Here is a 90958-nt window from a genome sequence, read left to right on the forward strand (position 1 = left end):
CAAAGCACACACCAACTACCAAACCCGCGCCCGGCAACCCCTGGCCGCCTAACCAAAACAAACAACGAACCTGTCTCAGAAACTTGACGACCGCACCCACCAACCCTCTCTCACCGAATCGCCCCTTCCCGCCAACCCTCTCTCACCCGGGTGCGTGGGCCTTTCTCCCCATGGCGACGCGTACGGCGGGTATGAAAGCATGCGGTGATGGCCGCCGTCGTGCCTTAATCCGAACTGGGGAAACCATGCGCCGCACTTCACCGGGAGCGTTGTTCCTGACCGTCGTCCTGACTAGCGTCACGTTGGCCGGGTGCACGGCGGCCACGGACGGACCCACCCGCACACCGAGCAGCGCCCCGCCCATCACGGCGGGCCCCGAGCCGGTTGACCAGAGCCTGGCAAAGTATGATTCCCTGCGAGCTGACCTGATTGCGGCATTTGAGGAGAAACTGCCCGGCATCACCTGGAGCGTGGACAAAGGGGCCAGCTTGGCGAAGTCCACGGATGGTCGCTGCATCCTCCAAACTGCCAGCATGAAGAGCAGCGCGGACATCGTCGAAGCGTCCAACAACTTCGAGGCTGTTTTCGCCGCAGGCGACCCCGTCCTGGCCCAGCACGGCTTCCCGGCTTTCGGTGGAACGGACGATGTACCGGGTGGCTGGGTGGTCGCCCGTAGTACAAACGGATCGGGGTCCACGGTGACCATCGAGTCGAAGAGCCCAGCCTACCTGCGCGTGTCAGTGCCTGTTGCCTCAACCAGCTGCGATCCGAAGGAACTTCCCACCGGCTGACCGGGCAGATGTACCCATCGTCTCCGCCGTCAGGGCGGGATACGTTGCCCGTGGCTTCGAGCCACAATCTTTGAGCACAAGACGAGGGGGACGCGATGCCGGGATTCTACGGTGCCGATTTTGAGCAACTGCGGGCGCTGGCCAAGACCATGTCCAAGCATTCCGACACAATGAATTCGCTTTCCTCGGAGTTGGGGCAGCTGATCGCACACTCCCGGTGGGACGGCCGGGATGCCGCACAATTTCGCCAGGCATGGGAGTCAGAACACCGCCCCCTACTCCGGCGCACGGCAGCAACCCTGGAGACTCAGGCCAAAGAACTGGAACAGAACGCTGATGAGCAGGACACGGCGAGTTCGCGCTCAACCGGATCCGGCGATTCGGGCAAGGGCGACTCAAATCCTCCCGGCGATCCCGGCCCGCTCGACCCTGACAAGCCCGACGTCGATGTTCCCGGCGATGTCCGCAAAGACCCGGACGCGGGCAACCCCCGCGACATCAACCAGGGGCACATCGGCGACTGCTGGTTGCTGGCAGGTATCGGATCCGTGGCTCAGATCCTGGAACGGCAGGGCAAGCTCGACGAATTCCTTCAATCCCACATGCGCCCCGTTGGGGACCCGCCAACCCAGTGGGTAGTCACCCTATATGAGGACGGCAAACCGGTGGAAGTCACTGTGGAGGCCAAGTCCACCGATGGCGGGGTCCGTGGTGCCGACGGCCAACCCAACTGGCTGTCCATCTACGAACGAGCGGCGGCCGAACATCTCGGAGGTTCCTACGAGGACATCGAAGGCGGGTTCGGCAATGAGGCCATGGAGTTGATGACCGGCCAATCCGGGCACCACGAAGGCGAGTTGAACCTGGACAGGATCGAGGAAAAGCTTGCCGACGGCCAAGCTGTCGCCGTGGGGACGGAGGACGTCAAGGACGACGACTTCGATTGGTTCTGGGAATCCGAAGAAGTCAACCGCAATGACGTGGTGCCCAACCACGAATACATCGTTGTGGATGTGAAAACCAACGACGACGGTGAGAAGGTCATCGTCTTGGCGAACCCCTGGGGTCCCGACGGCGGTTACATGAAGGACGATGACCACCACAAGTCGGGGACCCTCGAGTTGACCGAGGATCAGTACAAGGAAAACTTCGACTCCGTTTACTCGGTGAATGTGAAATGAGGACGGCCGTGGAACAACTTGTGACAGTCAGGCAGGGCATGCAACCGTCGTTCGACGGCGTCAAAGTAGGCGTGGTAAAGATCGGCCTCGCGGACGGCACACCTGCCATCCAAGTGTGGATCCGGACCGCCGGGCACGCTCGAAAGCAGGCCTTCAGGGAAGGCCAGTCGGTCGATCTGCCCGGGGCTGGGACGCTGCGGTTCACCTCTGTCCGCCCCGCCGCCGGCGAGACTGCCGCCTCCGCGGTTTTAGCGTACGACGGCGGTCAGCCCACCCCGTGAGGTGAGAGAGGGTTCTCCAAGAACACGCAAAAGGTGAGAGAGCGACGCCCCAAAAGGGGCATTAGGTGAGAGAGCGTCGGTAGGGGGTCGGTAGGGGACCGACGCTCTCTCACCGAATCGCCCCTTTCCGGGAACCCTCTCTCACCGAATCGCCCTCTTTGGGGAACCCTCTCTCACCGAATCGCCCCTTTCCGGGATCCCTCTCTCCCTACGCCTCAGCGATGGCCTCTTTCAGCGCACCCAACACCAGGGTCACTGACGCATTGTTGGCGTTCGGGCCCATCATGCCGATCCGCCAGACGGTGTCCGTGAACTCTCCCACTCCGGCACCGATCTCCATGCTGAAGTGCTCCAAAAGGTAAGCGCGAACGGCGGCCGAGTTGACGCCGTCGGGCACTTTGACGGTGGTGAGGCTCGGCAACCGGGAGCCTTCGGCGGCGAACAGTTCGAGGCCCATCTCCTGCAAGCCGTCCTGCAGCGCGGTGCCGGCCGCCTGGTGGCGGGCTTGGACGACGTCGAGGCCTTCGGCGAGGATGCGTCCCAACGCGGCATCAAGGCCGGCGATCATGGTGACCGGCGCGGTGTGGTGGTACGTCCGGGCGCCGGATGCGGCGCCAACGTAGCCGCCGAGCAACCCGATATCCAGGTACCAGGAGCGAGGGTCCTTGATGCGGCGCTCGAAGGCCCGGTCGGAGACCGTGAACGGTGAGAGTCCTGGTGGCACCCCAAGGCACTTCTGGGTTCCGGCATATCCGACGTCGATCCCCCAGTCGTCTGCCAAGAGTTCCAGTCCGCCGATGGACGTTACGGCGTCGGTGATCAGGAGCGCGTCGCCTTTGCCGGCGCCGAGAGCGGCAATATCGGAAAGCACGCCCACTGAGGTCTCGGCGTGGACCGCCGCGATCACCTTGGGGTTCGGATGCGCGGACAGGACGCGGTCCGCATCAACGGGTTGGCCCCACTCGTGATCCACCCGGATGACGGTGGCACCGCAGCGCCGGGCGACCTCGCACATGCGGGCGCCGAAGAGGCCATTGACGGCGATCACGGCAACGTCGCCCTCGGCAACCGTATTGACGAAGGCTGCTTCCATGCCACCGGAACCGGTGGCGCTCAAGGGGAGGGTCCGGGCGTTCGACGTTCCCCACACGGAACGGAGTCCGTCACACACCCGGTCCAGCCGCTCAATGAACACCGGGTCCAGGTGTCCCAGAACGGGCCAGGACAGAGCGGCCATGGCTTCCGGGTAGCAATTGCTCGGTCCGGGTCCGAACAGGAATCTTGAGGTCAGGATGTCTGGCATGGGGCGAACTCCTTCAACGGGGTTGAGGTCATTCTGCCGCACCCTGCGCTGCGAGGCCCGCTCTGCGCACCAAAACCCAAACACAGGCCCCGCACCGGTAGTTCCAAGCGGCAACTGCTAAGGTTACTCACCATTATTGAGGCCGCCACGATAGGGGACGAGAGTGACGACTGAAGGAAACGGGCAGCCTGGACAAGGCGTCCGCGGGGAAGTGCAACAGGATCGATTCGTCGCGGGCCAAGACCTCACCCGCTGGAAATCCCCGGTGGGCCGTGCCCTGGCCGCGGGCGTGCAGTGGATTACCAATCTCCTGGGCCCCTACGCCGCGCTGGTCATCACGCTCGGTATTGGCCTGGTTGTTGCGATCGCCTTGGCTGTTGCCTTCGGCGAAGTCTACGAATCGGTAGTTGAGGCCGATGGTGTGGCCGGGCTGGATCATCCCGCCTTAGACGCAGCCAAATCCATCCGCTCCCCCGCCCTGGACACGATCACCACGGCCTACACGAACGTCGGCGGAACGGTCGGCATGCCTATCCTCGCCGTGGGAATCATGCTTCTGCTGGCGTTGAGGCGGAAGTCGTGGACCCCGGTGATTTTGATGTTGGCCGCAGGACTAGGCTCGTTGCTCATGACGGTGCTTGGGAAGCCGCTTTTCGGACGCACCCGGCCGGACCTCAGCGATGCCATTCCTCCTTACGAGCACTCCCCATCGTTCCCCAGCGGGCATTCGTTGAACGCGATAGTCATAGCCGGCATCGTGGCCTACCTGGTCATCCTCCGCGTCAAGACCCTCAGGGGCCGGGTCACAACCATTGCCATAGCCACGGTCTTTTCGTTGACCATGGGCTTGAGCCGGGTCTACCTGGGCCACCACTGGCTGACTGATGTGCTGGCGGCGTGGGCCCTGGGCATCGCGTGGCTCGCCTTGGTTATCACGGCCCACCGTCTTTATCTGACGGTGCGCACAAGCCACCACAAGGAGGTAGCCTCTTGACACGCCCCCAGCACCTCAGCTTCACTTATTACGTATGCTGAAATAACAGTTCCATGATGCGGAAGCTAGAAGCGCAAGCTTCCCCCGGCCAGACAACCGGGGTTCCGCATAGCCCACACCATGGATGCCAGCATTTGCACGAGGATGAAACAAGCATGGAGCTTGCAGTATTCAACAGTGTTGACCGTGACGAAGCCATCAAGGTCCTGACCCCTTGCCTGGACATCACCCGCTGGGTGGAAACCATCGTCGATGCCCGCCCCTTCGCCAGCGTGGACGAGTTGCTGGGCCAGGCCAACAACGCCGCCGAACCGTTCACCCCGGAAGAGGTGGAGTCCGCAATGGCCCACCACCCCCGGATCGGCGAACGCCCCAAAGCCCAGACCACCGAAGCCGCAATGTCCCGCTCGGAGCAGGCCGGCGTGGATGTCAGCGACGCAACCGCGGCGGCCCTGGCCGACGGTAACCGCGACTACGAAGAAAAGTTCGGCAGGGTCTTCCTGATCCGCGCCGCCGGTCGCAGCGCGCAGGAAATCCTGGCCACACTCCAGGAACGCCTCACCCACACCCCCGAACAAGAAGACACGATCGTGGCCGAACAGCTCCGGGAAATCGCACTGCTGCGTCTCTCCGGCCTGGTCAGCGAAGGAGCCAACGCATGAGCGTTTCACAAGTCACTACCCATATCCTCGACACCGGTTCCGGCCGCCCGGCGACGGGTGTCGCCGTCGTGCTTTACGTGCGCGAAGGCGACAACTGGACGCTGGTGGGCAAGGGCGAAACCGACGCCGACGGCCGCATCAAGAACCTCGGGCCCGAGCGGATTCCCGGCGGCGCCTACCGCCTCAACTTCGCCACCGGCGCCTACTACGAGGGCCTCGGCACCGAGACATTCTTCCCCGAAGTGGACCTGAACTTCACGGTTTCGGACGCCGGCGAGCACTACCACGTGCCTCTCCTCCTGAGCCCGTTCGCGTTCTCCACGTACCGCGGCAGCTGACCAAGCCTGCCGCCCGTAACGCCCTTCGGCCCGAGCCGGAGGGCGTTACTTGTACCCAAACCCGGAAAGGTAGGCTGGAAGGCATGGCTTCCGAGGACACCCCCACCCCCGCACCGAACAACGAACCGCCCGCACGGCGCGACATCACCGTGCGCCGCGCGCCCAAGTTCGTGCCGTTCATGATCCTCGGAGCCATCGTCGGCGCAATCGTCGCCGCCATCATTGCCTACGGCCGCCCCGCCGATCCTGAGTTCGACGCCAGCACCGTCTTTGGCTTCTTCCTCGTGGCCTGCGCCGCCGGTGGCGTCATCCTCTTCTCCATCCTCGCCCTGGTCCTGGACCGCATCAGCGTCAGGCGCACCCGGCGCGCCGTGGTGGAAGCGGTGCCGGATTCGGTTCCGGACGAGGGTCCAGAGCACGACGGCGGACGCTGACTTTCGGCCCTTTACTCGCGTTTCGGTGGGGTGCCACTGTGAGACGCGACGCATTTTCCGCGTGTCGCGCTTGATACCGGGGTCACAAAACCGGAGCGGGAACTTACCACGGCCACAACATGAGACAATCGACCAGTGGCACGTGGCGACGGAAAACTTTCACATGATCTTCTCCCCGGCGAAAAAGGCCCCCAGGACGCTTGTGGCGTCTTCGGGGTTTGGGCTCCCGGTGAAGAAGTAGCAAAACTCACCTATTACGGGCTGTATGCGCTGCAGCACCGCGGACAAGAGTCGGCTGGTATCGCTACCAGTGACGGCAAGCGCATCAACGTCTACAAGGACATGGGCCTCGTTTCCCAGGTCTTTGATGAGACCACCCTGAATACCCTCACCGGACACCTGGCCGTTGGCCACTGCCGGTACTCCACCACCGGTGCAAGCCACTGGGCCAACGCGCAGCCCACCCTGGGCGCCACCGCAACAGGCACCGTGGCCTTGGCCCACAACGGCAACCTGACCAACACTGCTGAGCTGCGCGAGATGATCCTGCAGCGCAACGACGGCCAGCTCACCGGCGAAATGAAGCAGGGCAACACTTCGGACACTGCGCTGGTGACCGCGCTCCTTGAGGGCGAAGAAGGCAAGACCCTGGAGCAGACCGCGCTGGAGTTGCTGCCCAAGATCAAGGGTGGCTTCTGCTTCGTCTTCATGGATGAAGGAACCCTCTACGCGGCCCGCGACACGTACGGCATCCGCCCGCTCTGCCTGGGCCGCCTTGACCGTGGCTGGGTAGTCGCCTCCGAGCAGGCCGGCCTGGCCACCGTTGGCGCCAGCTTCATCCGCGAGATCGAGCCCGGCGAATTCATTGCCATCGACGAAGAGGGCGTCCGCTCCCAGCGCTTCGCCGATGCCACCCCGGCCGGCTGCGTCTTCGAGTACGTCTACCTGGCCCGCCCGGACGCTGCCATCGCAGGCCGTTCCGTGTACGAGTCCCGCGTGGAAATGGGCCGCCAGTTGGCCCGCGAAAACACGCACGAGGCAGACCTGGTCATTCCTGTTCCCGAATCCGGTACCCCGGCAGCCGTTGGCTACGCCGAACAGTCCGGCATTCCGTTCGCGCACGGCTTCGTGAAGAACGCCTATGTTGGCCGTACCTTCATCCAGCCTTCGCAGACCCTTCGCCAGCTTGGTATCCGCCTCAAGCTCAACGCCCTGGAATCCGTGATCCGCGGCAAGCGCATTGTGGTGGTGGACGACTCGATCGTCCGCGGCAACACCCAGCGCGCCATTGTCCGGATGCTCCGCGAAGCCGGCGCCAAGGAAGTCCACGTCAAGATCTCCTCGCCGCCCGTCCAGTGGCCCTGCTTCTACGGCATCGACTTCGCCTCGCGTGCCGAGCTCATCGCCAACGGAGCCACCATCGAGGAAATCTCCCAGGCCATCGGTGCCGACTCGCTGGCTTATATCTCCGAAGACGGCATGATCGGGGCAACCCAGCAGCCGCGCGAACGCCTGTGCACCGCCTGCTTCACGGGCAAGTACCCCATCGAACTGCCGCACGCGGACAAGCTGGGCAAGAACCTGCTGGAACGCACGGACCTGGGTGGCCTGCCCTCCGCTGAAGCGCTCAACGACGCCTCCGCCTCCGATTCCGAGGATCCGGCGGACAAGCCCGGCGCTACCGGCTGCGATCCCGGACCCGACGCCGAATTCGAGAACCTCCTGACCGACGCTGATCGTTTGACCGACGCCGACAAGAAAGAGTCTGTATGACCTCCGCAACCCCAGCCGCCGAGAACAACGCCGGCATAACCTACGCTTCGGCGGGTGTCGACGTTGAAGCAGGCGACCGCGCCGTCGAACTCATGAAGGACGCCGTGAAGGCGACCCACAACGCCTCGGTGATCGGCGGCGTCGGCGGTTTCGCAGGCCTGTACGACGTCTCCAAGCTGCTGACCTACAAGAAGCCGCTGCTGGCCACGTCCACCGACGGTGTGGGCACCAAGGTAGCCATCGCCCAGGCCATGGACATCCACGACACCATCGGTTTCGACCTGGTGGGCATGGTTGTGGACGACATTGTGGTTGTTGGCGCCGAGCCGCTCTACATGACCGACTACATCGCCTGCGGCAAGGTTGTCCCCGAGCGCATCGCGGACATCGTCCGTGGCATCGCTTCCGCTTGCTCCGTGGCAGGTACCGCCCTGGTGGGTGGCGAAACCGCTGAGCACCCGGGCCTCCTGGGCGAGCACGAGTACGACGTCGCAGGTGCCGCAACGGGTGTGGTGGAAGCCGACGCCCTCCTGGGCCCGGACCGCGTCCGCGCCGGCGACGTCGTGATCGGTATGGCCTCCTCCGGCCTGCACTCCAACGGGTACTCCCTGGTCCGCCGCGTCATCAACCACGCCGGCTGGGCGCTGGACCGCCAGGTTTCCGAGCTCGGCCGCACGCTGGGTGAAGAACTCCTGGAGCCCACCCGCGTCTACGCCGCCGACTGCCTGGACTTGGCCCGCACTTTCCCGGTGAACTCCGCCAACGCTGTGCACGGCTTCAGCCACGTCACCGGAGGCGGCCTCGCTGCCAACCTGGCACGCGTCCTCCCGCAGGGCCTCGTAGCCACCGTTGATCGCAACACCTGGGAACTCCCCGCGATCTTCAAGCTGGTCTCCGAACTGGGCAACGTCCCGCTGGCCGACCTGGAGCGTACGCTGAACCTTGGCGTGGGCATGGTCGCCATCGTCTCCCCCGAGGCCGCAGACGCAGCCGTGGCGCGCCTCAACGAGCGCGGTCTGCCGTCGTGGGTCATGGGTACGGTTGCTGCCGACTCGGACTCCATCGACAAGACCGGCCCGGACTACGTCCAGGGTGCCAAGGGCGTCGACGGCGGCGCGGTCCGTTTGGTGAACGCCTACGCCTAAGCGCAATGATCGAAGAAGGAACGGCCCGGCAGTTGGTTTCCAACTGCCGGGCCGTTCTGCATCTCCGGGCTCGTCCCCAACTGGGTCGCATCTGTGCGCGTTATGAGGGCTCAAAACGCGCACAAATGCGACCTACTTGGGTGAGGTGATCTGGATGAGGCTGAGAACTCCGCCTTGTGGGTCCCTGATGGTGGCCAGCGAGCCTTCCTCGGGGTGATCCTCCGGTTCAACCAACAGTTCGCCGCCCGCGGCCACGGCGGTTGCGGCCGCCGCCCGGAGGTGTGCCACGCCGAAGTACACCTGCCAGCCGGCGTCGTCGCCCTCCTCAGCGGGGACAATCCCGGCCACCTCATCACCGTTGACCATCAGCGTCGAGTAGCTGCCGCCGTCGTCCTGGGGATATTCGGTGACCTCGTACCCGAAAAGTTGTTGAAAGAACGCCACCGCAGCTTGCGGTTCGGGGGTCAGCAACTCCGCCCATGCCAAGGCGCCGGCCTCGTTGAAGCGGTGGCTTCCTGTATGGGTTCCCGCCTGCCAGATGCCCGTGGTTCCACCGCCCGGCGGCGCGACGAAGGCCAGCGTTCCCGTATCCGCCACCTGCTCGGGACCGAACTCGAGATTCCCTCCCGCGTGCGTGGCGTCCTCAGCGACTTCCTCGGCATCTGTTGCGGCGAGGTAGATGTTCCACTGACCATGGGTTCCGGCGGCCTGCTGCAGGGTATTCTGTGGTGCGATCACAGCCACGAGGTCATTGTCGAGGAACGCCTGCGAGTAGCTGCGGCCATCGGGAGTGGGCAGGTCCTTGAAGGTCCAGCCGAACACCTTGCAGTAGAAGTCCTTGGCCGCGGCGACGTCCCTGGTTTGCAGGTCAGCCCAGCACGGTTCCCCGCTTGAGTAGTGGTTCCGGGCGCTCATGCTGAGAGGCCTGTCATGATGCTGAACGCGGCGCCGGCCGGGTCCATCAGCACGCCCATCCGCCCGACGCCTGGAACGTCGAAGGCCGGAACGATCACGTGGCCGCCCAATTCCACGGCGTAACCCACCGTCTGGTCAACGTCGACCACGCTGAAGTAGGTCATCCAGAAAGGCGACAGACCTTCGATCGGAAGCTTCAACGCCCCGGCAACGGCACGGCCATCGACTACCAGGTCCGTGTAGTCCACACGGCCGCCGGCTGGCCTGGTTTTGCTGGTGCAGCCCGTGACGGCCTCGTAAAACGCCAAAGCCTTGGGGACATCGTTGGTCTGGAGTTCGTTCCAGATCATGGTTCCGGGCTCATTAACGAGCCCCGATCCTGGGTGGCTGCCCGCCTCCCAGAAGCCGATCTGCGCCCCGGTCGGATCGGAAGCGAAGAAGATCCGGCCACCTCCGTTGGGAACGCTGTCCGGCGGGAAGAGGAGCGTCCCCCCGGCGGCTACGGCCCGTTCCGCAGCATCATCCGCAGAGTCCACGGCAAGGTAGTTGGCCCAGTAGGATGGCATTCCTTCAGGAGCGTCAGGCATCTGCTGCATCATGCCTGCAACGAACCGCCCCTTTAGCCTGGCCATGTAATAGGTCATGCCTGGACCCGCGTCCATGGCATCCAATTCCCAGCCGAAGATGTCGCTGTAGAACCTCTTGGAAACCTCAATGTCCGTGGAGGACAGGTCCACCCAGCATGGTGTGCCCTGCTTGTACCGATCGACCTCCGGCATGGCTTTCCTTTCAGCGTCCCTTTGCCCCCCAGCAACCGTCGTCCTCCCTCAACTTAGTACCGGGGTCTGACAAGGACAACGCACCGGTCAGGAAGCGGGCCCCGCAAGGTGCTGGGATCTTAGGCAAGAGGAAGGCCCGCAGGGTACGCCAATGGCTGGCGTGCCCTACGGGCCCTCTTCAGAGATTTCCGGCACCAGATGATGCACGAACAAACCTTGATGTACGACGGCGGTACGCAACTCAGTGCCCAAAGGCACCTGTTGGTTGCGACAGCTATCCGAGACGGCGGGTGTCTACCTCGTCGTCGTCGTCTTCCGCGTACTTGTCCTCGTAAGCCGAGTAGTCCGGCTCCGGGGGATCTTCGGGGAAGTGGCTCTTTGCACGACTGGATGGGCCCGTGAGCTCACGCTCAAGTGCCGAATAGTCAGTGTTCGGGGAGTAGTACTTGATGTCCCGAGCCTGCTTGGTAGCTTTTGCCTTTTGACGGCCGCGCCCCATGGCGTGACCCCCTTTTGTACTTGGACCGGAGGTGGTCACCTTGGCTATCGGTGAGGCCCCGGAATGTTTGGTCAATTTGTCGTATGTCTAGATTACATGGTTTCCGGGGTGCCTGCGTGCCACCTGGAGGCCGCGCCGGGCCATTCAACACCCGAAAGCAGCTCAGGGCACCTCCCATGCACCCGAAAATTGGGTAGAGTCTGCCTCAATGCGGCGTCAGAGCAGGAAGGCACACCACTGGAATGAGTCAGGACAATACTCCACCCCGTGACGGTTCATCGCGCGAGCCAGGCGAAGAACAGGTCCCGCCCGCCTCGAATGTGCCTCCAGAACCCCAACAGCCCAACCAACCACCGGTTCCACCCCAGCCGCTCTCGCCGCCGCACTCCTTTCCTCCGCCGGGCGGCAACCCGCAACAGGGCCCACCTCCCCAGCAGGGGGCCTTCGGCCAGCCGGTGTACCCGAACCAGCCAAGCGGCCCTGCCCAGCAGGCGTACGCCGGACAAGACCCGGCCTACCAGCAAGAGCCCGAGCACCCGGATGCGGTCAAACGCCAGAGGTTGGTCATTGGCGGGATTGTCCTGGGCGTCCTGGTGCTTATCGGTGTTGTGATCTGGGTACTCCTGAGCCTCCTGGGCACCCGCCCGGAAGCCGTGGCCCCGTCGCCCACCCCGACGGCGACCTTGGGCCCACTCCCGCGGGATACGGACTCCAGGGACTTCCAGGTGGGCGACTGCTTCGCGGAGTTCGATCCCAACGCCACCAAGGCCAAGGCCGTTGCGTGCGATACCGAGCACTCTGCCCAGCTGGGCGCCATCCATACCTATGCCCAGGATGATTCCTTCCCCGGCACCAACGCCCTCCGGGACAAGGGCCGGGAGGTATGCAAGAGCATCAAGTTCAACGACGCCGTGGACAACTACACCAATCTGCTCCAGCAGAACGTCTATCCGAGCCAGAGCAGCTGGGACCGTGGCGATCGCCGGGTTGACTGCTTCATTGTGGTGAACACGGGCAGCACGCTCAAGGAAGACCTGCTCCGGAAGTAGCTATTCTCGCCACTCCCGGAGCAGGCCGCAGCCTACTTCCGGCGGACAGAGAGCCCGGTGCCCGCCGGCATGCCGCCGTCGAGGTCCAAGGACTCAAGCCCCTCGATGGTGAGTTCGTCCACGTCGGCGGCCGTGTCCACCAGGACCGTATCGCCGTCGCTGATGTCGCCGGCCAGGATTTCCTTGGCCAGGCGGTCTCCGATCTCACGCTGCACCAATCGGCGCAGCGGCCGGGCACCGTACGCCGGATCGTAGCCGGACATCGCAAGCCATGCCCTGGCACCATCAGTCACTTCAAGCGTGAGCCGGCGGTCGCGCAGGCGCTTGGTCAGCTCGGCGACGTGCAACTCAACAATCCGGGCGAGCTCCTCGACCGAGAGGGGATCGAACAGGACGATCTCATCGAGGCGGTTCAGGAACTCGGGCTTGAAGGATGCCCTGACCACGGCCATGACGGCTTCGCGCTTGGCCTTGGCATCGAGGGTGGTGTCCACCAGGAACTGGCTGCCCGAGTTTGAGGTCAGTACCAGGATGGTGTTGCGGAAGTCCACGGTGCGGCCCTGGCCGTCGGTGAGGCGGCCGTCGTCGAGCACTTGCAGGAGGATGTCGAACACCTCAGGGTGGGCCTTCTCAACCTCGTCCAACAGCACCACTGAGTACGGCCTGCGCCGAACCGCTTCGGTGAGCTGGCCGCCCTCTTCGTAGCCGACGTATCCCGGAGGAGCACCCACCAGGCGGGCCACCGAGTGTTTCTCGCCGTACTCCGACATATCGATCCGGATCATGGCGCGCTCGTCGTCGAAGAGGAAATCAGCCAACGCCTTGGCCAGCTCCGTCTTGCCGACGCCCGTCGGGCCAAGGAACAGGAACGAACCCGTGGGGCGGTTGGGGTCGCTGATGCCGGCGCGGGCGCGGCGGACAGCATCGGACACAGCCTGGACAGCCTTGGCCTGGCCGATCAGGCGCCTCCCCAGCTCGGCTTCCATATGCAGCAGCTTCTGGGACTCCCCCTGCAACATGCGGCCCGCGGGGATTCCCGTCCAGGCCGAAATGACTTCGGCGATGTCGTCGGCGGTGACCTCTTCGGCCACCATCAGCTCCGGCTCCGAATCGCTGCGGGCCGATTCCTCCTCGGCGGCGGCGTTGAGCTCGCGTTCCAGCGCGGGCAACTCGCCATACAGAATGCGCGACGCCGACTCGAGGTCACCTTCGCGCTGGTGCTTCTCGGCGGCCGAGCGCAGCTCGTCGATCTTGGCCTTGAGGTCACCCACCCGGTTCAGCCCGGCCTTCTCCGCTTCCCAGCGCGCATTGAGCGCCGCGAGGCTCTCCTTCTTGTCCGCCATGTCCGCGCGCAGGGCGGCCAGCCGCTCCACGGAGGCAGGATCGGTTTCACCCTGGAGTGCCAGTTCCTCCATGGTCAGGCGATCCACGGCACGGCGGAGCTGGTCGATCTCCTCAGGCGCGGAGTCGATCTCCATGCGAAGACGCGACGCGGCTTCGTCCACCAGGTCAATGGCCTTGTCCGGGAGTTGGCGGCCGGAAATATAGCGGTTGGAGAGCGTGGCTGCGGCAACCAGGGCCGAGTCGGCGATGGCTACCTTGTGGTGCGCCTCGTAGCGTTCCTTGAGTCCGCGGAGGATGCCGATGGTGTCTTCCACGCTCGGCTCACCGACGTAGACCTGCTGGAAACGACGTTCCAGGGCCGGGTCCTTCTCAATGTTCTCGCGGTACTCGTCCAAGGTGGTGGCACCGATCAGGCGGAGCTCACCACGGGCCAGCATCGGCTTGAGCATGTTGCCGGCGTCCATGGCACTCTCACCCGTTGCGCCGGCACCCACCACGGTGTGGATCTCGTCGATGAAGGTGACGATCTGACCGTTGGAGTTCTTGATCTCCTCCAGGACTGCCTTCAGGCGCTCCTCGAATTCGCCGCGGTACTTGGCTCCCGCCACCATGGAGGCCAGATCCAGGGCGATGAGGGTCTTCCCGCGCAGGCTTTCGGGGACATCGCCGGCCACCATGCGTTGCGCCAGGCCTTCGACGACGGCCGTCTTGCCAACGCCGGGCTCACCGATGAGCACAGGGTTGTTCTTGGTGCGCCGACTCAGCACCTGGACCACGCGCCGGATCTCACTGTCGCGGCCGATCACCGGGTCCAGCTTTCCGGAACGGGCAACTGCGGTCAGGTCGGTTCCGAACTTCTCCAAGGCCTGGAACGTGTTCTCAGGGTCCGGTGAATTGACCTTGCGGTCACCCCGGACACCCGGCAGGGCGGCGAGAAGCGCCTCATGGGAGGCACCGGCGTCGCGCAGCAACTTCCCGACGGCGTCACTTCCGGCCGAGAGTCCCAGCAGCAGGTGCTCGGTTGAGACAAAGGAATCGCCGAGCTTGTCGGCGTCGGCCTGGGCGGCCTGGATGGCCTGCATGGACTGGCGCGACAACTGCGCCTGCTGGACGGAACTGCCCGACGACGACGGCAGCGCCTTGATGGCGGAACTTGCCTGCACGCTCACGGCGTCCGGATCGGCACCCGTCGCCCGGAGGAGGGCAACAGCAACGCCTTCCCGCTGGTCCATGAGGGCTTTCAGCAAGTGTGCGGGCTCCACCTGCGGGTTGCCGGCGGTGGAGGCATTCATGGCGGCCGCAGAAAGGGCCTCCTGGCTTTTGGTGGTGAATTTGACGTCCAAAGAGAGCTCCCTTTCTGGAGTAGAACCAAGGATTACAAAGTTGAGTCTACTACGCTCAACTTTGGATTTTGACTCACTGTGTTCCATGTTTGCCGACGGCGAAACTGCTGTCCAGCGCCGGTGTGAGGATTGCTGTTGAGGGCCACGCCGGCGAAGCCCGCACCCGTACCCGCCCAGCGCACCCGTACCGGCGAAGCCCGCACCCCGTCCCGCCCAGCGCCCCCGTACCGGCGAAGCCCGCAACCGTACCCGCCCAGCGCACCCGTTCCTACGGGTGCGAATGGCGGAAAGTGGTGCGCCTCGTTCCACAAGATCCGGAATGCCCTCAGGAAAGTAGGCTGGGCCCATGGAACCCATCGCTTCGGTGCACGAGTTGGAAGAACTGATCGGCCTCCCCCTCGAACGCGTTCGACGCAAGGTGCGGACATCGCTCAGCGACTTTGACCGGCAATGGCTCGCAGCCAGTCCTTTTTGCGTGATCTCGACGGCGGACGCCCAGGGTCGCGTCGACGCCTCACCCAAAGGTGACCCCGCCGGATTCATCCACGTCCTGGACGACTTCACGATCGCCATCCCGGAAAGGCCCGGCAACAAGCTCGCCTTGGGATTCCGCAACATTTTGGAGAACCCGAACGTGGGTATCCTCTCCGTGGTTCCCGGACGAACCGACACCCTGCGCATCAACGGGACGGCAGAGCTGGTCCGGAATGCGGACTTCTTCGATCACATGGTGGTCAAGGGCCACCGTCCGCGGGTTGCCATCGTGGTCAGCGTGGACGAGGTCTTCACCCACTGTGGCAAGGCCTTCATGCGCAGCGGGCTGTGGGAGCCGGATTCCTGGGACATCGCGGGCTTGCCGTCCATAGCCACGCTTTCCAAGACCTACGTGCAGCCGGATACACCGTTAGCGGATCTCGAAGCCTATTATGGGCCGGCTTACGCGGAACGCATGTACCGGGAGTAGATCCGCGTTCCGCCCTGCGCACCCCTTACGTCGCGGCATCGCACTCGTTCGCGCTGAGGGCTACCGCTACTACGGGAGCGCACGGCGCGAAGGGGTGCGAGGGCGCGAAGGGGTGCGAGGGCGCGAAGGAGTGCGAGGGCACTACGTGGCGCGCACCGCCGTGGTCAGCGCACCGCCGTCGTCAGCGCACCGCCGTCGTCAGCGCACCGCCGTCGTACCCGTCCGGAAGGAAGCGAAAGCGATCCGTAAGCATTACCCATGGCCCGCCGGGGGCGCCCGCCGTAACCTGTTCTAGGGAGAGAGTCTCAGGCGCGAAGGAGCGTCCCATGGAATGGATCCGTCCGGACAATCCGGACTATGACGAAACCCGGAAACTCTTCAATGCAATGATCGACCGCAGGCCGGCCGTCATCGCCAGATGCTCCAGCCCTGGCGAGGTGGCAGAGGCGCTGAAGTATGCCCGCAACCACAACCTGGAGGTGGCGGTCAGATCGGGCGGGCACTCGGTGGCTGGCATGTCCACCAACGACGGCGGCCTGGTGATTGACGTCCGTCCCATGAAATCCATCAGCGTGGACCCGGAAGCCAAGACTGTCACGGCCGGCGGTGGGCTCACGTGGGGCGAGTTCGACCGGGCCACGCAGCAGTACGGATTGGCGGTCACGGGTGGCCGGGCATCGACGACGGGTGTCTCCGGCTTCACGCTGGGCGGCGGCTCGGGGTGGCTGGAGCGCGCCTACGGATTCGCTTGTGACAACCTGATCTCAGTCGACCTCGTGACTGCTTCCGGCGATTTGGTGACGGCGAGCGAACACGAGAATCCGGAACTCTTCTGGGCATTACACGGTGGCGGCGGGAACTTCGGAGTGGCCACGTCGTTCACGTTCCAACTGCACGATCTGGGTCCGTCGGTCATGGCGGGGTTGATGTTGTTCCCGGGCGAGGCCGCCACGGAGCTGTCCAGGGCCTACCGACAACTGGCACTGGACGCACCGGATGAGGTTGGCACAGCGCTCGTGTATCTGACGGCTCCGCCTGAAGAGTTCGTTCCGGCGGACATGGTGGGCAAGCTGGCTGTGGGCATGGCCTATGTGTATGCCGGGGACGTGGAGGCGGGCGAAGAGCACGCGAAGCCCTTCAAAGAACTGGGTCCGTCGGTGGATCTGATAGGACCCATGGGGTACGCCGACTTCCAGTGCATGATCGACGATCCTCCGGGTCACTACAACTACTGGAGCGCCGACTACCACGACGAACTCAGCGACGAGGCGCTGGACGTCCTGGTGGACTCCGCGCAACGGCTCCCGGGTGCGCATTCACAGCAGCTCATCGGCCGCTGGGGCGGTGCGGTGGCCGGCCCGGCGGCGGAGAACACCCCGCTGCTGAACCGTGGCGCCGCCTGGGTCAGCCATCCATTCGGCCTGGCGGAAACCCCTGAGGGCGGACAGCAAGCCAAGGCGTGGGTGAAGCAGTTCAGGCAGGACATCGCTCCGCATACGAGCGGTGGCGTATGGCTGAACTTCATCGGCGACGAAGGCCAGGACCGCATCATCGCGGCCTACGGCGAGCAAAACTACCGTCGGCTCTCAAAGGTCAAGGCGCAGTTCGATCCCGACAACACGTTCAGGGGGAACCAGAACATCCTTCCAGCGGAGCACTAAGACTCCTTCCCAGTTGCCGTGGACCACACCGGCAATGTTGCCCGTGTTCCGGGGCGGTGGTTGGCGGTAGACACGCCCCGATGGCCGGCAACTGGGAAGGATCAGCCCACCCTCGGCCGTTGAAATCCGGGACTACACTTTGGCCATGGCCATCTACGTCGACCCTCCCCTCTGGCCCGCGCACGGGACCCATTTCTCCCACCTGGTCTCGGACAAGTCGCTCGATGAGCTGCACGCGTTCGCGGAGGCGGCAGGAGTGCCGGAACGGGCTTTCGACGGCGACCATTACGACGTGCCCGAGCGCCGGTACGACGATCTGGTCAAGGCAGGTGCCATTCCCGTCGAGGCCCGGATCCTGGTCCGCAAACTCATTGCCAGCGGACTCCGCATCCCGGCCCGCGAGCGCAGCAAGGCCCTCACGGTGCCCTTGATGGAGCGCTGGAACAGCACGTACCCCGGCCACGAGGAACTCGGCTTGGAGTTGTTGGAACGTTGGGGCGAGGCCACCCGGAAGTACCACGGCCGCACACATCTCCTGGCTGTCCTTGAGGCTCTGGACACCTTGACCGATCCAGCGTTGCCAGCCCGCACTGTTGCCCTTGCCGCGTGGTTCCACGATGCCGTCTATGAAGGGGTTGCAGGCCAGGACGAGGAGGAGTCAGCCCGGATCGCCGAAGACCGGCTGACCGCGGCCGGCTTGGCCCCGGTGGACGTCGCAGAGGTGGCGCGCCTGGTCCGGCTGACGGACAAGCACAGTCCTGAGCCGGGCGATCACGCCGGTGCCCTCTTATGCGATGCGGACTTGTCTGTGCTCGGTGGCGACGAACAGTCCTATGCCAGGTATGTGGCGGCCGTCCGCGAAGACTACGCCCACGTCAGCGACGCTGATTTCGCGAAAGGGCGTGCCGCCGTCGTGCGTCACCTGCTGGGCCTGGACCCACTGTTCCACGGTGACCGCGCCAAGGCGCTCTGGCTGGACGCGGCCCGCCGGAACCTCACCGCGGAACTGGCCTGAGCCAAACCCAGAGAACGGATCCGGGTATTCGGGGCATCCGAGCGTTGCTTTGGGGCTTTTCGATCGGCCCTACACTAGGAGGTGTGACCTCCTACCTCTCCGCTCCACGGGCCCGCCCCTCCGTCGAACACGTCCTCGCCGTCCGCGGCACCGGAGGCTACCGGCAGTACCGGATCCCAGCGCTGGCCGTCAGCACGGCGGGGACCATCCTGGCGGCGTATGACGGCAGGCCCAACCTGGACGACCTGCCCAACACCATCGACCTGCTGCTCCGCCGCAGCAGGGACAACGGCGCCACGTGGGGCGAACAACAGGTGGTCCGCACCGGCACCGGGCTGAACGGATACGGCGATCCCAGCCTCCTGGTTGATGCGGACACGGGACGGATCTTCATGTTCCACGCCGCCGGAACACACGCCGGCTTCTTCGAAGCGGTCGCCGGACTGGAGCCGGACGACGCCGTCCAACATGCCGACGTCAGCTATTCAGACGACGACGGCGGGACCTGGCACCACCGGCGGCTCACCTCATCACTCAAGCCGGTTCACAGTGGTACCACCGGGTTGTTCGCGGCGGCCGGCCAAGGCATCCAGATGCACACCGGACCGTTCAAAGGCCGCTTGGTACAGCAGTACGTCCTGCTGGTGGACGGGGAAATCATGGCTGCTTCCGCCCTCAGCGACGATCACGGAGAGAGCTGGACACTCGGCGCGCTGATCGGCACGGGTCCTGCCGGAATCGGACCCAACGAAAACAAGGTGGTATGCCTTGCCGACGGGCGCTTGCTGCTGCACAGCCGGGCCACGCCGTGCCGCCTTGCCGCGATCTCGGAGGACGGCGGACAAACATGGGGACCGTTGACGCCCGTGCCGGACCTGCCCGACCCCAGCGACAACGGATCCCTCACCAGGTTCGACGGGCTGCCCCTGGTCCAGTTGCCGGCTGAGGCCGATTCCTCGCATTGGCTCATCGCCACCAACAACCAGGACCCTCATCTTCGCCGCAACACCGTGCTCAGCCTGTCCCCGGACAATGGGGCCACCTGGCCGGGCAAGCTGGTGCTGTGCGAGGGCAGTTCCGCGTACTCCACGGCCACGCGACTTCCCGACGGCAACGTCGGTGTCCTCTACGAGCGGCAGGGATACCGCGAGATCGTGTTCGCTTCGGTTCCTGCGGAACAACTGGTCTCCCAACTCGCATCCGCTCCGAGTACTCTGCCCAGCGCAGACCGGGATCCGCTCACCTTCCACATGGAACTCCGCTCCGTCACCCCGGGCAGGCCCGCACACTGGCAGAACGCCGGTGAATTCCACGTCATACCGTCAAACAGCGATGGCGCGTGGGACGTCCAGACGTGGAAAGAAATCGGCCAAGGGTACGCCGGCCAGGACCAAGTGCTCGGCACGCGGGAAGCGCAGGACCTCAACTACGGCGCCATCATTCCCGGGTACAAGGCCGGGGACATCCTCGCCTTCACAGGACGCGTCCGCAACAGCGGCACTGAGCCGCTTGCCGACGTCGTACTTCTGGGACCGCACGGGAGCGATTTCCCGGCCACGCGCCTGGAGCCGGGCCAGCAGTCCCTCTATTTCACGCCGAGTTACACCGTCACGGAATCGGACCTGCTGGCGGACGCGCTGGAGCTCAGGTTCGCGGTGGAGTCCGACGGCGGGAGGTTCCGTACGGAGCGACGCTTCCGGTTCGAGCTGCGCACAGGAAGCGTTGCTGCCTCATAGGAACGTGTCGCCTCAGCGGTAGGTGCTGACGAACGGACGGTTGGTGGGCACGATCTGCTTGCCGAGCGGCATCAAGGAAACCGGGATCAGCTTCAGGTTCGCGATGGCCAGCGGGATTCCGATGATCGTCAGGGCCATGGCCACCGCGGTGACCACGTGCCCGATCGCAATCCAGATGCCCGCCACCAACAACCAGATGACGTTGCCGAGCAAAGCGAACACTCCACTGCCGCCGGGCTTTTCCACCACCATCTGACCGAACGGCCACAGGCAGTAGGCACCAATGCGGAACGAGGCAATGCCCCACGGAATGGTCACGATGAGGACGCAGCAGATGATGCCCGCGGCGAAATAACCGAGGGCGAGCCAGAAGCCGCCAAAAACCAGCCAAATGATGTTGAGCAGAGTTTTCATAGTCACCATTCTCTCGTGCCGGACCGTCCAAAAGCCTAGGGGTCTGCCCTGACTCGCCCCTGACTTTCCTCTCTCACCAAACACCCCCTCCCCCCGGACCCTCTCTCACCAAACACCCCTTCCCCACAGTCCCTCTCTCACCGAACACCCCCTCCCCAGTGGACGCTCGCTCACCGAACACCCCCTCCCCCCGGTCCCTCTCTCACCGAACACCCCCTTCCAGGTGGACGCTCGCTCACTGTGCTCACTACGGTGCGGCCAAGAAGACAGAGCGTTCCGAGTTTCGGGCGATTTGGTGATAGCGCGTCGGTTTTGGCCGGGCTCGGCCTAGACTCGGTCCCACTGGCGCCGCCTGTGATGCGCCGCCGCATCCATGAACCACGCACGGAGGACCACCATGAGCACAGAACAGCACACCCTCAGCCTGACCCGCGATTTCGAAGCCCCGCGCGAAAAAGTCTTCGAGGCTTGGATGGAACCGGACCAGCTCACCAAATGGTTTGGACCCGTGGAAGTTGATGCTCCGCGGGAGAAAATCATCGTCGATCCCAGGGTCGGCGGAGTGTGGCAGGTTGTCATGGCATGGACGGATGAGAACGGTCCCCAAGAAGCGCCGATTGAAGCAGTCATCACTCAGCTGAACGCACCGGGTTTGCTGGTCGCAACGGCCAAAGCCGCCCCGGACGCCGACCACGAATACGAAGAGATGCATCTCGAATTCGAAGATCTGGGCGGCAGCCGCACCCGCATGCATCTGACCCAGGGGCCCTTTGCATCGGAAGAGTGGGTGGAAATGACGCGAGACGGCTGGGGCACCTCATTCGAGAAGTTGGATGCAACGCTCGGATAACCGCGAGAGAGTGCTCAAGAACGGGCGATTCAGTGAGAGAGCGTCCCAAAAAACAGGCGATTCAGTGAGAGAGCGTCCCAAAAAACAGGCGATTCAGTGAGAGAGCGTCCCAAAAAACAGGCGATTCAGTGAGAGAGCGTCGGGGGGAGGCGGGGAAGGGGGACGGGGTAGAGGTGGGGTTAGGCCTTGGCGGCTTCGACGAAGGCCCGGACCTTGGCCAGGTCCTTGACTCCCCGGGAGGACTCGACCCCCGAGGACACATCCACGCCCCAGGCACCGGCCGCGGAAGCAGCGGCAGCAACGTTGCCCGGTTCCAGGCCACCGGCGAGCAGCCAGGAACGGCTGTCCAGACCCTTTTCACGCACGGACGCGTAATCCCAGGCCTCCCCCGAACCAGGCACTGCCGCGTCGATCAGGAACAGTTCCTCGCCCAGATCACCGAACTCTTCCGGGGAGGCACCCATGGTGACTGCGCGGATGAGCCGCATCCCGGCGTCGTGCACTGCCCCAACGTCAGCCGCAGTCCGGTGACCGTGCAGTTGAACCCATGACAGGCCAGCAGCCTGCGCAAGGGCAACGGCATCGGCAGCGGTCTCGTGGCGGAAGACGCCGACAGCCGCAACGTCGGAGGGCACCAAGGGAAGCAACGAACGGACGGTCTCCGGGCTGACTTCGCGTGGGCTGGCCGTGAGGACGAAACCCACCGCGTCGGCACCGGCCGAGACGGCTTCGCGAACGGATTCGGGTGTGCTCAAACCACACACTTTAACGAACATTCCGTGCCTCCAGCCGCTACGCGCCCAACAATCCTCTTATGACGTTAGCAAGTCATATGGCCCATTGTTGAACCGCGCCGGACCACTACGCTGGACGGATGGAGATCATCCGCTTTGCCGACATCCATCCCGAACCGTGGCGCAACGGGGGCGGTGTAACCCGCGAGATCGCAAGCCACCCGAAGGCCGCGTCGGCACAGGATGGCGCATGGGACTGGCGGCTCAGCATCGCCGATGTCTCCAAAGCCGGCGACTTCTCCAATTTTCCGGGCATGGAACGGGTCCTGACCATCATCGACGGCGACTTGATGCTCCTGACCGTGGACGGTACCGAGCACCCCTTGGAGAAGTACCGGCCGTTCCGTTTCTCGGGCGAAGCCCCCTCCTCGGCCACGCTTCCCACCGGCGACATCCGGGACCTTAACATCATTGCCCGCGCCGACAAGTTCAAGGGCTTTGCGTCCATCGTCGAGCTTTCCAAAAAACGCCCACACCCCGTTTTTGAGGGCCAGTTCGCGGTTCTGCTGGAGGGCAAAGCAAGCGTTGCGCCCGGCACGGCCGCAGAGGAAACGCCCGACGACGGCGCCGAGCCCGCTGCCGTCGTCGAGGAACCGGTGGAGCTCTCCCGCTACGACGCAGTGGTTGGCTCCGACGTCCGCAGCCCCGAGATTTCCGGCCGCGGGTTCGTGGCGGTCGTCTCCATCGACCACGTCTGAGTGGTGACTTTTGCCACCAGAGGTGGCCACCCCCTGGGGGAGTTGCTAGCCTAGGGACCAAGGTTCCGCTCTGGAACCTCCGGACGACGGTTCAGTACCCGGCACGCGACAAGACTGGCCAAAGGAAAAGTCATGTCGTGGTTAATCCTCATTCTTTCCGGAGCGCTTGAGGCCGTCTGGGCCGCAGCCCTCCACCGTTCCAAGGGCTTCCGCAGGCCCGTTCCCACCATCGTTTTCCTGGTTTCGGTCATCGCCAGCACTGGCGGTCTCGCGATCGCCATGCAATCCATTCCCACGGGCACGGCCTATGCGGTGTGGGTGGGCGTCGGCGTCGTGTTGACCTCCGCTTACGCCATGGTCACCAAGGTTGAACGTCCGACGGCGGCCCGCCTCCTGCTGCTCGCAGGCATCGGCGCGTGCGTGGTTGGCCTGAAGGTGGTGGCGTAGCCATGACTGCGAACACGAATCGTGAACCCGTCGTTGCTCCGGCGACGGGAGCGGCGAAGTCCGAACAGGCGAAGTCCGGAATTTTCTGGATCATCCTGCTCGCATCGGCGGTTCTTGAAGCCGTGTGGGCCACGGCCCTGGGCCTGTCCAACGGTTTTACTGTCCTGCTGCCAACACTGGTTTTCGCCGTGACCGCAACACTGAGCATGGTGGGCCTGGGCATCGCCGTGAAACGCATCCCCCTGGGCACTGCCTATGCCGTGTGGGTGGGCATCGGCGCGGCCCTGACTGTTGGCTGGGCCATGATCACCGGTGTTGAGCCGGCCAGCCCATTGAAGTTGCTGTTCATCGCGGGAATCGTTGGCTGTGCTGCGGGTTTGAAGGCGCTGCCAGCCCACAAGACCGGGACGGATTCCGAGTAGGGTCCCGCACGCGGCGGGGTCTCAATCCATTTCGATGGATCGCTGCACATCATGCCGCTCGCACGGCACAGTGCGCAGCGAACCATCGAATCGGGACCGAACGATGGGTTCTCTGGCGAAACACAGGAATACCAGCGCGGGACGTCGGGTTCACGCCAAGGAGAGCACTGGCAATGAGACCCTATGCGTAATGGAGACCGTCATGACTGCAGTACACCTTGGCAATGACCTCACCGTGAGCCCACTCGGATTTGGCGGGATGGCGCTCACCCCCGTCTACGGCGGCATCGAGCCCGGGGAAGGCTTGAAAACCCTCCGGCACGCAGTGGAGGCCGGGATCACGTTCATCGACACGGCCGATGTCTATGGCGCGGGAAGCAACGAAGAACTCGTCGGCAAACTCCTCAAGGAACGCCGCGACGAGATCCAGTTGGCCACCAAGTTCGGAATCGAGGGCAACCCCGCGGACGGGTACACTGGCGTCCGCGGGGATGCTCCCTACGTCAAACAGGCGGCCGAAGCGAGCCTTCGACGCCTGGATACTGACGTGATTGACCTCTACTACCTGCACCGCCGCGACCTCCGCGTTCCGATTGTGGAAACCGTGGAGGCCATGGCGGAGCTGGTCCGTGAGGGCAAGGTCCGGCACCTGGGACTGTCCGAAGTGACAGCCGAGGAACTCCGGCAAGCACATGCCGTGCATCCCATTGCCGCGGTCCAGAGCGAATGGTCCATCTGGAGCCGGGATGTTGAACAGCATGTTGTTCCTGCAGCCAAGGAACTGGGGGTTGGCTTTGTGCCGTATTCACCGCTGGGCCGCGGCTTCCTCACGGGAACCGTGAACGCAAGCGACCTGGGCGAGAACGATTTCCGCCACAAGATCCCACGCTTCGGCGAAGGTGCCCTTGATGCCAACCAGGCCGTAGTGGCAGCGGTCCGCCAAATAGCCGGTCAGCTTGACGCAACTCCCGCCCAGGTGGCGTTGGCTTGGCTGCTCACGCAAGGCAAACGCCTGGGCCTCCCCGTGGTTCCCATCCCCGGCACGCGCAAGACGCAGCGGATCGACGAGAACCTGGGGGCACTGTCGCTTAACTTGGGCGAAGCGCACCTGGAGGTACTCGATCAGGCGGCTGCCGCCGTCGTGGGTTCACGCTCCGCCGACCCCAACTGGGTGTCGCAGGGCCGCGAAGCCAACAACGTAGGCTGAACGAATGGACTCGCTCATTCACTCACTCCGTGACGTCACCATTCGCAGCATCTCCGTCAGCGAGATGAACAACAACGTGTACCTGCTGACGTCCAAGGCGACAGGTGCCCAGCTGTTGATCGACGCCGCCGACGACCTCCCGGCCATCCAGCAACTGCTGGCCGAGTCGGCTGAGGACGCATCCGAGCCAACCAAGCTGCTCCGGATCGCCACCACCCACCAGCACTGGGACCACGTCCGCGCACTTCCGGAACTGGTGAAGGTTGCCGGGGCAACCACCTCTGCAGGAGCGGACGACGCCGATGCGTTGCCTGTTCCGGTGGATGTCCGCCTTGGTCACGGCGACGTTGAGCGGTTCGACGACTTCGAGATCCGGGCGGTCCACCTGCGTGGGCACACACCTGGTTCGATCGCGTTCGTTTACCAGGACCCGGAAGGGCCGGCCCACATCTTCAGCGGCGACTCGTTGTTCCCAGGCGGCGTCGGCAACACACAGAACGATTCCGCACGCTTCACGTCACTGTTGAACGACGTGACGGAACGGCTGTTCGACGCCTACCCGGATGACACGGTGGTCCACCCTGGGCATGGGCTGCCCACCACCCTCGGTACTGAGCGGCCACATCTTGAGGAGTGGCGCGCCCGCGGCTGGTAAGCCTCACGTTGCAGGGCAACTCTGCGCGGTATTCCTTGGCAGGGCCCACGCCGCACGGCTTCCCTGACTGAGCTTCCAAAGTTAGGGAGGCGGCGGGGATGCAGAGCGGGCCTTCCAAAGCGGGGCCCACGCAGGCAGGGTTCCCTGGCCAAGCTTGCGAGGCGAGGGAACCTGCGGGGACCTAGCGGCCGCGGCGTTCGTTCGACGCCGGAGCCGAGGCACGGCGCGGACCACGACCCGAGCCGGAACCGGATCCCCCACGACCGGAGTTTCCGGAGTTACCCGAACCGAACGATCCACCCGACGTACCGCCAGTGTTGGACGACCACACGGCCTTGTTTCCGCTGCTGCGCGTCGTTGTGGCAGAGGCAGAACGCGGAGCCGAAGCCGACCGCTGCCCACCGGAGGCACGCTGGCCCGTAGCCGGACGGCCGCTGCGGCCGTTCTGCCCCTGCGAGCCGGGAACGTCGTTGCGGTGCGTGGCACCCGACTTGCCGCGACCGCGTGAGTTGCGGGCGACGTCGTCGTTCATGGCAGCGCGGCGCTCGGCACGCGGAAGGTCCGTGCGAACCGGCTCAGCCGCAACCTTGCCGCGACCACCACGGCCGCCGCGGCCACCCGCGGTGGGGGCAGCCTGGCCGGAACGGCGGGCGCGCTTGCGCTGGGCGTTGGCGCCGGTGGACGTTCCACCGCCCTGTTGCGGAAGCTTTGCAGCGAGCAGCGCGGCGCGGGTGCGGGGATCCACCTTGTCCGCAACCTCGCCCACGAGCTCGGCGACCAGCGGGGAGCTGGCGGTGACGCGTTCGAACGACACGTCCACGCCTGCTGCACGCATGAGCTTCTTGACGTCCTGCTGCTGGTCCGGGAGGGTCAGCGTGACCACGGTGCCGTCGGAACCTGCGCGGGCCGTACGGCCGGAGCGGTGCAGGTACGCCTTGTGCTCTGTGGGCGGGTCCACGTGGATGACGAGTTCGACGTCGTCAACGTGCACACCTCGGGCTGCGACGTCGGTGGCCACCAGGACGCGGACGTCGCCGCTGGAGAACTCGGCAAGGTTGCGGTCGCGGGCGTTCTGCGACAGGTTTCCGTGCAGGTCCACGGCGGGGATACCGGCATCCGTGAGCGTCTTGGCGAGCTTACGGGCGTGGTGCTTGGTGCGCATGAAGAGCACGCGGCGGCCGGCACCGGAGGCCAGTTCGACGATGAGCTGCTTCTTGACAGTCTGGTCGTTGACCACGAAGACATGGTGTTCCATGGTGGTCACCGCGGCCTGCGGATCATCCACGGAGTGGGTCAGCGGGTTGGACAGGTAACGGCTGACCAGCTTGTCAACGCCATTGTCCAGCGTTGCCGAGAACAGCAGTCGCTGGCCCTGCTTGGGGGTCATGTCCATGAGCTTCTTGACAACGGGAAGGAAGCCAAGGTCCGCCATGTGGTCGGCCTCATCCAGCACGGTCACCTCAACCGACTCGAGGGTCAGGATGCGCTGGCGGATCAGGTCTTCGAGGCGGCCGGGGCAGGCGATAACGATGTCCACGCCGGCACGCAGGGCCTTCTCCTGGCGTGCCTGGGAGATGCCGCCGTAGATCACCGTGGTGTTCAGGCCCATGGCCTTGGCCAGCGGCTCAACCGTGGCGTTGATCTGGGTTGCGAGCTCGCGTGTGGGTGCCAGGACGAGGCCCATGGGACGGCCCGGCTTGCGGAAGTAGCCGGCTTCGCGCTCGGCCAAACGGGCTACGAGCGGGATGGCGAAAGCGATGGTCTTGCCGGAGCCGGTGCGGCCACGGCCCAGGACGTCGCGCCCTGCCAGCGTGTCCGGGAGGGTTTTGACCTGGATGGGGAATGCCTCTTCGATGCCGTTTGCAGCGAGGGATTCAACGATTGCCTTGGGCGTGCCAAGGGCAGCAAAAGTAGTCATGTACTTCATGTCTTTCGGGCGGTGTCCAGCGACGGACATCGGCCCCCGACGCCGGTTGGGCCAGGGGTTCGCCGAGGAAAAGTCAGGTGGTCTACCGGTTCGCTGCAGCAGCGTTGGCCGGGACCAAATGGAACGCGTTCATCGACGCAGGATGTGCCTCTCACATGAAAAATGCCCTGCATTGCGCTCTCGCGAGCGAACATTCAGGGCGTCACCGCACATCAAGTGATCCCATTCTAGCAGGGCCTGGGGCCGGGCCTTGCATCGGGGCTTGCATCGGGCCTTGCATCGGGGCGCCCCACGCACCCAAGTAGGGGACAGCAAACGTTCCACTGAGCCCTCAGTGCGACGTTTGCTGTCCCCTAGTTGGGCTGGGTGAGGGAGAGTTCGGGTTCGCCGTCCCGGGCACCGGATGACACCGGGCGGGCGGCGACCCGCGGGGCCACCACAACCCCGACGACGGCGATGATCGCCGTCAGTGCGAAGACCGCCGCAAACGAGTCCGTCGTCGTAAATGCCGCGAAGACGAGTCCCGTCGTGGCGAGCGACAGGGCACCGCCGAGGGAATCGGAGATTGACATCGCAGCACTGTTGAAGCCTTGGTTGTCCGGGGTGGAAAGGGCAAGAGTCATGACGCTCAGCCGCGGGTACATGAGGCCCATGCCAAAGCCGGCGAAGAGCCAGCCCGCAATGGCGATTGCGGGTGTGAAATTCAGGGCGGCGGTTACGAAGGCAAGCGCAATGGCCGCCAGCACCAGGGTGGCACCCGTCCTCACAGCGAACGCATCAGCCAGCCGGGAACCGAGCCGGCCCTGCAAAGCCGAGGCGCTCGCCCAGGCCAGCGCCGCACCCGTGAGGGTCAACCCGGCGAAGGTTGGCGTGAAAGAGTATCGCTCGGTCAGCAGGTACGGCAGGTAAACCTCGGCACCAAAGAATGCCGCCGATGCGAGCCCACGGGACAGGATGACGCTGGGAAGCCCGCGTCGTGCGGTCAGGGTCCCGCGCGGAACCAGCGGACGCACGGCGATCAGCGCGAGGACAAGCGCGACGGCGGCAATCGCCATCCCGAAGCCAGGTACCTCCGCGGACAGGTTCAGTGCAAGGACCGTCAGGGCGGCCAGTGCAGCCCAACCAAGGCGTCCGAAAGCCCATGGCACGGGTTTCTTGGCGTTGGTCGGCGCCAAGCCGCGCATGGCCGGCACCACCATGGCGAGCGCGGGAATGACCAGTCCCACCACGCCGAGGAACACCCAGTGCCAGCTGGTCAACTGCGCCACCACGCCTGCCGCGAAGGGGCCGACGAGTGAGGGAACCACCCAGGACGCTGCAAAGGCGGCGAAGATCTTGGCATGCAGGGCCGGCGGATAAATCCGTGCCACGAGGACATAGAGGGCAACGGTCATGGCGCCTCCACCAAGGCCTTGGACCAGCCTGCCAAGGACCAGCATCGGCATGGTGCCTGCCATGCCCGCGATCAACAGGCCCACCACGAACAATCCCACTGAGGCGTACAGCGGCGCCCGGGGACCCCGGCGGTCTGACCAGTTGCCGGCGCCCACCATGCCCATCACACCCGTGGCCAAGGGACCGGCGAAAGCCAACGCGTAGAGGCTGGCACCATCGAGATCCCTGCTGACGACCGGCATGACAGTGGTCACCGCGAGGGACTCGAAGGCGCTCAGGAAGACGAGCGCACACGTGCCCACGGTGGCCAAGAGATAGGGACGGCGCAGAATACCGGCCGTTGAGGTGTCAGGGGTCATGCACGCTACCCTAGAACCTCAACTATTGTTGAGGTCAATTCACACGCCGCTGGAGGTTGGATCATGCCACAGGTATCCGGTGACGCCCACCGGGCCCTCACAGTCGGTGAGTTGTCCGAGCGCAGCGGAGTCTCGGCGTCGGCCCTTCATTTCTACGAACGCAACGGACTCATCAGCGCCGAACGCACGCCGGGCAACCAGCGCAGGTATGCCCGCGAGACGCTCCGCCGGGTGGCGTTCATCAAGACGTCCCAGCGCGTGGGCTTGCCGCTCAAGGACATCCGTGAGGCCCTGGATTCCCTGCCCAACAGCAGGACGCCCACCAAGCGTGACTGGACCAGACTCTCCCTGCGCTGGCGAAAGGAGCTCGACGAAAGGATCGCCGCGCTGCAACACCTGCGGAACGATCTGGACGGCTGCATCGGCTGCGGGTGCCTGAGCCTGAAATCGTGCACCCTGCAGAACCCTTCGGACGAGCTCGGGGTTGGCGGTGCGGGCGCCCAGCGGTGGAACACGCCCAACTGACTGGCAGTTGTGGTTGTTCCCAGAGCTGAGAACACCACAACTGCCAGTCAGATTTTGCCGGAACAGCAACAGGTGTTGCGCGCTCTTGTCGGCGACCGGCACGCTTGGGTCATGGCTGAACACACTCACGACGGCGGCACCCACCAGCGCGCGCACACTCACGACGGCGGCACCCACCACCACGGCGACCAGCAGGGTCGCTTGAACCTCCACGAGGACGCGGACAACGCCGTGGACATGTGGGACGGCATGTACCGCGAGCGCCCGAAGATCTGGAGCGGCAACCCCAATCCGCAACTGGTGCTTGAAGTAGGCAACCTGGAACCGGGCACAGCCCTGGATCTGGGCTGTGGCGAGGGCGGCGACGCCATTTGGCTCGCGAAGCAAGGGTGGCAGGTCACGGCCATGGATGTCTCAGCCGTCGCCCTGGAGCGCGGAGCCGAGCACGCGGTGGACAACGGCCAGCAGGACCGGATCACGTGGCAGCAACAGGATCTGGCTGACTGGACTCCCGAGCCCGTGTACCACTTGGTCTCGGCACAGTTCCTTCACTCGCCCTTGCTGCCGTGGCAGGACTCCACCGCAAAGGCAGCGGCTGCGGTTGCGCCGGGTGGCACGCTCCTGATCGTTGGGCACCACCCGCACGGACTGGCCCCATGGGGTCATCACCACGAACCGGGAATGTTCTACGCTCCGGACGAGCTGGCGGAATCGCTCGGCCTGGAACAGGGGCCTTGGCTTATTGACGTCCTGGAAGCCAGGGAGCGGACCATCGACGATCCCGATGGCAACCCCGCGACCATCCTGGACACGGTCCTGCGGGCGACGAAGAAGGCCTAGCCTGCGCCGGGAGTGTCCCAGTCTCGGCACGCTCCGAACCATTGCCGCGGCACCCGACCTCCCGACCTCCCGACCTCCGGTCTCCCGGTCTCCCGGTCTCTCGGCCTCCCGGCCTCCCGGCCTCCCGGAGCAATGCCAGCCCAAGCGTCGCCGGGCCGAGGCACCGAAGCCGCGCTCCGGCGTCGTACTCAACATGTTTGCCGCTACGCACTTTGCGGCAGCAGTTCACCGTAGGGTGCCACCACCGTTCCCGTGGCAGTCGAGTCCGGGTTGAGCATCCAGCCGACGCGTTTAGCTGTGTTCAGCATGACCACGCTTTCCACGAGCTCAACGCCGGGGATGCGCTGCTGGATGGCGAGTTCCATTTCCATGACCTCGGCCAAGGTGCGCAGCCACATGATCATGGTGAAGTTGGTCCGGCCCGTGGTGGAGGCCGAGAAGCGGACGTTCCTGACGGCGCGGAGCTCGGTGGCCGCGGCCTCGTGCTGGCCGGCCGGGACGTTGGCGAACCATTGGACGGTGACGGGGTAGCCGGAGAATTTCTGGGCGATCTCGCAGCGGAAGGACAGCATCCGGCTGGCGAGTACCCTGCCCAGTTGACGCTGGACCGTAGCTGGATGGCGGCCGAGGGCACGCGCAATCTCGGCGGCGGAGGCGCGGCCGTCCCGGGCCAGAAACGGAATGAGTGCCAGGTGGCTTTCCGGCAACGGGACGACGATGGCGTCGGGCGCGGACGGGTTCGCCGACTCCGGTCCGGCGAGCGCGCGGATGGCCTGTTGCTCGGCCTTGCTCAGGACGTTGAGCCGCCAGGCGTAACCGCTCGTGTGGATGCGCGTGCAGAGGGACGTCTGGTACTTGGTGAGCCCGCGGACTTCCTTCAGGCGCGGCAGCAGTCCAGTACTGAACTTGTCCAGGTCTTCCGTGATGACAGTCAGCGTGAGATCGCGGTTGCTGGCGGCTTCCTCGACAGTGATCACCTCGGGCAGCTGCGCTACGGCGGCTGTCACCTCGGGTCGGAGGTCCATTTCGCAGTCGATGTCCACCATGGCCAGGCACATGTTCTTGGGGTCGCCCATGAGGTGGGCGGTAGTCCAGGCGGCGCCGACCGCCCGGAGCCGGTCCCATCGTGCAGCCAGGGTGGTGGCGTGGACGCCCAGGACATTGCCGGCGTCGGACCAGCTGATCCGCGGTGAAATCTGCAGTGCGTTAATGAGGCGCAGATCTTCTTCACTGAGTTCCATACGTCCATTCTCTCGCAAAGGTGCATGAATCCTGCGTTGTTGGAGACTTCATGCGCATTTCCAGTTGTTTCAGAACTTGTGAAGCAGGTCACCACAGAATGGCATAAGGAACCACGAAGCCGAGCACCACAGGAGAACACATGACCATCGCCGCCGATGCCAAGGAACTGCAGGAAGACATCGTTCGCCTCCGCCACGACCTCCACCGCGAACCGGAGATCGGCCTGCAACTCCCCCGCACGCAGGAAAAGGTACTCAAGGCGCTGGATGGACTCCCGTACGAAATCACGCTGGGCAAGGACACGACGTCGGTCACCGCGGTTCTGCGCGGAGGTGCGGCCCATGCTTCGGCCGAGAAGCCGGTGGTCCTCCTGCGCGCCGACATGGACGGACTGCCCGTCCAGGAAACCACCGGCGTGGACTACACCTCCCGGATCGACGGCGCGATGCATGCTTGCGGGCACGATCTCCACACTTCCATGCTGGCCGGAGCCGCCACCTTGCTTGCCGAGCGCCGCGACCAGCTGGCCGGCGATATTGTCCTCATGTTCCAGCCCGGCGAAGAAGGATTCGACGGTGCCAGCTACATGATTAACGAAGGTGTCCTGGATGCTGCCGGTCGTCGCGTGGACACCGCCTACGGGATGCACGTCTTCTCGTCGTTGGAACCGCATGGCCAGTTCGTCACCAAGAATGGCGTGATGCTCAGCTCGTCCGATGGCCTGGTGGTCACCGTTCTCGGCGCGGGCGGCCACGGCTCGGCCCCCCACTCGGCCAAGGACCCCGTGACAGCAGCCGCTGAGATGGTCACGGCCCTGCAGGTGATGGTTACCCGGCAGTTCAACATGTTCGATCCCGTAGTCCTCACGGTCGGTGTGCTGCACGCAGGCACCAAGCGCAACGTCATCCCGGAGACAGCCCGCATCGAAGCCACCATCAGGACCTTTTCCGAGGACTCGCGGCAGAAGATGATGGTTGCAGTACCCAAACTGCTCAAAGGCATCGCAGCGGCCCACGGTTTGGAGGTGGACGTGGACTACCAGCAGGAATACCCCCTCACCATCAACGATGAGGACGAGACCAACACGGCCGAAAAGGTCATCGCCGGAATGTTCGGCGAATCCCGCCTCACCCGGATGGCCACTCCCCTGAGCGGCTCCGAGGACTTCTCCCGCGTCCTCGCCGAGGTTCCCGGAACTTTCGTGGGGCTCAGCGCCGTGGCCCCCGGCGCCGACCACGCGACGTCGCCCTTCAACCACTCGCCGTACGCAACGTTCGACGACGGTGTCCTCACCGACGGTGCGGCGCTCTACGCCGAACTCGCCGTTTCCCGCATCGCCACCCTTTCCGCCAACTAGTCCCACGGCCCCTTTGGAGAACCCCATGACCGCCACCGTTGGAACGTCCCCTGACGTCAAGGTCCACAAGTCCCATCTGCGCACGCTCGTGGGCACCGGCATCGGCAACGCCGTGGAATGGTACGACTGGGCCATTTACGCCACGTTCTCGCCTTTCATCGCCAGTGCCCTGTTCAGCACCTCGGACCCCACTTCGGCCGTGCTGTCCACGTTGGCGATCTTCGCCGTCGGATTCGTTGCCCGCCCGTTCGGTGGCTTCGTGTTCGGCTGGATCGGTGACAGGATCGGCCGCAAGACCTCCATGACCATTGCCGTTGCGCTCGGCGCGGTTGGCAGCCTGCTGATCGGCATCGCACCCACCTTCGCTGCCGTTGGCGCCTTCGCATCCGTGATGCTGCTGGTGGCCCGCCTCATCCAGGGCCTGGCACACGGTGGCGAGTTGCCGTCGTCGCAAACGTACTTGTCCGAGATGGCACCCAAGGAAAAGCGCGGCTTCTGGGCCACCCTCATCTACACCTCCGGCACCGCCGGAATCCTGGCGGGTACGTTGCTCGGCGCGATCCTCACGGCCGTCCTGAGCAAGGAGGACATGAGTGCCTGGGGCTGGCGTATCCCGTTCCTGATCGGTGGCGCGTTGGGTATCTACGCCCTGATCATGCGCTCCAAAATGAAGGAAACCGAGGCGTTCGAGGCCGAGGCTCCCAAGGAAAAGCGCGCTCCAATGTGGCCGCAGATCGTGAAGTACCGCAAGCAGGCGCTGCAGGTCATCGGCCTGACCGTTGGCCTCACGGTGGTCTACTACATCTGGGGCGTCGTGGCTCCGAGCTACGCAGCAACCACGCTCAAGATGGACCGTGGAGCTGCACTCTGGGCCGGCGTGATCGCCAACATCGTGTTCATTGCAGCACTGCCGTTCTGGGGCAAGCTGTCCGACCGGATCGGCCGGAAGCCCGTGCTGATCATGTCCTCCGCCGGCTCGGCCCTGCTCCACTTCCCCATGACGTGGCTCCTGAAGGATTCCCCGTGGCAGCTCGCGGTGTCCATGTCCGTGATGTTGTTCTTCATCGCCGGCAGTGCCGCCATTGTTCCGGCCGTGTACGCCGAACTGTTCCCCACGCACATCCGCACTGTGGGCGTCGGCGTTCCGTACTCCATCTGCGTCGCCGCCTTCGGTGGTACCGCCCCATACCTGCAGACGTGGCTCGGCACCATCGGGCAGGGATACCTGTTCAACGTGTACGCCGTGATCCTGCTGGTCATCAGCATCGCGTTCGTCTTCACCATTCCGGAGACGAAGGGCAAGGACCTGACCGTCTAGGCTCTCCCAAGTAGGGGACAGCTCCTGTCGCTATGAGCCCTCATAGCGACAGGAGCTGTCCCCTACTTGGGTTAAACGAAGCGGTCGCGGCCGGCCCGGTACCCGAAGAACGCCGCGAGCGAGCCCACCACCAGGAACAGGATTCCAGCGGCAGCAAACCCACCTGTTGCCTGGTGAAGCTGGCCCACCATCAAGGTGCCGGTGGAACCCAGTCCGTAACCGACGCCCTGCATCATTCCGGACAGGTGCGCGGCCGTATGGGCATCCCGGGTGCGGACCATGATCATCGTCAGGGCCACCGCCGTGAGTGAACCCTGGCCCAGCCCGAGCAGTCCGGTCCAGATCCAGATCAGCTCGGTAGGCCCGAAAATACTCAGGGCAAAACCGCCGCCGGTCATGAGTGCCACCACTGTGTTGATGGCCCGCTGGTCCTTGAAGCGTGTGGCCAAGGCTGGGGCAAACAACGAGCCGAGCATCTGAAGCACGATCGACACAGACACGATCAACCCGGCCGTGCCGCCATCCACGCCTCTCTCGCGCAAAATAGGCGCCAGCCACGCGAACACGCTGAAGGACATCATCGCCTGCAGCACCATGAACGCCGTCACCTGCCACGCCACCGCGGAACGCCATACGTTGACGCCTGATGCGATGGCATGGTGATGTACGGGGTGCTGCCTGATAGCCAGCGGCAGGAAAAGCAGAAGCACGACGGCGGCAGGCACCGCCCAGAACCACAGCGCCGATGTCCAGTGGCCGGTTGCCGTAAAGACCGGATACGTGAAGCCCGCACCGAGTGCCGCAGACGCGCAGATAGCCGTGGTGTAGAGCCCGCCCATGAGGCCCAGCCGGTGCGGGAAATCCCTCTTCACCACTCCAGGCAGGAGCACGTTGCACAGTGCGATCGCTGCGCCGCACGCAGCTGTTCCCACCAGGAGCGTCGGCACATGGCCGGTTCCGGGTAGCTCGCCGGGCCGGATGAGGAGACCCGCCGTGAGGACTGCCATGGCCCCGAGAAGCACCCGTTCCGCCCCAAACCTGCGGGCCAGCACCGGGGCAAGGGGCGCGAAGACGCCAAGCAGTGTCACCGGAACAGTCGTCAGGACCACAACAGACCAGCCCGGCAGACCGGCGTCGGACGTTATTTCGGGAAGCACGGCGGAGAAGCTGGAGAAGACCGTTCGCAGGTTGAGCCCGATCAGGATCAGGCAAACCGCCAGATACGCCAGGCCGCGTTTGCCCCGTAGCTGGGTGGGGGCTGCTGCGGGGTCGTCGTCGATCTCGGCATCCACTGCGATCTCGGGCAAGGGCCTTTTGTTCACGGACATCTCTGGGCGCTGCGTGGACGAGGCCGGCTTCGGGGAGGAGGTCACACGTCCTATTCTGTCAGCCGGGCGCGATCGCAGTACTTTGGCCTGCTCACCTGATATGGCGATTCTGGCCACAGACCCGGCGCTGCAGAGCCAGCGGGGCAAAGTATTCTGGATAAGACATGAGTGACACCCCAGAAACCCCGCGCCCCATTACTCCCGGCAGCCAGGCCTCCTTCGGCACCTACGGCGGCCGGCCGGTCAGTTTCGTGCGCCGTGGAACGCGCCTCCAGGGCCGCCGGCAAGCCGCCTGGGAGGAACATGCAGAGCGATGGGCCATCCAGGTCCCGCGGCATGTAGCCAACACCTCGGTGCACCCGGAATACGTCTTCGACGCCGAGGCAGTGTTCGGGCGCAAGGCTCCCCTGATCGTCGAGGTTGGTTCCGGTTTGGGCGACGCCGTGGTCCACGCAGCGGAGCAGAACCCGGACAAGGACTTCCTGGCCGTGGAGGTCTACACCCCCGGGCTGGCCAACACCATCATCAAGATCAACAGCCGTGGATTGACCAACGTGCGCGTCGTGGAAGCCAACGCTCCCGAGGTCCTCGAATCCATGCTCCCTGCCGGATCCGTCAGCGAACTCTGGGTGTTCTTCCCGGATCCGTGGCACAAGGCCCGGCACCACAAACGCCGCCTCATCCAGCCTGCCTTCGCATCCGTTGCGGCGAAGGCCCTCGAAAAGGGCGGCTACTGGCGCATCGCTACCGACTGGTCCAACTACGCCGTCCACGTCCGCGAAGTCCTGGCGGGCTCAACAGAGTTTGAGAACATGCACGACGGCGAGCGCAGCGGCGAGGAGAGCCCGCTGACGCAAGTGTGGCAATCCGGCGTCGAATCCGTGGTGGGAGGTGCGCCGGTCAAGGAAGGCCGCGCCCCTGTCAGCACGGAGCACACCGGACCGAACGAGGGCGTTGACCAGGAAGGCGGCTGGGCTCCGCGGTTCGAGGGCCGCATCCGGACGAGCTTCGAGAACAAGGCGCATGAGGCCGGGCGCATGATCTTCGACCTCACGTACCGCAAGATCTAGCGAACGGATTTCGGGGGAACCATGAGCTACCAACCGCCGGCTGATTACTATCAGCAGCCGCCACGGACCCGGACACTTGGGCTGGGCGCGGGCATCACGAGCATCGTGGCCGCGGTGCTCTCGCCGGTGGCCGCAGTGGTGAGCATACCCTTGGGGATCGCGGCAGTTGCCTCGCAGATCAGCCGCTACAACCAAGGCAACGACGCATGGTGGGTGGGCGCGCTGGCTTTCGCTGCCTTGGCAGTCCTCCTGGCCGTGGTGTCCATGGTTTCCGGATTGATCGCCGTGTTCCGGTCAGGCCGTATGAACGCCGGACGGGTCACGGGCATCGTCGGCCTCTCCATCATGGCCGTCAACGTGTTCGGCGTGGCATTCCTGGTCATCCTGCTGCTCGGTTCCGGGCAGGGGGCCTGACATGCCCCAGGTACGCGCGGAGAGGTTCATCCGGCTCGACCCCGAAACGACGTTTGCGCTCTCGCAGACCACGGGCGAATTCCGGCTCAAATGGGATCCGTTCATTTCGGCGCAGTCCTTTGTGGACGGGGCCACGAGTGCGGGCAAGGGGGTGCGGACCAGGACGGTATCCCGCATGGGCCTGACGATGGTCACGGAATACGTTTCCTACACACCGCCACGCAACGTGGGCATGACGATGGTCGCCGGGCCGTGGTTCTTCGACAACTTCGGTGGTGGCTGGCGCTTCACCCCGGAGGGCGACGGCACCCGGGCTGTCTGGAAGTACACGTTCTCTTGCAAGCCGGCCTGGCTGAAGCCATTGGCCGAACGGATGGGGGCGAAAGTCCTGGGCCTCGAAATCGAACGACGCATCGACGCGTTCGCCAAGGCTTGCGAGGATCCGGCACTGGTAGCCGAGCTGCATGCCGCATCACGGCACGGAGATTGATGCCACTGTCTTATCCGAGTCGTCCCTCAATTCCACTCCCGCGATACCGGTCAGCTGCACTGGCGTTGCACCGGTGATCTTGATCCGCCCACTCGGTGTGGCCGTCCACCCGCAGGTCCGTTCCTCGGCGCCGTCACGACCCTTCACCCACAGGTAAAGCGTCCCCTCAAGCGGCATGCTCCGGCCCTCGACATCCAGTTCAGTCCCCCAGGTCTTCTTGACCATTCCAACGGTCAACTGAAGGCCATCGCCGGACTGTACGGAATAGCTGGCGTCAGGCTTCTGCGGCTGGTTCAGGATCGGACCGGCCAGGACACCCACTGCGAGGCACGCCGCAGCGACGGCCCCCACAACAGCCGCCCACCGCCGTCGTGATTTCCGCCTGCGGGCCGAAAGATCAACCAGGAGGGCCTGCGGCGCGGATTCCAAGGGTGTGAGTGGTTGCGTTCCGCCAGCAGCAGTGAGGGCGACGGCGTCCGCTGCCGGGACGGCGTCGAGCAGAGCCGGGAGGCTCTCGAGTTCCTCCAACTCCTTGCGGCACTCGGCACAACGCGTGAGGTGGTCCTCAAAGGCGCGGGCCTCGTCCGCTTCAAGGCCGCCCAACAGGTAGGCCCCCAGCAACTGGTGGACGGATTCGCCGTTCATTTCTCCACCCCCATTTCGTCAAGGATCGTTCGGAGGGCCTTCACTGCGTAAAAGGCCCGGGATTTCACGGTGCCCGCCGGAATGTTCAGCTGCAGGGCTGCCTCCGTGACGGTGTACCGCTGGTAGTGCAGGGCCACAAGTACCTCGCGGTGTTCGTGGCTGAGCCTCAGCAGCGCCTCCTCCATGAGCACGCGGTTGAGGAGTTCGTCCACCCGTTCCGTGGCGCCTTGGTCCGGGAGGTCATGCTCGCCCGTTTCCGTGGGGCGCCGCTGGGCTTTCCGGTAGTTGTCGATGATCACGTTCCTCGCGGTCCTGAAGAGGTAGCTGCGCAGGCTGCCCGTGATCTGCGGGGCATGCTGCCACACCTTCAGGATGGTTTCCTGCACGACGTCGTCCGCCAGATGCGCATCCGGTGTGCAACTCAGGACGAAGCGTTTCAGGGCCGTGCCGTGGTCGCGGTAGATCGCTGCCACCACGTCCTCGTCCAACGGCATAGCCACCTCCTTCGCTTGTCATCCCCTACGACGCGTTTTAGGCGCCCGCGGTTCACCCTTGAACCATTCTTCACCCGACGGCGTCGTACGGGTTAGCGCCGACCCGTCCGGCCGGCTCGTCATAGGAGCTAGGGATGAAAAAGCAACTCAGCCTGGGAATCGGGGCACTTGCCCTCGTGGCCGCTTTGGCAGGATGCGGCGGGAGCCCGGGAACGTCCACGTCACCGACGTCTGCATCGTCCGCTGCCGCTTCCTCGGCGGCGGCTTCGTCCAGTCCCACCGCAGCTGCCGAAATGAAGGTGGCCTCTTCCAGCGCCGGCCAGATCGTGGTGGACAGCAAAGGAATGAGCCTCTACTTCTTCACCAAGGACGTCAAGGACTCGGGAACCAGCGCTTGCACCGGGGCCTGCCTTGCGGCTTGGCCGGTATTTACGACGACGGCGGACGCCCCCACTGTTGACGGCGTCACCGGGACCGTGGGAACCATCGCGACGCCTGACGGGAAAAAGCAGGTCACGCTGAACGGGATGCCGTTGTACTACTACGCCAAGGACAAGGCACCGGGCGACGTGACAGGCCAGGGCGTGAGCAACGTCTGGTACCTGGTCAGCCCAAGCGGCGAGATGGTCAAGGGAGCCGCGACGACGGGGTACTGAGTTCGCGGCAAACCCACCCCGTCCCCGCCGAGTTCGCGGCAAACCCACCCCGTCCCCGCCGAGTTCGCGGCAAACCCGCCCCGTCCCCGCCGAGTTCGCGGCAAACCCGCCCTGTCCCCGCCGAGTTCGCGGCAAACCTGCCCTGTCCCCGCCGAGTTCGCGGCAAACCCGCCCCGTCCCCGCCGAGTTCGCGGCAAACCCCACCGTTCCCCCGCCGAGATCGCGGGAAACGTGCCAACATCCCGGAAATTTCCGTACGAGCAGGCACGCTTCCCGCGAACTGGGTGCAGGCGGCGTCATCGGAGGGCGCGCAGAATCCGTTCCTTGAACGCCTGTTCCTGGAACAAGTCCTTCCATTCGATGCGAATGAAACGCCAACCATCTTCCATGAGGGCCTTCTCGCGGCGCCTCTCCTGAAAGATGACCTCCTGGGTTGGTTTGTAATCGAAGTATTTGGTCCGCCCATCAAACTCCAGTGCGAGTTTCTCCTCCTCCCAGGCGAAGTCCATCCGGTGCTCGCCCACTCTGGTTCGCACCTCGAACTGCGGCTCGGGCAGCCTGATGCGCAGGCGCTGCATAAGTTCCCGCGTCAGCGTCTCACCGGCCGATTCTGCGCGCACATCGGCATTCTCCAGAGCCTTGCGCAGATTCCGGACACCCCGTTTGCCGGCAGAGGCGTCGGCCAGCTCTTCAACCAGGGCCCGGTTGGCGCCCAGCCGCAACCCGTGATCCACGATGACCAAGGCCTTGGGATAACTAAGCATCCGGGCACAGTCGGACATCGTCCGCTCAAGCGTTGTCGCCCTCAAGCCACGAACCGTGCTGACCTCGTCCTCGGAGAAAGCTTCAGTGTGGGCCTGCACATCCTTTCCCCAACGGTCGGCGGAGGGTCGGACCGGGTGCAACACATGGACCTTGTCATTTACCCCGAACAAGAACAGCCCGTGAAGTCGTGCCGCAGACAGGTGGCTGTAGGTAAAAGCCCCGGTAGACGTTGTCAGGGTGCCGTGTGCGTGGGCAGCAATCCGTTGCAGGGCACGCTGGCGCGGACCCAAGGCATCCCAACGGCTGGTCCGGATGTAGCACCCGTACCTCAGCCGGTGGATTTGCCCGGAGTCCAACAACGCTTTGATGCTTCGACTGTTGTGGCCCATGCCGAGCAACTGCTCGGTTCGCCACATGTTTCCGCGGGCAGGGAGTCCCCGAAGCTTGGGGGATCTGGATGTTTCCGGCGGTGTGCTCATCGACCCAGCATCGCCACACAACCGGAACCGGCAGAAGGCTGAAATGAGCCTATGTGGACAGGCACGGGCGCCTCAGGAACCGGGTTCGCGGGAAGGATGCCTGCCGTCCGGAAACTTCCGCGCGAAAAGGCAGTGTTCCCGCGAACCCAGCGCGGGCAATCAAAGCGGCAGCGTACGGTAAAAGAACGGCAGACGACGCCGACCATGAGTTGCCAGGGTAGCTGGCCCTGACCAGGTCAGAGTCGCTGGAAAGCAATACTACGGGGGGGAGAACGTGGCAGAAGGCAAGACCACCAGGAATCCGCAGAACCTGGGATTCCTCGCATTGCAGGAGTCGGCCTGGATCTTGGGTGCCATAGCCATGGTCATTAGTGCTGGAAACCGTGGCTTTGACTGGGTCTGGATAGGCCTGCTTGTCTGCTGGCAAGCATCTATTGTCTGGGGCTTCGTCAAGCTGCGGCGGGCCAGGGCGTGAGCAACGTCTGGTAATTGGTGAGCCCCAGCAGCGAGATGGTTAGGGGGACGGCGACGACGGGCTCCTGAGGTTGATCCATGCCCGTCACACCCCCTCCCGCCGGGTTCGCTGGAAACAAACCAGCACCCCCGGAAACTTCCGGGGGTGCTGGCAGGGTTCCCGCGAACCCGGCGGTGAGAACAAGGAAGCCTACGCCTCCACGAACTCGTCGGACTCTTCGAACTCCACGGCCGCGATGATTTCCTTCGTCTCCGGGTGGATCATGAAAGCCTCGTCTTCGTCCTCGATCATGATGTAGTCGCCGTGGTCGGTGGAGAAATGCCACGCCAGCGTAGTGACGCCGTCGTGCTCGTAGTTGGGGTCGCCCATGGTGATCTTCTCCAGGGCGTAGCCGGCAACGTCGCACAATTCGCGAATGATGACCTCGAACTCGGGTGCGTTGGCGAGGGCTTCTTCCTCGGCCTCGGCCCGGCGTTCTTCCAGGTCGGGGATGAGGGCCACACGCTCGGCAATGTGTGCCTCGATATCCTCCTCGGACAGGACCAGCAGGCCGGGCTGGCTGCGAAGGTAGTCGGCGTTGAGGTCCACAATGTCCTCTTCTTCGAGCATGGCTTCGAACTCGCCGTCGAGTTCATCCAGCAACGCCACCGATGCGGGCGTGGCCTCGGACTCGTCCAGTTCGCCATCGAGGTAGGCCTCAGCCTCGTCTTCGGACAACGCATCGAAAGCAGCGGCGGTGCGGTTGAAAAGTTCCAGGTGCCGGGCAGCGCCGATTCCCACCAATCCAGCGCGGACAAAGGCATCCACTTCATCGCGCTCGGGGGCGGTGAACACGTACTGGGCAAACCCGCCGGCCAGTGCCTGCGTCAGGTAGAAGTCAACAAAGTAGCTGTTGAGCGCGGCCGGTGCGATTTCGTCGCTGTTGAGGAGCTCCGCGTACATCTCATTCACGACGTTGACGTTGGAATCCACTACGTCCCCATTGCCGGCTTCGACGGCGGTCTTGTTCAGGACGACGGGGTACTCGTTGGTAGTCATGGGAAATCCTCACTGCTGAAAGCTGATGGTGCTCCGGACACCTTCAACGTACGCGCGCGAATGGCGCCGCAATCGAGGTTGAGGTTAACGGTGGGCGAAGTTTGGGGGCCGCTCGGGGCTGACTAAGATTGAGCAGATAACCTCCTGCCGAAAGTAGCCGCCTGCATGCCGTCCCACCCCGATGACAATTGGGAACTGGCCATACAAACACCCGCCATTAACGACCGCTCCCTCGCGGCCGGACTGGCCTATGCCATGGGCAGCCGGGTCACGGGGATCACGTTCGATGCGGCCACGGGGCTCCTCCTGGGCAAGGTCCGCGGCAACACGCCGCAGCCTTACTCCACCTCGGCAAAACTCGTCCGTCAACCCAGCGGCTGGAGCTGCACGGTGGGCATTTGCAGCTGCCCGGTGCGCAAGGACTGCAAGCACGTTGCCGCCCTCCTCTTCACGGCCGAGGACCACCCGAGCATCCGCGCCCAGCTTCTGGCCCAGGCTCCCGGCATGCAGACAGCCCGCCCGGACCAGGCCGGAACGCGCCCGGCGTGGGAACTCGCCCTCAACAGGCTGATCGCCAAGCCCGGTCCGACGCAAAGCCCCGCCGGGACTCAGCTCGCGTTGCAATTCGAAGTGGAGGAACCGGCAGCCCACTTTTCCTACACAGGTCGCCGCGACCCCGTGCGCAGTGTCCGGCAACTCAAGGTCCGCCCCATGATGATGGGCGCCAAGGGCAAGTGGATCCGCGGCGACGTGTCCTGGAACAACCTCAGCTACGTCAGCTTCCGCCGCGAGTTCAACGAAACGCAGGTGGAATGGCTGCAAACCTTCCTCGCCGCCCACGGCTCCCCCAACGGCCGCCAGCAACCATCGGGTGCCATGTGGCTGAGCTTGAACGACTTCACCGGCAAAAACCTCTGGGTGCTCCTCGACGAAGCAACAAAGGCCGGAATTCCGCTGATTCATGCGGCTGGGAGCGAGCCTGTCCGCGTCGAGTCCCAGCCCGCCGTCGTCGGCCTCAGCCTTGCCCGGCAGAGCGCGGCCCGCCCCGACGCGAACGGCACCACAAACGGAAGACACGACGGCGGCCTGCAGCTCGCGCCGTCGGTGACCGTAGGCGGGGAGGAGGTTGATGCTGGAACCGTGGGCTTCCTGGGCAAGCCGGCCAACGGGATCTTCTTCACGCAATCCGGGGCGGAAACGCTGCCCGGAGTGACGGCGCAGAAGAACCTGATCACGCTGGCCCCGATCGATGGCGGCATCAGCGACGAGCTCCTGGAGTTCGTCACGGACGGTTCCACACTGCAGATCCCCGCGGAGGACGAGAGCCGCTTCCTCACCTCCTTCTACCCGAAGCTTCGGCAGTCCACGCCCGTGCAGGCAGCCGACGAGTCAGTGGAGCTGCCCACGCTGGCAGTGCCAACGCTCTCCCTGCTGGCCAACTACGGCAATGACCACAAGGTGAGGCTGCACTGGGAGTGGCATTACACCTCGGGAACGCTGGTCACGGCACAGCCTTTGTGGCGGCATCCCGAGGACCGTGGCTACCGCGACGATGCCGCCGAGGCACGCATTCTCGAATCGCTGGGGCACCCGTGGGAGACCGTCCCTGCCCTGGCAGAGTCCGCCACCGGAGGTTGGGGTGCACCGCGGCTCACGGCCACCGCGGAACTGGGCGGCCTGGACACCCTCGCGTTTACCGAAGAGGTGCTGCCGGCACTCAGGGAACTGCCCGACGTCGTGGTTGAAACGTCAGGCGACATCGCCGATTACCGGGAGGCGGAAGAGGCGCCCGTTGTATCGATCTCCACCAAGGAGACCGCGAGCGGCGACTGGTTCGACCTCGGCATCGTCATCACCCTCGAGGGCGAACCGGTGTCCTTCGCCGCAGTCTTCTCCGCGCTCGCCGCCGGACAAACGCGCATGCTACTGCCCAGCGGCGCCCACTTCTCCCTGGACCTCCCCGAACTTCATCAGCTCCGCGCACTCATCGACGAGGCCCGCTCGCTCCAGGACAATCCGGACAACAAGGACGGCACCCTGCAGATCAGCCGTTTCCAGGTGGGGCTCTGGGACGAGCTGGCGCAACTGGGGATTGTGGACGAGCAGGCGGCCGCGTGGCGGGAGTCGGTGGGTGGACTGCTCGACGACGGCGTGACCGGGCTGCCGCTGCCGGCCGGCCTTAACGCCGAGCTCAGGCCATACCAGCATGAAGGATTCAACTGGCTCAGCTTCCTGTACAAGCACAGCCTGGGTGGAGTGCTGGCCGACGACATGGGTCTAGGCAAGACCGTGCAGGCCATTGCACTGATGTGCGCGGCGCAGGAGCTGGCCGTGGACGGCGGAAACGACAGGGCGCCGTTCTTGGTGGTGGCCCCCACCAGCGTGGTCAGCAACTGGGCGTCCGAAGCTCAGCGGTTTGCTCCGGGCCTGATGGTGCGCACCGTTTCGGAGACTTTCGCGAAGAGTGGCCTGTTGCCGTCCGAAGCGATGGCGGGTGCCGACGTCGTTATTACCTCCTATGCCCTCTTCCGCATCGACTATGAGGCGTACGCCTACTTCCAGTGGGCCGGGCTCATGCTTGACGAGGCTCAGTTCGTGAAGAACCACCAGTCCAAGGCGTACCAGTGCGCGCGAAAACTTCCTGCGCGGTTCAAGCTGGCCATCACGGGTACTCCGTTGGAAAACAACCTCATGGAGTTCTGGGCCCTCACCTCGATCGTGGCGCCCGGGCTGTTCCCGAGCCCCAAGAGATTCGCCGAAAACTACCAGAAGCCCGTGGAGAAGAACGGTGACTCGGCGCAACTGGGCAAGCTCCGCCGTCGTGTCCGTCCACTCATGATGCGCCGCACCAAAGAGCAAGTTATCCAGGACTTGCCGCCCAAGCAGGAACAGGTCCTGGAAGTAGTGCTGAACCCGCGCCACCAGAAGGTCTACCAGACCCACCTGCAGCGCGAACGGCAAAAGATCCTGGGGCTGATCCACGACGTCAACAAAAACCGTTTCACGATCTTCCAATCGTTGACGCTGCTCCGGCAGCTGAGCCTGGACGCCTCGCTGGTGGACTCCTCCCTCTCCGCCGTCCGCTCGTCCAAGCTGGATGTCCTGTTCGAGCAGCTCGAGGACATCATCTCCGAAGGCCACCGGACCCTGATCTTCAGCCAGTTCACCGGGTTCCTGGGCAAGGTCCGCGAGCGGATGGATGCCGAGGGCATCGAATACTGCTACCTCGACGGCAGCACCCGGAACCGAGGCGACGTAGTGAGCGAATTCAAGAACGGCAGCGCGCCCGTCTTCCTGATCTCGCTGAAGGCCGGCGGTTTCGGGTTGAACCTGACCGAAGCCGACTACGTGTTCCTGCTGGACCCGTGGTGGAACCCGGCGTCGGAAGCACAGGCTGTGGACCGGACGCACCGCATTGGCCAGGCGCGGAACGTCATGGTCTACCGGCTGGTGGCCAAGGACACCATCGAAGAGAAGGTCATGGCGTTGAAGGCCAAGAAGTCGCAGCTCTTCGCGGATGTGATGGAAGGCGATGCCTTGGCCGGCGGTTCGTTGACGGCGGAGGACCTGGCGGCGCTGTTCGCGGAGTAGTCTCCCAACTGACTGGCAGTAGTGGTTGTTCTCAGCGCTCATATCAACCACAAATGCCAGTCAGTTGGCGGAAGGACAGGCATCAGTCGTCCAGCCGCACACCCCGCAGCATCAGCATCGTCCCGCCGACAGCAGCGGCAGAGGCCAGGAACACACCGGCCGCGCCGAGCCCCACGGCCACCACGCCGATGGCGCTCGGCAGGATCACTTGGCCGACCCTGTTGCCCGCGAGCCGCAGAGCCAACGCCCGCCCGCGCTGCCCGGGTGGCGCCTGCGCGGAGAGCCAGGACATGGTGAGCGGTTGGCCGATGCCAAGCCCGAGGCCAAGGAAAGCCATGACAATGAACAGCAACCACTCCGGCATGGGAATCGCGGCAACGGCAAGGGACACTGTGGACACGGCCAGGCTGAGCACCAGTAACTTCATCCGCCCCAGCCCGCGGGAAACCCTGCCCAAACCGATGCGGGAAACCATGGAGAACAGCGCCCGGACCGTCAGCATGAGGCCAACAGTTCCCGCAGTGATGCCTCGTTCGGCACCGAGCGCCGGCAGGTAGACGACCGTCAAATCCACCACGGCCAACACGGTCGCACTGGTCGCCAAAGCACGTGCCACTCCCGGCGCGCGAAGCAGAGCGAACGCACTCCCCCGCGGTGCCTCGGCGGATCGTGAGGTTCGTCGACCGCTGCTCACCTGGGAGGAAACAAGGTACGTGGTGCAGAACAGCACCAATCCCATGGCAACGGCCAGAATGAAGATTGCCTGGGTGTCCGGCCGCACGGATGCACCGCCAACAAGCGAAATGGCGAGCGGTCCCAACGCCTGCCCCAACGACGCCGCGAACGTCAGGTAGCCAAAGGCTGAGTCGAGCCGCGAAGACACCGCGTTGTTCGCCACCACCGCCTGCTGCCCCACAACACAGGCCAGCTGGCCCGCACCCAGAAGCGCCGTTCCGGCGATCAGCGCCGCTACGGACGTCCCCCAAAAGAGCAGGAACGTTGAGCAAAGAAGAACGACGGCGGACCCTGCAGCCATGAGCCGACGCTCGCCCAGGCGGTCCACCAGGTTGCCGATGGGCAGCGCGAGCAGCAAGGGAAAGACGGCGTAGCTTGCCGCGAGGACGCCAAGGGCGAAGGCTGGGACGTCGAGTTCAAGGGCCCGGTACGTGGCGGCGGGCCGGACCAGGAACGTCACTGCCTGGATCAACGCAGAATGGACAAGAAGTGCCGTGGACGAACGCCGCCCCAGTTCGCCGATCATTCGAGGTCGAGGCCCTTGACCGAGATCATGCGCACTGTCTCGTCCCGGGCTCCTATGACGTGGTCAAATGCGATCTTCGCCGCAGTGCCCGCGTCCTTCGCAGCCAGCGCGGCCACCAACCGGCGGTGGTCGGCCAGGGCTTCCTCACGACGCTCGGCGGAGTTGTTGGTGAAGTATCGGTAGCGTTCCACCTGGCTGGCGATCTGCCCGTGGAAACGCAGTGCCCAGGAGTTGCCGGCGATTGAGGCTATGGCGGCGTGGAGCGTGACGCCGTACTTCATGGCTTCGTCCGCGAAGCCCACCATGGCAGCGTTGCGTTCAAGGATGCCCTGCAGTTTTTCGATATCGGCCTCCGTTGCGCGGGCACACGCTTCACGGGCCATCAGGGATTCCAGTGCGGCCCGCACGTCGTACAGCTCGGAGATTGCCGTCGCGTCAAGCAGCGGAACCAGCACTCCCCCGGTGGGCTGCTGCTCCAGGAGGCTCTCCGAAATCAAACGGCGGATCGCTTCGCGCAGCGGCGTCCGGCTGACCTGCAGTGACGTGGCCATTGCGGGCTCGTAGATGCGCGTGCCTGGCTTGAGTTCAAGGTCGAGGATCTGCCGCTTCAATTCCGTGTAAACGAGGTGTGCCCCGGTGTTTCGAGGTTGAGGATCTGCCAAGGGTGCCGCCAATGAAGAGTGAGTGTACTTGTATACATCTATACAGCTTTGTCGCGGTCGACCGCAACGCAGGGTCAGATACGGCCCATCCAGACGGCCTGAATGGGCCGTAAGGATCCTCGCGTTGCAATCGATCAAGAACACTTCCGACCAACCCCGATCGACCCTGTTCGACTCGCTTGTGAGGCCCCAAACCTCCTCATAGTCTCGGTTTGCCCGGCTTCGCACGAAGACCGGCACAGACAAGCACCCAAGCCCCGATGACGAGGTACACCCATGGCGATTCCAAGACTCCGAAGGCCCGTGGCCGCTCTGGCGGCAGCCGTCACAGCAGCCACAGGCCTGGCCCTCCTGCCCACAGCACCAGCCGCACCGGCAGTCGACGCAACCCAGATCACCATCACCCCGAACCCGGCCAGCCGCAGCGAAGCGTTCGAAGGCTGGGGAACCAGCCTGGTCTGGTTCGCGAATGCGACGGCGGGATACTCACCGGAACTGCGGGAGGAGCTCTACCAGAAGGTCTTCGGTGAGGACGGGCTGAACCTCAACATCGCCCGTTATAACGTCGGTGGTGGCAACGCGTCGGACGTCGCGAACTACCTCAACGACGGCAGTGCTGTGGAGGGATGGTGGAAGCCGGTCGCCGAAGCGCAACCCGGCCATCCGGCGTCGAACCTTTACAACCCTGACGGAAGCGTCGACAAAACCCAGGCCAACAAGCTCGCCTTCCTGAACGCCTGGGACCCGGACGAACCCGCCTCCTACGACCCCGACGCCGACCAGAACCAGCGGTGGTGGGTGGAGCGTCTGGCCGAAGATCAGCAAATTACGCATTGGGAAGCCTTCAGCAACTCGCCGCCCTGGTTCATGACCAAGAGCGGCTACGTCTCCGGACAGGTCAACACCAACAAGGGCGAAAACCTGCTGCCCGAAGCGGAAGGAAAGTTCGCCGCGTACATGCGGCACGCCGTCGAGCTTCTTGAGCAGGGCAGCGGGATCAAGGTGGACACTGTCGATCCATTCAATGAGCCCAACTCCGGCTACTGGGGCACGGACATCAACGCCGCCACGGGGAAGCCGCCCACAACGTACACGCAGAAGCAGGAAGGCGCGCTGATCTACCCGGCCGCGCAGGACCGCGTCACCAAGCTGCTGGCCGCCGAACTTGCGAAGGGCAGCACCGACGCCGTCATCTCGGCGATGGACGAGACCGATCCCACCAAGTTCATGACCAACTGGAACGGCTACAGCCAGGAAGCCAAGGACGCGGTTGCGCAACTCAACGTCCACACCTACGGAACCAATGACCGTCGCAGGGTACGCGACCTGGCCAACTCCACGGAGAAGCCGTTGTGGATGAGCGAAGTGGGCGGCTTCTGGACCGGCAATCCGGCGCTCGGCGACTCGACCAGCGGCTGGGACCGCTCCAACATCACCAATGGCTTGGGCATCGCGGGCCGGATGGTCAACGACCTCCGCGAACTTGAGCCGAATGCCTGGGTGTTCTGGCAGCCTGTGGAGGACACGTACAAGCAGGAGAAGGCCGACAAGGGCTGGGGTTCCATCTACGTCGACTTCGACTGCAACTACGCCGGCCGTGAGGGCTACTCCAACCGCAGGCTTAACGACGGCGCCGTCCTAGACTCGGCCAAGTGCAAGGTCTTGACCAACCAGAAGTACAACACCACCCGCAACTTCACGCACTACATCCGCCCCGGCGACTTCCTCATCCAGAACAACGACGCCAAGACGGCCAGCGCCCTCCGCGCCGACGGCACCGGTGCCACGCTGGTCCACTTCAATGACACCCCGACGGCGGAGAAGGTCACCATCGATCTCAGCCGCTTCGGCAGCATCGCTCCGGGCGCGAAGGTCACGCCGGTGGTCACCACCAAGTCGCCCCTGGACGACATCGAGAAGAACGCCCTGGTGAAAGGCGCGCCGGTCGCCGTCGACACCGCAGCGAAGTCCGCCACGGTTGAGGTGCCTGCCGCGTCCGTGGCGACGTTCGTCGTCGACGGCGTCAGCGGGGTTTCGGAGGACGCCGCACCTGTTGAGGACGGTCACCGCTACCACCTCTCCGGTGAGGCGAGCGGCAAGTACCTGACGGCCGGCACGGGCGGTGCGTCGATCCAGGACCTCGGTTCCGACGCCGCCGGAGTGGCTCCGCAGATCTGGACGTTCAACGCTGTTAGCCCGGACGACGAGTTCGCCAACGACCGTCGCTGGGTGATTTCTTCGGCTGACGGCCGTGTGCTGGCAGGCAACGGCGGTGTGCTGAACGGGTCTCAAAGTGGTGCAGCTTCCTTGGCTTCCCTCTCACTGGAACAGGCCAAAGCCACTCCCTCTGCACAGTGGATAGTTACCACGGAGAACGGGAAACAATGGACGTTGGTCAATGCTGGAGCGGCGATTGCGCTGCAGGTCTCAGGCAACCAGACGTCCGCTGGGACCACCGTCGCCCTGGGTTCATCAACCGGGACCACAGCCACCGCACTTGCCAGCCCGCACCAAGCCTGGGCGTTCACGGACATCGCGGATATGAGGCTGCTGGGAGTGGCACCGCTGGACGTGAGCACTCCCGTTGGGGCTCCTCCTGCGCTGCCAACCACCGTCACCCCCGTGTACAAGGCAGGCCCGGGCAAACCGCTGCCTGTGACGTGGTCCTCCGTCGACGCGGGCGCGTGGCAGAAGGCAGGCAAAGTGACGGTGTACGGTTCCGGCGTCGATCCCTATGGGCAGGCGTTTGAGGCAGTCCTGACCGTGACTGTGGGCCAGTACATTGCTACAGATCCGGCGTCGGTGACAGTGGGGGTTGGGTCTTCACTGGGTAGCGTGAAGGCGGCAGCTCCGGCCACGGTGCCCGGCCAGATCGCAGACGGCCCGGCCCGCAATCCGCTCGCCGCGACATGGGACTGGTCTGCCTTGAGTGCCGCTTCCCTGGAAACCGCGGGAACGCTGACCGTTCCGGGCAAGGCAGGCTCACTTGATGCCACGCTGACCGTCATCGTGGTGGACCGCGTCCCCGTGGCCAACATCTGCAAGGACGACCCCGCCACCACCGTCATGGCAAGCTACACCGAGGGCTCGTACATCGCCAAGAACACGTGCGACGCCAACCCCTCCACCCGTTGGTCCAACTGGGTCAGCGGCGGGCGCAACGGTGACAGCTTGTCCTACGCTTTCGGCCGCAACTACACCGTCTCCTCCGTGACAGTCACGTCGGCCGAGAAGGCCGCGACGAGCCTCAAGGTTCAGTACCAGGATGCAGCGGGCACGTGGAAGGACACCTCCGCCGGCACGGTGACCGGGCTCTCCGTTTCCGCTCCAACCACCGTTTCCTTCGATCCAGTCGCCACCCGCGGTATCCGGGTCTCCTTCGTCACCACGGCCTCCTACACGAAGGTCGCCGAGGTAGCCATCGCCGGAACCCGCTTGGCCGACTCAGGATTCGCCGACCTCGGCCGGCTCCTGGTCAACCAGGCATCAGTGGTCGGCTTCGCTCCCGGAACCACCGCGTACCGCGCGCTGACCTCGTCGGCGACTCCCGCCGTCGTCGGCTATCCGCTGGACACGAACGCGAAGGTGACCGTCCGGCAACCCACCGCGGAAAGCCCGACGGCGGTTGTCACCGTGACAGCTCCGGGCGGGACCGTGAAGGAGTACCGCGTGGACATCTCCACAGGAAAGGAAGCCTGCAAGAACGACGGGTGGAAGTGGAGTCCGTCGCCGGTGTTCAAGAACCAGGGGCAGTGCGTGAGCACCTTCGCCGCAGGTAAGTAGGAATCTGCCTTCTCCAGCGAGACCCCCTCGGACGTGTTCCGAGGGGGCCTCGCTGTGCTCCGAACGAGCAATACGGGGTCCCTTATTGTTATTTTCTGGCACAACTAACAACAACAGGCCTCCTTATTCACATTTGTGGTCCTAAATGTGAATAAGGGAACCGCTACTCACCGTCCTGAGCCGGTCAGCTCCGCGTCCAACGATACGGCGTGGTGGTGGAGACCTTGACCAGCCCGGAGCGCTCGAGGATCGGGCGGGAAAACTCGGTGGAGTCGCTGTTGATGAGCGTCTTGCCGTGGGCCAACGCGGACTGGGCCCGGCGGGCAGTCAAAGCCCGGTAGATCCCCCGGCCCCGCCACTCCGGACGCGTTGCACCGCCCCAGATCCCGGCGAAGTCCGTACCGGGTACGGGCTCCAAGCGACCGGCGCTGATGATGACACCGTCCGCCTCGGCAATCCACAGTTCCATGGCATCATCAAGCGAAAGCCGGCGAAGCAGCGCATTCGCCATCTCGTCCGAGACGGGCTCGCCGAAAACCTCGTCCTGCATGGCGCTCATCGCCCGGACGTCAGGTTCATCAACCACCCGGCGCAGTGTCACACCTTCAGGCAAGGGCACGTCCTGGCTGAGCGCCCGGGCTTCGCCGATCATGATCGACTCCGGCGCGTCAGGTGTGAAGCCATAGTCCAGGAGTGCTTCGTGGAGCCCGGGCGCATGGTCGTGGCCGCGGGACTTCCACTCGACCTTTGTGATTTCCGGCAGACCGTCAAAGTAGGCCACGGCGTCCGAGACCAGGCTGCGGACACCCTCTTCATCGGCCCCACCCAAGTCCCGGTACGTGATGAAGCCGCGGCCACCCAGGAAAGTCACCAGCCGGAGTGGGCCGTGCTCTGTCACCGTGAGGGCACTCGGGGTCTCTGCGTCGGTGCGAAGTTGGGCATCGTAGGCCGCGAGAAGGCGGGCTTTGAGGTCAGGCCGGGTCATGCGAGCCTACCCCCGCGATTCTGCTGGATCATTCCATGTTCAGCCTCCGCCCACTGCGTTATTTCAAGGCAGGCGCCGGGTAAGGGACGGAATGATCCAGCAGAATCTTTCATGCATCGTCGAATCGGGTGAGCAGATCGGCCGGGATGCGCTCACCGCCGGGGAATTCGAAGTGGCCGTCGACGTACTGCACCGTCTCCGAGGCACCTCCCCCGCTGGCGAGATTCACGACGGCGGCGTAGTCGCCCTCGCGCGCGGGACCGGCGGTACCTACCCACGGGATGGTGAGTTCCGAACCCATCGGGTGGGCACCGGACCGGAGGAAAGTCCCGGACGTATCCAGGACATTCCCGAAACCGGACACGGCGTGGACCGAGCTGACCACGGATGAAGCAGCATCCACGGGCCAGCCACCAATCCGCAACGCGGCCTCTGAGGCACCAGTAACCCGTACCAACCGCAGCTCCAGGGCGCCCCGCGTCGCGGACACCACGGTCACGGTCGGCCCTGGACTCGCAGTGCCGGAGACGCCGCTGCCGTGGTCCGGGCCGGCGTCGGGATCGGGCGTGATCCAGTTGGCGGTGAACCGGGACGCCCCAACGGAAACACTGCCGAAGGAGAAGGACCCGAGGTGCTCGAATCCGGTCCGATGCGTCAGACCGCCGTCAGGGTCGACGAACGCCACCGCGTTGTCCAGTGACCCAGGAACCAGGTCCGGGAACGTGTGAGTCGAGTAGCCAATCCGGGCATACAGGGGCGAATCCGCCAACGCAGCCCCGGGGACGGCGTGGTCCGTCCCGTGATTCCGGATTCGCACCACTCCGTCAGCGACAGTGCCGTCAACCTGCCAACCCGGTGCTGTGATGAGCCGCTGGGTGTCGCCGACCTCAACGGGCAAGGGCGCCTCCACACATGTCCACGCCGGGTGGTCGGCGGGAAGGGCCAGTCCAAGCATCCCCTTCGCTGCCCAGTACGGCGATCCGAACCCGGAATACGCCTGCTTCATACCTGGAAATGAGCCGTGGAAGCCGATGGACAGGAGGCCTTCCGAGGTGAGGGCTCCGTGCCGCGCGAAGTAGTCAAGCATCCCCGAGGCAGCCCGCCGGGCCGTCCCCGGAGCCAAGCGGGTGTGCCCGGACAACTCCCCCACCCAGAATGACGCTGCAGCCGCGAACCGGTAGATCAGGCTCCGACCCTGGATAAGTGGGGCCCCGTTGGCGCCGACGAGGTAGGAAAAGTCATCCAGGAAATCAGCCAGCCGGTCGCCGTCGAGCTTCTTGCGGGCCGCGACGCGCGGATCGTCGGGTGCCATCAACGCCCAAAGCTGCGGGTACACCTGGAAGGCCCAGCCCACGTAATGGTCGTAAGCACGTTCAGGACCGTCGGCAAACCAGCCACCGCCCCGATAGAGGGAATCGTGGATGGCGAGCCCGGCGTCGATGTCCTCGTCGGAATACCGCCCTCCCACAGAGGCCAGGAACGTCTCCACCACAATCTGGAACCATACCCAGTTGATGGGCGGATAGTCCTCGCCGATCACGGTCTCGAACCACGCAATGAGCTGCTCCTGCACTCGCTGCGGAAGCTTGTCCCACAGGACATCGCGGGTCAGTGCCAGGCCAACCGCCAACGACGCCGCCTCAACCTTCGCCTGCCCCAACTCACCTGGCGTGGGCCATCGGTTGGGATTGGCCGGGTTGGTCCCGGCGTCCAGCCCGGCGGCATACCACTCCGCGATCCAGCCAGTGTTCGCGGGGTCGCCGGCGATCCGGAAGGAGGCGAGCAGGAACGTCCTGGCGAAGGCCTCCAGCGAATCGCTCCCCCGCCCGTACCGGCTGTTGGGTTCGGGCAGGTAGATGTTGGCGTGGTCCTCGGAACCGAAGCGGTGCACGGAGCGGAGCATGTAGTCCGCGTAGGTGGTCCAGTGGGAACGGGTCAGGCCAGTGTGCGGGGACAGCGCGTGGTCCAACGGGGGCAGTTCAAGGGCCATCAGAGCGAATCCTCCAGAACAACGTGCGGAGCACCCACGGAGGACTCCCGGACAATCAGTTCAGGGTTCAGGTCGATCCGATGCACCGGCCGCATCCTTCCCTCGGCCAGGCGCGCGGCCATGAGCTGCACCGCAACCTTCCCCACGTAGCTCTTGGGCGGCCGCACTGCCGAGATGGCGGGCTCGGCCAGGTAGGCGACCTCGTCGTCGTAGCCCACAATTGCCATGCTTCCCGGCACGTCCACGCCGCGGTCTACGCAGTGCTGCACAAATGCCACAGCCTGGGTATCGGAGTGCACCAACATCGCGGTGGTTCCCGATTCACGGCACAGCTCCAGCACGCGGTCAAAGTGCTTGGCGCGGTCTCCGTTGTCCAGCTTGGCCGAATCCTCGTGGATGGATTTGTCCAACGGAATCTTCAACGCGTTCATGGCCTGCTTCCATCCACGAACCACGTGCGGGCTGGTAGGGCTGGTGGAATCGGTGAGGCATCCGATCATGCGGTGCCCTTCCTGCCACAGATGCCGCACGGCCATTCCCGCGCCGAATGCATGGTCCGTGGCCACCCACTCGAGCTTGTGCGCCGGGATCTCCGACGGCGCCCGGCGTTCGGCCAGGATCACGGGAATGGGCAGGGCATTGAGCCAGCGGAGCAACTCTTTGCCGTGCTCGCCACCCATGTCCGGAGCCACGATGAGCCCGTCGATGTTCTGGGTATCAAGCAACGCCTGCACCTGGCGGCGGTTGTCTGCGGCGTCGTAGGCGGAGCCACGGACCGTGATCCGGAGGTTCTGAACCTCGGCCTCGCCGCGGGCACCGCTGATGACCTGCGGCCAGTAATAGTCCAGGGACGGGACAACCATGCCGATCGAGTAGCTGTGGGACGGGGCCCGCCCGGCTGTGGATCGGTCCAGCGGGCTGGGCAGCGTGGCGCCTCCATGCACGCGGGACACGAGTCCTTCGTCGGCGAGGATGTTCACGTCGCGCCGGATGGTCAGTTCACTGACTCCCAGTTTGGCGGCGATGTCCCGGACGGTGATGGCCCCGTGGGCGCGCAACTCCTCCATCAACCGCTCACGGCGTTGCAGCGAGAACAGCGACTTGCCGCCGGATTCCTGGCCTGGTTCAGTGCTCATGTGTTGCCTCCAGAGTGAGGGTGAACGCGCCGGAAGCGCGGGTTTCGGCGGGCATGCGGAACCGCAGCCGGGTCAGCTTGTCGCCCCAGATATCGCCCAGCAGCGGATCGTCGAGGTGCCATTCGTCCACGAGCACGACGGCGGTCTCCGGCTTCCAGCGCAACTGGACTCCGCGTCCGCCCGCCACAGTCGGGATGCCCGCCGGGGTGATGGTCGCCGTCGCGTCCTGGCCCAAGCGGACGGTGCCGGCAGCCAGGTAGGTGATGTCGACGTCGTCCGTCCCTTCCGGTGGCGGGGACTGCAGGTTCCAGCGGTCATCGATGACCACTGTCCCGGCCTCCCGGTTCAGGATCGAGGTGCGGAGCCACTGCTCAGGATGGTCGAGCCCATAGGCGGCGCCGAGGCCCAGCGCAAGCGTTGGCTCATCAGGAGTGGGTTCCTGCAGGACGGTTGCCGCGAATTCCCGGCCCGTTCCTTGTTCGAGCCCAAACGGTGCCGGGACGCTGTGCCACGCACTTTGCATGGCCCTGATCTGGTAGCGATCGGGGCCGAATGTTTGCGCAGTGTACGTAGGTTGGCCGGCATCGACCAGGAGGGGGACACCGTCCATGGCAACCACGACGGAGCCTACATCCCGGTGGTTGTGGTGCTCGCCGTTGTGCCCGCCCTTGGCCGCCAGCGTGAGGCCGTCCGTGGATCCGGGGGTTTGCCGGGCAAGCATGATCTGCACGGACGGGAGCCACGTCCCCCAACTGGGGGACAGCACCTGCTCCACTGAGGGCTCATACCGACGTTTGCTGTCCCCCAGTTGGGTGAGGACGCGGCCCAGTCCGGCGGCTGGGTTTGGTTCAGGCCCGACGGCGGCAAAGGTTGCGGCGAGTTGGGCAGCATGGGAATCCCCCAGGCGGACGGCCCAGCGATGCAGCATGTCCCAGGGCAAGGAGTCGGCTGCGCGGGCAGGGCCGTCGGCGACGTTGAGGAACCAGGACCCGCCCACATGCATGCTGTTGGGGAACGCGACGAGCGCACGGACCACCGGGAGATCGGGATTGAGCCCCGCGGCTTGCTCAAGCAGCGCCAAACCTTCCAACGCCCGTCCGGCTCCGTTCCACCAGTAGGCAAAGCCCTCGTCGATCGCCCCATCTGCTGGAATCGAGGCCAGGAAGCGGTCCAGGCCCTCGATGCAGCGGGCAATGACCGTGGCCTGCAGTTCGGGATCGTCAACCAACAGCAACGCTGCGGCGATGATGTTGGTGTGGATCCACGGGTTCCAGTTGTGCACGTCGCCGTTGAGGCCCAGCCAGTGCCAATCGAGCCTGTCCAGGAAGGGCCGGATCACACGCTCGTGCGCCTCGAAGCGAAGGCGTTTCCGCAGGCCAGAGGCACGCTTCTCAAGCTGGGACCCCAGGACGTGGTCCAGCCACGCAAGCTGTGCCACCACTTCCCCGGCACCAAGATCGAGGTACGGGCGCGAAGGGTCCGGGACTACCTCGCCGGAACGGGTGAACACATCGTCGTGCGCAGCCCAGCTCCAGGAGCTCTGCTCGCACAGCAGGTACGCACCGTCGATCACCTCATCCAGCCAGCCCTCACCGGAGTCGGGCCCGGAGACAGCAGCCATGACGACGGCGCGTGTCAGCCGCTGCTGCCGGCTCGCCACGAGTCCCTCGTAGGCTGTGCGGTTTCCGTCGCGGAAGTACCGCGCGTAGTGGGAGACCAGCGGTTGTGGCCAAGGGGCGCCCTTCTCGGTGGCTGCTTGCTCGGCCAGGGCCTGAACGGGAGCCTGGCCGATGCGCTGCCACCCGCCGTCGGACGCCGGGCCCACGGTGAGCCGGGAGCGGGCGTCGCGGAGCGAGGTCAGCAAAGCCGGAACGGAGGCCTCGGTGCCCCACGCGGTGCGCAGCGGCGGCGCGTCCACAGTGACGGCGCCGGGAGGTTTCAGCATGGAATTCTTCTCTCAGATGTTCGAGTATGAACGTTTTAGATCAAGCTCGATTGAGTTGAATGAACTGTCTTGTTCATGAGTATGTACTGATTATTAGATGTGATGCAACACATAAATCACGGTCGAACAGACCAACAAAGAACCGAAGGGAGGGTCCCTGAATGTCGCTCAAGCCCCAGGCACTGCTGGTCATGAATAGCGGAACCTTTGCTGACCAGTTCGATTCCGCACGACTGGAGCGGCTGGCAGGAATGGTGGACCTCGGCGGGCAACCATGGACGGATTCCCTCGACGCACCCGAACTCACGGGACGCCTGGAAGAGGTGGAAATCCTCCTCACCAGCTGGGGTGTTCCGCGCCTCACTGCAGAACGCCTGGAGCGCATGCCCAAACTCCGGGCAGTGTTCCACTGTGCAGGGACTGTCCGCAGCTTTGTGAGTGAGGAGTTGTGGGATCGCGGCATCACTGTCACCAACGGAGCAGACGCCAATGCGATCCCCGTCGCCGAGTTCACGTTCGCTTCGATCGTGCTGGCCGGCAAGAAGGCCCACGTCCTGGCCAACGATGCCCGGACCTTCCGCGAGGACTGGGACTACGCCACGGCCCGCGGCGAACTCGGGAACATAGGCCGGGTCATTGGAATCGTCGGCTTCTCGCGCATCGGCCGCCGCGTGGTGAACCTGGTCCAGCAACTGCAGGACGTTACGTGCCTGGTCAGCGATCCCCACGCGAACCCGGCGGAGGTCGCTGCCGCCGGTGGCAGCTTGGTGACGTTGGAGCAACTGCTGCGGGAGTCCGACGTCGTAAGTATCCACGCGCCGGCCCTGCCGGAAACCCGCAACATGATCAGCACGCCCGAGCTGGACATCATGAAGGACCACGCGACGCTCATCAACACCGCGCGCGGCTCCCTTGTGGACACGGCGGCGCTTGAAGCCGAATGCCGCAAGGGTCGCATCACCGCGCTCCTTGACGTCACCGAACCCGAACCGCTCCCGGCGGATTCGGTCCTGTATGACCTGCCCAATGTGATCATCACCCCACACATCGCCGGATCGCTCGGCACGGAAACCCGGCGGATGTCCGATGCCGCCCTGGATGACCTTGAACGGTACCTCGCCGGGAAGGACCTCCTGGCCCAAGTAGTGCACGCGGATCTTGGCCTCAGCGCCTAAGTCCGCATGAACCAACCTGCCGCACGTGCGGCAGACTTAATACCAGTACTAAGGAGAACGCAATGAAGCGCACAACCCTCGCCGCGATCGCCCTTGCGGTGACTGCAGGGCTTGGACTCGCCGGCTGCTCAGGCGCAGCAGGCCCTGCCGACCAACCGGCAGCAAACGGCAAGACCAAGCTGACGGTCTCCGTTTGGAACTACGAGGGAACCCCGGAGTTCAAGGCATTGTTCGACAGCTACGAGGCTGCCAACCCGAACATCGACATTGAGCCCGTGGACATCCTCGCCGATGACTACCCACAGAAGGTCACCACCATGCTGGCCGGCGGGGACACCACGGACGTCCTGACCATGAAGAACGTCATTGACTACTCCCGCTACGCCAGCAACGGCCAGCTGCAGGAAATCGGCGACGTAGTGGACAAGGTTGGCAAGGACAAACTCGCCGGCCTCGACGCCTTCGACATGAACGGCAAATACTACGCAGCGCCTTACCGCCAGGATTTCTGGTTGCTGTACTACAACAAGGACCTGCTCAAGGCCGCCGGGGTGGAAGACCCCAAGGACCTGACCTGGGACGAGTACACGGCACTGGCCAAGAAGCTCACCACAACCGGCGCGGACGGCAAGAAGGTCTACGGCACGTACCATCACATCTGGCGTTCAGTGGTTGAGGCCATCTCTGCAGCCCAGAACGGCCAGGACCAGAACAGCGGCGACTACGGCTACTTCGAGGACCAGTACAACACCGCGCTGGACCTGCAGAAGAGCGGCGCCACCCTGGACTTTGGCACGGCCAAGAGCCAGAAGACGAGCTATCGGACCATGTTTGAAACCGGACAGGCAGCCATGATGCCCATGGGCACCTGGTACATCGCCGGCATCCTGCAGGCCAAGAAGGACGGCAAGACCAACGTCAACTGGGGCTTGGCCCCCATGCCCCAGAAGAACGACGACGGCAAGGTCACCACGTTCGGTTCGCCCACGGCATTCGCCGTGAACAAGAACGCCGTGCACTCCGATGAGGCCAAGAAGTTCATCGAATGGGCCTCCGGTGAGGAGGGCGCCAAGGCCATCTCCAAGATCGGCGTTGTTCCTGCCCTGCAGGACGATGCTGTGAAGGACGCCTACTTCAAACTGGACGGCATGCCCACTGACGAGCTGTCCAAGAAGGCTTTCACCCCGGACACCACCGCACTCGAAATGCCTGTGAGCGACAAGTCGGCGGCCACGGACAAGGTCCTCAACCAGGAGCACGAGTTGATCATGGTTGGCGAGCGCTCCGTCACGGATGGCATTGCTGAGATGGGCAAGCGCGTCAAGAGCGAAGTCCTCGGCCAGTAAGGCTCGTTATGAGTACAGAAACAATCTCCAAGCCCGTTGCCCCGGCTGTTGCCGGCCGGGGCAACAGGAAGCAGGCCAGGCGCAACACCCTGATCGGCTGGACGTTCATCCTCCCGAACTTCATCGGTTTCCTGGCCTTCACCCTGATCCCCGTCCTCGCCGCCTTCGCGCTCTCCTTCATGGAGTGGACCTCGTTCAGTGCTCCCAAGTGGGTTGGGCTGGCGAACTTCCAGCGGATGTTCGCCTCCGACTCGTTCTGGATCGCGCTGCGCAACACCGTGGTCTATGCGCTCGGGCACGTTCCCCTGACCATGGCCTTGGCCTTGCTCCTGGCGATGCTGTTGAACCGCAAGCTCAAGGGCATCGGCTTCTTCCGGGTTGCGATCTTCTTCCCGTACATCACCTCGCTGGTGGCCGTCGCCGTCGTCTGGAACATGCTGTTCAGCCCGGACAACGGACCGATCAACCAGCTCCTCCACGCGATCGGCATCGCCAACGCACCGGGCTGGACCTCAAGCTCGGACTGGGCGCTCCCGGCCGTGATCATCACCAGCGTGTGGCGGGACATGGGCTACTACATGGTCCTCTACCTGGCCGGACTCCAAGCCATCCCGACCGAACTCTACGAGGCCGCGGAAGTCGATGGCGCCAGCGCCTGGCAGCGTTTCTGGAACGTCACCATCCCGTCGCTGCGGCCTACCACGTTCTTCGTGGTGGTCATGCTGACGGTCTCCAGCTTCAAGGTGTTCGACCTGATCGTCGTCATGACCAACGGTGGCCCCGGACGCTCCACCACAGTCCTGTCCCAGCTGATCTACCAGGAGGGCATCGGCGAAGGTAAGTTCGGCTACTCCTCGGCCATTTCGCTGGTCCTGTTCCTCATCGTCCTGACGGTCACCGTCCTGCAGTTCAAGATCCAACAGCGGAGGGAACGCTGATGACCAACATGGCCGAAGACCTCAAGGCCGAGGCCCGCTTCGCCGGGTCGGGCCTGCCTCCCGCAGGTGCGGAAGACCGCCGTCGGACAGTCCGCAAGCGTTCGCCGCGCGAGCAGAAGAAGCGGACCGCCAATGTGATCATCTACGGCGTGCTGGTGGTCCTGGTGGTGGCGCTCATGGTGCCGTTCATCTGGATGGTGTCCTCCTCGCTGAAGGAGAACAACCAGGTCCTCACCGTCCCCATCCAGTGGATCCCGCAGGAGTTTGTGTGGAGCAACTACACGGACATCTGGACCCGCATTCCCATGATGGGCTACCTGCAGAACTCCCTCTACCTCGCGGTGATCATCACCTGCCTCCAAGTCCTCACGGGCTCACTGGCGGCCTACGGTTTCTCCAAGGTCCGCTTCCCCGGGCGTGACGTGCTGTTCCTCTGCTACATCGGCACCATCGCCGTTCCGTGGCAGGCGTACATGGTGCCGCAGTACATCATGATGCAGAACCTGGGCCTGACCAACAGCTTCAACGCCCTGATCCTGTTGCAGGCTTTCGGTGCGTTCGGTGTGTTCCTGATGCGCCAGTACTACATGACCATCCCGGACGAACTGTGCGAAGCAGCCCGCATCGATGGGCTCAGCGAGTACGGCATCTGGGCCCGCGTGATCCTGCCCCTGTCCAAGCCCGCATTGGCGAGCCTGGCCCTGCTGACGTTCGTGAACACGTGGAACGACTACATGGGCCCGTTCATCTACCTCACCTCCAACCGCCTCTGGACCGTCCAGCTGGGCCTGCGCTCCTTCGTGGGCCAGTTCGACGCCGAATACGCCATGATCATGACCGGCTCGGTGATCTCCGTGATCCCCATCCTCATCATCTTCCTGATCGGCCAGCGCTACTTCATCCAAGGCATCGCGACGAGCGGAATGAAGGGATGAGCACCGTGCGTGCTCCCCGCAAACGCCGCTGGTCAGGACCAGGATTCGAAACCTTCGGCAGCATCTTCGGTTTCGTCTACACCTTCCTGGCCGGCAACGTCCTGCTGGCCCTGGCCAACGCGCCGCTGGTGCTCTGCCTCTCCCTGGTGGCAGACCCAGCGGCCGCTTGGCCGTTCTTTCTCGCCCTCTCAGTCACCATCGCGCCGTCCCTCGCCGGCCTCTTCGCAGCCTTCCGGTCCCTGAACGACGACGGCGGCGCGGTCACCCCCGTTGCTGCCTTCCTTTCCGGATACAAGCGCAGTTTCACCCGGACAGCACCACTCGGCGTGGCCGCAGTGGCACTGCTGCTGTTCCTCGGTGTAGACCTCGTAGCCATCCAGTCCCTTCCAGGCGCCGCGCTCCTGTTGCCGCTCATCGTCGTAGCAGCCGCCGTGACGGTGAGCCTGGCAGTGACGGCGATTGCCGGCGTCGTACTCCTGCCCCAGGCGAGGCTGAAAAGCATCCTGAAGGCCTCCCTCTACCTGGTGGTACAGCGCTGGTACCTGAGCCTGGCCATGCTGGTACTGCTGTGCATCATCGTTTCCGCGGCCCTACTGCAGCCGGTCCTGGGCATCGCACTCGCACCCGCACCGCTGCTGTTCGTGATCTGGAGCAACGCGTCCTACGCCTTCCACGCCGTGCTCCGTACCCCCTCCAACTAAAAACGCTCTCTCACCGAACCGCCCCTTCAGCCGATCGCTCTCTCATCCGGTGAGAGAGCGTTGGCGTTTAAGGGGTGGAAGGTGAGAGAGCGTTCGTAGGAAAGGTTCGCTACTGGGCGCCGTTGCAGAGCTGGCCGTACTTGGTGCCAGCCTCCTGGTAATCCTCAGTCAGCTTGCCGAGCTTCTCCTCGTCCGGGTTTTCCTTCGCCTGCTCATCCAGCAGGGCCAGGATGGAAGTCACCACCGGCTTCATGTCGTCCGAGGCGACACCCTCGATGGGGCGGATGGCGTTGGCCACGCGGTTGCTTGCCGTCTTGTTGTTGCTCTGGGTGAGCCCGGATGCGGCGGCGGCCATCCTGTCGCAGGTCTGCGCGGTGGTCAGCTGCGGTGCTGAACAAGCGGAAGCCGAGGCGAGCAGCCCGGCAGCGATCAGGACAGTGGTGAGTTTCTTCATGATTCCCTCAATGGTCGACGTCTCTTCGATTGTAAAGGGCGTGGCCTAGGCTGGGAGACATGGCGATCATCCACAAAGCAACCCTGTCCCCCACCAAGCTTGAACTCATCGCTGACTACCTGCCGACGCAGCCGTGGTTCATCCAGGACGGCGAACCAGAGGTCATCGGCGCCTACCGTTTTGACGATCCCGCTGGCGAGGTAGGCATTGAAACCCACGTCGTTGCCGCGGGTGAACGCGTCTACCAAATTCCCCTGAGCTACCGCGGACACGAGCTCGGCGGCGCCAGCGAGTGGCTGATCGGCACCATGGAGCACTCGGTCCTGGGCAAGCGCTGGGTGTACGACGCCTGCGGCGATCCCGTCTACGTCAAGGCCTTGGCCACCGCGATCCTCACCGGACAAAAAGAAGCGGCGTTGCTGGTGGACGGTGAGGCCGAGCCGCGCCCCAGCACCGTCACGGTCAAGGGCAGCGGAACGCTCGACGGCGGTGTACCCGGGTTGAGTGCTTCGGCGCCGGTATCGGGCAGCGGCGTGACGATCATCGATGCGGGGTCACTGCGCCTGAAGGTGAACCGCGTGGTGGATGTGGCCGCGGATGCTGCAGTCAACACTGCTGCAGCGCCGGAGCTGCACGCCGAACTCGCGCTGCACGGCTCGTGGGCAGGGCTCGACAACCCCGTGGAACTTGCGTCGGTGATCCGGGACTAGAGCCTGATCGCGGTACTGTTTGTCACCGGGCGGGTAGCGTAGGCTGGCACACGGGGCCATCTACTCCGTGAAGGGGTCATCGTGTACTCAGTCAAATCCGTAGTTCCAGCTGTCCAGGACCTGGCAGGCGAGTGGGTCAAGCACGCCGCCGAGGGTACTGCTTCGCAAACTGATGCCGTGGTGGGATGGGCGTTGTCCCGGATCAACCATGCCGATGTGCCTTCCGTGGTGCACGGAGTTGTCCTCACGCTGACCGGTGACCGGAAGGCAGCCAAGCATGCGCGCGGCACCGCAGCGAAGGCCGTCAAGAAAGCAACACAAACGCTCCGGCGCGGACGCCGGCAGAAGTCCGGGAGTGCGGGATTGGTGGCGTTCCTGGTCGGTGCCGGATTGTGCTTCGGTGCCGTCATGGCTTGGCGGATGATGGTCCGGCCTGGTGAGCCCACTCCCGTTCCCGCGGACACCACCCCGCCCGATCAGGCCGCCACAAATTTGGACAAGGTGCCGTTCAAACCGGACTCACCGGTGGTTTAAGCGCCTCGTCCCGCCTCATTTCCCGTCTCGCCGTTCCTGCGGATCCGCCGCTTGAGAACCAAACGGCTCAGCAAAAGGTAGGCTCCTCCACCAGCCACGAGGAATCCGGCCACGCCCACGATGAGGATTTGGGTGATGATTCCCGAAATGACCAAGGCAAAGCCGACAAGGACGGCCAGAGCGCCCAGGATCATCCTGGCTCCCGTTCCACGAAGCCGCCCGGACCTCAGTTGAAGGTCAAGGTCCGGGTCCGATGCAACAAGTCCACGCTCGAGCTCTTCGAGGCTCCGTCGCTCTTCATCCGATAACGACATCGGAATCCATCCCCACCCCATGAGCATTCAACGCCACTGGCGCTTACATTCCACGCTGAGGCACCTGCGCTGCTTGCCGTGCCATGCCTTTATTATCTGTCGATTCGACCGCCGTAGCCACAGCTTGCCCTTCCATCCGGCAAGGGAAAGCACCACTCTGGAAGAATGACCGACCACGATGATTTCCTCGCCTGGGTCAGGGCTGATCTTTACCAGGCCGAACGTGCGCTGCATAACGGGGACGCTGCGCCGCGCAGGTTTAACGCCGGGAAGACGGTGCCTGGCGGGTGGCCCACAGGCACGGCGATACTGTGACAAGCTAAGAACGTACCCAGCACGACGTACGGCAACCAACTGGAAGGCGATTCTTCCCATGGCACGACGATCTGCAAACATTCCGAACAGCCTCGCACAGAACCCGAGGCCACGACGCGGCCGCACAGCATGGCTCGTCGTCATGGGACTTCTGGCCGGCATTGCCGGCGGCGCCTTTGCCTGGCGCATGTTGGCCCCGGATGGTGAACCCGTTCAGCGCGGGCCCGTGGCGGACGCCCAGCCGCAGGACCTGGTAGTCCCCACCGAGCCCGTGGAAATCTCCACCCGCATGCGGCCCGGTGAATGGACGGAGGAGTCCCTGCAGGAACACCTCGAGGACTACAAGCAGCAGATCCGGGACATGGGCGCGTCCGAGTCGCAGATCATCGCCGAGGTGGAGCGCACAGAAGGGGGCGCAGCCAAGGTTGTGGTCCGCTGGGACCGTTCGGCCTAGTCCCTACTGCTAACGCTGTCCCTCCCCCGGCCGCGGTCGCCATACGACGACGGCCTGGGAGCGGGCGCGGGGACGCTGGCCCCGTGCGAGGCTTACGACGTCGCCCGCAGCCCCCGCTGCGAAGATCCTCGTGTCCACGGGAGTCCGGCGGCGTGACAGTTCTTCCGTCAGTTCAGCCACGCGGTACTGCAGCGCGGCCACTTGGTTCTCGAGGTCCAGGATGCGCTTGATCCCTTCAAGGGAGACGCCGGATTGCGAAAGGCGTTGCACCTCGCGCAGCCTGTCCACGTCGTTCTGTGAGTAGCGGCGGGACTTTCCGGGCGCGCGGCTGGGCGAGACGATGCCCAAACGGTCGTACTGGCGCAACGTCTGCGGATGCATGTCGGCAAGCTCCGCGGCGACGGAGATGACGAAGATCGGCTGGTTGACGTCGATAGCCATGACCTTCTCCTTACAACCGGGCCTTCGCGGCCAGGTCGTGACGCGGGTTGGCGTCGGAAGTGGCCGCAGCGAACGCCTTCACGGCCTCCTCCGCTTCCTTGCTCAGGTTCTGCGGAACGGCGACGTCGATGGTCACCAGCAGGTCGCCGGTCGCCTTGGACGTCTTCACGCCCCGGCCCTTCACACGCAGAGTCCGGCCAGCGGGAGTGCCCGCCGGGACGCGCAACTTGACGGTGTCGCCGTCGAGCGTTGGAACCTCGATGGTGGCGCCCAGCGCCGCTTCCGCGAACGTGACAGGCACGTGGACGCGGATGTTGTCCCCGTCGCGCTGGAAGAAGTCGTGGGGTTTCACGCTGACCGTGATGATGAGGTCCCCATTGCCGGCCGGGCCAACGTTGCCCTTGCCGCGCTGGCGGACCTTTTGGCCGTCCTTGATACCGGCCGGGATCTTCACGTCGATGACGTTGCCATTGCTCTCGCGCAAGCTCACCGTGGTGCCCTTGATGGAGCCGGCAAAGGAGATCGACGTGGTGGCCGTGCGGTCCGAGCCCTTCTGCGGGGCGCGCTGGAAACCTGTCTGGCCTCCCCCGAATCCGCCGCCGAACAGGTCAGCGAACTCCGGCGGAATGCCGCCACCCTGCGGTTGGCGTGCACCTGCGCCGCCGCCGAACAGGCCGCCGAACAGGTCCTCGAACCCTCCGTTGGCCCCTGCGCCGCCACGACCACCAGCGCCCGGAGCGAACCGGGCACCACCCATGGCGCGGATGGCATCATACTGCTGCCGGTCCTCAGGGCTCGACAGCACCGAGTAGGCCTCGGAAATGTCCTTGAACTTCTTTTCCGCGACAGCGTCCCCGGCGTTGGTATCCGGATGGTACTGCCGCGCAAGCTTGCGGTAAGCCTTCTTGATGTCAGCGTCGGACGCGTCCTTGGCAACACCAAGGATCGCGTAAAAATCCTTTTCAACCCAGTCCTGGCTGGCCAAGAGCGTTTCCTTTCAAATCAAAACTAAAGCGTACGGCGACCTTACCGCCTAGCCGTAGCGGATGAGGGGGCCCGGGAGTGGCATCCAAGGATCTGGCCGAGGGCCCCGACACGAGCTTGCGAGTGTTGGGAAGGCCAATATCCGCTGCAGAAGCCGGGTGGCCAAGGATCGCAGATCCTCGGCCACCCGGCGTAGGCGCGGGGCCCCCTCATCCGCGCAGGCGGGGTGAGCTACGCCGGTACTGCGACGATCACTTGGGCTGCCCGCAGGACACGCTCGCCTGAGCGGTATCCCGAGCGCAGCACCTGGCTGACCGTGTCTACTTCGATGTCCTCGCCCGGCTGCTGGATGAGTGCCTCGTGGATGGTGGGGTCGAATTCGACTCCGGTGTCCGCGATGCGCTCCAGTCCGTACGTCTTCAGCGCGTTCTCCAGCTTGGTGGCGATGGCGGCGAAGGGGCCGTCCTCGAGGTCACCGTGCTGGCGTGCGGCGTCAACATCGTCCAGCACCGGGAGCAGGGAGTTCAGGACGCCGATGACGGCCATCTCCCCTGCTACGGCGCGGTCGCGTTCCACGCGCTTGCGGTAGTTGACGTACTCAGCCTGCAGGCGGAGGAGGTCGTTGCGCAGTTCGGCCGCCTGGGCTTCCGCCGCGGCACCGGGAGCGACCGACTCTTCAGCCGGAACGTCTACCCCATTGAGGATTTCCTCAGCCTGGGACAGGGCGTCGCCCTCGGTGGACGCAGCAGCCGCTTCGCCCTCGGGGTGGCGGGCGGCCCCGGTTTCCGGATCAACCTTGCGGTTGTCCCGGATGACCGGCTTGCGCTGCTCGTTGCCGCGCTCGTCTTCGGAGTGTTCTGCTTCGTTGCCGTGATGAGGCATGGTTACTTCTTCGCTTCGTCTTCGTCGATGATCTCGGCGTCGACGATGTCCTCGTCGGCCTTGTCGCCGGCTGCACCTGCGGAGGCACCTTCAGCACCGGCACCCGGGGCGTCGGCTGCTGCGGCCTGCGAGTAGATGGCTTCGCCGAGCTTGGTCTGGGAAGCCTGCAGCTTCTCAAACGCCGTCTTCACGGCTGCGTCGTCGGTGCCTTCGAGCGCAGACTTGAGGGAGTCGACGTCGGCCTTGACCTCGGTCTTGACCTCTTCAGGCAGCTTGTCCTCGTTTTCGGCGATGAGCTTCTCCACCGAGTAGGCCAGCTGCTCAGCGGAGTTACGGGTGTCCGTAGCTTCACGGCGTGCCTTGTCCTCGGCAGCGTGCTCCTCGGCTTCACGGACCATGCGGTCAATGTCGTCCTTGGAGAGTGCCGTGCCACCGGTGATGGTCATGGACTGTTCCTTGCCAGTGCCCTTGTCCTTGGCGGACACGTGCACAATGCCGTTGGCGTCGATGTCGAAGGTGACCTCGACCTGCGGAACGCCACGCGGTGCCGGGGCGATGCCGGTCAGTTCGAACGTGCCCAGCGGCTTGTTGTCGCGGGTGAATTCACGCTCACCCTGGAAGACCTGGATGGCCACGGACGGCTGGTTGTCGTCAGCGGTGGTGAAGGTCTCCGAACGCTTGGTGGGGATAGCCGTGTTGCGCTCGATGAGGTGCGTCATGACGCCACCCTTGGTTTCGATGCCGAGGGACAGCGGCGTGACATCGATGAGCAGGACGTCCTTGCGCTCGCCCTTCAGGACACCGGCCTGGAGTGCGGCACCAACGGCCACAACCTCGTCCGGGTTGACGCCCTTGTTGGGCTCCTTGCCGCCGGCGAGTTCCTTGACGAGCTCGGAGACAGCAGGCATACGGGTGGAGCCACCGACGAGCACGATGTGGTCGATGTCCGAAACCTTGATGCCGGCTTCAGCGATGACGTCGTGGAACGGCTTCTTGGTGCGGTCCAGCAGGTCCTTGGTGAGGTCCTGGAACTTGGCGCGGGTGAGCTGCTCGTCCAGGTGGACCGGGCCGTCGGGGGTGACGGACAGGTACTGGAGGGAGATGTTGGTGCTGGTGGAGGAAGACAGTTCCTTCTTGGCCTGCTCTGCGGCTTCGCGGAGACGCTGAAGGGCGATCTTGTCCTTGGAGAGGTCAATGCCCTTGACCTTGAGCTGGCTCAAGAGCCATTCGACGACGCGGTTGTCCCAGTCGTCGCCACCGAGGCGGTTGTCACCGGCCGTTGCGCGGACCTGGATGGTGGAGAAGTTGTCTTCGTCCTTGCCAACTTCGAGGAGGGAGACGTCGAACGTACCGCCACCGAGGTCGAAGACCAGGATGAGTTCGTCTTCCTTGCCCTTGTCCAGCCCGTAAGCCAAGGCAGCCGCGGTGGGCTCGTTGACGATGCGGAGGACGTTGAGGCCCGCGATTTCGCCGGCTTCCTTGGTGGACTGGCGCTCGGCGTCGTTGAAGTAGGCCGGAACGGTGATCACAGCGTCGGTGACCTTTTCGCCCAAGTAGCTCTCGGCGTCGTTCTTGAGCTTCATGAGGATACGCGCGGAAATTTCCTGCGGCGTGTACTTCTTGTCATCGATGGCGACGGTCCAGTCGGTGCCCATGTGGCGCTTGACAGAGGCGATGGTGCGGTCGATGTTGTTGACGGCCTGGCGCTTGGCGATCTCGCCAACCAGGACTTCGCCGGACTTGGAGAACGCGACGACAGACGGCGTGGTGCGGCCGCCTTCTGCGTTGGCGATGACGGTGGGCTCGCCACCTTCAAGAACAGAGACCACGGAGTTGGTGGTTCCGAGGTCGATACCTACTGCACGTGACATATCTTGTTTCCTTTCAATGACCGATGTTGATGATTGCACTCGAACAGCGCTCTCCGCCAAGGCGGGTTTTGCTGTCGGGAGCCCACTCAACAATCGGCTAGTTGAGCGTTCTGCACTCAACTGTACTCAGCCTCGAAAAGATGTCAATCCAAAGTTGAGTCCAGTCCGCTCAACTTTGGAGTTCAGCATCTCTACTTCCCAGTGTTCACGCGGAATGCCGGGCTCGTTTCGCCTACGGTGAACTGCTCAGGTGGCTCCGGCTTGTACACCCACGCCACGAGCACCACCGAAATGATCATCAACAGGAACCACGCCAGCAGCTTGTCGATCGAGACAGCCTGCCACCCGTTCAACTGGTTCGGGTAGAGCCACGCGCGGGACCACGTGCCGATGTTCTCCGCGAACCAGATGAACAGCGCCACCAGCAGGAACGACACCAGGATGGGCATCCGGAAGCGCTTGCGGAACACCCGGTAGTGCATCACGCACCGCCCGTAGACAAGTACGACGGCGGCCAGCAGCACCCAGCGGACGTCGAAGATGTAGTGGTGCGAGAAGAAATTGACGTAGATCCCGGCCGCTACGAGGGCCGTGATCCATCGTCGAGGGTAGCGGTCGAAGCGGAGGTCGAACAGGCGGAACACCCGGACCATATAGGAACCCACAGCGGCATACATGAAGCCGCTGAACAAGGGAACCGCACCAATTCGGAGGATGCCGTCCGCTTCATAGGACCAGGAGCCGACGTCCGTCTTGAACAACTCCATGACCGTCCCCACCACATGGAACAGGACGATCACGCGAAGCTCACGCAAGGTCTCCAGCCGGAAGACCACCATCAACACCTGGATTGCCACGGCCGCGAGGGTCAGGAAGTCGTTGCTGGCCAGGCCCGCCTCGGAGGGATACCAGAGCCGCACCGCGATGATCACAGCCAGCAGGGAAGCTCCGAAAACGCAGGCCCACGCCTGCTTCAGGCAGAAGACGACGAACTCCGTGAGTCCCGCTCGAAGACGCCCGGCTGATCGGTCCAGATAGCGGTGAGCGAGCCGGTCGATGGACTGTTCAACCGACGTCGAATTACGCATGCCGCACCGCGCGCTCGGCCGGGGCCGGTTTCAAGGCACTCAGGCAATAATCCCGGGGCCAGTGCCGGATCCGCTGCGGCAACCGGGGATACACGTGCCCCACAACACGCATGGCGCGGTCGAAACGCCGGGCATGCACCGGCGTCCAATCGAATCCGAACCCTTGCCGCAGATGGTCCGGCAACAGACCAACCGTCAGGAACCGGGCAACGGGCATCACGAGGCGCATGAGGGCCGGACCGCCCACCGGATAGAGCAAGTCGCGGGCGATCTTCCGTGCCTTCTCGTCCGGCTGCAGCACCGCCATCTGCGCGTTCCAGTACTCGGCGAACGCCGCCCGGTCCGCCGGCCACATGTCCGCCGGAAGCTGCAGGGCGGTCCCGATCCGGGCGTAGTCCCGGTACATAAGGTCCGCGGTCTCGTCGTCGAGCGTTCCATGGACCTGCTCGTAGACAGTGAGCGCCGTGTTGTAGAGGGTGGCCACCACCCAGAGCTGTGATGAGGCATCGAAGGCGTTATAGCCTTTGGACTTGCCATCGGCCGTTCTCCGGACCGGCGCATGGGCCCGATTGACCGCGCGGCGGACAGCGGCGACCTGCTCCTCGGTCCCGTACACCACGGCGTAGACGTACGTCAGCGTGGCCTTGAGCCGGTCTTGCGGACGGTCGACGAAATTGCTGTGGTCCGCCACGCCGTGACCTACCCGCGGGTCGGCGATCTGCAGGAGAATGGCACGCCCGGCACCGGCGAGCAGGACGCCCTCCGCCCCGATATCTGCCAGTCCACGAGCCATCCGAATACTCTACTTCCGCCGCCTACAGCCCGGCGACTCCCTGCAGGACAGCCAGCTGGTGTTCGAAGAGTTCATCGCGGGCGGCAAAGGTGTCCGCGCCGTACTGGCCGAACACCTCAAAACTGACCGCCCCAAACAACGATGTCCACACGAGCACACCCCTCGCGAGCGACGCATCCGGTGCCGCCAGCCCCATCTCCGCGCGGATTCTCGCCAGATCCCCCGCGAGCTTGGGGTGAATTACGACGGCGGGAGGCACCGCCGCTGTCAACGCACCGGCCCGGTACGCGGCGTCGAAAATCCCGACGAGGCGAACAATGACGCGGGTGCCGGGCACCGTGGTGCGCTCCCCAGGGGCTTGGTAGCCGGGGACGGGGCTGCCGAACAGGAGTGCATAGCCGGCAGGTTCCCGAAGCGCCCAGGTTCGGACGGCCTTGCCCAACGCTTGGAACTGCCCCGCGAAGTCCTGTCCGCCGGCGGAGTCCACCGCCGCGTCTACCTCGTCACCGAGATCGTTGTAGGCATCGATGAGGAGGAGGGTCAGCAATTCGTCGCGGCTCTCCACGTAGCGGTAAACGGCCGAGGAGACCACTCCCAGGTCGCGGGCAACTGCGCGAAGGGAAAGTGCGGCAGCCCCATGTGTGGCCAGATGTTCCCTGCCAAGTCGGACGATGTCGGCGATGGTCTGGGCGCGGGCGCGCTGCCTGGGTGTGGGCGGTTTGGGGGTCTCCGGCATGTGGACAGCTTGCCACATTTGAGAGCGTCGTCAACAAAAGAGAGCAGTGCTCTTGACTTTAGAGCGACGCGGGTTCATTCTGAATCCATGAGAGCACTGCTCTCTATTTCACAGGAAGCCAGGAAAGGAACCCCATGTACGTCGTCACCGGAGCAGGACCCGTTGGATGGACCGTGGCTGAAACTCTCGCCTTGCAAGGGAACGAGGTCCGGGTGGTCACCAGATCAGGCAGCGGACCGGAGCATCCCCTGATCCAACGCGTTCGCGGAGACGCCTCTGACGCCGCTCAGTTCAGCGAAGCAGTTCGCGGCGCGCAGGCGATCTTCCATTGCATTCACGGTTCCAAGTACCGCGCAAAGGAATGGGCAGCTGAACTTCCTGGAGCCGAGCAGGTGGTGATGGACGCCGCGGCAGCCGCGGGCGCCGTCGTCGTTTTTCCCGAAAGCCTCTACTCCTACAGCGAGCCGGACCGCATCATGACGGAGGCCGGCCCTCGCGAGGCGACCGGCGGCAAACGCGGCGTCCGTACCTCGCTATTGAAGGCGCGGGAGGCGCACTCGGCCAACACCGCCAGTGTGGTGGCGGGCGACTTCTTCGGGCCGCGGGTCATGATGGCCCACGCCGGGGAACGCATGGTGCCGCTGGTCCTGGCAGGCAAGACGGTCCAGGTGCTGGGCAGCGCGGACCAGCCGCACTCCTTTACGTACGTCCCGGATCTCGCGGCCGCCATGATCGCCGCGGCCCAAAGGCCCGAGCTGTGGAACCGTGTGCTTCACGCGCCGACGGGTCCGGCGACGACCCAGCGCGCACTTGCAGGCGCCTACGCTGCTGCGGCGGAAGTTGGGACACCGAAGGTGAGCGCGATCCCCGGCTGGGTCTTGCGTGTCGCCGGCGTTTTCGCCACGGACATGCGGGAACTGGCCGAGATGCTGTACCAGTTCGAGCGGCCGTTCGTCATGGACTCGAGTGAGAGCCAAAAGCTCCTTGGCCTGGACCCGACTCCCCTGCAGGATGCAGCGGCGGCAACAGTGGCGTGGTGGCAGGCGAAGCGCGCGACGCTGGCTTAAAACCTGCTCGATGTCACTGCGACTGCCATAATGCCAAGTCCTGCCAGTCCTCGGGAAATCCCATGCTTACGTACGGAGAAAGGAGTTCAGCCCCACCTGGGGCGCGAAGTCTGATATCCAACTTCTTAATGTGGGTTCCAAAGGTCAGGTGCCAATTGGTTCCGCCGGAGTGCGACCGAAGCATGAAAGCCAGGGTTGCAGCATAAATGTAGAGTCTCTGATGTGCTTTGGGCGTGGCCGTAAAGTCAGGTCGAGTCAGATGTGCCAAAAAGGCGCCGACGGTGTCGTGCTCCTTGAGCGAGATAGCCCTTTTGAAAGCCCGATTGAAAAGCCGGGAGCCGTGCGCAGACGCGTTCCGGAAGTCGACCATCATCCGGAGCACTGCACCGAAGCGCCGCGGGTGGGCGAACCCAAACATGCGCGCTACCTCGCGAGCATCAGGTGTCTGCATCAATTCAAAGAGATACGGCAAATTTCCGAAGCTCAGCACCTCGGTGACGGCCCAGATAGGGACCTCTTGCTGCGGATACTTCAGCAAGTGATGCTTGAGGAAATCTTCGTCTTCTGCCGCTGCCCCGACAGCGCCCCGCCAGGTGGAGGTCCATGCCTCAAACTTCGTGCGACCTCCCGCGGGCCGATCACAATTGTGCTCATCAAGGAACCTCTTGGACGCATGTGCGGCCACATCCTTCGCCGCGAGGGTATGGGCAATCGCAGCCCTCAGACGAACTTCGAAGTCCATCAGGCCTTCTTGGCAGACGCGGGCGAGTTTGAAATCGAACGCTTCCAACGCCATGACATGGTCGATACTTGCGCCGGGGATGAAGTCATCCGAACGGTACTGGTGGCTATGTCGACTTCGTGGGCCGGAAGAAGTCGTCGAAAGATGTATCGGTACGCACCCGACCGGAAGTAGCCTACCCGGCTAAGGAACGTCAGCGCTGTATCGCGGTCAGGAACTGCCAGACCACGGTCCTCCAGATGTTGAAGCAACTCTTCGCGCTCTTTGAATTCCTTGGTGTACTCCACACTTCACCGACTCGTCCCGTTAACGAAAATTGCCCCCTTGAGCCGAAGCTCAGAGGGGGGCAATGTCTGATGGGTAGAACGTAACACATTTACCTGTGAACCGGGCAGGAGGGCTTCTGGATTGTTGGGCGCGGCGCCGGTGCGAGTGTGCAGGCCGGTGAGGATTTGGTGTTCAAGAGCCGCAACGGACCAACCGTTTTGGACGGCTTTGGACGCATACCAACGCCGCAGATCGTGGTTCCTGACTTTGTTCAGGAGCGTGACGTTGTGGCTCCAACTCAATTGTCCAGACGGTGTCTGGACGATTGGTTCAGGACCGGTCCACGCGGCCGCGAACGCGCGCATGTTGTAGACATTGGTCCGGGAAAATCCCTTCATATGTGGGAATTCCGAGCGCAGGTCACGCGGCAGCTCGGGCTCGATCTGGGTCATGATTCCCCATCCAGGGCAATTGACGGCCCAGACGCAATCGTCCAGACACGATCACGGCAATGGTGCAACAGCTTGTTGCACCTTTGCGCGGTCCAGGCAGCAGCTAAGGACAGAGCGCGCGAGCCGGTCACGGCATTGGGACTCAGTTCCATAGGTCGAGCCTCACATCAGGCACTGACATTCATGGCCGACCCGGAGCTTCCAGGCCATAGGGAATCGCACAGGTCCTGTGATTAACCGTTCTTGTCACACAATTAACCACCCATTCACACCACCCTCGACGTCTGTCAACTAAGGTTCCTTAGCGTCGTGGCCATGGACAACATCACCCGCAGATCCCTCATTTCCGCCGGTCTCGGCGCTGGCCTGGTTGCCGCCCTCCCCAACAATGCGGTGGCCGTTTCAACAGCGGACGACGCCGGTCTCCGCGCCGACCCGTTCACGCTCGGTATCGCCTCCGGCGAGCCGTGGCCGGACGGCTTCGTGCTGTGGACCCGCTTGGCTGTAAACCCCGTGGCCGAAGACGGCTTGGGCGGCATGCCGTCCCGCAACGTCGCCGTTGCCTGGGAAGTGGCAGAGGACCAGGCAATGCGTCGGACAGTAGCCCGCGGCGTCGAACATGCCCGGATCGAAAGCGCCCACTCAGTGCACGTCGAAGTAAAAGGCCTCCAGCCGGGCCGCGAGTACTTCTACCGGTTCCGGACGGGCCGTCACGTCAGCGCTGTGGGACGCACCCTCACCAGCCCCGCCCCCGGTGAAACACCGGCTGCCCTCGCCTTGGCCTTCGCCAGCTGCGCCCAGTACGAGCACGGTTACTTCACGGCCTACTCCCGCCTCGCGGAGGACCACCCGGACCTGGTGCTCCACCTGGGCGACTACCTCTACGAATACAAGAAGGGCAGTTACGTGATCGGCGGCGGCAACCCACGCGACCACGAAGGTCCCGAGACCGTGGGACTGGCAAGCTACCGCCAACGGCACGCACAGTACAAAGCCGACACCGACCTTCAGGCCGCCCACGCCATTGCCCCGTGGCTGGTGGTGTGGGACGACCACGAGGTGGACAACAACTGGGCTGACGACATCCCGGAGAACAGCGACCCTGCCCAGCTCAACGACACCACCGAACACTTCCGGCAGCGTCGGGCGGCGGCATTCCAGGCATACTACGAGAACATGCCCCTGCGCCGGTCCTCGTTGCCGGCGGGTTTCGACATGAAGATCTACCGCACCATCCAGTGGGGCCAACTGGCCAACTTCCACATGATGGACACCCGGCAGTACCGCGACGACCAGCTCGCGGGCGACGGATGGCGGAAGAACGTGGCCGAGCGCCTGGACGAGAACCGCACCATCACCGGCGCCGAACAGGAAAAGTGGCTGCTGGACGGCTTCCGGAACTCCACACAGCGCTGGGACATCCTGGGCCAGCAGGTCTTCTTCGCAGAACGGGACCGCGACAAGGCGTCCGACGTCGACGACGTGTCCATGGACGGCTGGGACGGGTACGCCGCATCCCGCCGCCGCATCACCCAGGGTTGGTTGGACGCGAAGGTGCGCAACGCCGTCGTGCTTACCGGCGACGTGCACCGCCACTGGGCCACGGACCTGAAGGTGGATTACAAGGATCCGGCTTCCCCGGTGGTCGGTTCGGAACTGGTGTGCTCCTCCATCACGTCCACGGGCGATGGCAGCGGCTCAACCACGGACCCGACCATGGCCTGGAACCCGCACTTGAAGTTCTACAACGACAACCGCGGTTACGTGAACACCCGCATCACCAAGGACTCCATGACGGCGGATTTCCGCGTGCTGGACTACGTCACCAGGCCCGGCGCGCCGGTCAGCACCAAGAAGTCCTTCACCATCAACGATCGGGTTCCCGGCCTGGCCTAACCGGTCCGGGGGACCCCACCCAACTGGGGGACAGCACCTGCTTCATTCACGGCTCAGTGGAACGTTTGCTGTCCCCTGGTTGGGTACCGGGCCGGGCGTTTTCAAACGAATGGAGATACCCCTGTTTCCCCAGTGACTACGGGCAACAGCGGGAGTAACCTATTCCCAGTTACGTTTGTGGGTCACCTAACCGCTGGGGTTCTGCCGTGGGCTATGTGCGTTCGTCGCTGTCCGACCTTCTCGGGGTCCTTTCCGACGCCGTCGCTCCCCAACGCGTCAGGTTCGACGACGGCTCCCCCACCGCAGGCGTCCCGGCACCCGACGCTCCAGTAGTAGTCCACGCCGTGGCCCTCAACCGGGTGGGCCGTTCCCGCCGCGACGGACCCGTACTCGATCTTGAGCTGCGCGTAGCCATTGAATGCCACGGCCCCGATCAGCTCGACACCATGGAACGCCTCCTGCTGTCCGTGGAACGCCACAGCCTGTACTCCATCGTTTCCAGCAACGAGTATCGGCCCGGCGAGTACCAGGAAAGCATCGAAGACGGGCTCGGGTTCCTGGTCCGCATTCCCGTCGCGCTGCGCTTCGAAGAACCCTCCGGACCACCCGTCCTGGAGCCACTCATCGCCAAGACCGGCGTTGCCCGGCGTATCCACGGACGCTTGGTGGACGTCCACAACAAAGGCATCCCCGACGCCTACATCCACGCCCATTCCTCCGCCACGGCCGTCGTCAGCGATGCGACCGGCCATTTTGAGGTCCTGGCCTCGGCGGACGAACTCCAGCACTTTGCCGTAGCCGTACGCGGCACTGAACGGGAAGTCTCGGCCAGCACCAGCAGCCTGCCGGTCATCATCCGGTGGACCTGAGCCCGCTAGGCGGGTAGGAAAGGGAGCGCACCATGGCGAACTATCAGGCGCCAGGCGTTTATGTACAGGAAGTGCCCAGCGGCGCGCGAGCCATCGGGCAAGTGAACACGAGCATCGCCGGCTTCGTCGGCCTGGCACCGGACAAGAACGCCCTGGTGGGTGAACTTCGCGTACTGGACAACTGGACCCAGTTCGTGGACCAATACGTCGGCAACGCGGCTGCGGGGACGCCCCTCTCCAACGCTGTCTACGGCTTCTTCTCAAACGGAGGAAGCCGTTGCTATGTGGTGAACATCGGGGCGGACGGCAGCCTGACCGGGACCGCCTCGGCGCCGAACGGACTGACGCTCTTCGAAGCCGTGGACGACATTTCCATGGTGGCGGCCCCTGGCTACGCCACGGCCGAAGCCTACGCGGCACTGCAGGCACACGTTGAACACCCGCTGCGTCAGGACCGCATGGCCATCATGGACACGCTCGAGAAGATAGACGACGTCGGCGCCCTCACCCGGGCGGCGACGTCCGGGGTTCCGGAGGACACGGATTCGTCTTCGTCGACGAAGAAGAGCGACACCACCTCCGTCGCCGAGGCGGACGGTCAGGAGGACTTGGGTGCGCCGCAGTCACCCGGGGGCTACACGGCGCTGTACTTTCCGTGGATCGTGATGATCGACCCCGTTTCCGGCCAGAAGGTAACCCAACCGCCGTCGGGCCATATCGCCGGGGTGTGGGCGCGTGTTGACGCCACCCGCGGAGTCCACAAGGCTCCTGCCAACGAACCCATCCAGGGCGCGCTCGACCTGGTGCGGCGGGTGAGCCGGGGCGAGCAGGAGGTCCTCAACCCCGCGGGCGTGAACTGCATCCGCTACTTCCCCGGCGAGGGCATCCGGGTGTGGGGTGCACGGACCAAGGCCCCCGAAGCCAGCGAATACCGCTACGTGAACGTCCGGCGGCTGACCAACATGATCAAGGAATCCGTGGCGGACGGGACGCGCTGGGTGGTCTTCGAACCCAACGACCACACCCTGTGGAAGTCGATCCGGCGGGACATTGGCGCGTTCCTCACCAACGTCTGGCGGGATGGCGCCCTGCTCGGGACTACTCCTCAACAGGCCTTCTTCGTCAAGTGCGACGAGGAAACCAACCCACCCGAAGTCCGCGACGCCGGGCAAGTGGTCACGCTGATTGGCATAGCGCCTGTGAAACCGGCCGAGTTCGTGATCTTCAAGCTCATGCAGTCGGCCGAAAACACCAGCCAGACCGAGAACGCAGGAGCCTGACATGAGCACCCCAACCCCTGCAGCCCAACCCGGAAACGTGGTGGACCCGTACCGCGCGTACAACTTCAAGCTCGTGATCCAGGGTGTGGTGCAAGGACATTTCACCAACGTCGAGGGTCTGGGCCTGAAGATCGGCCGCATTCTCTACCGTTCCGGCGGCGAAAACAGCACCGTCCGGGTCATCCCCGGCCAAGTCGAATACACGCCCGTCACGTTGAAGTATGGCCTGACCGATTCCACGGAAATGCTGCAGTGGCTTTTCAAAGCAGTGAACGGGACAGTGGAACGGCGCAACGTGTCCATCGCCATGCTCAACGATGCCGGTTCCGCGGAAGTCCGGCGCTGGAACCTCCTGGGCGCCTGGCCGTGCGACTGGTTCGGAGCACCCCTCGATGCGCTGGGGAAGGACCTCGCGATCGAAACCCTGAGCATCGCGTACGACCGCCTGGAGCTCGACGATGCCCGCGCTCCCGTCGCCTGACCCCTTTTCTTGGCGGCGGGCACTGGCCGGACGGTTGCGCCGCGTGGCCGCATGGGTGGAGCCGGTTCGCGGTTCTGACGCCGCCTGGGCGCCTGATGCCAACCTGGGCCCGGCGACGGGTGCCAGCGAGGTGTCCGGCGGGGGTCCCGCGTCGGGGTTCTTTGAGGAAGGCACGACGGCGGCCCGCGGCTTCGACCTCGACGGCGCGCCCGAGCATTGGGTTGCGTTGCTGCGGGATGCAGGACTGGCCCCCAAGGTAGCCGGCGGCTCCGTTCCTTCCAAGCCCCTCTCACCAACTCCGCTTGCAAGGCCCGCTCTGCGTAGCATTCGCCGGCTTTGGGCCGCACAAAAGGCCCCAAAGCAGGAACCCACTCCTGCTGCGGGGCCCGCTCCACGTGCTTCCGAGCATCCAATGAACGCAAAGCAGGCCCCTCAACGGACACCTGCCCTGCGGCTTCGCACACCATCCCAACCCGAAACACCCCAAGCCTCCGCAGGGACTCCCCTTACTGGGCCCGCTTTACGCCCCAACCAGCCACCAAAGAGCGCAGAGCAGGCCCCACACGTCGTTCGCATCCAGGCGCCTCCCGTTGCGGGGCCCGCTATGCGTGCTCCCGAGCATCCAATGAACGCAGAACAGGCCCCTCAAGGAATACCTGCCCTGCGGCTTCGCACACCATCCCAAGCCGAAACACCCCAAGCCCCCACAGGGACTTCCGTTGCTGCCCCCGCTGTACGTGCTTCGGAGCACCCAGAAGACGCAGAACAGGCCACTCAACGGACACCTGCCCTGCGGCTTCGCACACCATCCCAAGCCGAAACACGCCCAGCCCCCACAGGGACTCCGGTTGCTGCCCCCGCTGTACGTGCTTCGGAGCACCCTGAAGGCGCAGAGCAGGCCCCACAGCGAACTCCGGCCATCAGGATGCGCAAACCATCCCAGCCCGAAACACCCCAAGCGCCCACCAACACTCCCGTTGCGAGGCCCGCCCTGCGCCCCAACCAGCCACCAAAGAGTGCAGAGCAGGCCCAGCAACACAGTCAACGCCAGCCAAACCGTACCCACTCCCCCTTGCACACCCCAGCCCCCGCGCTGCAAGGCACCTGGCCCGAACTCGCGCCCAGGCCCACGCTCCAGCAAGCACACCCGGCAAGCGCATTGACCCAGACCATCGCCCGCCAATCCCGCCTGGACCAAGAGCAGCAGGCGGTCTGACATGGAACGGGTCGCCTTCCTGATCGAGGACACCGGGGAACACCTCGGCTGCTTGCTGAACCCCGAGACCGTCGTGATGCAACGCACGGCCGGCGTGGAGCCGCGAAGGAGCGCGGGCGGCAAGCTCAGCGGCACCGGGTTGGCGGACGACCCCCTCCTCTTCACCGGCGGCGGCCACACCGAATTGCGGCTGGATCTCCTGTTCGACGTCGACCTCGCGCCGGCGTCGCTCCATGTGCAGGACGTGCGGCAGATGACCCGGCCCATTTGGGCGCTCGCGGAAAACAGCGCCGAAGTGGAGCGGCAACGTCGGCCGCCGTCGGTCCGTTTTGTCTGGGGACGCGCGTGGAACGTGCCGGGTATCGTCACGGAAGTGGCGGAACGGTTCGACCGTTTCGCGCCGGACGGTTCACCCCTGCGGTCGTGGATGCGGATGGTGTTCGTGCGGGTTGGCCAAGCCGCGGATGAGGAAGGCGGCGAGAACTACGAGCTCGCCCAGCGCCTCCCCGCCGTGGACCTGACGGCCCCGCCCGTGGACACCCTTCAGGTCACGGGAGACGGCAGCACCGACCGGGACATGCCAATGCCCGACGGCGGTGACCTCCTTCCCGAGGTGCCGCCGGCTGAGTTGGGGCGGCTGTCCGTTGAAGCGTTCGGCACTCCCCTGCTCTGGAAGCTGCTCCTGGAGTACAACAACATCGACGACCCCTCCCACTTCAATGGACCCCTCGCTGTCCCGCCGGTCGGTGAGGCGCCATGAGGCAACTCCAGGGCCTTCCCGAGCTCATCGTCACGCTCGGCCGGCGGAGGCTCAGCACCGCAGAGACCGCAGCCATCGTGTCCGTCAACGTGCTTAGTTCCCTGGCGAGGCCGGCCCAATGCCTCATCACTTGGCGTCCGGGGCCGGGCCGGACAGCCGCAGCCCGGGGCGTGGTGGACCCCGCGCCCGGCGATGCCCTCCGGGTGGAACTTGGCGGCCAACGTACACCGCTGTTCGCGGGTGAGGTCACGGTGGTGGAGTACAGCTACGGGGCGGACCTTGGCCAGGAAATCCGTGTCCGGGCCTACGATGCTTTACACCGGCTGAGGAAACGCCAATTCACGCGGCTGCACTCCGATACGGACCTTGCCACCCTGGCCAAGACCCTCTGCGACGGGACAGGACTGAACGTGGTGGGCGGCGGCGAGCGCCTGGGCAACGTCTACCAATGCGCCCGAACGGACCTCAGCCTGCTCGTGGAACAAAGCGCCCGCGTTGGCACCTATCCCGTGGTCCACGATGGCACGCTGACCCTCACCGGGCTCGACGGCGACGGCGAACCCGTGGACCTCATGCTCGGCTCGACGCTCCATTCCGCGGAGATCGAACTCAGCCAGGAACCTGCCTTCGCCAGTGCCGCAAGCAACGGCTGGCGCGCGGAGGACGCATCCACCCATGAGGCAACAACCAGCACCTCCAACGCCAAGGCCAGCGTCTCTGCCGACCCGGGCCTGGCCAGCGTGGGTGCAGGCGGTCCCGTCCGGAGGGACAACGAACTCCTGGACAACGCTGCGCTCGCGGACGGTTTGGCCCACGCGGAGTTGGACCTCCGGATGGCCGGGCAGGTGACCGGTATTTTCGTCGCGGAGGGCAATCCCAGGCTCCGCGCTGGCGGCAGGGTCAGGATCACGGGAGTTGCCTCGAATATCGAGGGCACGTACCTGATCGCAAGCGCCGCGCACCGGCTGGACGGGACGGGATACGAAACCACAGTGACCACCCGGCCGCCCACCGCTGCACCGGAACGGAGGCCTGATGTGTTCACGCTCGGGATCGTCGTGGACACCGAGGATCCCGAAGCGCGGGCACGGACGCAGGTCCGGCTACCGGCCTTTCCTGACCTCCACACCGCGTGGGCGCCGGTCCTCACACCCGCTGCGGGTCCGGACAAGGGGCTCGTGGCCACCCCCGCTCCGGGCGACACCGTCCTGGTGCTGCTCCCGGCGAGCGATCCCGCCCAGGCAATCGTCCTCGGTGGTCTCTACGGCCGCGAACAGCCGCCGGACCATAACGTAGGGACGCCCCGGCACAGCCGCTACACCTTCCGGACCGCTGGTGGCCAGCAAGTGATGCTCGACGGCGGTGCCCGCACCGTCAGCCTCACGGACGGCCACGGTTCCTCGGTGGAACTGGGGCCGGACAAGTTTCGCATTACCGCGGCCACTGACCTGGTGCTGGAAGCGCCGGGCAGGGCCATGAAAATCCGCGCGAAAACTGTCGACTTCGAGGAGGCCTGAAGACACCATGAAAATCCTCGTCAAGGAAGCAATCCTGCGTTGCGGGCACGACGGCAAGGTGGAAAACGTCCCCTCCCAGGAATGGGTTCGCATCAAGGCGTCCGAAGTCCTGGTAGCCACGGATCCACAGGGCCGGGACATCAGCATGTGCCCGAATATCGGCATCAACATCAAGCCCTGTAACAAGACCTTGCCCGTGACCAAGGGGTATTCAACGTTCATCAAAATCGGCGGCAAAGCCGTGTGCCTGGACACTGTGGAGGGCTTCACCGACGGGACGCCTCCTGGCGCGGTGAAGTACAACGTCCGACGGCCCGGGCAGACGTTCGTGGAGGCCGGCTCATGACAGGAAGAACACCGTGAGCGCCCCGCGCTACAAGTCCGTAGCCTTCATCCACCCGGACTTCGACGCCACCGCCGGGCTGCCCGGGCTCAGGATCACCCCGGCGGGCAGGCTGGCCACTGTCACGGACGCCGCCTCGGTCCGGCAGGCCCTTCTGCTCCTGCTGAGCACACGGCCGGGCGAGCGCGTGAACCGCCCGACGTACGGCTGCCACTTGTTCCGCCTCGCGTTCGCCCCCGCCGATGACACCACCGCCGGTCTCGCCATCCACTACGTGGCCAAGGCCGTGGAACAGTGGGAACGCCGCATCACGGTCCTGTCCCTGGACGCGTCACGCTCAGCCGAAAGCCCCGAGATCCTTGAGGTCCGGCTGAAGTACCGGGTCAGGACGTCCCAGCTCGAGGATGAAATCGTCATCGCCTTGCCCGTGGAATCCGGAGGTGCAGCATGAGCCTTCCCGTCCCCAACCTGGATGACCGGAGCTTCGCGGACTTGGTTGCCGGCGCTCGCGAACGGATCCAGCAGATCGCCCCCGAATGGACCGACCTCTCCGTGCACGATCCCGGAATCACCATCGTGGAAGCCTTCGCGTACCTGACCGACACCCTCATGTACCGGCTGAACCGCGTGCCGGACAAGCTGTACGCCGTCTACCTGAACCTGCTGGGCACGTCCCTCTATCCGCCGAGTTGCGCGGAAACCATGCTCGAATTCAGCAGGGCTTCGGCCGCAAACACCGACCAGGAGATCCGCATCCCCCGAGGGACACGGGTCAGTTGCCCACCCGGCGTTCCGGGCACACCCCAGCCGGTCTTTACGACGACGGCGGCAGCCACCCTGGCTTCCGGCCAGGCCAGCGTCCTGGTCGCCGCAGCCGACGTCACCATGTATGACGCCATCCCGATCGGGACGGGAACGGGCCGGCCCGGCCAAAGTTTCGTGATTCCGAATGCGCCGATCGTTTCGGGCGCCGGCCTGGCAATCGCCGTCGAAGTTCCTGCGGGGACGCGGCTGAGCAGCGGCGAGGCGGTGCTGGTTGATGGCAAGGCGTTCCGGTACTGCCAAGAGGTGGAGGCGTTCGCGGACGCGGGTCCCGGGGAGATGCCGGTGCGGATCGACCGGAGCGCCGGCGTCGCCATGTTCGCCTGGTGGGACGAGGAGTCCGCAGAACGGACCGATCAAGCGCTGGTACCGGGGCCGGGAGCCGGGGTCCGCGCGTGGTTCCGCAGCGGCGGGGGTGCATCCGGAAACGTGGGCGCAGGGCAGTTGACCGTGCTGAGGACACCCGTGCCCGGCGCGAAAGTCACCAACCCGGAGCCTGCCACGGGTGGCCGGGACGGTGAGTCCCTGGAGAACGCGTTGCGTCGGGCTCCCCAGGATTTCCAGGCCCGGGACCGCGCGGTGACTGTCCGCGATTACGAGGTCCTGGCCAGACGGCACGCCGGTGTTGGCCGCGCCCGTGCCTTCACACGCCGGGACCTGTGGGCCTTCGCGAAGCCCGGCGAAGTTGAAATCGTTTTGGTTCCGTTCGTCCCCGGTGGCCGCGACGCCGGCCCGCACCCCCTCAGGGCAGCGGAACTTGATGCGCATGCGCGGGACGAAGTGCGCTCTGACGTGGAACAATACCTGCGCAGGCGGTCCACGGTTGGCGCCGAGCCTGTAGTGCGCTGGGGCCTCTACAAGCAGGTGCTGGTTGACGCGCGGATCGTTGTTCGTCCCGATGAGGACGCCGAGGCCGTGAAGTCCCGGATCGTGGGCCGCCTGTCTGAAGGCATCAGCCCGCTGAGCCCCGATTCGTCGTCGTATGGTTCAGGTTTCGGCAAGCCCCTCCGCGTCTCGAACCTTTACCGGGCCATGGAGGAAGCCGAGCCGGGAGTGCAATACGTGGACCGGGTCCGCCTGGAAGTGGACAAGGTTCCGGACACCGACGCTGTGGGACTGGTGCAGGCCGAGGGCCAGGACAACACGTGGTTCGTGGCGCAGGACGGCATGCTCTTCCGAACCACCAACGCCGCCGACGGCTGGGAAGCCTGCGCGGAGTTCACCACCGCAGATGCGGCTGCCGGGTCGGAGGAAACCGTCCGGGCCATCGCGCCCTTCCGTACGCCGGCCCCCGGCCGGGCCGGGCCTGAACGGCATCCCGGAATGGTGGCCGTCAGCACTGTTACTGACACTGGGTCGCGCGTCTACATCAGCGACGACCTTGGCGAATCGTGGCGCAAGGCCGCGGAACTGGGGTTCGTCGTCGCGGATCTGTGCTGGGTGGACCGCCAAGGCGAGCCGCTGCTCCTGCTCGCCGGCGAGCGCGGCCTCTACGAACTTCCCGTCACCGAGGGCGCCATTCCGGTTCAGAACGTGGTGGATGTGAGCCAGCCGGACCGTGGCTTCTATGCGGTTGACGCCCTGGTGGACATCCGTGGCCGGACCGGCGTGGTGGTGGCGGCCGAAGCATCGGCCGGCGTGTGGCTTTCCCCCGACGCCGGGACCGCCGGGAGTTTCAAGCAGGTCAAAGCGGCCGGCGAGGATATCCGCTGCCTGACGGTCCAGTACGACGGCGGCGCGAGCTATGTGTGGCTCGGCCGCGCAGTGCCGGAGGGCACCGGGACGGGATGCCTGCGGTTGAAGATCGACGAACTTGGCCGCACTGATTTCGACCAGGAGTTCATGGATTCCTGGGAGCAGTTCAGCACAGGATGGACCGGCGGGAGTTGTTGGGGTGTGCACGTGATGGGCAACGCTGCCTACGCGGCCACCCAGAGCGGCGGCGTACTCCGATTGCAGCTGGGGCAGGCATCGGCCCAATGGAGTGTCCCGGACGTGAACTGCAACCTGCCGTTGCGGGACCGTACCCGGTTCGAACCCGTGCGGTCGGTGTCCGGAGCGGTCCTCCCCGAAGGGGGTGCTTTGGTGCTCGCCGCCGGTCCCAAGGGCGTTTACCGCAGCAAGGACAGCGCCGTGTCCTGGGAGAGCTGCACCCGCCGGGTGGTGGAGGACGTCGTCACCCTTCCGGACACGTGGCTGTTCTGCTCGGGCGACCACCGGATCGAGGTGGTCCGCGGCAATGGCTGAGACGTCAAAACTCCTGAGGGTGCTGCCCGAAGTGTTCCAGGTGGCGGCAGACACCAGCCCACCCATGCAGGCGCTGCTCGCGGTGGCAGAGGACATGCACGCACCCGTCCGGCAAGTCTTGGACCGCATCCATACCGTTCCGGATCCAAGACGGGCACCGGCGTCGTTGATTCCGTTCCTGTCCCGCTGGGTGGACCTGGACTGGCTGACCTTGCCGGGGCCCGAAAGTTCGCGCTCCGGCAGCATCCCCGTCGCCCGGCAGAGGGACCTGATTGTTGCGGCAGCACAGTTGTCCGCCCGCCGCGGCACGGTTGATGGACTCACCCGGTTCCTGCACCTGGCCACGGGAGTCCCGGGGTTCGACGTCGAATCCGTGCCGGGTGCCTTCCATATCAAGGTCATGGTTCCCGCTGCCGCCGCGGATCAGCTGGAACTGGTAGGCAGGATCGTGAAGGGCGTGAAGCCTGCGCATGTGACGGATGAGCTCATTGTGCGGCCGGTAGGTGAAACCGGTGGTCCCGATGAATAAGGAGAACCGGACACCCATCCTGGTTGTCCTTGCCTGCGGGGTGATCGCGGTCCTGGTGCTGGTCTTCGGCGTGAGCTGCGGCGGCGGGAACAACAACGCGGCTGGTGACTGGCAGGCAGGCTTCTCCGGGGCTGCCGCAGGGGGACGACTCACGGGCGCGGATTTGTCGGTGAGCGGCGGATCCTGTTCCGTCTCCGACGCCCAGCTCACCGTCACCGGAGCTTGCGTGCTCGAGGTGAAGGAATTCGGTGGCGGCCTGTTCTCCTTCGGACCACCCACCAAGCGGGCACGGCTGGTCCCACAGCAGCCGGTCACGGTGTCGCTCTTCATCCAGGGCACGCGCGCGGAGCAGGACTCCGGCCCCGGCAAGACCGTGGACCTGACGTTTGGAACCTCGGGCGGGCAGTTGGGCATCACGTGCCGGGCGCTCGGGGCTTGCGTGCTGCAACTGCAGGAAGCGGGCTGACATGGAACTATCCACGCGGACAAGAGGAGTTAGGCCATGACCACCATCACCATGACGTTGAGCTCCCCCGATGTGATCCTGAAGGACGGCAAAGGATCACTGACGGCCTCCGTCACCAACGGCTCCCCCGGACCCGAGCGGGTAGTCCTCGGCGCCTTCCCCGGGCAGGTGACCAATCCGCCGTCGAAAACGTACACCACCATCCCCAACCCGCTGCGGACCATCGCAGCCGGGGCCACCGAACAGTACGTGGTGAACTTCGACACCGCCGGCGCTGCCGCGGGAAGCTACCCCGTGAAACTGATCGCGTACTCCGCAGACGACGCCCCGGAAGACTACGCCGATCAAGCCCACGTGGTCACGCTCAACGTGCCGGCAGCCGAGGCGCCCAAACCGGCCCCGAAGTTCCCCTGGCTGTGGGTGATCATCGGCGGCGTGGTGCTCCTGGCGATCATCGGGGCGATCCTGTTCTTCATCTTCAAGGACGCCAACGTGCCGGATGTGAAAACCAAGCCGGAAGCGGAAGCGGTCAAGATCCTCACGGACGCGGGGTTCTCGGTGGGCAGCAGCCAGGTCGAGAGCACCGAAGCCGAAGGCACGGTGGTCAGCCAGGACCCTGCCGGTGGAGAAAAAGCCGGACGAGGCAGCAACGTCAATATCGAGGTCGCCATTCCTGCCCGTCCTACCGTGCCCGACGTCCTGGGCAAACGGATCGAGGATGCCAAGGTGGCGTTCCAAGCGGCGAAGATCCAATTGGACTTCACGCAGGGATCGCAGTGCTTTGGCTCCGCTTTTGAGCCGCTGTTCCGGCCGTGCATTGTGGTGGGCGTGAACCCGGACGTCGGAACCAAGGTCAACGTCAACGCGCTGGTTCTGGTGCGGACCGAGCCGAGGTCGATCATCGTCGTCGACCCACTGCCCAACATCTGCGTGACCAATCCGCAGTTCTGCGTCCAAAGGCTGCAACCTTGAGACGGGTTTACACGCTGGGCCCTGTGACATGAAAAGATCAACCATGCGTCCGATGCAGCACTCCAGCAAACTCCAGAACGTCCGGTACGAACTCCGTGGGCCCATCCTCCAGGCCGCCAAGGCCATGGAAGCCGAGGGTCACCGCATCCTCAAGATGAACCTCGGGGACACCGCACCATTCGGGCTGGAAGCGCCGGAGTCCGTGGTGGTGGACATGATCCACCACATCCGCGGAGCGCAGGGGTACAGCGATTCCAAGGGCATCTTCTCCGCCCGGACCGCGATCTCGCAGTACTACCAAACCCGCGGTTTGATGAACATCGGCGTGGAGGACGTCTTCATCGGCAACGGCGTCAGCGAACTCATCTCCATGACCCTGCAGGCCTTCATGGAAAACGGCGACGAAATCCTCATCCCCGCCCCTGACTACCCCCTCTGGACGGCCACCGTCACGCTCACGGGTGGCAAGGCCGTGCACTACCTCTGCGACGAGGACGAGAACTGGTGGCCGAACATGGCCGACGTCGAGGCCAAGATCACCCCGCGCACCCGCGGTATCGTCATCATTAACCCAAACAACCCCACGGGCGCGGTCTACCCGCGGCACATCCTGGACCAGTTCGCTTCCCTGGCGCGGAAGCATGATCTGGTGCTGTTCTCGGACGAGATCTACGAAAAGATCCGCTACGTCGACGCCCCGCATATCCACACAGCGTCCATTGCGGACGACATCTGCGTTCTCACCTTCAGCGGGCTCTCGAAGGCCTACCGCATGCCCGGTTACCGCGCGGGTTGGGTGGCCGTCACGGGACCCTTGGCTGCCACCGCCGCGTACCGGGAGTCCCTGGAGCTGCTCGCATCCCTGCGTTTGTGTTCCAACGTCCCCGCCCAACACGCCATCCAGACCTGCCTGGGCGGATACCAAAGCATTGAGGCACTCATTGCACCGGGCGGACGCCTCCGCGAACAGCGGGATCTCGCCTGGAAACTGCTCACTGCCATCCCCGGAGTCTCCTGCGTCCCTGCCGCAGGTGCCATGTACCTGTTCGTGCGGCTCGATCCCGAGGTCTACCCCATCGAATCCGACGAGAAGTTCGTCCTCCAACTCCTCCAGGAGCAGAAGATCCTCGTCTCCCACGGCACGGCGTTCAACTGGCCCACGCCGGACCATTTCCGGTTCGTCATCCTGCCCAACGTGCGGGACATCGAAGAAGCCGTGCGCCGGATCTCCCACTTCCTCGCGGCGTACCGCAACCGCCCCGCGGACTAACCCGCCCAAGTAGGGGACAGCACATGTCCCACTGAGCGCTCAGTAGTGCATGTGCTGTCCCCTACTTGGGAGAGCACGCTCGTCCTAGCGCGTCGGGTCGATCATGGTCATGCCCGCCACGGTTGCCTTGTCGAAGCCGGGCAACAGCGCCGCTGCTTCGTCCAGGCCAATGGTCCGTTCGATCAGCAGTTGCGGCTGGAGCCGGCCCTCCTCGATCAGTGCCATCATGCCGGGATAATCCACTGCGGCCATGCCGTGACTGCCCAGCAGATCGAGTTCCCAGCCGATCACGCGGGCCATGGGCACTTGCGGGTTGCCGTTGATGGACGGCAACAGACCAATTTGGACGTGCCGACCCCGCCTGCGAAGGCTGAGGATCGCGTCGGCGCACGTCTGTTCACTTCCGACGGCGTCAACGGCCACGTGGCTGCCTCCGCCGGAGAGGACGCTGACTGCTGCCGGAATGTCGGTGCCGTCCGCCAGCACAGTATGGTCCGCTCCCAGTTGCGCCGCCACAGCCAGCGCCTCCGGGTTCCGATCCACCGCGATGACCCTGGCCCCCATGGCCTTGGCAATCATCACCGCGCTCAGCCCAACACCCCCTGCTCCCACCACGGTCACCCATTCATCTGGCTTGACCTGCGCCCGGGCCGCGAGAGCCCGGTAGGCCGTGGCGAAGCGGCAGCCGAGGCTGGCCGCCGTCGTGAATTCAACGCTGTCCGGGATGGCAACCAAGTTGCTGTCGGCCGCGTGGAGGGCCACATATTCGGCAAAGGATCCCCAGTGGGTGAAGCCCGGCTGCTCCTGGTCGGGGCAAACCTGCGCTTCGCCGGCCAGGCACCATTCGCATTTTCCGCAGCCGCAGACGAAGGGAACGGTCACGCGGTCGCCGACGTTCCAGCGCTGCACGCCAGGCCCGACGGCGGCAATCACCCCTGCGAGTTCGTGGCCCGGGACATGTGGCATGGCAATATCGTCGTGCCCGGCCCACGCGTGCCAATCGCTGCGGCACATACCGGTGGCCACAACCTTCACCACCACGCCGCCGGGCAGGGCTTCCGGCACCGGGACGTCCCGGACCTCGGGCTGGCTACGGACTTCGTCAAAGATCACTGCTCGCACGGATTCGACTTTGATGCTCCTATTGTTGTCAACGGCTGTTGTGCCACGCGGCCGCGCAGGTTACCGTGGCCGCCGCTCCGGCCTCAAGGGTCGCTCCTGCGATCG

At 64.6% G+C, this 90958-nt stretch carries 88 protein-coding genes and 1 riboswitch; of the genes, 55 read left to right on the forward strand and 33 right to left on the reverse strand.

The window, feature by feature from the left end; translation table 11 throughout:
* Nucleotides 1–245: 245 nt before the first annotated feature.
* From ACIPY3_RS20075 to ACIPY3_RS20085, 3 genes are all read left to right on the forward strand, one after another.
* Nucleotides 246–791 carry a hypothetical protein gene (locus tag ACIPY3_RS20075; protein WP_400336823.1) on the forward strand — a complete coding sequence of 182 codons (546 nt, stop codon included), beginning with the start codon at nucleotides 246–248 and terminating at the stop codon, nucleotides 789–791.
* Nucleotides 792–886: 95 nt separating this feature from the next.
* The gene (locus ACIPY3_RS20080) at nucleotides 887–1972 is read left to right on the forward strand and encodes a C2 family cysteine protease (protein WP_400336825.1); all 1086 of its coding nucleotides are present in this window, start codon (nucleotides 887–889) and stop codon (nucleotides 1970–1972) included.
* 8 nt (nucleotides 1973–1980) lie between these two features.
* Nucleotides 1981–2253, forward strand: coding sequence for a hypothetical protein (locus ACIPY3_RS20085; RefSeq protein WP_400336827.1), 273 nt, complete (start codon nucleotides 1981–1983; stop codon nucleotides 2251–2253).
* 208 nt (nucleotides 2254–2461) lie between these two features.
* Here the strand turns inward: ACIPY3_RS20085 and ACIPY3_RS20090 are convergent, their stop codons facing one another.
* Nucleotides 2462–3556, reverse strand: a complete 1095-nt coding sequence (locus tag ACIPY3_RS20090; protein WP_400336829.1) for a pyridoxal-phosphate-dependent aminotransferase family protein — start codon at nucleotides 3554–3556, stop codon at nucleotides 2462–2464.
* Nucleotides 3557–3719: 163 nt separating this feature from the next.
* Between ACIPY3_RS20090 and ACIPY3_RS20095 the strand changes: the two genes are divergently transcribed.
* The 6 genes from ACIPY3_RS20095 (at nucleotide 3720) to purM (ending at nucleotide 8902) form a co-directional block, all read left to right on the forward strand.
* Entirely contained in the window at nucleotides 3720–4550 is an 831-nt protein-coding gene (locus ACIPY3_RS20095) for a phosphatase PAP2 family protein (protein WP_400336830.1), read from the forward strand.
* Nucleotides 4551–4705: 155 nt separating this feature from the next.
* Nucleotides 4706–5212 carry a 2-oxo-4-hydroxy-4-carboxy-5-ureidoimidazoline decarboxylase gene (gene uraD, locus ACIPY3_RS20100; RefSeq protein WP_400336832.1) on the forward strand — a complete coding sequence of 169 codons (507 nt, stop codon included), beginning with the start codon at nucleotides 4706–4708 and terminating at the stop codon, nucleotides 5210–5212.
* Nucleotides 5209–5550 (forward strand): hydroxyisourate hydrolase, encoded by a 342-nt coding sequence (gene uraH, locus ACIPY3_RS20105; protein ID WP_400336833.1) that lies wholly within the window; start codon nucleotides 5209–5211, stop codon nucleotides 5548–5550. Before uraD ends, uraH begins: the two co-directional genes overlap by 4 nt.
* Nucleotides 5551–5633: 83 nt before the next feature.
* Nucleotides 5634–5984, forward strand: coding sequence for a hypothetical protein (locus tag ACIPY3_RS20110; protein ID WP_400271099.1), 351 nt, complete (start codon nucleotides 5634–5636; stop codon nucleotides 5982–5984).
* Between the two features lie 135 nt (nucleotides 5985–6119).
* Entirely contained in the window at nucleotides 6120–7757 is a 1638-nt protein-coding gene (gene purF / locus ACIPY3_RS20115) for an amidophosphoribosyltransferase (protein WP_400336835.1), read from the forward strand.
* Complete coding sequence (gene purM, locus ACIPY3_RS20120) at nucleotides 7754–8902, forward strand: phosphoribosylformylglycinamidine cyclo-ligase (protein WP_400336837.1); 1149 nt, start codon at nucleotides 7754–7756, stop codon at nucleotides 8900–8902. Before purF ends, purM begins: the two co-directional genes overlap by 4 nt.
* Before the next feature lie 132 nt (nucleotides 8903–9034).
* Here purM and ACIPY3_RS20125 read toward each other — a convergent pair whose 3' ends face one another.
* From ACIPY3_RS20125 to ACIPY3_RS20135, 3 genes are all read right to left on the reverse strand, one after another.
* Complete coding sequence (locus ACIPY3_RS20125; protein WP_400336838.1) at nucleotides 9035–9817, reverse strand: VOC family protein; 783 nt, start codon at nucleotides 9815–9817, stop codon at nucleotides 9035–9037.
* On the reverse strand, nucleotides 9814–10596 hold the full coding sequence (locus ACIPY3_RS20130; protein WP_400336840.1) for a VOC family protein: 783 nt from the start codon (nucleotides 10594–10596) through the stop codon (nucleotides 9814–9816). The genes ACIPY3_RS20125 and ACIPY3_RS20130 overlap by 4 nt, the downstream gene beginning before the upstream one ends.
* A 274-nt stretch (nucleotides 10597–10870) precedes the next feature.
* On the reverse strand, nucleotides 10871–11095 hold the full coding sequence (locus ACIPY3_RS20135; RefSeq protein ID WP_347108543.1) for a DUF3073 domain-containing protein: 225 nt from the start codon (nucleotides 11093–11095) through the stop codon (nucleotides 10871–10873).
* A 242-nt stretch (nucleotides 11096–11337) separates the two neighbouring features.
* Here ACIPY3_RS20135 and ACIPY3_RS20140 point away from each other — a divergent pair, with 242 nt between their 5' ends.
* A complete protein-coding gene (locus ACIPY3_RS20140) occupies nucleotides 11338–12144 on the forward strand; it encodes a septum formation family protein (RefSeq protein ID WP_400336841.1) in 807 nt (268 codons plus the stop codon).
* 32 nt (nucleotides 12145–12176) lie between these two features.
* Here ACIPY3_RS20140 and clpB read toward each other — a convergent pair whose 3' ends face one another.
* Entirely contained in the window at nucleotides 12177–14831 is a 2655-nt protein-coding gene (gene clpB / locus ACIPY3_RS20145; RefSeq protein ID WP_400336843.1) for an ATP-dependent chaperone ClpB, read from the reverse strand.
* 346 nt (nucleotides 14832–15177) lie between these two features.
* Between clpB and ACIPY3_RS20150 the strand changes: the two genes are divergently transcribed.
* The 5 genes from ACIPY3_RS20150 (at nucleotide 15178) to ACIPY3_RS20170 (ending at nucleotide 20207) form a co-directional block, all read left to right on the forward strand.
* Nucleotides 15178–15795 carry a pyridoxamine 5'-phosphate oxidase family protein gene (locus ACIPY3_RS20150; RefSeq protein ID WP_400336845.1) on the forward strand — a complete coding sequence of 206 codons (618 nt, stop codon included), beginning with the start codon at nucleotides 15178–15180 and terminating at the stop codon, nucleotides 15793–15795.
* Nucleotides 15796–15940: 145 nt separating this feature from the next.
* Nucleotides 15941–16090, forward strand: a complete 150-nt coding sequence (locus ACIPY3_RS20155; RefSeq protein ID WP_400336847.1) for a hypothetical protein — start codon at nucleotides 15941–15943, stop codon at nucleotides 16088–16090.
* A 31-nt stretch (nucleotides 16091–16121) separates the two neighbouring features.
* Nucleotides 16122–17456, forward strand: a complete 1335-nt coding sequence (locus tag ACIPY3_RS20160; RefSeq protein WP_400336849.1) for an FAD-binding oxidoreductase — start codon at nucleotides 16122–16124, stop codon at nucleotides 17454–17456.
* 145 nt (nucleotides 17457–17601) lie between these two features.
* Nucleotides 17602–18471 carry a DUF4031 domain-containing protein gene (locus tag ACIPY3_RS20165; protein WP_400336851.1) on the forward strand — a complete coding sequence of 290 codons (870 nt, stop codon included), beginning with the start codon at nucleotides 17602–17604 and terminating at the stop codon, nucleotides 18469–18471.
* An 83-nt stretch (nucleotides 18472–18554) separates the two neighbouring features.
* A complete protein-coding gene (locus ACIPY3_RS20170) occupies nucleotides 18555–20207 on the forward strand; it encodes an exo-alpha-sialidase (RefSeq protein ID WP_400336853.1) in 1653 nt (550 codons plus the stop codon).
* Nucleotides 20208–20219: 12 nt separating this feature from the next.
* Here ACIPY3_RS20170 and ACIPY3_RS20175 read toward each other — a convergent pair whose 3' ends face one another.
* Nucleotides 20220–20621 carry a YccF domain-containing protein gene (locus ACIPY3_RS20175; RefSeq protein WP_397323517.1) on the reverse strand — a complete coding sequence of 134 codons (402 nt, stop codon included), beginning with the start codon at nucleotides 20619–20621 and terminating at the stop codon, nucleotides 20220–20222.
* 397 nt (nucleotides 20622–21018) lie between these two features.
* Between ACIPY3_RS20175 and ACIPY3_RS20180 the strand changes: the two genes are divergently transcribed.
* Nucleotides 21019–21471, forward strand: a complete 453-nt coding sequence (locus ACIPY3_RS20180) for an SRPBCC domain-containing protein (protein ID WP_400336855.1) — start codon at nucleotides 21019–21021, stop codon at nucleotides 21469–21471.
* Between the two features lie 179 nt (nucleotides 21472–21650).
* Here ACIPY3_RS20180 and ACIPY3_RS20185 read toward each other — a convergent pair whose 3' ends face one another.
* Nucleotides 21651–22247 (reverse strand): phosphoribosylanthranilate isomerase, encoded by a 597-nt coding sequence (locus ACIPY3_RS20185; RefSeq protein ID WP_400336856.1) that lies wholly within the window; start codon nucleotides 22245–22247, stop codon nucleotides 21651–21653.
* A 98-nt stretch (nucleotides 22248–22345) separates the two neighbouring features.
* Between ACIPY3_RS20185 and ACIPY3_RS20190 the strand changes: the two genes are divergently transcribed.
* The 5 genes from ACIPY3_RS20190 (at nucleotide 22346) to ACIPY3_RS20210 (ending at nucleotide 25694) form a co-directional block, all read left to right on the forward strand.
* A complete protein-coding gene (locus ACIPY3_RS20190) occupies nucleotides 22346–22963 on the forward strand; it encodes a HutD family protein (RefSeq protein WP_400336858.1) in 618 nt (205 codons plus the stop codon).
* A 57-nt stretch (nucleotides 22964–23020) separates the two neighbouring features.
* Nucleotides 23021–23086: riboswitch (guanidine-III (ykkC-III) riboswitch) on the forward strand.
* A 9-nt stretch (nucleotides 23087–23095) separates the two neighbouring features.
* Nucleotides 23096–23410 (forward strand): DMT family transporter, encoded by a 315-nt coding sequence (locus tag ACIPY3_RS20195; protein ID WP_400336861.1) that lies wholly within the window; start codon nucleotides 23096–23098, stop codon nucleotides 23408–23410.
* Nucleotides 23411–23490: 80 nt separating this feature from the next.
* Nucleotides 23491–23832 carry a DMT family transporter gene (locus ACIPY3_RS20200; protein ID WP_400336959.1) on the forward strand — a complete coding sequence of 114 codons (342 nt, stop codon included), beginning with the start codon at nucleotides 23491–23493 and terminating at the stop codon, nucleotides 23830–23832.
* Nucleotides 23833–24034: 202 nt separating this feature from the next.
* Nucleotides 24035–25039, forward strand: a complete 1005-nt coding sequence (locus ACIPY3_RS20205; protein WP_400336862.1) for an aldo/keto reductase — start codon at nucleotides 24035–24037, stop codon at nucleotides 25037–25039.
* A 4-nt stretch (nucleotides 25040–25043) separates the two neighbouring features.
* Nucleotides 25044–25694 carry an MBL fold metallo-hydrolase gene (locus ACIPY3_RS20210; protein ID WP_400336864.1) on the forward strand — a complete coding sequence of 217 codons (651 nt, stop codon included), beginning with the start codon at nucleotides 25044–25046 and terminating at the stop codon, nucleotides 25692–25694.
* Nucleotides 25695–25875: 181 nt separating this feature from the next.
* Here ACIPY3_RS20210 and ACIPY3_RS20215 read toward each other — a convergent pair whose 3' ends face one another.
* Both ACIPY3_RS20215 and ACIPY3_RS20220 read right to left on the reverse strand, forming a co-directional pair.
* Nucleotides 25876–27612 carry a DEAD/DEAH box helicase gene (locus ACIPY3_RS20215; RefSeq protein WP_400336866.1) on the reverse strand — a complete coding sequence of 579 codons (1737 nt, stop codon included), beginning with the start codon at nucleotides 27610–27612 and terminating at the stop codon, nucleotides 25876–25878.
* Nucleotides 27613–27974: 362 nt separating this feature from the next.
* Complete coding sequence (locus tag ACIPY3_RS20220) at nucleotides 27975–29375, reverse strand: MFS transporter (protein ID WP_400336868.1); 1401 nt, start codon at nucleotides 29373–29375, stop codon at nucleotides 27975–27977.
* Between the two features lie 63 nt (nucleotides 29376–29438).
* On the opposite strand from ACIPY3_RS20220, the gene soxR reads away from it, so the two are divergent.
* Together soxR and ACIPY3_RS20230 are read left to right on the forward strand one after the other, a co-directional pair.
* Nucleotides 29439–29900: a redox-sensitive transcriptional activator SoxR gene (soxR, locus tag ACIPY3_RS20225; protein WP_400336870.1), complete on the forward strand. Its 462-nt coding sequence runs from the start codon at nucleotides 29439–29441 to the stop codon at nucleotides 29898–29900.
* A 111-nt stretch (nucleotides 29901–30011) separates the two neighbouring features.
* Nucleotides 30012–30740 carry an SAM-dependent methyltransferase gene (locus tag ACIPY3_RS20230; protein WP_400336871.1) on the forward strand — a complete coding sequence of 243 codons (729 nt, stop codon included), beginning with the start codon at nucleotides 30012–30014 and terminating at the stop codon, nucleotides 30738–30740.
* A 203-nt stretch (nucleotides 30741–30943) separates the two neighbouring features.
* On the opposite strand, the gene ACIPY3_RS20235 is transcribed toward ACIPY3_RS20230, so the two are convergent.
* Nucleotides 30944–31981 (reverse strand): Lrp/AsnC family transcriptional regulator, encoded by a 1038-nt coding sequence (locus tag ACIPY3_RS20235; protein ID WP_400336873.1) that lies wholly within the window; start codon nucleotides 31979–31981, stop codon nucleotides 30944–30946.
* Nucleotides 31982–32121: 140 nt separating this feature from the next.
* Between ACIPY3_RS20235 and ACIPY3_RS20240 the strand changes: the two genes are divergently transcribed.
* Nucleotides 32122–33339, forward strand: a complete 1218-nt coding sequence (locus ACIPY3_RS20240) for a M20 family metallopeptidase (RefSeq protein WP_400336874.1) — start codon at nucleotides 32122–32124, stop codon at nucleotides 33337–33339.
* Between the two features lie 25 nt (nucleotides 33340–33364).
* Nucleotides 33365–34657: an MFS transporter gene (locus tag ACIPY3_RS20245; RefSeq protein ID WP_400336876.1), complete on the forward strand. Its 1293-nt coding sequence runs from the start codon at nucleotides 33365–33367 to the stop codon at nucleotides 34655–34657.
* Nucleotides 34658–34728: 71 nt separating this feature from the next.
* On the opposite strand, the gene ACIPY3_RS20250 is transcribed toward ACIPY3_RS20245, so the two are convergent.
* Complete coding sequence (locus ACIPY3_RS20250; protein ID WP_400336961.1) at nucleotides 34729–35985, reverse strand: MFS transporter; 1257 nt, start codon at nucleotides 35983–35985, stop codon at nucleotides 34729–34731.
* Between the two features lie 164 nt (nucleotides 35986–36149).
* On the opposite strand from ACIPY3_RS20250, the gene trmB reads away from it, so the two are divergent.
* Genes trmB through ACIPY3_RS20265 form a run of 3 tightly spaced genes read left to right on the forward strand, consistent with a single transcriptional unit; the run spans nucleotide 36150 to nucleotide 37959 of the window.
* Nucleotides 36150–37055: a tRNA (guanosine(46)-N7)-methyltransferase TrmB gene (gene trmB, locus ACIPY3_RS20255; RefSeq protein WP_400336878.1), complete on the forward strand. Its 906-nt coding sequence runs from the start codon at nucleotides 36150–36152 to the stop codon at nucleotides 37053–37055.
* Between the two features lie 21 nt (nucleotides 37056–37076).
* Nucleotides 37077–37469 (forward strand): hypothetical protein, encoded by a 393-nt coding sequence (locus ACIPY3_RS20260; protein ID WP_400336880.1) that lies wholly within the window; start codon nucleotides 37077–37079, stop codon nucleotides 37467–37469.
* Nucleotide 37470: 1 nt separating this feature from the next.
* A complete protein-coding gene (locus ACIPY3_RS20265; protein WP_400336882.1) occupies nucleotides 37471–37959 on the forward strand; it encodes an SRPBCC family protein in 489 nt (162 codons plus the stop codon).
* Here the strand turns inward: ACIPY3_RS20265 and ACIPY3_RS20270 are convergent.
* Both ACIPY3_RS20270 and ACIPY3_RS20275 read right to left on the reverse strand, forming a co-directional pair.
* The gene (locus ACIPY3_RS20270) at nucleotides 37942–38604 is read right to left on the reverse strand and encodes an anti-sigma factor family protein (RefSeq protein ID WP_400336884.1); all 663 of its coding nucleotides are present in this window, start codon (nucleotides 38602–38604) and stop codon (nucleotides 37942–37944) included. The two genes, ACIPY3_RS20265 and ACIPY3_RS20270, sit on opposite strands and share 18 nt — an antisense overlap.
* Nucleotides 38601–39098, reverse strand: a complete 498-nt coding sequence (locus tag ACIPY3_RS20275; RefSeq protein WP_397323542.1) for a sigma-70 family RNA polymerase sigma factor — start codon at nucleotides 39096–39098, stop codon at nucleotides 38601–38603. Before ACIPY3_RS20275 ends, ACIPY3_RS20270 begins: the two co-directional genes overlap by 4 nt.
* 134 nt (nucleotides 39099–39232) lie before the next feature.
* On the opposite strand from ACIPY3_RS20275, the gene ACIPY3_RS20280 reads away from it, so the two are divergent.
* The gene (locus ACIPY3_RS20280) at nucleotides 39233–39754 is read left to right on the forward strand and encodes a hypothetical protein (protein ID WP_400336886.1); all 522 of its coding nucleotides are present in this window, start codon (nucleotides 39233–39235) and stop codon (nucleotides 39752–39754) included.
* 296 nt (nucleotides 39755–40050) lie between these two features.
* Here the strand turns inward: ACIPY3_RS20280 and ACIPY3_RS20285 are convergent, their stop codons facing one another.
* Nucleotides 40051–40998, reverse strand: a complete 948-nt coding sequence (locus ACIPY3_RS20285; RefSeq protein WP_400336887.1) for a hypothetical protein — start codon at nucleotides 40996–40998, stop codon at nucleotides 40051–40053.
* Between the two features lie 664 nt (nucleotides 40999–41662).
* Nucleotides 41663–42511, reverse strand: coding sequence for a hypothetical protein (locus ACIPY3_RS20290; RefSeq protein ID WP_400336889.1), 849 nt, complete (start codon nucleotides 42509–42511; stop codon nucleotides 41663–41665).
* Between the two features lie 165 nt (nucleotides 42512–42676).
* Here ACIPY3_RS20290 and ACIPY3_RS20295 point away from each other — a divergent pair, with 165 nt between their 5' ends.
* Nucleotides 42677–46102: an SNF2-related protein gene (locus ACIPY3_RS20295; protein WP_400336890.1), complete on the forward strand. Its 3426-nt coding sequence runs from the start codon at nucleotides 42677–42679 to the stop codon at nucleotides 46100–46102.
* Between the two features lie 82 nt (nucleotides 46103–46184).
* On the opposite strand, the gene ACIPY3_RS20300 is transcribed toward ACIPY3_RS20295, so the two are convergent.
* Together ACIPY3_RS20300 and ACIPY3_RS20305 are read right to left on the reverse strand one after the other, a co-directional pair.
* Nucleotides 46185–47363: an MFS transporter gene (locus tag ACIPY3_RS20300; protein ID WP_400336892.1), complete on the reverse strand. Its 1179-nt coding sequence runs from the start codon at nucleotides 47361–47363 to the stop codon at nucleotides 46185–46187.
* Nucleotides 47360–48025, reverse strand: coding sequence for a GntR family transcriptional regulator (locus ACIPY3_RS20305; protein WP_400336893.1), 666 nt, complete (start codon nucleotides 48023–48025; stop codon nucleotides 47360–47362). The genes ACIPY3_RS20300 and ACIPY3_RS20305 overlap by 4 nt, the downstream gene beginning before the upstream one ends.
* A 276-nt stretch (nucleotides 48026–48301) precedes the next feature.
* Here ACIPY3_RS20305 and ACIPY3_RS20310 point away from each other — a divergent pair, with 276 nt between their 5' ends.
* Nucleotides 48302–51808: a discoidin domain-containing protein gene (locus ACIPY3_RS20310; RefSeq protein WP_400336895.1), complete on the forward strand. Its 3507-nt coding sequence runs from the start codon at nucleotides 48302–48304 to the stop codon at nucleotides 51806–51808.
* A gap of 184 nt (nucleotides 51809–51992) precedes the next feature.
* Here the strand turns inward: ACIPY3_RS20310 and ACIPY3_RS20315 are convergent, their stop codons facing one another.
* The 4 genes from ACIPY3_RS20315 to ACIPY3_RS20330 form a co-directional block, all read right to left on the reverse strand.
* A complete protein-coding gene (locus ACIPY3_RS20315; protein ID WP_400336897.1) occupies nucleotides 51993–52793 on the reverse strand; it encodes a GNAT family N-acetyltransferase in 801 nt (266 codons plus the stop codon).
* A gap of 109 nt (nucleotides 52794–52902) precedes the next feature.
* The gene (locus ACIPY3_RS20320; RefSeq protein ID WP_400336899.1) at nucleotides 52903–54783 is read right to left on the reverse strand and encodes a DUF2264 domain-containing protein; all 1881 of its coding nucleotides are present in this window, start codon (nucleotides 54781–54783) and stop codon (nucleotides 52903–52905) included.
* Nucleotides 54783–55919, reverse strand: coding sequence for a LacI family DNA-binding transcriptional regulator (locus ACIPY3_RS20325; RefSeq protein WP_400336900.1), 1137 nt, complete (start codon nucleotides 55917–55919; stop codon nucleotides 54783–54785). The genes ACIPY3_RS20320 and ACIPY3_RS20325 overlap by 1 nt, the downstream gene beginning before the upstream one ends.
* Nucleotides 55909–57864 (reverse strand): heparinase, encoded by a 1956-nt coding sequence (locus tag ACIPY3_RS20330; RefSeq protein ID WP_400336902.1) that lies wholly within the window; start codon nucleotides 57862–57864, stop codon nucleotides 55909–55911. The genes ACIPY3_RS20325 and ACIPY3_RS20330 overlap by 11 nt, the downstream gene beginning before the upstream one ends.
* Nucleotides 57865–58025: 161 nt before the next feature.
* Here ACIPY3_RS20330 and ACIPY3_RS20335 point away from each other — a divergent pair, with 161 nt between their 5' ends.
* The 5 genes from ACIPY3_RS20335 to ACIPY3_RS20355 all read left to right on the forward strand — a co-directional run bounded on the left by ACIPY3_RS20335 (nucleotide 58026) and on the right by ACIPY3_RS20355 (nucleotide 62959).
* Nucleotides 58026–59039: a hydroxyacid dehydrogenase gene (locus tag ACIPY3_RS20335; protein ID WP_400336904.1), complete on the forward strand. Its 1014-nt coding sequence runs from the start codon at nucleotides 58026–58028 to the stop codon at nucleotides 59037–59039.
* A 62-nt stretch (nucleotides 59040–59101) separates the two neighbouring features.
* Nucleotides 59102–60385, forward strand: a complete 1284-nt coding sequence (locus ACIPY3_RS20340; RefSeq protein WP_400336906.1) for an ABC transporter substrate-binding protein — start codon at nucleotides 59102–59104, stop codon at nucleotides 60383–60385.
* 8 nt (nucleotides 60386–60393) lie between these two features.
* Complete coding sequence (locus ACIPY3_RS20345; protein WP_397323564.1) at nucleotides 60394–61323, forward strand: carbohydrate ABC transporter permease; 930 nt, start codon at nucleotides 60394–60396, stop codon at nucleotides 61321–61323.
* Entirely contained in the window at nucleotides 61323–62258 is a 936-nt protein-coding gene (locus ACIPY3_RS20350) for a carbohydrate ABC transporter permease (protein ID WP_397323565.1), read from the forward strand. Before ACIPY3_RS20345 ends, ACIPY3_RS20350 begins: the two co-directional genes overlap by 1 nt.
* On the forward strand, nucleotides 62255–62959 hold the full coding sequence (locus tag ACIPY3_RS20355; RefSeq protein ID WP_400336908.1) for a DUF624 domain-containing protein: 705 nt from the start codon (nucleotides 62255–62257) through the stop codon (nucleotides 62957–62959). The genes ACIPY3_RS20350 and ACIPY3_RS20355 overlap by 4 nt, the downstream gene beginning before the upstream one ends.
* Before the next feature lie 109 nt (nucleotides 62960–63068).
* Here ACIPY3_RS20355 and ACIPY3_RS20360 read toward each other — a convergent pair whose 3' ends face one another.
* Nucleotides 63069–63413 carry a hypothetical protein gene (locus ACIPY3_RS20360; RefSeq protein WP_400336910.1) on the reverse strand — a complete coding sequence of 115 codons (345 nt, stop codon included), beginning with the start codon at nucleotides 63411–63413 and terminating at the stop codon, nucleotides 63069–63071.
* Nucleotides 63414–63472: 59 nt separating this feature from the next.
* On the opposite strand from ACIPY3_RS20360, the gene ACIPY3_RS20365 reads away from it, so the two are divergent.
* Both ACIPY3_RS20365 and ACIPY3_RS20370 read left to right on the forward strand, forming a co-directional pair.
* On the forward strand, nucleotides 63473–64123 hold the full coding sequence (locus ACIPY3_RS20365; RefSeq protein WP_400336912.1) for a hypothetical protein: 651 nt from the start codon (nucleotides 63473–63475) through the stop codon (nucleotides 64121–64123).
* 81 nt (nucleotides 64124–64204) lie between these two features.
* Nucleotides 64205–64657 (forward strand): hypothetical protein, encoded by a 453-nt coding sequence (locus ACIPY3_RS20370; protein WP_400336914.1) that lies wholly within the window; start codon nucleotides 64205–64207, stop codon nucleotides 64655–64657.
* Here ACIPY3_RS20370 and ACIPY3_RS20375 read toward each other — a convergent pair.
* Nucleotides 64654–64971, reverse strand: a complete 318-nt coding sequence (locus ACIPY3_RS20375) for a DUF3040 domain-containing protein (protein ID WP_400336915.1) — start codon at nucleotides 64969–64971, stop codon at nucleotides 64654–64656. The two genes, ACIPY3_RS20370 and ACIPY3_RS20375, sit on opposite strands and share 4 nt — an antisense overlap.
* A gap of 165 nt (nucleotides 64972–65136) precedes the next feature.
* On the opposite strand from ACIPY3_RS20375, the gene ACIPY3_RS20380 reads away from it, so the two are divergent.
* Both ACIPY3_RS20380 and ACIPY3_RS20385 read left to right on the forward strand, forming a co-directional pair.
* Nucleotides 65137–65286: a hypothetical protein gene (locus ACIPY3_RS20380; RefSeq protein WP_400336917.1), complete on the forward strand. Its 150-nt coding sequence runs from the start codon at nucleotides 65137–65139 to the stop codon at nucleotides 65284–65286.
* A 58-nt stretch (nucleotides 65287–65344) separates the two neighbouring features.
* On the forward strand, nucleotides 65345–65740 hold the full coding sequence (locus ACIPY3_RS20385; RefSeq protein ID WP_400336919.1) for a hypothetical protein: 396 nt from the start codon (nucleotides 65345–65347) through the stop codon (nucleotides 65738–65740).
* Between the two features lie 9 nt (nucleotides 65741–65749).
* On the opposite strand, the gene ACIPY3_RS20390 is transcribed toward ACIPY3_RS20385, so the two are convergent.
* The 7 genes from ACIPY3_RS20390 to ACIPY3_RS20420 form a co-directional block, all read right to left on the reverse strand.
* The gene (locus ACIPY3_RS20390; RefSeq protein WP_400336921.1) at nucleotides 65750–66181 is read right to left on the reverse strand and encodes a heat shock protein transcriptional repressor HspR; all 432 of its coding nucleotides are present in this window, start codon (nucleotides 66179–66181) and stop codon (nucleotides 65750–65752) included.
* Nucleotides 66182–66191: 10 nt separating this feature from the next.
* Nucleotides 66192–67166, reverse strand: coding sequence for a DnaJ C-terminal domain-containing protein (locus ACIPY3_RS20395; RefSeq protein WP_397323576.1), 975 nt, complete (start codon nucleotides 67164–67166; stop codon nucleotides 66192–66194).
* 230 nt (nucleotides 67167–67396) lie between these two features.
* Nucleotides 67397–68047, reverse strand: a complete 651-nt coding sequence (locus ACIPY3_RS20400; RefSeq protein ID WP_400336923.1) for a nucleotide exchange factor GrpE — start codon at nucleotides 68045–68047, stop codon at nucleotides 67397–67399.
* A 2-nt stretch (nucleotides 68048–68049) separates the two neighbouring features.
* Nucleotides 68050–69918: a molecular chaperone DnaK gene (gene dnaK, locus ACIPY3_RS20405; protein WP_400271150.1), complete on the reverse strand. Its 1869-nt coding sequence runs from the start codon at nucleotides 69916–69918 to the stop codon at nucleotides 68050–68052.
* 191 nt (nucleotides 69919–70109) lie between these two features.
* The gene (locus ACIPY3_RS20410) at nucleotides 70110–71006 is read right to left on the reverse strand and encodes a DUF817 domain-containing protein (RefSeq protein ID WP_400336924.1); all 897 of its coding nucleotides are present in this window, start codon (nucleotides 71004–71006) and stop codon (nucleotides 70110–70112) included.
* Nucleotides 70999–71799, reverse strand: coding sequence for an oxygenase MpaB family protein (locus ACIPY3_RS20415; RefSeq protein WP_400336926.1), 801 nt, complete (start codon nucleotides 71797–71799; stop codon nucleotides 70999–71001). The genes ACIPY3_RS20410 and ACIPY3_RS20415 overlap by 8 nt, the downstream gene beginning before the upstream one ends.
* A gap of 22 nt (nucleotides 71800–71821) precedes the next feature.
* Nucleotides 71822–72535, reverse strand: a complete 714-nt coding sequence (locus ACIPY3_RS20420) for a TetR/AcrR family transcriptional regulator (RefSeq protein ID WP_400336928.1) — start codon at nucleotides 72533–72535, stop codon at nucleotides 71822–71824.
* A 134-nt stretch (nucleotides 72536–72669) separates the two neighbouring features.
* Here ACIPY3_RS20420 and ACIPY3_RS20425 point away from each other — a divergent pair, with 134 nt between their 5' ends.
* Nucleotides 72670–73602, forward strand: coding sequence for an NAD-dependent epimerase/dehydratase family protein (locus ACIPY3_RS20425; RefSeq protein ID WP_400336930.1), 933 nt, complete (start codon nucleotides 72670–72672; stop codon nucleotides 73600–73602).
* A 13-nt stretch (nucleotides 73603–73615) separates the two neighbouring features.
* On the opposite strand, the gene ACIPY3_RS20430 is transcribed toward ACIPY3_RS20425, so the two are convergent.
* Both ACIPY3_RS20430 and ACIPY3_RS20435 read right to left on the reverse strand, forming a co-directional pair.
* Nucleotides 73616–74494 (reverse strand): Abi family protein, encoded by an 879-nt coding sequence (locus ACIPY3_RS20430; RefSeq protein ID WP_400336963.1) that lies wholly within the window; start codon nucleotides 74492–74494, stop codon nucleotides 73616–73618.
* A 140-nt stretch (nucleotides 74495–74634) separates the two neighbouring features.
* Nucleotides 74635–75063: a DUF1016 N-terminal domain-containing protein gene (locus ACIPY3_RS20435; RefSeq protein ID WP_400336932.1), complete on the reverse strand. Its 429-nt coding sequence runs from the start codon at nucleotides 75061–75063 to the stop codon at nucleotides 74635–74637.
* Between the two features lie 315 nt (nucleotides 75064–75378).
* Here ACIPY3_RS20435 and ACIPY3_RS20440 point away from each other — a divergent pair, with 315 nt between their 5' ends.
* The 14 genes from ACIPY3_RS20440 to ACIPY3_RS20505 all read left to right on the forward strand — a co-directional run bounded on the left by ACIPY3_RS20440 (nucleotide 75379) and on the right by ACIPY3_RS20505 (nucleotide 89731).
* A complete protein-coding gene (locus ACIPY3_RS20440) occupies nucleotides 75379–76959 on the forward strand; it encodes an alkaline phosphatase D family protein (protein WP_400336934.1) in 1581 nt (526 codons plus the stop codon).
* Between the two features lie 206 nt (nucleotides 76960–77165).
* On the forward strand, nucleotides 77166–77828 hold the full coding sequence (locus ACIPY3_RS20445; RefSeq protein ID WP_400336936.1) for a hypothetical protein: 663 nt from the start codon (nucleotides 77166–77168) through the stop codon (nucleotides 77826–77828).
* Between the two features lie 32 nt (nucleotides 77829–77860).
* Nucleotides 77861–79108: a phage tail sheath family protein gene (locus ACIPY3_RS20450; RefSeq protein WP_400336938.1), complete on the forward strand. Its 1248-nt coding sequence runs from the start codon at nucleotides 77861–77863 to the stop codon at nucleotides 79106–79108.
* 1 nt (nucleotide 79109) lies between these two features.
* Nucleotides 79110–79589 (forward strand): phage tail protein, encoded by a 480-nt coding sequence (locus ACIPY3_RS20455; RefSeq protein WP_397323589.1) that lies wholly within the window; start codon nucleotides 79110–79112, stop codon nucleotides 79587–79589.
* A gap of 1072 nt (nucleotides 79590–80661) precedes the next feature.
* Nucleotides 80662–80805, forward strand: coding sequence for a hypothetical protein (locus ACIPY3_RS20460; RefSeq protein ID WP_400336940.1), 144 nt, complete (start codon nucleotides 80662–80664; stop codon nucleotides 80803–80805).
* A gap of 1 nt (nucleotide 80806) precedes the next feature.
* Nucleotides 80807–81565: a hypothetical protein gene (locus ACIPY3_RS20465; protein ID WP_400336942.1), complete on the forward strand. Its 759-nt coding sequence runs from the start codon at nucleotides 80807–80809 to the stop codon at nucleotides 81563–81565.
* On the forward strand, nucleotides 81562–83082 hold the full coding sequence (locus ACIPY3_RS20470; protein WP_400336944.1) for a phage baseplate assembly protein V: 1521 nt from the start codon (nucleotides 81562–81564) through the stop codon (nucleotides 83080–83082). The genes ACIPY3_RS20465 and ACIPY3_RS20470 overlap by 4 nt, the downstream gene beginning before the upstream one ends.
* Before the next feature lie 7 nt (nucleotides 83083–83089).
* Nucleotides 83090–83428, forward strand: coding sequence for a hypothetical protein (locus ACIPY3_RS20475; RefSeq protein WP_400336946.1), 339 nt, complete (start codon nucleotides 83090–83092; stop codon nucleotides 83426–83428).
* 13 nt (nucleotides 83429–83441) lie between these two features.
* Nucleotides 83442–83876 (forward strand): GPW/gp25 family protein, encoded by a 435-nt coding sequence (locus ACIPY3_RS20480; protein ID WP_400336947.1) that lies wholly within the window; start codon nucleotides 83442–83444, stop codon nucleotides 83874–83876.
* Nucleotides 83873–86494: a baseplate J/gp47 family protein gene (locus tag ACIPY3_RS20485; protein WP_400336949.1), complete on the forward strand. Its 2622-nt coding sequence runs from the start codon at nucleotides 83873–83875 to the stop codon at nucleotides 86492–86494. The genes ACIPY3_RS20480 and ACIPY3_RS20485 overlap by 4 nt, the downstream gene beginning before the upstream one ends.
* On the forward strand, nucleotides 86487–87023 hold the full coding sequence (locus ACIPY3_RS20490; RefSeq protein WP_400336951.1) for a phage tail protein: 537 nt from the start codon (nucleotides 86487–86489) through the stop codon (nucleotides 87021–87023). Before ACIPY3_RS20485 ends, ACIPY3_RS20490 begins: the two co-directional genes overlap by 8 nt.
* Nucleotides 87016–87489: a hypothetical protein gene (locus ACIPY3_RS20495; RefSeq protein ID WP_400336953.1), complete on the forward strand. Its 474-nt coding sequence runs from the start codon at nucleotides 87016–87018 to the stop codon at nucleotides 87487–87489. The genes ACIPY3_RS20490 and ACIPY3_RS20495 overlap by 8 nt, the downstream gene beginning before the upstream one ends.
* A gap of 36 nt (nucleotides 87490–87525) precedes the next feature.
* Entirely contained in the window at nucleotides 87526–88461 is a 936-nt protein-coding gene (locus ACIPY3_RS20500) for a PASTA domain-containing protein (protein WP_400336954.1), read from the forward strand.
* A 43-nt stretch (nucleotides 88462–88504) separates the two neighbouring features.
* A complete protein-coding gene (locus tag ACIPY3_RS20505; protein WP_400336956.1) occupies nucleotides 88505–89731 on the forward strand; it encodes a pyridoxal phosphate-dependent aminotransferase in 1227 nt (408 codons plus the stop codon).
* Between the two features lie 84 nt (nucleotides 89732–89815).
* Here ACIPY3_RS20505 and ACIPY3_RS20510 read toward each other — a convergent pair whose 3' ends face one another.
* Complete coding sequence (locus tag ACIPY3_RS20510; RefSeq protein WP_400336957.1) at nucleotides 89816–90853, reverse strand: zinc-dependent alcohol dehydrogenase family protein; 1038 nt, start codon at nucleotides 90851–90853, stop codon at nucleotides 89816–89818.
* Nucleotides 90854–90958 lie beyond the last annotated feature (105 nt).

The organism is Paenarthrobacter sp. NPDC089714, from assembly GCF_044748905.1.
Classification (GTDB): Bacteria; Actinomycetota; Actinomycetes; order Actinomycetales; family Micrococcaceae; genus Arthrobacter.

Excerpts from the sequence above, each read along its gene's own strand:
- ACIPY3_RS20380 (WP_400336917.1), top strand. The coding sequence starts at position 65,137 with ATGACCGACCACGATGATTTCCTCGCCTGGGTCAGGGCTGATCTTTAC.
- ACIPY3_RS20330 (WP_400336902.1), bottom strand. The coding sequence starts at position 57,864 with ATGCTGAAACCTCCCGGCGCCGTCACTGTGGACGCGCCGCCGCTGCGC.
- ACIPY3_RS20130 (WP_400336840.1), bottom strand. The coding sequence starts at position 10,596 with ATGCCGGAGGTCGATCGGTACAAGCAGGGCACACCATGCTGGGTGGAC.
- ACIPY3_RS20390 (WP_400336921.1), bottom strand. The coding sequence starts at position 66,181 with ATGGCTATCGACGTCAACCAGCCGATCTTCGTCATCTCCGTCGCCGCG.
- ACIPY3_RS20245 (WP_400336876.1), top strand. The coding sequence starts at position 33,365 with ATGACCGCCACCGTTGGAACGTCCCCTGACGTCAAGGTCCACAAGTCC.
- ACIPY3_RS20270 (WP_400336884.1), bottom strand. The coding sequence starts at position 38,604 with ATGAACGGCGAATCCGTCCACCAGTTGCTGGGGGCCTACCTGTTGGGC.
- ACIPY3_RS20505 (WP_400336956.1), top strand. The coding sequence starts at position 88,505 with ATGCGTCCGATGCAGCACTCCAGCAAACTCCAGAACGTCCGGTACGAA.
- ACIPY3_RS20410 (WP_400336924.1), bottom strand. The coding sequence starts at position 71,006 with ATGCGTAATTCGACGTCGGTTGAACAGTCCATCGACCGGCTCGCTCAC.
- ACIPY3_RS20075 (WP_400336823.1), top strand. The coding sequence starts at position 246 with ATGCGCCGCACTTCACCGGGAGCGTTGTTCCTGACCGTCGTCCTGACT.
- ACIPY3_RS20355 (WP_400336908.1), top strand. The coding sequence starts at position 62,255 with ATGAGCACCGTGCGTGCTCCCCGCAAACGCCGCTGGTCAGGACCAGGA.
- ACIPY3_RS20495 (WP_400336953.1), top strand. The coding sequence starts at position 87,016 with ATGAATAAGGAGAACCGGACACCCATCCTGGTTGTCCTTGCCTGCGGG.
- ACIPY3_RS20490 (WP_400336951.1), top strand. The coding sequence starts at position 86,487 with ATGGCTGAGACGTCAAAACTCCTGAGGGTGCTGCCCGAAGTGTTCCAG.
- ACIPY3_RS20140 (WP_400336841.1), top strand. The coding sequence starts at position 11,338 with ATGAGTCAGGACAATACTCCACCCCGTGACGGTTCATCGCGCGAGCCA.
- ACIPY3_RS20275 (WP_397323542.1), bottom strand. The coding sequence starts at position 39,098 with ATGCCGTTGGACGAGGACGTGGTGGCAGCGATCTACCGCGACCACGGC.
- ACIPY3_RS20315 (WP_400336897.1), bottom strand. The coding sequence starts at position 52,793 with ATGACCCGGCCTGACCTCAAAGCCCGCCTTCTCGCGGCCTACGATGCC.
- ACIPY3_RS20450 (WP_400336938.1), top strand. The coding sequence starts at position 77,861 with ATGGCGAACTATCAGGCGCCAGGCGTTTATGTACAGGAAGTGCCCAGC.
- dnaK (WP_400271150.1), bottom strand. The coding sequence starts at position 69,918 with ATGTCACGTGCAGTAGGTATCGACCTCGGAACCACCAACTCCGTGGTC.
- ACIPY3_RS20310 (WP_400336895.1), top strand. The coding sequence starts at position 48,302 with ATGGCGATTCCAAGACTCCGAAGGCCCGTGGCCGCTCTGGCGGCAGCC.
- ACIPY3_RS20375 (WP_400336915.1), bottom strand. The coding sequence starts at position 64,971 with ATGTCGTTATCGGATGAAGAGCGACGGAGCCTCGAAGAGCTCGAGCGT.
- ACIPY3_RS20250 (WP_400336961.1), bottom strand. The coding sequence starts at position 35,985 with ATGTCCGTGAACAAAAGGCCCTTGCCCGAGATCGCAGTGGATGCCGAG.
- ACIPY3_RS20165 (WP_400336851.1), top strand. The coding sequence starts at position 17,602 with ATGGCCATCTACGTCGACCCTCCCCTCTGGCCCGCGCACGGGACCCAT.
- ACIPY3_RS20465 (WP_400336942.1), top strand. The coding sequence starts at position 80,807 with ATGGAACGGGTCGCCTTCCTGATCGAGGACACCGGGGAACACCTCGGC.
- ACIPY3_RS20325 (WP_400336900.1), bottom strand. The coding sequence starts at position 55,919 with ATGAGCACTGAACCAGGCCAGGAATCCGGCGGCAAGTCGCTGTTCTCG.
- purM (WP_400336837.1), top strand. The coding sequence starts at position 7,754 with ATGACCTCCGCAACCCCAGCCGCCGAGAACAACGCCGGCATAACCTAC.
- ACIPY3_RS20470 (WP_400336944.1), top strand. The coding sequence starts at position 81,562 with ATGAGGCAACTCCAGGGCCTTCCCGAGCTCATCGTCACGCTCGGCCGG.
- ACIPY3_RS20300 (WP_400336892.1), bottom strand. The coding sequence starts at position 47,363 with ATGATCGGCGAACTGGGGCGGCGTTCGTCCACGGCACTTCTTGTCCAT.
- ACIPY3_RS20295 (WP_400336890.1), top strand. The coding sequence starts at position 42,677 with ATGCCGTCCCACCCCGATGACAATTGGGAACTGGCCATACAAACACCC.
- ACIPY3_RS20220 (WP_400336868.1), bottom strand. The coding sequence starts at position 29,375 with ATGACCCCTGACACCTCAACGGCCGGTATTCTGCGCCGTCCCTATCTC.
- ACIPY3_RS20185 (WP_400336856.1), bottom strand. The coding sequence starts at position 22,247 with ATGTTCGTTAAAGTGTGTGGTTTGAGCACACCCGAATCCGTTCGCGAA.
- ACIPY3_RS20420 (WP_400336928.1), bottom strand. The coding sequence starts at position 72,535 with ATGCCGGAGACCCCCAAACCGCCCACACCCAGGCAGCGCGCCCGCGCC.
- ACIPY3_RS20090 (WP_400336829.1), bottom strand. The coding sequence starts at position 3,556 with ATGCCAGACATCCTGACCTCAAGATTCCTGTTCGGACCCGGACCGAGC.
- ACIPY3_RS20135 (WP_347108543.1), bottom strand. The coding sequence starts at position 11,095 with ATGGGGCGCGGCCGTCAAAAGGCAAAAGCTACCAAGCAGGCTCGGGAC.
- ACIPY3_RS20280 (WP_400336886.1), top strand. The coding sequence starts at position 39,233 with ATGAAAAAGCAACTCAGCCTGGGAATCGGGGCACTTGCCCTCGTGGCC.
- ACIPY3_RS20290 (WP_400336889.1), bottom strand. The coding sequence starts at position 42,511 with ATGACTACCAACGAGTACCCCGTCGTCCTGAACAAGACCGCCGTCGAA.
- ACIPY3_RS20175 (WP_397323517.1), bottom strand. The coding sequence starts at position 20,621 with ATGAAAACTCTGCTCAACATCATTTGGCTGGTTTTTGGCGGCTTCTGG.
- ACIPY3_RS20320 (WP_400336899.1), bottom strand. The coding sequence starts at position 54,783 with ATGGCCCTTGAACTGCCCCCGTTGGACCACGCGCTGTCCCCGCACACT.
- uraH (WP_400336833.1), top strand. The coding sequence starts at position 5,209 with ATGAGCGTTTCACAAGTCACTACCCATATCCTCGACACCGGTTCCGGC.
- ACIPY3_RS20080 (WP_400336825.1), top strand. The coding sequence starts at position 887 with ATGCCGGGATTCTACGGTGCCGATTTTGAGCAACTGCGGGCGCTGGCC.
- ACIPY3_RS20260 (WP_400336880.1), top strand. The coding sequence starts at position 37,077 with ATGAGCTACCAACCGCCGGCTGATTACTATCAGCAGCCGCCACGGACC.
- ACIPY3_RS20215 (WP_400336866.1), bottom strand. The coding sequence starts at position 27,612 with ATGACTACTTTTGCTGCCCTTGGCACGCCCAAGGCAATCGTTGAATCC.
- ACIPY3_RS20340 (WP_400336906.1), top strand. The coding sequence starts at position 59,102 with ATGAAGCGCACAACCCTCGCCGCGATCGCCCTTGCGGTGACTGCAGGG.
- ACIPY3_RS20365 (WP_400336912.1), top strand. The coding sequence starts at position 63,473 with ATGGCGATCATCCACAAAGCAACCCTGTCCCCCACCAAGCTTGAACTC.
- ACIPY3_RS20240 (WP_400336874.1), top strand. The coding sequence starts at position 32,122 with ATGACCATCGCCGCCGATGCCAAGGAACTGCAGGAAGACATCGTTCGC.
- ACIPY3_RS20415 (WP_400336926.1), bottom strand. The coding sequence starts at position 71,799 with ATGGCTCGTGGACTGGCAGATATCGGGGCGGAGGGCGTCCTGCTCGCC.
- ACIPY3_RS20400 (WP_400336923.1), bottom strand. The coding sequence starts at position 68,047 with ATGCCTCATCACGGCAACGAAGCAGAACACTCCGAAGACGAGCGCGGC.
- ACIPY3_RS20360 (WP_400336910.1), bottom strand. The coding sequence starts at position 63,413 with ATGAAGAAACTCACCACTGTCCTGATCGCTGCCGGGCTGCTCGCCTCG.
- soxR (WP_400336870.1), top strand. The coding sequence starts at position 29,439 with ATGCCACAGGTATCCGGTGACGCCCACCGGGCCCTCACAGTCGGTGAG.
- ACIPY3_RS20180 (WP_400336855.1), top strand. The coding sequence starts at position 21,019 with ATGAGCACAGAACAGCACACCCTCAGCCTGACCCGCGATTTCGAAGCC.
- trmB (WP_400336878.1), top strand. The coding sequence starts at position 36,150 with ATGAGTGACACCCCAGAAACCCCGCGCCCCATTACTCCCGGCAGCCAG.
- ACIPY3_RS20335 (WP_400336904.1), top strand. The coding sequence starts at position 58,026 with ATGTCGCTCAAGCCCCAGGCACTGCTGGTCATGAATAGCGGAACCTTT.
- uraD (WP_400336832.1), top strand. The coding sequence starts at position 4,706 with ATGGAGCTTGCAGTATTCAACAGTGTTGACCGTGACGAAGCCATCAAG.
- ACIPY3_RS20345 (WP_397323564.1), top strand. The coding sequence starts at position 60,394 with ATGAGTACAGAAACAATCTCCAAGCCCGTTGCCCCGGCTGTTGCCGGC.
- ACIPY3_RS20125 (WP_400336838.1), bottom strand. The coding sequence starts at position 9,817 with ATGAGCGCCCGGAACCACTACTCAAGCGGGGAACCGTGCTGGGCTGAC.
- ACIPY3_RS20425 (WP_400336930.1), top strand. The coding sequence starts at position 72,670 with ATGTACGTCGTCACCGGAGCAGGACCCGTTGGATGGACCGTGGCTGAA.
- ACIPY3_RS20235 (WP_400336873.1), bottom strand. The coding sequence starts at position 31,981 with ATGGAACTCAGTGAAGAAGATCTGCGCCTCATTAACGCACTGCAGATT.
- ACIPY3_RS20455 (WP_397323589.1), top strand. The coding sequence starts at position 79,110 with ATGAGCACCCCAACCCCTGCAGCCCAACCCGGAAACGTGGTGGACCCG.
- ACIPY3_RS20210 (WP_400336864.1), top strand. The coding sequence starts at position 25,044 with ATGGACTCGCTCATTCACTCACTCCGTGACGTCACCATTCGCAGCATC.
- ACIPY3_RS20440 (WP_400336934.1), top strand. The coding sequence starts at position 75,379 with ATGGACAACATCACCCGCAGATCCCTCATTTCCGCCGGTCTCGGCGCT.
- ACIPY3_RS20190 (WP_400336858.1), top strand. The coding sequence starts at position 22,346 with ATGGAGATCATCCGCTTTGCCGACATCCATCCCGAACCGTGGCGCAAC.
- ACIPY3_RS20475 (WP_400336946.1), top strand. The coding sequence starts at position 83,090 with ATGAAAATCCTCGTCAAGGAAGCAATCCTGCGTTGCGGGCACGACGGC.
- ACIPY3_RS20350 (WP_397323565.1), top strand. The coding sequence starts at position 61,323 with ATGACCAACATGGCCGAAGACCTCAAGGCCGAGGCCCGCTTCGCCGGG.
- ACIPY3_RS20385 (WP_400336919.1), top strand. The coding sequence starts at position 65,345 with ATGGCACGACGATCTGCAAACATTCCGAACAGCCTCGCACAGAACCCG.
- ACIPY3_RS20485 (WP_400336949.1), top strand. The coding sequence starts at position 83,873 with ATGAGCCTTCCCGTCCCCAACCTGGATGACCGGAGCTTCGCGGACTTG.
- ACIPY3_RS20500 (WP_400336954.1), top strand. The coding sequence starts at position 87,526 with ATGACCACCATCACCATGACGTTGAGCTCCCCCGATGTGATCCTGAAG.
- ACIPY3_RS20160 (WP_400336849.1), top strand. The coding sequence starts at position 16,122 with ATGGAATGGATCCGTCCGGACAATCCGGACTATGACGAAACCCGGAAA.
- ACIPY3_RS20205 (WP_400336862.1), top strand. The coding sequence starts at position 24,035 with ATGACTGCAGTACACCTTGGCAATGACCTCACCGTGAGCCCACTCGGA.
- ACIPY3_RS20230 (WP_400336871.1), top strand. The coding sequence starts at position 30,012 with ATGGCTGAACACACTCACGACGGCGGCACCCACCAGCGCGCGCACACT.
- ACIPY3_RS20285 (WP_400336887.1), bottom strand. The coding sequence starts at position 40,998 with ATGAGCACACCGCCGGAAACATCCAGATCCCCCAAGCTTCGGGGACTC.
- ACIPY3_RS20150 (WP_400336845.1), top strand. The coding sequence starts at position 15,178 with ATGGAACCCATCGCTTCGGTGCACGAGTTGGAAGAACTGATCGGCCTC.
- ACIPY3_RS20195 (WP_400336861.1), top strand. The coding sequence starts at position 23,096 with ATGTCGTGGTTAATCCTCATTCTTTCCGGAGCGCTTGAGGCCGTCTGG.
- ACIPY3_RS20110 (WP_400271099.1), top strand. The coding sequence starts at position 5,634 with ATGGCTTCCGAGGACACCCCCACCCCCGCACCGAACAACGAACCGCCC.
- ACIPY3_RS20265 (WP_400336882.1), top strand. The coding sequence starts at position 37,471 with ATGCCCCAGGTACGCGCGGAGAGGTTCATCCGGCTCGACCCCGAAACG.
- ACIPY3_RS20435 (WP_400336932.1), bottom strand. The coding sequence starts at position 75,063 with ATGACCCAGATCGAGCCCGAGCTGCCGCGTGACCTGCGCTCGGAATTC.